At 31.5% G+C, this 115,343-nt stretch carries 122 protein-coding genes, 3 pseudogenes and 2 CRISPR repeat arrays (2 of these 127 cut by a window edge); of the genes and pseudogenes, 61 read left to right on the forward strand and 64 right to left on the reverse strand.

What is annotated here, in order from left to right:
* The 3 genes in view from MFS40622_RS01770 to bioB are tightly spaced (at most 55 nt apart) and all read right to left on the reverse strand, a layout consistent with a single transcriptional unit that may run on beyond the window.
* Positions 1-539, reverse strand: the 5' portion of a protein-coding gene (locus tag MFS40622_RS01770) for a fumarate hydratase (protein ID WP_012979960.1). It extends 310 nt beyond the left edge of the window; the window shows 539 of its 849 coding nt (coding positions 1-539); its start codon is at positions 537-539; its stop codon lies beyond the left edge, outside the window.
* A gap of 55 nt (positions 540-594) precedes the next feature.
* Positions 595-1,251 carry a histidinol phosphate phosphatase domain-containing protein gene (locus MFS40622_RS01775; protein WP_012979961.1) on the reverse strand — a complete coding sequence of 219 codons (657 nt, stop codon included), beginning with the start codon at positions 1,249-1,251 and terminating at the stop codon, positions 595-597.
* A gap of 4 nt (positions 1,252-1,255) precedes the next feature.
* The gene (gene bioB / locus MFS40622_RS01780) at positions 1,256-2,239 is read right to left on the reverse strand and encodes a biotin synthase BioB (RefSeq protein ID WP_012979962.1); all 984 of its coding nucleotides are present in this window, start codon (positions 2,237-2,239) and stop codon (positions 1,256-1,258) included.
* Between the two features lie 69 nt (positions 2,240-2,308).
* Here bioB and MFS40622_RS01785 point away from each other — a divergent pair, with 69 nt between their 5' ends.
* Both MFS40622_RS01785 and bioF read left to right on the forward strand, forming a co-directional pair.
* Positions 2,309-3,010 (forward strand): 6-carboxyhexanoate--CoA ligase, encoded by a 702-nt coding sequence (locus MFS40622_RS01785; protein ID WP_012979963.1) that lies wholly within the window; start codon positions 2,309-2,311, stop codon positions 3,008-3,010.
* A gap of 12 nt (positions 3,011-3,022) precedes the next feature.
* Positions 3,023-4,201: an 8-amino-7-oxononanoate synthase gene (gene bioF, locus MFS40622_RS01790; RefSeq protein WP_012979964.1), complete on the forward strand. Its 1,179-nt coding sequence runs from the start codon at positions 3,023-3,025 to the stop codon at positions 4,199-4,201.
* A 279-nt stretch (positions 4,202-4,480) separates the two neighbouring features.
* Here bioF and MFS40622_RS09560 read toward each other — a convergent pair whose 3' ends face one another.
* Together MFS40622_RS09560 and MFS40622_RS01795 are read right to left on the reverse strand one after the other, a co-directional pair.
* Positions 4,481-4,657: a hypothetical protein gene (locus MFS40622_RS09560; RefSeq protein ID WP_012979966.1), complete on the reverse strand. Its 177-nt coding sequence runs from the start codon at positions 4,655-4,657 to the stop codon at positions 4,481-4,483.
* A gap of 45 nt (positions 4,658-4,702) precedes the next feature.
* The gene (locus MFS40622_RS01795; RefSeq protein WP_012979967.1) at positions 4,703-6,031 is read right to left on the reverse strand and encodes an ATP-binding protein; all 1,329 of its coding nucleotides are present in this window, start codon (positions 6,029-6,031) and stop codon (positions 4,703-4,705) included.
* 105 nt (positions 6,032-6,136) lie between these two features.
* Between MFS40622_RS01795 and bioD the strand changes: the two genes are divergently transcribed.
* The 3 genes from bioD to MFS40622_RS01810 all read left to right on the forward strand — a co-directional run bounded on the left by bioD (position 6,137) and on the right by MFS40622_RS01810 (position 10,731).
* The gene (gene bioD, locus MFS40622_RS01800) at positions 6,137-6,781 is read left to right on the forward strand and encodes a dethiobiotin synthase (protein ID WP_012979968.1); all 645 of its coding nucleotides are present in this window, start codon (positions 6,137-6,139) and stop codon (positions 6,779-6,781) included.
* Positions 6,782-6,786: 5 nt separating this feature from the next.
* Entirely contained in the window at positions 6,787-8,175 is a 1,389-nt protein-coding gene (gene bioA / locus MFS40622_RS01805; RefSeq protein WP_012979969.1) for an adenosylmethionine--8-amino-7-oxononanoate transaminase, read from the forward strand.
* Between the two features lie 177 nt (positions 8,176-8,352).
* The gene (locus tag MFS40622_RS01810) at positions 8,353-10,731 is read left to right on the forward strand and encodes a Piwi domain-containing protein (RefSeq protein WP_156769975.1); all 2,379 of its coding nucleotides are present in this window, start codon (positions 8,353-8,355) and stop codon (positions 10,729-10,731) included.
* 12 nt (positions 10,732-10,743) lie between these two features.
* Here MFS40622_RS01810 and MFS40622_RS01815 read toward each other — a convergent pair whose 3' ends face one another.
* The 7 genes from MFS40622_RS01815 to MFS40622_RS01845 are packed head-to-tail and all read right to left on the reverse strand — an operon-like array spanning position 10,744 to position 15,914.
* A complete protein-coding gene (locus MFS40622_RS01815) occupies positions 10,744-11,247 on the reverse strand; it encodes a 4Fe-4S binding protein (RefSeq protein WP_012979971.1) in 504 nt (167 codons plus the stop codon).
* Entirely contained in the window at positions 11,240-12,643 is a 1,404-nt protein-coding gene (locus MFS40622_RS01820) for a 4Fe-4S binding protein (RefSeq protein WP_012979972.1), read from the reverse strand. Before MFS40622_RS01820 ends, MFS40622_RS01815 begins: the two co-directional genes overlap by 8 nt.
* A 42-nt stretch (positions 12,644-12,685) precedes the next feature.
* Positions 12,686-12,937, reverse strand: coding sequence for a hypothetical protein (locus MFS40622_RS01825; protein ID WP_012979973.1), 252 nt, complete (start codon positions 12,935-12,937; stop codon positions 12,686-12,688).
* A 16-nt stretch (positions 12,938-12,953) separates the two neighbouring features.
* The gene (locus tag MFS40622_RS01830; RefSeq protein ID WP_012979974.1) at positions 12,954-13,742 is read right to left on the reverse strand and encodes a Na(+)/H(+) antiporter subunit B; all 789 of its coding nucleotides are present in this window, start codon (positions 13,740-13,742) and stop codon (positions 12,954-12,956) included.
* Between the two features lies 1 nt (position 13,743).
* Positions 13,744-14,058 (reverse strand): hypothetical protein, encoded by a 315-nt coding sequence (locus MFS40622_RS01835; protein ID WP_012979975.1) that lies wholly within the window; start codon positions 14,056-14,058, stop codon positions 13,744-13,746.
* Between the two features lie 14 nt (positions 14,059-14,072).
* Positions 14,073-15,518 (reverse strand): energy conserving hydrogenase EhbF, encoded by a 1,446-nt coding sequence (gene ehbF, locus MFS40622_RS01840; protein WP_012979976.1) that lies wholly within the window; start codon positions 15,516-15,518, stop codon positions 14,073-14,075.
* Positions 15,519-15,557: 39 nt separating this feature from the next.
* Positions 15,558-15,914: a cation:proton antiporter subunit C gene (locus tag MFS40622_RS01845; protein ID WP_012979977.1), complete on the reverse strand. Its 357-nt coding sequence runs from the start codon at positions 15,912-15,914 to the stop codon at positions 15,558-15,560.
* A 239-nt stretch (positions 15,915-16,153) separates the two neighbouring features.
* Here MFS40622_RS01845 and MFS40622_RS01850 point away from each other — a divergent pair, with 239 nt between their 5' ends.
* From MFS40622_RS01850 to MFS40622_RS01895, 10 genes are all read left to right on the forward strand, one after another.
* Positions 16,154-16,621: a DUF6884 domain-containing protein gene (locus tag MFS40622_RS01850; RefSeq protein WP_012979978.1), complete on the forward strand. Its 468-nt coding sequence runs from the start codon at positions 16,154-16,156 to the stop codon at positions 16,619-16,621.
* Complete coding sequence (locus tag MFS40622_RS01855) at positions 16,608-18,812, forward strand: ATP-dependent helicase (protein WP_012979979.1); 2,205 nt, start codon at positions 16,608-16,610, stop codon at positions 18,810-18,812. The genes MFS40622_RS01850 and MFS40622_RS01855 overlap by 14 nt, the downstream gene beginning before the upstream one ends.
* A 13-nt stretch (positions 18,813-18,825) precedes the next feature.
* On the forward strand, positions 18,826-19,779 hold the full coding sequence (locus MFS40622_RS01860; RefSeq protein WP_012979980.1) for a PD-(D/E)XK nuclease family protein: 954 nt from the start codon (positions 18,826-18,828) through the stop codon (positions 19,777-19,779).
* 20 nt (positions 19,780-19,799) lie between these two features.
* On the forward strand, positions 19,800-21,044 hold the full coding sequence (gene dpdA, locus MFS40622_RS01865; RefSeq protein WP_156769976.1) for a tRNA-guanine transglycosylase DpdA: 1,245 nt from the start codon (positions 19,800-19,802) through the stop codon (positions 21,042-21,044).
* Positions 21,045-21,244: 200 nt separating this feature from the next.
* Positions 21,245-22,078, forward strand: a complete 834-nt coding sequence (locus tag MFS40622_RS01870) for a sugar phosphate isomerase/epimerase (RefSeq protein WP_048197551.1) — start codon at positions 21,245-21,247, stop codon at positions 22,076-22,078.
* A gap of 47 nt (positions 22,079-22,125) precedes the next feature.
* The gene (locus MFS40622_RS01875; protein ID WP_012979983.1) at positions 22,126-23,085 is read left to right on the forward strand and encodes a radical SAM protein; all 960 of its coding nucleotides are present in this window, start codon (positions 22,126-22,128) and stop codon (positions 23,083-23,085) included.
* A gap of 4 nt (positions 23,086-23,089) precedes the next feature.
* Positions 23,090-24,304, forward strand: coding sequence for an aconitase X (locus tag MFS40622_RS01880; protein ID WP_012979984.1), 1,215 nt, complete (start codon positions 23,090-23,092; stop codon positions 24,302-24,304).
* On the forward strand, positions 24,304-25,230 hold the full coding sequence (cbiB, locus tag MFS40622_RS01885; RefSeq protein ID WP_012979985.1) for an adenosylcobinamide-phosphate synthase CbiB: 927 nt from the start codon (positions 24,304-24,306) through the stop codon (positions 25,228-25,230). Before MFS40622_RS01880 ends, cbiB begins: the two co-directional genes overlap by 1 nt.
* Positions 25,224-26,297 (forward strand): Clp1/GlmU family protein, encoded by a 1,074-nt coding sequence (locus MFS40622_RS01890; RefSeq protein WP_012979986.1) that lies wholly within the window; start codon positions 25,224-25,226, stop codon positions 26,295-26,297. Before cbiB ends, MFS40622_RS01890 begins: the two co-directional genes overlap by 7 nt.
* A 9-nt stretch (positions 26,298-26,306) precedes the next feature.
* Complete coding sequence (locus MFS40622_RS01895) at positions 26,307-26,537, forward strand: DUF504 domain-containing protein (RefSeq protein WP_012979987.1); 231 nt, start codon at positions 26,307-26,309, stop codon at positions 26,535-26,537.
* On the opposite strand, the gene MFS40622_RS01900 is transcribed toward MFS40622_RS01895, so the two are convergent.
* Positions 26,520-27,710, reverse strand: coding sequence for an MFS transporter (locus MFS40622_RS01900; RefSeq protein ID WP_012979988.1), 1,191 nt, complete (start codon positions 27,708-27,710; stop codon positions 26,520-26,522). The genes MFS40622_RS01895 and MFS40622_RS01900 overlap by 18 nt on opposite strands.
* A gap of 126 nt (positions 27,711-27,836) precedes the next feature.
* Positions 27,837-29,627 carry a S16 family serine protease gene (locus tag MFS40622_RS01905; RefSeq protein ID WP_012979989.1) on the reverse strand — a complete coding sequence of 597 codons (1,791 nt, stop codon included), beginning with the start codon at positions 29,625-29,627 and terminating at the stop codon, positions 27,837-27,839.
* Positions 29,628-29,732: 105 nt separating this feature from the next.
* Between MFS40622_RS01905 and MFS40622_RS01910 the strand changes: the two genes are divergently transcribed.
* Both MFS40622_RS01910 and MFS40622_RS09440 read left to right on the forward strand, forming a co-directional pair.
* Positions 29,733-31,199, forward strand: a complete 1,467-nt coding sequence (locus tag MFS40622_RS01910; RefSeq protein WP_012979990.1) for a sodium-dependent transporter — start codon at positions 29,733-29,735, stop codon at positions 31,197-31,199.
* A 5-nt stretch (positions 31,200-31,204) separates the two neighbouring features.
* Positions 31,205-31,324, forward strand: coding sequence for a MetS family NSS transporter small subunit (locus tag MFS40622_RS09440; protein WP_012979991.1), 120 nt, complete (start codon positions 31,205-31,207; stop codon positions 31,322-31,324).
* A gap of 361 nt (positions 31,325-31,685) precedes the next feature.
* Positions 31,686-32,545: a CRISPR direct-repeat array (repeat unit 30 nt; unit sequence GTTAAAATCAGACCGAATCGGTATGGAAAC).
* A 248-nt stretch (positions 32,546-32,793) separates the two neighbouring features.
* Here MFS40622_RS09440 and MFS40622_RS01915 read toward each other — a convergent pair.
* From MFS40622_RS01915 to MFS40622_RS01925, 3 genes are read right to left on the reverse strand one after another with little or no spacing between them, the layout of a single operon-like run.
* Complete coding sequence (locus MFS40622_RS01915) at positions 32,794-33,189, reverse strand: PIN domain-containing protein (protein ID WP_012979992.1); 396 nt, start codon at positions 33,187-33,189, stop codon at positions 32,794-32,796.
* Positions 33,190-33,200: 11 nt separating this feature from the next.
* The gene (locus MFS40622_RS01920; RefSeq protein WP_012979993.1) at positions 33,201-36,221 is read right to left on the reverse strand and encodes an AAA family ATPase; all 3,021 of its coding nucleotides are present in this window, start codon (positions 36,219-36,221) and stop codon (positions 33,201-33,203) included.
* A gap of 3 nt (positions 36,222-36,224) precedes the next feature.
* Complete coding sequence (locus MFS40622_RS01925) at positions 36,225-37,322, reverse strand: DNA repair exonuclease (protein WP_012979994.1); 1,098 nt, start codon at positions 37,320-37,322, stop codon at positions 36,225-36,227.
* 98 nt (positions 37,323-37,420) lie between these two features.
* Between MFS40622_RS01925 and mobB the strand changes: the two genes are divergently transcribed.
* The 15 genes from mobB to MFS40622_RS01995 all read left to right on the forward strand — a co-directional run bounded on the left by mobB (position 37,421) and on the right by MFS40622_RS01995 (position 51,014).
* Positions 37,421-38,161, forward strand: a complete 741-nt coding sequence (mobB, locus tag MFS40622_RS01930) for a molybdopterin-guanine dinucleotide biosynthesis protein B (protein ID WP_012979995.1) — start codon at positions 37,421-37,423, stop codon at positions 38,159-38,161.
* Between the two features lie 513 nt (positions 38,162-38,674).
* A complete protein-coding gene (locus MFS40622_RS01935; RefSeq protein WP_012979996.1) occupies positions 38,675-38,944 on the forward strand; it encodes a helix-turn-helix transcriptional regulator in 270 nt (89 codons plus the stop codon).
* A 146-nt stretch (positions 38,945-39,090) separates the two neighbouring features.
* Positions 39,091-39,246: a hypothetical protein gene (locus MFS40622_RS09445; RefSeq protein ID WP_156769978.1), complete on the forward strand. Its 156-nt coding sequence runs from the start codon at positions 39,091-39,093 to the stop codon at positions 39,244-39,246.
* On the forward strand, positions 39,236-40,339 hold the full coding sequence (locus MFS40622_RS01940; protein WP_012979997.1) for a GTP-binding protein: 1,104 nt from the start codon (positions 39,236-39,238) through the stop codon (positions 40,337-40,339). The genes MFS40622_RS09445 and MFS40622_RS01940 overlap by 11 nt, the downstream gene beginning before the upstream one ends.
* Before the next feature lie 25 nt (positions 40,340-40,364).
* Positions 40,365-41,249, forward strand: coding sequence for a type II methionyl aminopeptidase (gene map, locus MFS40622_RS01945; RefSeq protein WP_012979998.1), 885 nt, complete (start codon positions 40,365-40,367; stop codon positions 41,247-41,249).
* 16 nt (positions 41,250-41,265) lie between these two features.
* Entirely contained in the window at positions 41,266-42,699 is a 1,434-nt protein-coding gene (gene trpE / locus MFS40622_RS01950) for an anthranilate synthase component I (RefSeq protein WP_012979999.1), read from the forward strand.
* A gap of 36 nt (positions 42,700-42,735) precedes the next feature.
* Positions 42,736-43,164, forward strand: a complete 429-nt coding sequence (locus MFS40622_RS01955) for a hypothetical protein (RefSeq protein WP_012980000.1) — start codon at positions 42,736-42,738, stop codon at positions 43,162-43,164.
* 411 nt (positions 43,165-43,575) lie between these two features.
* Positions 43,576-44,502, forward strand: a complete 927-nt coding sequence (locus MFS40622_RS01960; protein WP_012980001.1) for a serine/threonine-protein kinase RIO2 — start codon at positions 43,576-43,578, stop codon at positions 44,500-44,502.
* Between the two features lie 198 nt (positions 44,503-44,700).
* Positions 44,701-45,126, forward strand: coding sequence for a hypothetical protein (locus MFS40622_RS01965; protein ID WP_012980002.1), 426 nt, complete (start codon positions 44,701-44,703; stop codon positions 45,124-45,126).
* Positions 45,127-45,142: 16 nt separating this feature from the next.
* Positions 45,143-46,084: a hypothetical protein gene (locus MFS40622_RS01970; protein ID WP_012980003.1), complete on the forward strand. Its 942-nt coding sequence runs from the start codon at positions 45,143-45,145 to the stop codon at positions 46,082-46,084.
* Positions 46,081-46,572 (forward strand): hypothetical protein, encoded by a 492-nt coding sequence (locus tag MFS40622_RS01975; protein WP_012980004.1) that lies wholly within the window; start codon positions 46,081-46,083, stop codon positions 46,570-46,572. Before MFS40622_RS01970 ends, MFS40622_RS01975 begins: the two co-directional genes overlap by 4 nt.
* Positions 46,573-46,611: 39 nt before the next feature.
* On the forward strand, positions 46,612-47,646 hold the full coding sequence (locus MFS40622_RS01980) for an ATP-binding protein (protein ID WP_012980005.1): 1,035 nt from the start codon (positions 46,612-46,614) through the stop codon (positions 47,644-47,646).
* A gap of 190 nt (positions 47,647-47,836) precedes the next feature.
* Entirely contained in the window at positions 47,837-48,955 is a 1,119-nt protein-coding gene (locus tag MFS40622_RS01985) for a glycosyltransferase family 9 protein (protein WP_012980006.1), read from the forward strand.
* A gap of 11 nt (positions 48,956-48,966) precedes the next feature.
* Entirely contained in the window at positions 48,967-49,818 is an 852-nt protein-coding gene (locus tag MFS40622_RS01990; RefSeq protein ID WP_198003850.1) for an FkbM family methyltransferase, read from the forward strand.
* Positions 49,819-49,823: 5 nt separating this feature from the next.
* The gene (locus MFS40622_RS01995) at positions 49,824-51,014 is read left to right on the forward strand and encodes a glycosyltransferase family 9 protein (RefSeq protein WP_012980008.1); all 1,191 of its coding nucleotides are present in this window, start codon (positions 49,824-49,826) and stop codon (positions 51,012-51,014) included.
* Position 51,015: 1 nt separating this feature from the next.
* On the opposite strand, the gene MFS40622_RS02000 is transcribed toward MFS40622_RS01995, so the two are convergent.
* The 8 genes from MFS40622_RS02000 to gmhA form a co-directional block, all read right to left on the reverse strand.
* Positions 51,016-52,539, reverse strand: a complete 1,524-nt coding sequence (locus MFS40622_RS02000) for a flippase (protein ID WP_048197393.1) — start codon at positions 52,537-52,539, stop codon at positions 51,016-51,018.
* An 18-nt stretch (positions 52,540-52,557) separates the two neighbouring features.
* Positions 52,558-53,628 carry an ATP-binding protein gene (locus MFS40622_RS02005; protein WP_012980010.1) on the reverse strand — a complete coding sequence of 357 codons (1,071 nt, stop codon included), beginning with the start codon at positions 53,626-53,628 and terminating at the stop codon, positions 52,558-52,560.
* Between the two features lie 211 nt (positions 53,629-53,839).
* The gene (locus tag MFS40622_RS02010) at positions 53,840-55,039 is read right to left on the reverse strand and encodes an RNA-guided endonuclease TnpB family protein (protein ID WP_012980012.1); all 1,200 of its coding nucleotides are present in this window, start codon (positions 55,037-55,039) and stop codon (positions 53,840-53,842) included.
* A gap of 141 nt (positions 55,040-55,180) precedes the next feature.
* Positions 55,181-55,687 carry an HAD-IIIA family hydrolase gene (locus tag MFS40622_RS02015; protein WP_012980013.1) on the reverse strand — a complete coding sequence of 169 codons (507 nt, stop codon included), beginning with the start codon at positions 55,685-55,687 and terminating at the stop codon, positions 55,181-55,183.
* A 118-nt stretch (positions 55,688-55,805) separates the two neighbouring features.
* Positions 55,806-56,720, reverse strand: coding sequence for a bifunctional heptose 7-phosphate kinase/heptose 1-phosphate adenyltransferase (locus tag MFS40622_RS02020; RefSeq protein WP_012980014.1), 915 nt, complete (start codon positions 56,718-56,720; stop codon positions 55,806-55,808).
* A gap of 155 nt (positions 56,721-56,875) precedes the next feature.
* Complete coding sequence (gene rfaE2 / locus MFS40622_RS02025; protein WP_012980015.1) at positions 56,876-57,349, reverse strand: D-glycero-beta-D-manno-heptose 1-phosphate adenylyltransferase; 474 nt, start codon at positions 57,347-57,349, stop codon at positions 56,876-56,878.
* Positions 57,350-57,380: 31 nt separating this feature from the next.
* Positions 57,381-57,683 (reverse strand): hypothetical protein, encoded by a 303-nt coding sequence (locus MFS40622_RS02030; protein WP_012980016.1) that lies wholly within the window; start codon positions 57,681-57,683, stop codon positions 57,381-57,383.
* 73 nt (positions 57,684-57,756) lie between these two features.
* Positions 57,757-58,311, reverse strand: coding sequence for a D-sedoheptulose 7-phosphate isomerase (gene gmhA / locus MFS40622_RS02035; RefSeq protein ID WP_012980017.1), 555 nt, complete (start codon positions 58,309-58,311; stop codon positions 57,757-57,759).
* Between the two features lie 88 nt (positions 58,312-58,399).
* Between gmhA and galU the strand changes: the two genes are divergently transcribed.
* Both galU and MFS40622_RS02045 read left to right on the forward strand, forming a co-directional pair.
* Complete coding sequence (gene galU, locus MFS40622_RS02040) at positions 58,400-59,254, forward strand: UTP--glucose-1-phosphate uridylyltransferase GalU (protein ID WP_012980018.1); 855 nt, start codon at positions 58,400-58,402, stop codon at positions 59,252-59,254.
* Positions 59,255-59,534: 280 nt separating this feature from the next.
* Complete coding sequence (locus MFS40622_RS02045) at positions 59,535-59,948, forward strand: EamA family transporter (protein ID WP_012980019.1); 414 nt, start codon at positions 59,535-59,537, stop codon at positions 59,946-59,948.
* A 14-nt stretch (positions 59,949-59,962) separates the two neighbouring features.
* On the opposite strand, the gene tfrB is transcribed toward MFS40622_RS02045, so the two are convergent.
* The 14 genes and pseudogenes from tfrB to mcrB form a co-directional block, all read right to left on the reverse strand.
* A complete protein-coding gene (gene tfrB, locus MFS40622_RS02050) occupies positions 59,963-61,432 on the reverse strand; it encodes a fumarate reductase (CoM/CoB) subunit TfrB (RefSeq protein WP_012980020.1) in 1,470 nt (489 codons plus the stop codon).
* Complete coding sequence (locus MFS40622_RS02055; RefSeq protein ID WP_198003856.1) at positions 61,432-62,346, reverse strand: calcium/sodium antiporter; 915 nt, start codon at positions 62,344-62,346, stop codon at positions 61,432-61,434. Before MFS40622_RS02055 ends, tfrB begins: the two co-directional genes overlap by 1 nt.
* A 14-nt stretch (positions 62,347-62,360) precedes the next feature.
* Entirely contained in the window at positions 62,361-63,575 is a 1,215-nt protein-coding gene (locus MFS40622_RS02060; RefSeq protein ID WP_012980022.1) for a U32 family peptidase, read from the reverse strand.
* Between the two features lie 129 nt (positions 63,576-63,704).
* On the reverse strand, positions 63,705-64,460 hold the full coding sequence (locus MFS40622_RS02065; RefSeq protein ID WP_012980023.1) for an ABC transporter ATP-binding protein: 756 nt from the start codon (positions 64,458-64,460) through the stop codon (positions 63,705-63,707).
* A gap of 9 nt (positions 64,461-64,469) precedes the next feature.
* The gene (locus MFS40622_RS02070; RefSeq protein ID WP_232217820.1) at positions 64,470-65,003 is read right to left on the reverse strand and encodes a hypothetical protein; all 534 of its coding nucleotides are present in this window, start codon (positions 65,001-65,003) and stop codon (positions 64,470-64,472) included.
* 57 nt (positions 65,004-65,060) lie between these two features.
* A complete protein-coding gene (locus tag MFS40622_RS02075; RefSeq protein ID WP_012980025.1) occupies positions 65,061-66,110 on the reverse strand; it encodes an iron ABC transporter permease in 1,050 nt (349 codons plus the stop codon).
* A 125-nt stretch (positions 66,111-66,235) separates the two neighbouring features.
* Positions 66,236-66,388: pseudogene (locus MFS40622_RS09670) on the reverse strand (ABC transporter substrate-binding protein); the annotation flags it as partial.
* A 42-nt stretch (positions 66,389-66,430) separates the two neighbouring features.
* Entirely contained in the window at positions 66,431-67,675 is a 1,245-nt protein-coding gene (locus MFS40622_RS02080) for an RNA-guided endonuclease TnpB family protein (protein ID WP_012980026.1), read from the reverse strand.
* 114 nt (positions 67,676-67,789) lie between these two features.
* Positions 67,790-68,761 carry an iron ABC transporter substrate-binding protein gene (locus MFS40622_RS02085; protein WP_083771402.1) on the reverse strand — a complete coding sequence of 324 codons (972 nt, stop codon included), beginning with the start codon at positions 68,759-68,761 and terminating at the stop codon, positions 67,790-67,792.
* Between the two features lie 130 nt (positions 68,762-68,891).
* The gene (locus tag MFS40622_RS02090) at positions 68,892-69,641 is read right to left on the reverse strand and encodes a P-loop NTPase (protein WP_012980027.1); all 750 of its coding nucleotides are present in this window, start codon (positions 69,639-69,641) and stop codon (positions 68,892-68,894) included.
* Positions 69,642-69,676: 35 nt separating this feature from the next.
* Positions 69,677-70,897 (reverse strand): TIGR00300 family protein, encoded by a 1,221-nt coding sequence (locus MFS40622_RS02095; RefSeq protein ID WP_012980028.1) that lies wholly within the window; start codon positions 70,895-70,897, stop codon positions 69,677-69,679.
* Positions 70,898-70,972: 75 nt separating this feature from the next.
* On the reverse strand, positions 70,973-72,631 hold the full coding sequence (mcrA, locus tag MFS40622_RS02100; RefSeq protein ID WP_012980029.1) for a coenzyme-B sulfoethylthiotransferase subunit alpha: 1,659 nt from the start codon (positions 72,629-72,631) through the stop codon (positions 70,973-70,975).
* On the reverse strand, positions 72,631-73,431 hold the full coding sequence (gene mcrG / locus MFS40622_RS02105; protein ID WP_012980030.1) for a coenzyme-B sulfoethylthiotransferase subunit gamma: 801 nt from the start codon (positions 73,429-73,431) through the stop codon (positions 72,631-72,633). The genes mcrA and mcrG overlap by 1 nt, the downstream gene beginning before the upstream one ends.
* Positions 73,432-73,441: 10 nt before the next feature.
* Positions 73,442-74,785, reverse strand: coding sequence for a coenzyme-B sulfoethylthiotransferase subunit beta (gene mcrB, locus MFS40622_RS02110; RefSeq protein ID WP_012980031.1), 1,344 nt, complete (start codon positions 74,783-74,785; stop codon positions 73,442-73,444).
* 496 nt (positions 74,786-75,281) lie between these two features.
* On the opposite strand from mcrB, the gene MFS40622_RS02115 reads away from it, so the two are divergent.
* Genes MFS40622_RS02115 through MFS40622_RS02125 form a run of 3 tightly spaced genes read left to right on the forward strand, consistent with a single transcriptional unit; the run spans position 75,282 to position 77,425 of the window.
* Positions 75,282-75,665: a CopG family ribbon-helix-helix protein gene (locus MFS40622_RS02115; RefSeq protein ID WP_012980032.1), complete on the forward strand. Its 384-nt coding sequence runs from the start codon at positions 75,282-75,284 to the stop codon at positions 75,663-75,665.
* Between the two features lie 4 nt (positions 75,666-75,669).
* Complete coding sequence (locus MFS40622_RS02120; protein ID WP_012980033.1) at positions 75,670-76,800, forward strand: AAA family ATPase; 1,131 nt, start codon at positions 75,670-75,672, stop codon at positions 76,798-76,800.
* Complete coding sequence (locus MFS40622_RS02125) at positions 76,790-77,425, forward strand: HEAT repeat domain-containing protein (protein WP_012980034.1); 636 nt, start codon at positions 76,790-76,792, stop codon at positions 77,423-77,425. Before MFS40622_RS02120 ends, MFS40622_RS02125 begins: the two co-directional genes overlap by 11 nt.
* Here MFS40622_RS02125 and MFS40622_RS02130 read toward each other — a convergent pair.
* The gene (locus MFS40622_RS02130; protein ID WP_012980035.1) at positions 77,394-77,735 is read right to left on the reverse strand and encodes a hypothetical protein; all 342 of its coding nucleotides are present in this window, start codon (positions 77,733-77,735) and stop codon (positions 77,394-77,396) included. The two genes, MFS40622_RS02125 and MFS40622_RS02130, sit on opposite strands and share 32 nt — an antisense overlap.
* 80 nt (positions 77,736-77,815) lie before the next feature.
* Here MFS40622_RS02130 and MFS40622_RS02135 point away from each other — a divergent pair, with 80 nt between their 5' ends.
* Positions 77,816-78,964, forward strand: a complete 1,149-nt coding sequence (locus tag MFS40622_RS02135) for a hypothetical protein (protein ID WP_012980036.1) — start codon at positions 77,816-77,818, stop codon at positions 78,962-78,964.
* Here MFS40622_RS02135 and MFS40622_RS02140 read toward each other — a convergent pair.
* The 4 genes from MFS40622_RS02140 to argB all read right to left on the reverse strand — a co-directional run bounded on the left by MFS40622_RS02140 (position 78,961) and on the right by argB (position 80,943).
* Positions 78,961-79,410: an HAD family hydrolase gene (locus MFS40622_RS02140; protein WP_012980037.1), complete on the reverse strand. Its 450-nt coding sequence runs from the start codon at positions 79,408-79,410 to the stop codon at positions 78,961-78,963. The two genes, MFS40622_RS02135 and MFS40622_RS02140, sit on opposite strands and share 4 nt — an antisense overlap.
* A gap of 75 nt (positions 79,411-79,485) precedes the next feature.
* Positions 79,486-79,758, reverse strand: a complete 273-nt coding sequence (locus MFS40622_RS02145; protein ID WP_012980038.1) for a type II toxin-antitoxin system RelE/ParE family toxin — start codon at positions 79,756-79,758, stop codon at positions 79,486-79,488.
* Positions 79,755-80,003, reverse strand: coding sequence for an antitoxin (locus MFS40622_RS02150; protein WP_012980039.1), 249 nt, complete (start codon positions 80,001-80,003; stop codon positions 79,755-79,757). The genes MFS40622_RS02145 and MFS40622_RS02150 overlap by 4 nt, the downstream gene beginning before the upstream one ends.
* A 49-nt stretch (positions 80,004-80,052) precedes the next feature.
* Positions 80,053-80,943 (reverse strand): acetylglutamate kinase, encoded by an 891-nt coding sequence (argB, locus tag MFS40622_RS02155; protein WP_012980040.1) that lies wholly within the window; start codon positions 80,941-80,943, stop codon positions 80,053-80,055.
* A 156-nt stretch (positions 80,944-81,099) separates the two neighbouring features.
* Between argB and MFS40622_RS02160 the strand changes: the two genes are divergently transcribed.
* The gene (locus MFS40622_RS02160) at positions 81,100-81,447 is read left to right on the forward strand and encodes a DUF555 domain-containing protein (RefSeq protein ID WP_010869560.1); all 348 of its coding nucleotides are present in this window, start codon (positions 81,100-81,102) and stop codon (positions 81,445-81,447) included.
* A 47-nt stretch (positions 81,448-81,494) separates the two neighbouring features.
* Here MFS40622_RS02160 and MFS40622_RS02165 read toward each other — a convergent pair whose 3' ends face one another.
* On the reverse strand, positions 81,495-81,806 hold the full coding sequence (locus MFS40622_RS02165) for an FUN14 domain-containing protein (protein WP_012980041.1): 312 nt from the start codon (positions 81,804-81,806) through the stop codon (positions 81,495-81,497).
* 63 nt (positions 81,807-81,869) lie between these two features.
* Between MFS40622_RS02165 and MFS40622_RS02170 the strand changes: the two genes are divergently transcribed.
* Positions 81,870-83,294, forward strand: a complete 1,425-nt coding sequence (locus MFS40622_RS02170; RefSeq protein ID WP_012980042.1) for a phosphoadenosine phosphosulfate reductase family protein — start codon at positions 81,870-81,872, stop codon at positions 83,292-83,294.
* Between the two features lie 74 nt (positions 83,295-83,368).
* Complete coding sequence (locus MFS40622_RS02175; protein WP_012980043.1) at positions 83,369-84,460, forward strand: DUF2117 family protein; 1,092 nt, start codon at positions 83,369-83,371, stop codon at positions 84,458-84,460.
* Positions 84,461-84,577: 117 nt separating this feature from the next.
* On the opposite strand, the gene MFS40622_RS02180 is transcribed toward MFS40622_RS02175, so the two are convergent.
* From MFS40622_RS02180 to glnK1, 6 genes are all read right to left on the reverse strand, one after another.
* Positions 84,578-85,138, reverse strand: a complete 561-nt coding sequence (locus MFS40622_RS02180) for a hypothetical protein (RefSeq protein ID WP_012980044.1) — start codon at positions 85,136-85,138, stop codon at positions 84,578-84,580.
* A gap of 51 nt (positions 85,139-85,189) precedes the next feature.
* Positions 85,190-85,726 (reverse strand): hypothetical protein, encoded by a 537-nt coding sequence (locus MFS40622_RS02185; RefSeq protein ID WP_012980045.1) that lies wholly within the window; start codon positions 85,724-85,726, stop codon positions 85,190-85,192.
* A 122-nt stretch (positions 85,727-85,848) separates the two neighbouring features.
* Positions 85,849-86,499: an L-threonylcarbamoyladenylate synthase gene (locus tag MFS40622_RS02190; RefSeq protein ID WP_012980046.1), complete on the reverse strand. Its 651-nt coding sequence runs from the start codon at positions 86,497-86,499 to the stop codon at positions 85,849-85,851.
* Positions 86,500-86,510: 11 nt separating this feature from the next.
* The gene (locus MFS40622_RS02195) at positions 86,511-86,753 is read right to left on the reverse strand and encodes an ATP-binding protein (protein WP_048197399.1); all 243 of its coding nucleotides are present in this window, start codon (positions 86,751-86,753) and stop codon (positions 86,511-86,513) included.
* 13 nt (positions 86,754-86,766) lie between these two features.
* Positions 86,767-87,525 carry an S-methyl-5'-thioadenosine phosphorylase gene (gene mtnP, locus MFS40622_RS02200; protein ID WP_012980048.1) on the reverse strand — a complete coding sequence of 253 codons (759 nt, stop codon included), beginning with the start codon at positions 87,523-87,525 and terminating at the stop codon, positions 86,767-86,769.
* A gap of 328 nt (positions 87,526-87,853) precedes the next feature.
* Positions 87,854-88,192 (reverse strand): P-II family nitrogen regulator GlnK1, encoded by a 339-nt coding sequence (gene glnK1 / locus MFS40622_RS02205; protein WP_012980049.1) that lies wholly within the window; start codon positions 88,190-88,192, stop codon positions 87,854-87,856.
* Positions 88,193-88,414: 222 nt separating this feature from the next.
* On the opposite strand from glnK1, the gene amt reads away from it, so the two are divergent.
* The 7 genes and pseudogenes from amt to MFS40622_RS02240 all read left to right on the forward strand — a co-directional run bounded on the left by amt (position 88,415) and on the right by MFS40622_RS02240 (position 94,608).
* Positions 88,415-89,575, forward strand: coding sequence for an ammonium transporter (gene amt, locus MFS40622_RS02210; RefSeq protein ID WP_012980050.1), 1,161 nt, complete (start codon positions 88,415-88,417; stop codon positions 89,573-89,575).
* A 135-nt stretch (positions 89,576-89,710) separates the two neighbouring features.
* Positions 89,711-90,999: pseudogene (locus tag MFS40622_RS02215) on the forward strand (cation:proton antiporter).
* A 140-nt stretch (positions 91,000-91,139) separates the two neighbouring features.
* The gene (gene ribK / locus MFS40622_RS02220; protein WP_012980051.1) at positions 91,140-91,538 is read left to right on the forward strand and encodes a CTP-dependent riboflavin kinase; all 399 of its coding nucleotides are present in this window, start codon (positions 91,140-91,142) and stop codon (positions 91,536-91,538) included.
* A complete protein-coding gene (ribB, locus tag MFS40622_RS02225) occupies positions 91,531-92,214 on the forward strand; it encodes a 3,4-dihydroxy-2-butanone-4-phosphate synthase (protein WP_012980052.1) in 684 nt (227 codons plus the stop codon). Before ribK ends, ribB begins: the two co-directional genes overlap by 8 nt.
* A gap of 58 nt (positions 92,215-92,272) precedes the next feature.
* Entirely contained in the window at positions 92,273-93,118 is an 846-nt protein-coding gene (locus MFS40622_RS02230; RefSeq protein ID WP_012980053.1) for a methanogenesis marker 8 protein, read from the forward strand.
* Positions 93,119-93,272: 154 nt separating this feature from the next.
* Positions 93,273-93,929 (forward strand): selenouridine synthase SelU-like subunit, encoded by a 657-nt coding sequence (locus MFS40622_RS02235; protein ID WP_048197402.1) that lies wholly within the window; start codon positions 93,273-93,275, stop codon positions 93,927-93,929.
* A gap of 10 nt (positions 93,930-93,939) precedes the next feature.
* The gene (locus tag MFS40622_RS02240) at positions 93,940-94,608 is read left to right on the forward strand and encodes a selenouridine synthase SelU-like subunit (protein ID WP_012980055.1); all 669 of its coding nucleotides are present in this window, start codon (positions 93,940-93,942) and stop codon (positions 94,606-94,608) included.
* A gap of 4 nt (positions 94,609-94,612) precedes the next feature.
* Here the strand turns inward: MFS40622_RS02240 and pth2 are convergent, their stop codons facing one another.
* The 3 genes and pseudogenes from pth2 to MFS40622_RS02255 form a co-directional block, all read right to left on the reverse strand.
* Positions 94,613-94,960 (reverse strand): aminoacyl-tRNA hydrolase, encoded by a 348-nt coding sequence (gene pth2, locus MFS40622_RS02245; RefSeq protein ID WP_048197404.1) that lies wholly within the window; start codon positions 94,958-94,960, stop codon positions 94,613-94,615.
* Positions 94,961-94,964: 4 nt separating this feature from the next.
* Positions 94,965-95,924, reverse strand: a pseudogene (locus MFS40622_RS02250) (NAD(P)/FAD-dependent oxidoreductase); the annotation flags it as partial.
* Positions 95,925-96,202: 278 nt separating this feature from the next.
* Complete coding sequence (locus tag MFS40622_RS02255) at positions 96,203-96,742, reverse strand: FAD-dependent oxidoreductase (protein WP_048197407.1); 540 nt, start codon at positions 96,740-96,742, stop codon at positions 96,203-96,205.
* Positions 96,743-96,858: 116 nt separating this feature from the next.
* Between MFS40622_RS02255 and mfnA the strand changes: the two genes are divergently transcribed.
* The 4 genes from mfnA (at position 96,859) to MFS40622_RS02275 (ending at position 99,585) form a co-directional block, all read left to right on the forward strand.
* Complete coding sequence (gene mfnA, locus MFS40622_RS02260) at positions 96,859-98,040, forward strand: tyrosine decarboxylase MfnA (protein ID WP_012980057.1); 1,182 nt, start codon at positions 96,859-96,861, stop codon at positions 98,038-98,040.
* 186 nt (positions 98,041-98,226) lie between these two features.
* Positions 98,227-98,406 (forward strand): hypothetical protein, encoded by a 180-nt coding sequence (locus MFS40622_RS02265; protein ID WP_012980058.1) that lies wholly within the window; start codon positions 98,227-98,229, stop codon positions 98,404-98,406.
* 235 nt (positions 98,407-98,641) lie between these two features.
* Entirely contained in the window at positions 98,642-98,893 is a 252-nt protein-coding gene (locus tag MFS40622_RS02270) for a 50S ribosomal protein L31e (protein ID WP_012980059.1), read from the forward strand.
* Positions 98,894-98,904: 11 nt separating this feature from the next.
* Positions 98,905-99,585 carry a translation initiation factor IF-6 gene (locus MFS40622_RS02275; RefSeq protein WP_012980060.1) on the forward strand — a complete coding sequence of 227 codons (681 nt, stop codon included), beginning with the start codon at positions 98,905-98,907 and terminating at the stop codon, positions 99,583-99,585.
* A 374-nt stretch (positions 99,586-99,959) separates the two neighbouring features.
* Here the strand turns inward: MFS40622_RS02275 and cobT are convergent, their stop codons facing one another.
* Together cobT and MFS40622_RS02285 are read right to left on the reverse strand one after the other, a co-directional pair.
* A complete protein-coding gene (gene cobT / locus MFS40622_RS02280; RefSeq protein WP_012980061.1) occupies positions 99,960-101,012 on the reverse strand; it encodes a nicotinate mononucleotide-dependent phosphoribosyltransferase CobT in 1,053 nt (350 codons plus the stop codon).
* A 16-nt stretch (positions 101,013-101,028) separates the two neighbouring features.
* Positions 101,029-101,862 carry a phosphoadenosine phosphosulfate reductase family protein gene (locus MFS40622_RS02285; RefSeq protein WP_012980062.1) on the reverse strand — a complete coding sequence of 278 codons (834 nt, stop codon included), beginning with the start codon at positions 101,860-101,862 and terminating at the stop codon, positions 101,029-101,031.
* 77 nt (positions 101,863-101,939) lie between these two features.
* Here MFS40622_RS02285 and MFS40622_RS02290 point away from each other — a divergent pair, with 77 nt between their 5' ends.
* From MFS40622_RS02290 to ahcY, 4 genes are all read left to right on the forward strand, one after another.
* Positions 101,940-102,473 carry a CDP-2,3-bis-(O-geranylgeranyl)-sn-glycerol synthase gene (locus MFS40622_RS02290; protein ID WP_012980063.1) on the forward strand — a complete coding sequence of 178 codons (534 nt, stop codon included), beginning with the start codon at positions 101,940-101,942 and terminating at the stop codon, positions 102,471-102,473.
* A gap of 2 nt (positions 102,474-102,475) precedes the next feature.
* Entirely contained in the window at positions 102,476-102,958 is a 483-nt protein-coding gene (locus MFS40622_RS02295) for an ACT domain-containing protein (RefSeq protein WP_012980064.1), read from the forward strand.
* A 20-nt stretch (positions 102,959-102,978) separates the two neighbouring features.
* Positions 102,979-103,989 carry a homoserine dehydrogenase gene (locus MFS40622_RS02300; RefSeq protein WP_012980065.1) on the forward strand — a complete coding sequence of 337 codons (1,011 nt, stop codon included), beginning with the start codon at positions 102,979-102,981 and terminating at the stop codon, positions 103,987-103,989.
* A gap of 454 nt (positions 103,990-104,443) precedes the next feature.
* Positions 104,444-105,016: a CRISPR direct-repeat array (repeat unit 30 nt; unit sequence GTTAAAATCAGACCGATTCGGTATGGAAAC).
* A gap of 198 nt (positions 105,017-105,214) precedes the next feature.
* A complete protein-coding gene (gene ahcY / locus MFS40622_RS02305) occupies positions 105,215-106,462 on the forward strand; it encodes an adenosylhomocysteinase (RefSeq protein ID WP_012980066.1) in 1,248 nt (415 codons plus the stop codon).
* A gap of 95 nt (positions 106,463-106,557) precedes the next feature.
* On the opposite strand, the gene MFS40622_RS02310 is transcribed toward ahcY, so the two are convergent.
* From MFS40622_RS02310 to MFS40622_RS02345, 8 genes are all read right to left on the reverse strand, one after another.
* A complete protein-coding gene (locus MFS40622_RS02310) occupies positions 106,558-106,956 on the reverse strand; it encodes a roadblock/LC7 domain-containing protein (RefSeq protein ID WP_012980067.1) in 399 nt (132 codons plus the stop codon).
* A gap of 171 nt (positions 106,957-107,127) precedes the next feature.
* Positions 107,128-107,436 (reverse strand): hypothetical protein, encoded by a 309-nt coding sequence (locus tag MFS40622_RS02315; RefSeq protein ID WP_012980068.1) that lies wholly within the window; start codon positions 107,434-107,436, stop codon positions 107,128-107,130.
* 581 nt (positions 107,437-108,017) lie between these two features.
* Positions 108,018-109,274 carry an LL-diaminopimelate aminotransferase gene (locus MFS40622_RS02320; RefSeq protein ID WP_012980069.1) on the reverse strand — a complete coding sequence of 419 codons (1,257 nt, stop codon included), beginning with the start codon at positions 109,272-109,274 and terminating at the stop codon, positions 108,018-108,020.
* A 545-nt stretch (positions 109,275-109,819) separates the two neighbouring features.
* Positions 109,820-110,116, reverse strand: coding sequence for a DUF357 domain-containing protein (locus MFS40622_RS02325; protein ID WP_012980070.1), 297 nt, complete (start codon positions 110,114-110,116; stop codon positions 109,820-109,822).
* A complete protein-coding gene (locus MFS40622_RS02330) occupies positions 110,109-110,570 on the reverse strand; it encodes a GNAT family N-acetyltransferase (RefSeq protein ID WP_048197409.1) in 462 nt (153 codons plus the stop codon). The genes MFS40622_RS02325 and MFS40622_RS02330 overlap by 8 nt, the downstream gene beginning before the upstream one ends.
* A gap of 14 nt (positions 110,571-110,584) precedes the next feature.
* Positions 110,585-110,785 (reverse strand): helix-turn-helix transcriptional regulator, encoded by a 201-nt coding sequence (locus MFS40622_RS02335; RefSeq protein WP_012980072.1) that lies wholly within the window; start codon positions 110,783-110,785, stop codon positions 110,585-110,587.
* Positions 110,786-110,792: 7 nt separating this feature from the next.
* Positions 110,793-111,335 carry a hypothetical protein gene (locus tag MFS40622_RS02340; RefSeq protein WP_012980073.1) on the reverse strand — a complete coding sequence of 181 codons (543 nt, stop codon included), beginning with the start codon at positions 111,333-111,335 and terminating at the stop codon, positions 110,793-110,795.
* Between the two features lie 8 nt (positions 111,336-111,343).
* Complete coding sequence (locus MFS40622_RS02345) at positions 111,344-111,892, reverse strand: DUF2178 domain-containing protein (protein ID WP_012980074.1); 549 nt, start codon at positions 111,890-111,892, stop codon at positions 111,344-111,346.
* 181 nt (positions 111,893-112,073) lie between these two features.
* On the opposite strand from MFS40622_RS02345, the gene MFS40622_RS02350 reads away from it, so the two are divergent.
* From MFS40622_RS02350 to porB, 5 genes are all read left to right on the forward strand, one after another.
* The gene (locus tag MFS40622_RS02350; protein WP_012980075.1) at positions 112,074-112,469 is read left to right on the forward strand and encodes a hypothetical protein; all 396 of its coding nucleotides are present in this window, start codon (positions 112,074-112,076) and stop codon (positions 112,467-112,469) included.
* Positions 112,470-112,618: 149 nt separating this feature from the next.
* On the forward strand, positions 112,619-113,158 hold the full coding sequence (porC, locus tag MFS40622_RS02355) for a pyruvate synthase subunit PorC (RefSeq protein WP_012980076.1): 540 nt from the start codon (positions 112,619-112,621) through the stop codon (positions 113,156-113,158).
* A 19-nt stretch (positions 113,159-113,177) separates the two neighbouring features.
* Positions 113,178-113,438: a pyruvate synthase subunit PorD gene (gene porD / locus MFS40622_RS02360; protein WP_012980077.1), complete on the forward strand. Its 261-nt coding sequence runs from the start codon at positions 113,178-113,180 to the stop codon at positions 113,436-113,438.
* 11 nt (positions 113,439-113,449) lie between these two features.
* Complete coding sequence (porA, locus tag MFS40622_RS02365; protein ID WP_012980078.1) at positions 113,450-114,610, forward strand: pyruvate synthase subunit PorA; 1,161 nt, start codon at positions 113,450-113,452, stop codon at positions 114,608-114,610.
* Between the two features lie 28 nt (positions 114,611-114,638).
* Positions 114,639-115,343: the 5' portion of a pyruvate synthase subunit PorB gene (porB, locus tag MFS40622_RS02370; RefSeq protein WP_012980079.1), read on the forward strand. It continues 183 nt past the right edge of the window; only the first 705 of its 888 coding nucleotides appear in the window; it begins with the start codon at positions 114,639-114,641; its stop codon lies off the right edge, out of view.

Raw genomic sequence — 115,343 nt, forward strand, 5'->3', positions numbered from 1 at the left:
TTTCCTCCAGCATTTGCTACAGTTTCTAAAACAAAATTTTTTATTCCCTCTATTCCATCAGATGGCTTTAACATTTTTAAAGCACTCATGTTCTCGCTACCCGCCCCTTTTGGGAAAGCAATTATTTCAATCTCCCTATCTAAGCTTTCATCAAACTCTATATTGATAAATGGGGCACCTAAACCAACATTTGTTTTAAAATTCTCCCTTGTTAAAGGATGAACTACATTGGGCCTTAAAGGAATCTCTTCTGTTGCTCTTTTTACACCTTCTTTTATTTCCTCAATGATTTTCATTATTTCAGAGGAATTTATATTCTTTCCAATTTTTAAAAATATTATCGGAACTCCAGTATCTTGACATAAAGGGACGTGTTTCTCTTCAGCTATTTCATTGTTTTCTATGATTGCCTTTAAAGTATTTTTTGATATCTCACTACTTTCTTTTTTATAACCTTCTTCTAATGCATTTTTTACATCTTTTGGTAAGTAGATAACTGCCTCTCTAAACAGTTCAACAACTACATCAGATATTTTCATTCTTTCACCAAATCATGTTTTTTATATTCTATTTTGAATTTTTCATAATAATATTTTATATCCTCTTCAATAACTCTTTTGGATAATCTAACAATGTTTTTTCCAACTCTTTTGTTGTCAATCCAGCCCCTAAACCAACTTTTTTTGCAAACTCAACATCAATTAAATCCTCTGGAGCGTGAGTATCTGTATTTATCAAAGTTTTTAATCCAAACTCTCTCGCAATATTGGCAACATGGCCGTTTGTTATATTATGCCCCCTTCTCGAGGTTATTTCAACGAATATATCATTCTCCTTCAAATTTTCAGCAGTTTCTTTATCAATAAAGCCGGGATGAGCTAAAATATCAACATCTTCAGATATTGATGCATAGTAATTAGTTTTTTCTTCAACCGGCTCAACTACTGTCTCTCCATGAACAACTACAATCTCAGCCCCTAAATCTTTAGCCTTTTTAGCCATCTTTGGGATTGACTTTGGTGGGATGTGAGTTAGCTCAACACCAACAATAACTATAATGTCATCCCAGTATTTTTTTAATTCCTCTTTAGCAATAGTGGTTTTTTCAATCAACTCTTTATAATTGCTGAAATCAGCATGGTCTGTTATGGCTATAGCTTTATGCTTTAAAACTCTTGCCCTTCTAACTAATTCAGCAGGAATTAACTCTCCATCACTAAAAATTGTATGTGTATGAAAATCAAATCTCAAAATATCACCCCATTAAATTATAAAAATCTCTAATCATCATTAAATCATCCTCTAAGCCTCTCCCCTTTGTAGTTAAGTAGTTTCCAACCATTAAACCATCTAAGGCCATTAAAGCATAGGATTGAAAGTCCCTTAGGTTATATATCCTTCCACCAGCTAATCTAATCTCTGCATAAGGTAGAATTATCTTATAAATTGCTATCGATTTTAAAGCATCTGAAATGCTTATTGGCTTAATTTCTCCATTTTTTATTTTTTGATAGGCCTTAGTTCCTTCAATTGGATGTAGAATGTTTATTGGAACACTATCAACTCCCAACTCTTTAAGTTCAAAAGCCATTTTTATTCTCTCCTCTGCACTCTCTCCAAGTCCAAATATTCCTCCACTGCAAACCTCTAAGCCAAGTTTTTTAGCCTCTTTAATAACCTTTACTTTATCATCATAGCTGTGGGTTGAGCAGATATTTTTAAAGTAGTTTTTTGATGTTTCTAAGTTATTGTGCAATCTTACATCTAATTTTTTTAGTTCTTTTAATTTTTCTCTATCCAACAATCCCAAGGAACAGCACACCTTTAAATTTGTCTCCTCCTTTATAAGCTCTATAGCTTCGACAATTTTAACGAATTCATCATCATTAATTTTTTTACCGCTCGTTACTATGCTGAATCTCTCAACTATGCCATCAAATGTTTTAGCATATTCTAAAATCTCATTTTTAGACTTTAATGGATATATTGGAATATTGCATTTGTTATGAATAGATTGAGAGCAGAAAATACAATCCTCTGGACATTTTCCACTTTTGGCATTTATTATAGCACACAATTTAATTTTGTTATTTATTTTATTTTTTATTTTAAAGGCCAAATACAGCAAATCTATGGTGTTGAAGTTGTTATATAGATAGATAGCATCATCAAAATCTATTTTGTTCTTTAGAGATTTTTCTAAAAAACTCTCAATATCTATCAAACTCTCACCTTTCATATCAATAAACAAGATTGCTTTTAAAAACTTATATGTTTTAGTTTTGATATTGTTTATGTGGTGATTGTTATGTATAGTATAAAGATGAGGGCATCGAAGAATGGAAAACACATCTCTGGAGCAGAGAGGATTGTGAATAAAGATGAGATTGAAGATGTTGCGAGGGAGTTAATTAAAAGGGCTTTAACTCATGAAAATGGGACTCCAGATTTTATAAATATAAAGATTGAAGAGATTAAGGAAGATATAGAGTATATCGACCACTTACCAATAAAAACAATTCATTGCAAAAACAAAGAAGAGGCAAGAGAAAAGGCAAGGGAAATATTGAGAAATGAAGGCATCCCAGATAAGGTTATAGATTATGCTTATGAAATTATTGATAAAGGAGGGATGAGGGGAGCTGCAATATTAAATTTAAAAGGAGAGAGGTTAGAGCCAGATAAAGAAAGAGGTGTTAGAGTTAAAAACATAGATACAACAAAAGAATTAAAGGAGAAGATTTTAAAAGAAAAATTAGGAACAGAGAGGACAGTTGATGCCATTGCTATAGCATCTAAGGTTATTCATTTGGGTGTTATAGCAGAGTTATGCACTTCAGATAACAAAAGCTACACAACTGGCTACGTTGCAACTAAAAGAGGATATTTCAGGATTACAAATTTAAAGAAAGAAGGGGAAAGTGGAGGAAGAGTATTTTTTGTTAAAAATGATGTAAATATAGAGGATTTAATAGATAAATTAGAAAACAAGCCATTCATTATAAAATAAAAAGGGATTTTTATGTTTAGGGAAAAATTAAGGAAAGAGATTGAAACCATAAAGAGTAATGGTTTATATAGATTTTTGAGAGAAAAAGGGAACAATATTTTAGATTTCTCTTCAAATGATTACCTATGCCTATCAAAGCATCCAGAAGTTATTGAGGCAGTTAAAGAAGGGTTAAAATATGGAGCTGGCTCAACTGGCTCAAGATTGACATCTGGAAATATAAACCATCAAAGATTGGAGGAGAAAATAGCTGAATTTAAAGAAACGGAGAGAGCTTTAGTTTATTCATCTGGCTATGCAACAAATGTTGGAGTTATTAGCTCTTTATGCAAAAAAGGAGATTTAATATTGAGTGATAAATTAAATCATGCATCAATTATTGATGGTTGTAGGTTAAGTAAAGCAGATGTTTTAATCTACAATCACTGTGATGTAGAGCATTTAATTAATTTAATAGAGGAGAGTTATAAGAAATACAACAACTTATTTATCATAACCGATGGTGTTTTCAGTATGGATGGAGATATAGCTCCTTTAAGAGATTTAAAGAAGATAGCGGATGAATTTAATGCAATTTTGATTGTTGATGACGCACACGGTACTGGAGTTTTGGGAGATGGAAAAGGGACATTAAAGCACTTTAATATAAAACCTTCTGATAATATCATCCAAATTGGAACTTTATCTAAGGCTATTGGTGGATTGGGAGGGTTTGTATGTGGGATTGAGGAGGTTATAGAGTATTTAATAAACACTTCGAGGAGTTTTATCTTTTCAACTGCTCTGCCTCCTCATGTTGTTGAAGGATGCATTAAGGCATTTGAAATTATTGAAAAGACTGATATAGTTAAAAGACTTCAAAAAAACATAAAAATAGCAAACGAAGTTTTTAAAAAATATGGATTTATCGGAGCGAACGAAGTGAGCGGAGAGCTACAAAAATTACTTCGTAATTTTTGTTCAATTAAGGAGGATAACTTAACTCCAATCTATCCATTTATTTTTAAAGAAAAAACTATGGAGATAGCAGAACATCTAATAAAAAATAACATTTTTTGTGTTGGGATTAGGTATCCAACAGTTCCTAAGGGCTTAGAGAGAATAAGAGTTAGTATAAATGTTGGACATAAAAAAGAGGATTTTGAATTGTTGTGTGAGAAGATTAGAGAGATTTATGATAGATATAGATAATTTAAATTATCATATACATTTGCACATATTCCGTTATGATTTCTTTTCCAGTGTTTTTATCAACTTTTTTATCAATTCTTTTTTGAAGGATTTTAAATCCATTCTCTTCATAAAATTTGATTAGTTTCTCATTGTTTAGTGTTTCTATTAAAATAACTCTTCCTCCAACAAGTTTATTTGCATTACATAATTATATTAAATTTTTAGAGCAAGAAAAAGTGTCTAATAAAGTTTTTACTTTTTCTTCATTATGTTCCTCCAATAATGTTTTTAGAGGAATTACAACTTCATTTTCTTTGCCCATTCAATTCCCTCTTTCAATAATCTCCTTGACTTTAATCTAATTTCCTCTGAAATTATTGGTTCTTTTGGTGGATTCTCTAAATCCTTTAAAAACCTTTCAGCAACTTCTTTATCTTTAATTATGCAAACTCCCTCCTCTAATAAGGTTGCCATGATTATCACCTAATTATTACTAAATTATTTTAACTCTTACCAATTTCAAAGATACTTATCAAAATCATTCAAATCAAACAACAAACAACCTTTAAAATCTTTATTCTCAACTCTCTTCCCAATAATAACATAGTATTTTTCATAATCATCTAATCCAACGAGTTTTGATTTTCTATCTAAATCTTTAAATATCTTTTTAACATCTTTATCTTTCAAATCTCTCCATTTTACCTCAACAAATAAGGCTTTTTTATCATTTTTATTTAAGGCAATTAAATCAATCTCCTCTCCTTTATGCCACCATCTTCCAATGCTTAAAAACTTAAATGGCAATTTACCAATTTTATTCAATTCAATTAAAAATTCTTTAGCAACATTTTCAAAGACAAATCCCAAATATTGATTATAATCAGCTTTTATCACATCAATTTCAAAGATTCCCTCTTCAATTGCAGACAAATTCGGGAAGATATATCTAAAATAAAATGCAATAAAATTATCTTTAATGTAATACCTCCCTTTCTTTGTCTTTGGGCTTTCGGTAATAGGGATTTCCCTCTCTATGAACTCCGTCTCAATTAGATTCTTTAAATATGGAGTTAAATCTGAATGTTTAAGCCCTAAATAATTCTTTATCTCTCCAAGTGTATGATTTCCAAAGGCAATTGCTTCAAGTATCTTTTTGTAAGTTGTAGGCTCTTCAAACTCATATCTCATCAAAAGATCAACCTCATATCTCAAAAAGCTATCAACTCTCTTAATCTCCTCATCTAAATAACTCCAAAATGGAAGCTTTATCTTTTCAAGATAGTATGGGATTCCATCAGCAAAACCATAAATCTCAACTAACTCCTCCCAAGTAGCTTTTGGGAAGAACTCTTTTAAATGCTTAAATTTTAAAGGTTTAATCTTCAAAACTCCAGTTTTTCTTCCATAGAGAGGGGATTTGTAGCTTAAAACCTTCTCTCCCATCATTGATATTGATGAACCAAGGATGATTAGCTTTGTCTTTGTGTCTTTCAAATGAACATCAATAATTCTTTGAAACAGAGATAAAATATTTGGATTTTCTTTAATTAAATTTGGAAACTCGTCTATAATAATGATTTTGTCCTTTAAAAAGTTAAAATATGCCTCCCAATCTTCTTTAGCATATTCAATTGTTGGAACTACCTTTAAAGCATATCTTTTGAAATGCTTTAAATTATCTCCCTCAACTGCTAAGTAATAGATATGTTCCCTATTTTCTACACTTTTTAATGCTAATTTTGTTTTTCCTATCCTTCTTCTACCATAAATAACTATGAATTCAAAGTTATTGCTATCCAATTTTTCATTTAATGCCTTTAGCTCCTTTTCCCTATTGACAAACATATCCATCCCATAATGATAATTATAATTATGATAATTGTGATTATCATTTTTATAATTTTGGTAAGTTATTTAAATAACAGATTAAAAATTTTGATGGGTGATAGGATGATATTTATAACTGGAACAGATACTGGTGTAGGGAAAACCTATGTTTCATCAATTTTAGCTGAAAATCTGAAAAAAATGGGCGTTAATGTTGGATATTTAAAGCCAGTTGAGACAGGGGGGAGAGAAGACACTCTAACTTTAAAAAATATCCTAAAAACTAACGATGACTTAGATTTAATGAATCCCATTAATTTAAAACTCCCATTATCTCCAAATATTGCGTTTGACGTTGAAAACTCTCCCTTAACTTTGGACGAGATAAAAGAGAAAATAAAAAATGCTTATAATATTTTAAAGGAAAAATATGATTTTTTGATTGTTGAAGGAGCTGGAGGGGTTTGTGTTCCAATAAAAGAGAACTTTTTAATGAGTGATTTGATTAAGTTTTTAGGATTAGATGCAGTTGTAGTTTCAAGACCTAATTTAGGAACTATAAACCACACACTACTAACTGTTGAACATTTAAGGAATAAGGGGATTAATGTTAGGGGGGTTATTATTAACTGCATAACTGATTTAAGTGAAGTTTTGTATTATGAAAAAACCTTTGAGACAATTGAAAAAGTTGGAAACATTGAGATAATTGGAATTGTTAAAAATAGGAATGATTTTGAAATTGATTTTGAAAAAATATTGGGGTGAATATTATGGAAAACATTGATAGAAATTTGCTTGAAAAATGGGATAAGGAGTATGTTTGGCATCCATACACACAGATGAAAGAGTATAGAGAATCAAAAAACTTGATTATAGAGAGAGGAGAAGGAAACTATTTAATTGACATTTATGGGAATAGATATTTAGATGCTGTTTCATCTATATGGTGTAATCTATTTGGACATAGTAGAAAGGAAATTATTGAAGCAATAAAAAATCAGGCTGATAAAATCTGCCACTCAACACTTTTAGGTTGTGGGAACGTCCCTTCTATATTATTGGCAAAAAAATTGGTAGATATAACTCCAAAGCATTTAACAAAGGTATTTTATTCAGAGGATGGAGCAGAGGCAGTTGAGATAGCTATTAAAATTGCTTATCAATATTATGTTTTGAGAGGAGATAAAGGGAGAACTAAGTTTATCTCAGTTAAAGAGGGCTACCATGGAGATACTATTGGAACAATGAGTGTTGGAGGTAGTGAGCTATTTCATGGAGTGTTTAAGCCCTTGTTGTTTAAGGGCTATCATGCAAATCCTCCATACTGCTATAGATGCAAATACCACAACTTTAAAGATACTGATGAGAGAAATGAGAAAGGCTGTGATATGAGATGCTTAGATGAGATGATTAATTTGATTGAAAAACATACTGATGAAGTATTTTGCGTTATCCTTGAAGGAGGAGTTATGGGCTCTGCTGGGATGATTCCATTTCCAGATGGGTATATTGAGGGAGTGGCAAAGGCATGTAAGGAGAATGATGTAATCTTTATCCTTGATGAGGTAGCAACTGGATTTGGTAGAACTGGGAAGATGTTCTTCTGCGATAATGAGGAGCTAAAAAAATTGGAAAAGCCAGACATCCTCTGCCTTGGGAAGGGATTGACTGGGGGGTATTTGCCATTAGCGGCAACTCTAACAACTGATGAGATATATAACCAATTCTTAGGAGAGTTTGGAGAAAGTAAGCAGTTATATCATGGGCATACATACACTGGAAACCAACTTCTATGCTCTGCTGCATTAGCAACATTGGAAATTTTTGAGAAAGAAAATGTGATAGAAAATATCCAGCCAAAAATAAAGCTTTTACATGAAGAATTAAGGAAGTTAAAGGAACTTGAGCATGTTGGAGATGTTAGAGGAAGGGGCTTTATGATTGGTATAGAGCTTGTAAAAGATAAAGAAACTAAAGAACCATATCCTTACGGTTATAAAGCTGGCTATAGGGTTGCTGAAAAATTACTTGAAAAAGGTATCTATATGAGACCAATTGGTAATGTTGTTATCTTAGTCCCACCATTGTCAATAACGGAGGAGGAGATTATTTATCTTTGTGATTCCTTATATGATGCTATAAAAGAGGCAGATTTATAAAATTTTTGTGAATTCTCTTTTTTAGTCTATAATGTTTTGAATATTATTTTAGACAAATCAGTAGAATTATTATTTGTTTTTATTTGTAAAACCGTAATATTTATTAACTATTATACTCGAAATTATTATTGCGTATATCCAATTACTACAGATTTGCAAATAAATGTGGTGAATAATATGGAAGAAAACTGGCATTACACAAACTCATTTTTAATAAACAAACATTTTATTGATATTGTTTCAAAAAATTGTGTAAGAATTGTGTGTAAAATTAATTATTTGGATAAAAAAGAAGATATTGAGAAATTACTCCATTCAATTGCTGCGACTCTTGGAGGAGTTTATATTGAAGATTATAACCCGTTAAAAAATGAATTTTCATTTTATATTTGGAAAAGGATATTAAACAAAAAAATAAAAGATTTAAAAAGTGAGGAGTTAGAAAAGAGAATGGAAGATTTGGGAATTAAGGATATAAAAAATAAAACATTATTAGATTATGTAACGAAAAAATATGAAAATGAAATCAATTTTAAGATTATTAATGAAGAGAAAGTAAATTGGAATGAATTAAATTATGAAATTAAAGAGAAGATAGTCTTAGGAGCAATTAAGGCTCATCCTGCAATAAGAAAATTAATAGAGTATAAAGAAGAAGAACTTTTAGAAGATATTGGACAAAAAATACTAACATATTTTACTATAACAGTTGAATCTGACGAAAATGAGAACTATTTTTTAGTAGTTATGCCAAAACATAGAATTATAAGTTCAGAAACTATTTATGAAATGCTAAAAAGTAATAAAATCGATATTAATAAATTGAAAAGAGATTTATTAGGGGGTAGTGTCTTTATCACTACATCAAGAAAAGGAGTAAGAAGAAAAAAAGTAAAAATTAAGAAAATTATAAGTCCTAAGGAAAGAGAATATCGGAAATATGTTGAGATTATAAATAATTACTATAAAGAAAAAGGCATACCTATCAAAGTAGGAGGGGAAGATATCCATTGCTATATACTCATTGGAGAAGAGAAAATAGATGTATACCACACTAAAAATGCCTTGTTGTACAAGGGAATTGATGAAAAAACTCAAAAGATTATTTTAGATAAAGGTAAATTTCTACATGAATTAGAAACAGCAAAACAAATTTTAAGTAAATATGGAAATCTTATTGACTTTGACGGAGAATTTTCAAATATTCTTACGAAAGATGGATATGTAATGACACAACTTTCCACAGTTCCAAAAATAAATATAAAATTAAGAACAAAAAACGGAATTAAAACATATAACTACTTAAAATTAATGTATTTATTTGACTGGATTTTTAATAAAACATTAAATGACAGAGAGATATTTCTTCCATTAGTAATTCCACCAATGCTGAAAGAAAAAGAAAAAATTGGTATTTATATATTCTACTCCAATATTTCAGATGTAGAGTTAAATTTCATAAAGGATATTTTTAGAAAATTGTCAATCTTACATAAATTAGATAAAAACATTCCAAAAATTGAAATAAAATTAGAAAAAGAAATAGATTTTGAGGATTATGCTAATTCTCGTGCAATAATAACTCAAACAGTTTTAAATAATTCAGAAGAAAAAGAACAACCATTTTTAATTTGTATCTCTCCAAAACTTCCAAATAATGAATTTGATGAATTAAAATCTCATCTTTTCTCCTATCAACAAACAACATTTCATCAATTCATGTATCCATTTAATTTGAAAAGATGTTTAAATGACGATGATTTTAAAAAACCATTTATTAATAGCATTTTATCCCAATTCTTTCACAAAATGGGGATGTATTTATTTTCTTTTAGTGAGGAGTTGGGGGATTATGATTTTATAATTGGGTATGATATTACCAAAGAAAAAGATGAAAATGATAAAATAAAAGGCATTGGTGGTTCTGCTATAATTTATAACAGTCATGGACATGTTATTACAACTGTAACTTTTGAAGATGTCCATACATCAAGTGAAATTGCAAGATATGAAAAATTGTTTGCAAAAGTCTATAGTGAATTGGTTCCACACTTAAACCTAAATAACAAAAGAAAAATTAAAATTCTCCTACTAAAAGATGGAAGAATATTCAAAAAGGAATTAGAAAAATTATCTCTAATATCAAAAAAGTATGGTTTTGAAATTATATACATTGATGTCAGAAAATCTACAAAATTAAGATTCTTTGATATTAAAAGTAAAAAAGCAGTTCCTGAAGGTAAAAATGCATATACTAAATTCGGGAGGGCATATTATGTCTCATCTCATTATTATAAAAGATTTTTAAAACAACCTATTAAAATTGTAGAAAAATACCGCATTGACGATGGAAGTTATAAGGGAGTAAAAATTGAAGAAAAAGATATAAAACAGCTAATACTGCTGACTAAAATTAATTTCTCCCAGCTTATGCCTGATAAAATGAAACTACCAGCTCCTGTACATTATGCTCATAAACATGTAAATGCAGTTAGAAGAGGATGGAAAGTAGATGACAAAACTATATTAAGAAATGGATGCCTACCGACAATTTAAAATTTTTAGGATTTATTCTTTAATAATCCTTCTTAGATTGATTGAAAGCAAAGAGCTAATCTTATTAATCTGCTCTTCAGAGATTTCAACCTTTTTCTGCAACAATTTTGACACATCAACCTCTATATATTCTTCACCAACATCTCTTGGATGAATTGGAGATATTTCATTAAACACAGAAAAAACTGGGCAGAAATCATGGCAATATAAACAGTAGATGCATTTCTCTGGATTTATCTTTGGTATTTTATCCTTAACGTAGTTTTCTGTTATTTTAACTGGTTCAATGGGAATCATCTCAATTGCCTTAGTTGGGCAAACATTAGCACATCCTTCACATCCAATGCATAATTCTTCAATAACAGTCTTTGGAATCTTAACTTTGCCAGATAATATTGCCTCCCTCATCTCTAAGCTTGTGTATCTCTCACTACCTAAGATAATTCTCTCTAAGTTCTCATATATCCCAGTTAAAAATATCTTTGCAAAGTTTTTCAACTCATCCAATTTAATCACCGCACTTTACTTTCCATTTCCTATGTAGATATATAGCTTTAGTTGGACAGATATTGTAGCAAGCTCCACAAAATTCACATCTCTCCTTATCAATAACTCCATAATCTATGCAGTTGTTTGGACAGACCTTGTTGCAGAGACCACACTTTATACAGAAGTCCATATCAGTTCTAATAAATGAGTTTTCTCTATCAACGATTTTTTTATAGCCAGTGGTGTTTGGAATCACATCCCTTGGGCAGTGGATAGCACACGTCTCACAAGCTATGCAATTATCAGTGAATAAAATCTCTTTGTTGCTTCTATCTATTATTATAGCATCTCTTGGACATACATTTGAACATGTTCCACATAATATACAGTTTTCATCCCTAATCTTTTCCAACTTAACTGTAGTTATTGATATTGCTTCTTCTGGACAGTTATTTATACAAATTCCGCACAATGAGCATCCACCAACAACTCTATCATCTTTAATCCTTCTAACATCGTTAGGGCAGATTTCTACACACTTCAAACATTTCCAGCAGATATCTGGGCTATAATATAGATGCCCTTCCTCAAACCTTAAAGCCCCACTTGGGCAGTGTTCAGCACAAAGCCCACAATTTATGCAATAGCTTGTTGGTTGGGACTTTTTATCTTCTTTAACCTTAACAACCTTAAAGTTTTTAACCTTTAAAGCATCATTTGGACAAACCTCTATACATTTTAAACAAAGAATGCACTTATTATAATCAACCTCTCCATCTTTAATGGCATCTTTTGGACAAATCTCTCCACACAAATTACAGGATGTGCATGCATCTATAGAATCTGGAATTATTGTTTCTCTTGGGCAGAGGTAAGAGCATCTTAAGCATCCAACGCAGTTATCCCTATCAATTTTTATGGATTTTCTTTCTACTTTTTCAACAGCCCTGCCTGATTTTTCTTCAACTCTAAACAATTTAACTTTCATAAGATTCTCTAAAACTTTTAAGTATCTCTCTGCCAATCCTTCTCTCTTTGTGTTTAACAATTCATAAGAGCTAACTCTTGCATTATAAGGGCAGACCTCAACACAGACACCACACATTGAGCAAATTCCCATTGGGAACTTTTTTCCATCTTTCTCTACGATTTTTATAATCCCAATTGGGCAGACATTGGCACAGATACCACAGCCATTACATCTCCTCCTATCTACATAGTAGCCTCCAAACTCATTTCTCTTAATTGCCTTGTTTGGGCAGTTTCTTGCACATTCTCCACAAGTTAGACAGCTAAAACTCTTATTATTTAATAAGAATATTGCATCTGTTGGGCAAGCTTCCATACACTTAGATGTTTGTGAGAAAGGGCAAGATTGACATTTCTCATCTACTCTACATTTATCTAATATGGTTATAATCATCTTCTCTCCCCTCAAAATCTAATTAACAAAATTTAAAAAGAATTAAGGCATCTTCCCTCCGAATAATCTATTGCCAACAATTATTCCAATCACTGCAGATAAATAAGAGCAAGATAATGGTAACAAATCATAGTATGGGAATGCTTTTAAGAAATAAGCAATAACTACAGTTAAAATCAAATATCCGACAATATTTCCTATCCTATGCCTATACTTAGCTCCTATTAACACTCCAAATAAAAATGCAAGGATTGATGGATAGTAAAGATAGTTATTTAATATTGCCTCTATCATCCTAATTCACCAAATTTTATTTTAACTCCTCCTCTGATTTGCTAATTTTTTCAATAATAACTTTTTCACAAGACAATAAGAAAGCAGCTGTTGATAACCCAGCTAAAACCTTTAATCCAACGACTATGTTTAGATACGGGATAATTCCAGCAGTAACAACATCCTTTGGAGCTGGAAAGATAGTGAATCCATTAATTTCAGTGAAGTTGAATAGATAATAACCCCCAATAACCATTCCAGCAACACCCAATAGCAGATAACCTAAAGCCCCTAATGCCTCTAACTTCTCCAAAAACTTATGTTCAAACCACAATGGACTATTAGAACCAAAGGCTATAACCGACAATATAAATGCAGCAGCAATTAAAGCCCCTCCTTGAAAACCTCCTCCAGGTGTTATATGCCCTCCTAATATAGTTATAATCCCCAAGGCAACCATTAAAACACTCATTGGAAATGCCAAAAATTTGATTATTGGTGTGTGTTCTCCCCATCTTTGGAGAGTAATATAGTCATCAGATTCTGGAGCATGAAATAATTCTTTTAAATAAGTGTTATCATACAATGACTTCCCAAACACAATCCAAGAGACCATAACAGCAACAACTAAAACCAAACACTCCCCTAAGGTATCATAAGCCCTCCAGTCAAATATAACAGCACATACATAGTTTGGAATTATATAATGCGTAAGATAAACCTCATTAACTCCAGGATTTACTTGCATGTTTGCTAAGCTATACAATATAGATGCACCAAATACAAAGAAAGATATGGCAACAGCCAAATCTCTTTTAGAGTTCATTTTACCACCTTGTTGTCATATAGATGCAGAATGCCATTGCCCCTAAGAATATAGAAAGCCAAAACAATTGGTAGTTTATAGCGTTTGAATTCTCTTCCTTAAACTTAAAAATTAATGGAGATACTGCCAAAGAAAATGCTAAGGCAGCTAAGCCAAACAAAGTCATCAAAGTTTTTCCATAAACCCTACCAATAATCAAAGCCCCAAATATAAACAACAGATAGAGAGAGAACTCTCCAGTAAATACTGCCCCAACTGTAATACCATCCCCATGTTCTTCTTTATCCAACTTTTTTTGAAAGTCATTATAATCCATAAAGCTCACCTAATTTATTTTAGGTAATAATTAACTCCTAACTCCTTTGCATAGTCCCAAAGATAGCTTGTTACAATATCTGGATAGATACCAATTATTATACATAAAGCGGTTAATACAAACAAGCTAAAGACAGCAAGTTTAGGAACTTCCTTGTTTTGATACTCTTCCAATGTTTTTTCATCTACTGGCTTTAAGTAAATTAGATAGAATGCCTTCATCATTGACACAAATGTTCCTATACTGACAATAATCATTATAATGGCTACTTCTGGCATATTTACTTGCATAGCCGCTTGGGCAAGCATCCACTTACTCTGAAATCCGTTAAATGGTGGAATTCCACTTATCGCAAGCTTTGCACATAACACCATAAATGCTACAGAGGGCATTAAAGGCAATAAACCTCCCAATTTATGCAGATTGCTTCCTCTCTTACAGCTTACAATATATGCCCCCAAAAACAAGGCAGATTTATATATAACGTGGTTTATAGCGTGGAAGATACCAGCAACAATTCCTAGTGGTGTTCCTAAGGCTAAACCAGTAGCTACATATCCCCCCTGACTTATAGCGTGATATGCCAGGAGCTTTTTATAATCACTCTGCAACAATGCCATTACAACCCCAAACACCATTGCTAAAACTCCCAAAGCAATTAAAACTGCATGAGCACTTGCAAAATAATCTAAGCCGTTAAATAGCTTTAGGATAATTAGCATCAAGCCAACTAACACAAACTTTGAGTATGTTTGTAGCATAGCGGAGATAAACCCCTTAGACCTTGCGTATAAATCAGCTTTAACGTTGTGGAAAGGAGGGAGACCAGCTCCATAGGCTAAACCAACAATTAATAATAGCAAACCTCCATAAATCATTGGATTGTCAGTTAATAGGTAGTTTTTCATGTCTGTAATGTTTAAAGTTCCAGTTGATGCCAATAAAAAGGCTATTCCCAATAGCATTAAAGCTGCTGCAACATTACCCATTATCATATATCTTAATCCTGCTTTGTAAGCCTCTTCAGTTCCAGATAAAAACACCAATCCAGCTTGAACAATTGAAACTATCTCAAAGAACACATACAAGTTAAAGATATCATCAGCTAAAACTATAGCTGCAATACTTGCAAATCCCATTAATGAGAGAGTAACAAACATATTATTTTTTAATTTCTCTCCCATTCCTGTGATTAAAACAAGAGAGGCAATTAAAGATAGAGTTACAATAACTGCCTGTTTTGCTGGGTTGTATAAATAGGCAATACCAGAAACCCATCCATCAACAACTCCATGCCCTCCAAAGTAGTAATACCCATACTGGCTGATAAATGGCAAAATAATCAAAATAATGGCTGTGATAAATGTTATATATTTCACAGCTTTCTCTTTTCCATGTAATAAATTCATGATTATTGCCATGATTAATGGAAACACAATTATCATTGGTAAGTAGTTCATCTTCTCCCTCCAATATTTTAGAGAAAGTTAAATTGGATTTTAATCTTCTCTTAGTATTACAGAGCTTTTGAGTGTTTTATATTTTTTATATAAGATTATAGAGACCCCAAGCATCACAGCGAGCATTGATGCCTCTATAACTATGTTTGTTAAAACTAACGCATGAGTTAGTGGATAGGCTGACTCCTTAGCAAAAACTTCTACAGAAACACCAGGAAGTTTTATTGGAATTGTTCCTCCATTGTAACCAATAGTTATTAGGGCTAAATTAACCCCACTACCTAAAATCTCCAAAGCAATAATTTTTTTCAAAACATTGTCAACAAAAAATACCCCATACAACCCAATGACCACTAAAAGTCCAGAAGTGATGAATGATGCCATCTGAAAATCCATTCTACCCACCAATAATTTATCATTATTATTAATGACAGATTGGGATTAAAGGTATATAAATATTATGGATTATGATTCATACTCTCCTATAACATAAACCTTTTATATTTGAACTTATCAAAATTTGCTAATACATATACCTCGTTTCATGAATATTTATGTTTATTTAACAACATTACTAAAATAAAAAGATCTGCTGATTTAGAAATCATAAAATTTTAACTCTACGGTGATGAAATTTGGAGATTTTCACCAATAATGAGGAAAAATACCTATTAATCACATCATGTTCTAAAGCTAAGAAAAAATTGGATAATGTCCCGGCTATAGAATTGTATGACGGCCCTGCTTTTAAGATTATTCGTAAGTATAAACCACCAAATGTCGATGTTTTGATACTTTCTGCTAAATATGGTCTTATTGATGAAAACACCATAATAAATTATTACGATATGGAGATGAGTAAAGAAAGAGCTATAGAACTAAAAAATGAAGTTTTTAAAAAGTTTTTTCAGTTGAAATTGGATGATTACGGAGAAATCTTCATTAATTTAGGGAAAATATACCACATTGCATTTGAAGATTGTTTAAATCATTTAGAAAATTCTACAAACGTTATTGTTGCTCAAGGAACTATCGGTATAAGACTGAAAACTCTAAAAGAATGGATAGTCAATATTGGGAGTGGTAGCAATGGATCTAAATGAATTTATGGAAATAATTCACCCAATGTTACCCAGTGGAGGATTAGATGAAAATCAAATGAATGTTGTTATCCATGGACAGGGTCCTTTATGGGTAATAGCAGGTCCAGGCTCGGGTAAGACAGAAACCCTAGTCATAAGAACATTAAAACTTATTTTTGTAGATAATGTGAACCCTAAGTCTATAGTCATAACTACTTTTACTGAAAAAGCTGCTAAAAATATAAAAGATAGAATTTCAAATTATGCATACTTAATTTATCAAAAGTATCCTGAACTTCAAAGAAATTTGGATGTTAATGATATATACATAGGAACTCTTCATAGCCTATGTAACCAAATAATGTTAGAATATAGATATCCAGGATATGAGAATTATAGACTTATGGACGATATTGAGCAATATCTCTTCGTCCATGAACATTCTGATGCCGTAAAGCATCATCATAAATATCAAGATATGTGGAACCATTTTAAATATCTTGAAAACAAGTGGAATAGATCTTTTAATTCTAGATGGGGTAGAACTCAAGTAGCTACGACTTTATTTAATAGAATTGTTGAATATTTAATTGATATAGAAGAATTAAAACAAAGTGATGAAAAGTGGGCAGTACAGTTAGCCGATGCGTATGAAAATTATGTCCAACTCTTAGAAATTCATCATAGATGTGATTTTTCACACTTACAGAAGAAATTTTTAGAATTTTTGAATACAAAACTCGGAGAATTATTTATTAAGGGTGATGGATCTCTAAGACATCCCGGAATATCACATGTATTAGTAGATGAATATCAAGACACAAATCCCATTCAAGAAGCCATATACTTTAAAATGGCGGAAAATACTCATAATCTTTGTGTTGTGGGGGATGATGATCAGGCGTTATATCGATTCAGAGGAGGGACTGTTGAGTGTATGGTTAATTTTGGAAATGCATGTCATCGTGAGTGGGGAATTACCTTAGAAAGAGTAAATACTGTTTTTCTCAACAATAATTACAGATCACATCGAGAAATTGTGAATTATTGCAATAAATTCATAACTTCATTTCCTGTTATGCAAAAAATCGGAGCAAGGGTAAAAGATAAACCAGAGTTAAATCCTAAAAGCGATATTTCTGGAAATTACCCTGCAGTTGCTTATATAACAGGAAGAACTATAGAAGAAACTGCGAATAATTTTGCAAATTTTGTAAGGTATCTTTTAGATGAAGGCGTAGTCAGCAAGCCTAGTGATTGTGCATTATTGATGAAAAGTGTAAGAGAAAACAGGAATTGGGCAGAACCATTTAAAAAAGCATTAAACAAAGTAGGAATTGAAGTATATAACCCGCGTTCAAGAAAATTTTTAGAGCAGGAAGAGGTTATGGCAGCATTAGGTGCATTTATAACTATTATCGATCCAAAACAAAATGCTTTAAGAAAAGTATGTAATGAAAACATACAAAGGTTGGTAAATAGATGGGTTGATACATATAGAAATGTAGCTTCAGAATCTCCTGAGTTACGAAAATATGTAGATTGTTCTATAAAATCTATTGCAAAAAGAAATTTGGGGGAGCGATTGAATATTAACATTTCTGAAATATTGTATAGAATATTAGCACATCCACCTTTTAGTGATTGGTTAGATGATCCAGAACGAAGTTATAGATTAGGAAAACTAACTCAATTATTTGAAAAGTATTCTTCGATACCTTATGATACCCCAGGTTCTACGAGGGGATTACTTAAAATGAGTAGTAAAAATAATGGAGAGATAAGTTTCCGATGGAGACAGAATTTTTACAATTCTTTTATAGGGTTACTTTCGACAGAAGGGCTTAATGATCCAGAGGATGAAGAAATTATATGTCCACCAGATAGACTGCCCATAATGACAATACATCAAGCAAAAGGTTTAGAATTTCCATTTGTTTTCGTTTATGGTCTCCGTTTAAAAGGTGATAAACCCAATGAATCAGCAATAATTGAAGAAGATCTCTACAAATACAGAAAAATTAAGTACTCCATAAATTTTACACCTTTAGAGAGAACTCAACAAGATTTGATAAGACTGTATTATGTAGCTTACTCCAGAGCAAAATATGCCTTAATTCATTTAGTTCCAAGAAACCATATGGGAAGTAAGGGATTTGGATTTATTGGAAACAACTTTAGTTTATTTAGTGCTATTGTGAAGAAAATTTAAGAGGTTTGATACAATGGAAAAATGGAGATCATATAAAGGAATAAAAATATCTGAAAAGCCTGTACAAAAATTAAAAGAAAAGTATAGTGCGACAGCAGATATTGTGTCATTTCAAATATGTCCACGACAGTATGGATTTTTTAAAATAAGAAAGTATCAGCCTGCACATATTGTCCAAATATGGTATGGGACAGTTATCCATCAAGTATTAGATAAACTCCACATGCATTATAAAGGACTTTTAGATCCCTCTACTGAAGGATCTATACCAACGGATCAAGATGTAGAACGATATTTTTTAGAAGTGGAGAATAGTTTGCTTGCCAGTAAGGGAATCCGTGCTATTACTGAAAATGTAAGGAATTCAGCTTTAAAAGTTTTACAGAGATTTAATAGACTTGAGGGCCCTACTTTATACCCGTTAGTTGAAGATACTGAATGTGAGTTTCAATCGGATAGAGGTAGTTATATATTAAGTGGAAGAGTTGATGTATTAAGAGACATTTCTACAATGGGAAAAGTGCCAAAAGGATATGATGCTAAAGAAATATGGGACTATAAAGGTACTCACTATCCAGATACTTCAACTAAGAGCGGTCGTGAAAAATTAAAAAGATATCGATTTCAAATGCTTGTATATGCGGAATTATATAAAGAAAAATATGGATTATATCCGTTAAAAGGAGTCATATACTTTATGAATGAGCTTCTTGATGCAAGCTCAGAACCTACAGTACGTCCCCCACAGGCAGTATATGAAATAGATTTTAGAGATCCAAGAAATTTAGATGACATAGAAGAGGCTATGGAGCTTTTCGATAAAACTGTAGAGGAAATAGAAGATAAAAAAAGAAAAGACGTCTGGGAACCTCCTAAAATTCCCCCTGACAAAGAAACATGTGATATTTGTGATCTTAGATGGAGTTGTCCATTAATGAAAAGTAAATATAGAATGAGGTATCCCTAATTAATTATAAGGAGGTATCAATGATGAAATTTTTTCTACCAGACTGGGAGGATAGAGTAGACCCGTGGTATGATTTTAAAAATGATAAATATTCTTCATCTCATAAAAAAAGTCCTTATGAAAATGATATTTATGCTCATCAACTTTTTGATGTTCCACCCTATGATGGTATTCTTGTTAGTTTAGGAGTTTTTAAATCAAAAATCACATTAAAAGATGACAAGAATCCAGAAATTAGAGGAAAAAACAATATAAAAGATTTTCTAAAAATTGATAATGGGAAAATTGAAGTTATGGGGGATTGCGGAGCTTTTACTTATGTACATGAAAAGAACCCCCCACCATTTTATAGTGTGGAAAGAGTAGCTAACCTATACGAACGATTAGGTTTTGATTATGGAGTTTCAGTAGATCATCTTGTGCTTGATTATGTAACTAAGAGAGTTAATGGAGAAAAAAAGAGAATAGAAATTTCCAAAAGAGAAAAAAATAGGCGAATAAAACTTACATTAAAAAATGCTGAAAAGTTCTTGAAACTACATAAACAAAACAAATTTAACTTTGAACCTATTGGAGTAGCCCAAGGATATGATATAGAAACCTATACAAAATCTGTAAAAAAGTTGGTTGATCTTGGATATGAGTATATAGCCTTAGGAAGTTTAGTAAGATACAAAACAGAAGAAATAGTAGGAATACTCGAAAGTATCGAACCCTACACAGAAAATGTAAAAATTCATCTTTTTGGAGTTTTAAGACCTGAAGCTATAAAAATTTTCAGAAAATTGGGTGTAACTAGTTTTGATAGTGCTTCTTATCTTAGAAAAGCATGGTTACGATCTGGAAGAAATTATTTAGCATATAATGGCATGTGGTATTCTGCAATTCGGGTGCCTTATTCTGACGATCCAAGATTAGTAAATAATGGAAAAGTTAATGGATATAGCATACCTGAATTAAAAAAGATGGAATCCAAAGCACTAAAATTATTATTTAAGTATGACCAAGGAGAAGCAACAATCACTGAAGTTTTAAATGCAGTTTTAAAGTATGACCAATTACTTTTACGAGATAGCGAAAACATGGACAAATTTGAAGAAAAATATATAAAAACTTTGGAAGATAAGCCTTGGAAACAATGCAATTGTAATGTTTGCAAGTCAATAGGGATAAATGTAATAATTTTTAGAGGAACAAATAGAAATAAAAGAAGAGGTTTTCACAATATATGGGTATTTAAAAATGTGCTTATGAATAAATTGTAATATCCGCTCGATATCAGAGTGTATTAATTTATTATTTCTTGTTAAACTCAATGTTTTTCATTAAAATATTATATTTAGACTACATCTCTAACAAAAATTTAAACATTACATCAATGTGCAAAAACTAAAATAACAAAAACACAAAATATAGATATTGTGTTTGTTTTATGATAGATAAAATTAAAAGAAAGGTGTTAGATATGAAATTTGGTATTTCATCCTTAGTTTTCCTACCAGAGAGCTTAACCTCTTCAATGGAGAAGATAGCTGAACACAACTTTGATGCATGGGAGATTGTTTGTGAGGGAACTCATTACCTATCTCCAAAGAACATAAAATACCTCATGGAATTGAGAGATAAATATGAAGTTGAGATTGTAGTCCATGCTCCATTTTCAGATTTAAATCCAGCATCAATGAATGAGAGAGTTAGAAGACTAACTATAGAATGTATTAGAGATGCCATAGAGGGAGCTTTTGAACTTGACTCAGAGATTGTTGTTGTGCATCCTGGCTATATCCCAGAACTTTGGAGTAACTATGTAAATGATATATTAGACAACAATTTCTCAACACTTTCTGAGATTGTAGAGATAGCTGAAGATTATGGAATAAAAATTGGTTTAGAGAACATGCCAAACTTTAGAGGGCTTTTAGGAATAACTCCAGAGTCTTTATTAGAGATTGTTAAAGACATAGATTCAAAGAATTTAGGGGTAACGTTTGATATTGGGCATGCAAACACTGCAGGAAATCCAGCTGAATTTGTTGAAAAACTGCAAAATATTGGAATTGGGATTATACATGTGCATGCACATGACAACAATGGCTATGATGATGAGCATTTGAAAATAGGGGAAGGGAATATTAACTTTATTGAAGTCCTTGAAAAGCTAAAAGAGATTGGATATGATGGAGTGATTACCATAGAAAATAAGAATGTTAGAGATGCTGTAAAGAGTAAAGAAATGTTAAAAGAGTATTTGGAAATTGTTAATGAGAAAGTAGCTGAAAAGAAAAAAATAGAGGAATAGATTTTATTAAAACCTTTATTTTTATTATTATTTATTTTGGTGGTTTTATGGTTAATATAGCATTTGGGCCCGTCCCATCAAGAAGATTGGGGAAGAGTTTGGGAATAAATAATATCCCATGCAAGTTCTGCAGTTATGATTGTATATACTGCCAAGTTGGAAGAACTATAAACAAAACCATAGAGAGGAGAGTATTTTATAATCCAGAAGATATTTTTAAATCCGTAAAAGAGAAAATAAACAAGTTATCTAATGAGAAAATAGATTATCTTACGTTTGTTGCAGATGGAGAACCAACATTAGATATAAATCTATCAAAAGACGTTGAAATGCTTAGAGATTTTGGCATTCCAATAGCAATAATTACAAACTCCTCATTAATTTGGAGAGAAGATGTTAGAGAGGATTTGTTAAACTTTGATTTAGTATCATTTAAGGTAGATTCTGCTGATGAAAAAATTTGGAGGGAAATAAATAGACCTCATGAAAATTTATCATTAGATAAAATCTTAGAAGGTATGATAGCTTTTAGAGATAACTATAAAGGAAAATTGATAACTGAGACAATGATTTTAGGAAATATTAACTATACAGAAGATTCAATAATTAAGACAGCAGAATTTTTAAAGGAGTTAAAGCCAGATAAGTGCTATCTAAATACTCCAATAAGGCCACCATCTGAAAAATATATAAAACCTCCTAAAATAGAAGTTATAACCAAAATATTATCCATCTTTAATGAAATTATTGGAAAAGATAAGGTTGAACTCTTAGGAAAATTTGAAGGAAATGACTTTGTATTTTCTGAAAATGTTGAGGAGGATATATTAGCTATAACTTCTGTTCATCCAATGAGGGAAGAAGTAATCAAGGAATTATTAAATAAAGCAAATATCAGCTTTGATATTATTGAAAAAATGGTAGATGAAGGAAAATTAATAAAATTGGAGTATAATGGGGAGATATTCTATATGAAAAAGATTGAGAGTAGAGATAATATCTGGTGAAACAATGTATCTAACTAAGGAAGAGGAAAAAATCTTAGATGGGGAGTATGGAGAGGTTTTGAGAAGATGTATGAATTTATTAGTTTCTTTAGGGGATATTTACGGAGCTGAAAAACTAATTCCTATAAAATCAGCTCAAATTTCTGGAGTTTCATATAAAACTATTAAAGATATTGGTTTAGAGTTTTTAGAGGACTTTGCTAAAGAAAATGTTAAAGTTAAGGTTTATTCAACTTTAAATCCTGCTGGAATGGATTTAGATATATGGAAAGAGCTTGGGATAGATGAGGAATTTGCCAAAAAGCAGTTGAGGATTATTGAAGCATTTAAAAAAATGGAAGTTGAGATTGGATGCACTTGCACACCATACTTAGTTGGAAATCTTCCAAAATTTGGAGAGCATATAAGTTGGGCTGAAAGCTCAGCTGTAAGTTTTGCAAATTCTGTTTTAGGAGCTAAGACAAATAGAGAAGGAGGACCTTCTGCCTTAGCAGCTGCAATTATTGGTAAAACACCATATTATGGCTATCATTTAGATGAAAATAGAAAAGCAACACATATTATTGAGTTAGACAGCCAATTAATATCAAACATCAATGATGTTGGAGAGAGTTTTTATGGGGCTTTAGGTTATTTAGTTGGAAAGATTGTAAAAAATGGAGTGCCATATTTTGAAAATCTATATAAATTAAATCCAAACAATGATAATTTAAAATCCTTAGGGGCTGCAATGGCGGCGAGTGGTGGAATAGCCCTATATCACGCAAAAAATTTGACAGCTGAATGCAGAGTTAAAGAAGTTATTGATGATAAAGTTGAAAAAATCTCTGTTGGAATTGAAGATATAAAGGAAGCTTATGAGAAATTAAATACAACAAATGAAGAACCAGATTTAATTTGTATTGGCTGCCCTCACTGCAGTTTAATGGAAATTAAAAAAATTGCTGAACTTTTAAAGGATAAAAAATTAAATGCAGATTTATGGGTTTGCTGCTCTTTGCATATAAAAGCTATAGCAGATAGAATGGGATATACAAAGATTATTGAAAAAGCTGGTGGGAAGGTAGTTAAAGACACCTGTATGGTTGTCTCACCAATAGAAGATTTAGGATATAAAAAAGTGGCAACAAACTCTGGAAAAGCTGCTGTTTATCTACCAAGCTTTTGTAAGAGTGAAGTAATTTTTGGAGATATTGAGGAATTGGTAAAAGGGAGATAATGCTAAATCCAATAATTTTATTTTTAGCTATTATTTTTGATAGAATCATTGGAGAGTTGCCAGAGAAAATTCATCCAACGGTTTGGATAGGGAAGTTGATAACTTTTTTAGAGAATACATTTAAATCTACAAATTGTAAAAATAAATATAGGGACTTTTTATTTGGCATCTTAACTACAACAATTACAATATCTATTGTAGGAATTGTAGCAATTTTCATTGAAAAATTTATTTTATCATTACCCTTTCCTTTAAACTATCTTATCTATGCTTTTTTGTTATCAACAACTATTGGATACAAATCATTATTTGAGTTCTGCAAAAAGCCAATTGAATATATAAAAAATGGAGATATAGATAAAGCAAGAGAGGCTGTTCAACATATTGTTAGCAGAGATGCATCAAAATTAGATGAAGAGCATATACTATCAGCAGCAGTAGAAAGTTTATCTGAAAATATAACCGACAGCATAATAGGGGCTTTATTCTATGCTGTTATTTTTGGATTGCCGGGAGCTTTTGTATATAGGGCAATAAATACATTAGATGCCATGATTGGCTATAAGAATGAGAAATATTTGTGGTATGGAAAGTTAGCTGCGAGATTGGATGATATTGCTAATTTTATTCCATCAAGAATAGCAGGGATTTTGCTAATAATTACTGCCCCATTTTATAAAGGAAGTATTAAAAAAGCCATATATGGATTTTTAAAGGAAGCTAATAAGGTTCCATCACCAAATTCTGGCTATACAATGGCTACATTGGCAAATGCTTTAAATATAACCTTGGAAAAGATTGGATATTATAAACTTGGTAGTGGAAAGATAGACGTTGAAAAATCTTTAAATGCATTTAAAGCAGTTGATTATGTGGTAATAATGTTTTTAATTATTTATACTTTAATTTGGTGGGCATTATGGTGAATAAAGCTTATTATACAGCAGAAGTTCCAGAGGATAGATTTGAGGCTTTGAGTTGTATTAGAGACTTAGTTAAACCTCTTAAAATTATATTACTTGGGGGAGTTGATAGTGGTAAAACAACATTAGCTACTTTTTTAGCAAATGAACTTTTAAACTTAGGATTTAGAGTTGCAATAATCGATAGTGATATTGGGCAGAAAAGCATATTACCCCCAGCAACTATAAGCTTAGCCTTTCCAGAGACAAATTTTAACAATTTGTATGAAATTAAGCCATATAAAAGTTATTTTGTTGGTTCGACAGCTCCAATTCAATTTTTTGGAGAAATGATTACTGGAACCAAGTTGCTTTGTGATTATGCTGAAGATAAAGCAGATGTTGTTATAGTTGATACAACTGGGCTAATATCTGGTTCTGGGGCTGATTTAAAGAGGATGAAAATAGAGATGATTAAGCCAGATGTTATAATAGCATTGCAAAAAAGAAATGAACTTAGGCAGATATTAAAGCCCTTTGAAAATAAAATTAGGGTTTTTTACTTAAAAGTTTATGAAAATGCGAAATCATTTAGTAGGGAAGAGAGAAAAGAAATTAGAGCAGAGAAATGGAAAGAGTACTTTAAAGACTCAAAAATTTATAGCATTGGATTTAATGATGTAATTATTAGTGGAACTAAGGTATTTCAAGGAGAGAAGATTTTAGAGGATGAGAAATATCTGTTAGAATCGATTTTTAAATGGAAAATACTCTATGGTAGTAAATGTGAAGGAAGATATACAATAGTGAAGAGAGATTTGGTAAATATGCCACGACAGATAGATAAAAACATTCTATATTACATTGAGCCAGAAAGATTTAACAATTTAATAGTTGGATTGATTGATGAGGAGGGATTTTGCATAGGATTAGGTATTTTAAAAGCTATCGATTTTGAGAATGAAACTTTAGAGATTTTAACTCCAATAAATGAAGATGAAATTAAAAATATTAAAGAAATAAGGTTTGGAAGGATAAAAGTTGATGAAAATGGGGAAGAACTTGGCTTATTAGATAGAGATTTGATATAAAGTGATACTATGCTAAAAGAGATATTAAACAAAATTTTTTGGCATCCTGATTATAAAAAAGAAGATTTTGAAGTCATCATATTGCATAGGGGGGCTGAAGAAAATAAAAAAGTTATCTCTTTAGACGATGTTGAGCTTAGAGGGAACTATTTAGTATATTTTGATACCTATATTCCTCTCCATAGAATCTTAGAGATTAGAAACAAAAAAACTGGAGAGATTTTATATAAAAAGAAGTAACAAACCTGAAATTATAGCTAAAACTCCTCCAAACAAAAATGTCATTTCTGGACTTATCTTCCACAAATAACCAGCTATCAGACTCGCAGGTAAGCTTGTTAATCCCACTACAGTATAAAACAGCCCTAAGGCAGTAGCTCTAATATCCTCTGACGATAAGTCAGAAACATAAGCTTTCTGATTTCCAGCAAATAATGCATAGGCAATTCCATATAAAGCAAACAACAATATTAAACTTTTTTGAGATATAAAGTAAGCAAATCCTAAAGAAGTAATTCCATAAACTATATATCCCATGGTTAGAACTCTTCTTCTTCCAATTTTATCTGATAAAATACCAAATGGAATTGAAAAGGTGGCATAAAAGATGTTGTATAAAATATAGAGTGCTATTGGGATTATAATGGCCATTTTCTCATCCACTATCATTAGAAATTCCTGAGCTCTCAAAATATAAAACATATAGCTAAAATTACTTAGGGTAAATATAGCTGAGATTAAAATAAATAGCTTCAACTCTTTTGATAGATTTTTAATTCCTACTCTAAATGTTATTTTATTATAAGAGGTTGTAGTTTTTTCCTTAACAAAATATAAAGGGATGAGAGTTAGAAATCCAATTATTGCAGCTATCAAAATTATTTGATTAAAAGTGTATTGGAAATATAAGATAAACAGTAATGAAAGGGTAGAGCCCAATATGGCCCCAGCAGTATCAAAAGCTCTCTGTATTCCAAAGCCTTTACCCAAAGTTTTAGGCATGCTTTCAGATATTATTGCATCCCTTGGAGCTGTCCTTATACCTTTCCCCATTCTCTCGAGGGAGGAAAATACAACCGCCCCTAACCAGCTTTTTGATAAACCTAAGAGTAGTTTGAACATTGAAGATGTTAAATAACCCAAAACAACAAAAATCTTCCTCTTTCTAACTTTATCTGAACAATAACCAATTAAAACCATCAAAATGTTTGAGATAAACTCTCTCAATCCACCAACTAAACCAATTGATAAACTTCCTCCACCAACACTTGTAATAAGCATAGGCAGAATTGGCATTATCATCTCGCTACTCATATCATTCAAAAAGCTCGTAAATCCTAATAAATATACATTTTTAGCCAATTTTCTGTTATTATTTTTTTGTAAATTTGATTCTGCCAATTTTCTCACCATAAAAAATAGAAATTATAGTGTTTTTCAAAACTTATTAAAGGTCATAAGGAATATTTGAACGCCTTCTTTTAAGAAGGCATTCATCAGTGCCTTAATTACTCTAAAATATTTTGAAAAACACTATAGTTATGTAGATGCCCTTCTTGCTAAGTATCCTCCTGCAAATCCTATTAATCCACCAATTACTGCAGAAATTATTACTCCGACATTATTTCCTTTAGTAGTTGCTGTCTCTTCGCTATTAACTTTCTCGTTAGTAACTATATTAATTTCACTAATATTTTCTTTGTTAGTTTTATTTAACACTTTCATCACATCTATATCCATTTGGGCGTAGTATGAGCTGTACTTATAATACATAATCTTTGATATGCTATCATTCAAACTGTCTGCATATTCATAATAGCCTAAAGCTGAAATTGGAGTTATTCCTAAGTTTTCAGCTAAATTTATTTTGTTTCTTGCATATTTTTTGAAATATTTAATGTCTCCGAATATAACTAATGGAATTTCTGCTTTTACACAGGTATCTATACTTTCAGCTATAGTTAATAAATAATCCCCCTGTTTATAAGCTTCCTTTGCAGATTCCAAGTCATTTTCAAGTCCATCAGTTGGTAGATTAGGAAAGATAGTCTCTACGTAAGTTGAAATTGTTTCAGCATTATCTAAATACTGTTGAGCTAATGGTTTTAATTTAGACTCATTTATTATCTCGCTATTATTATCGTTTTCTTTTAAAGAAACCCACCACACTGCACTATCTCCCCTCAACTTTGCAAAACTACCATATTTTATTGCCTCATCGTAATTTCCTAAATAGTACGATTTCCATGCATTATATAAGAGTTTTTTTGCCTCAACAATCCTTATTCTTCCTGCTAATATCTCTTCAAAGTTGTTAGTGGTTACTTTTTTTGAATAAACAATTTTTTCATCAGATTCAATTTCATCTTGAACGTTTGTTAAAAATGTGCTAATGTCTTCTTTTCCTGTTAAATACCCTATAGTATGTTGAATAGTTTCAAGTTTAATTAATGCATTAAATGCAGAACATGTTGCAGCATAATATTCACTTGTTATGTATTCATTGTTAGCTTTATCTAGTAGATTTTTTGAGGCATTTAGCTCATTTAATAACATAGTTTGATATTCATAATCAACATAATAGTTGTTGCTCAACTCCTTGGAGATATTCTCGTATTTTTCATTAGCCATTTTTAGGACATTCTCACTTAATTTTTTCATTATATTTTTATATTTTTCTTCAATCGAGATATTTTCTGGATATTCCTTTATAACGATTTTTTTGTTTGTAAAGTAAGGAATAGCCTCATAAATGCTTCCAACCTCTATAACCTTAACTCCAAGTTTTTTACCAAATTCTACTGCATCAACTTTCTTTCCATTTACTTCAACATACCTCTGCCCTTTTGGAATTAACATAATCGTGCAGTTTGCTTTCTTAGCGGCTTCAATTTTTTCCAATATTCCTCCCACGGGCCCTATACTACCATCTGGATTTATCATTCCAGTCATCATAACATGTTTATTTAAACTCCAATTCATCAACTCGCAGATAATTCCGATAGTCATTGTTCCTCCTGCTGATGGTCCCCCAACAACTGGCACATCACTCCTAACAGTAATATAGATGTTATATTTATTCATATCTTTTCCAGTAACTTCCCCAGCAACCTTTGCAGCGATTCTTGCAGAACCCTGCATGTCTAATTCAGTTAGAGGCATAGTATCCATAAATACATGCCCATCTCCTTTGGTAACATTAATTTGAATATTTATTGGAACACCCACGTATCCCTTATCCGTTAAAGATACTGCTGGAGCTTTTATAATTACAGCAAAAGTTGAATTTAAAAGAAATATGGCTAAAAGCAGTACCAGTATCTTCCTCATATTACCCCTCCAAATCTTCATAAAACTACATTGTCTCAGATATACTTAAAAATTATCCTCAAATAAATATATAAAAAATAACAGTAAAATGGTAGTGTGAATTATATGGAAAGGGAAAGCTGGAGTTCTAACTTGGGGTTTATATTAGCAAGTGTTGGTTCTGCAATAGGATTGGGGAATATTTGGAGATTTGGATATATGGTTTATACGAATGGTGGGGGAGCTTTTTTAATCCCTTATATAGTTGCTTTGCTGTGTGTTGGTATCCCATTAATGATTCTTGAATTTGCTATTGGGCACTATACAAAAAAATCTGCACCTTTAGCTTTGGAAAAATTACATAATGGGGCAGAGTGGGCAGGGTGGTTTGCGGTTATTTCAGGGTTCATTATAACAAGTTATTATGCTGTTATCATAGCTTGGTGTCTTTATTATTTGATAATTTTAGCCATCTATGGATATCCATCAGACCCTAATGCTTATTTTTTCCATAACATACTTCAAATATCATCTGGTGTGGAGGATATAGGCGGAGTCTCTTATGGAATTTTAATATCTACCTTAGCTGTTTGGGGAATTATTGCTTTAATTCTAAGTGCTGGAGTTAAAAATGGATTAGAGAAGGCAAATAAAATAATGATTCCTTTCCTTTTGTTTTTAGTAATTCTGTTAGTTTTGAATGCTTTAACCTTGCCAGGAGCTTTAACTGGAATTGAGTGGTATTTAACCCCGGATTTTTCAGCATTATTTGATTATAATGTGTGGTTAAGTGCATTCTCTCAAATTTTCTTTAGCCTATCTTTAGGATTTGGAATTTTAATTGCTTATGCAAGTTATCTACCCAAAAAAAGTGATTTAACAATAAACGCTGTTACAATATCTCTCTTAAATTGCGGTTTTTCATTTTTAGCTGGTTTTGCTGTGTTTGGAACACTTGGATATATGAGTTATACAAGTGGCATTCCATTAGATAAAGCTGTTTCAGAAGGGATTGGCTTGGCTTTTGTTACATTTCCAAAGGCACTGTCTTTATTACCATTTGCAAGTAGATTATTTGGAATAATATTCTTCTTAGCTTTAGTTTTTGCTGGAATATCCTCTGCTGTTTCTATCGTAGAGGCAAGCGTATCTGCAATTATGGATAAGTTCTCATTAAGTAGGAAAAAAGCTCTACTTGCTGTATTAACTTTGTTTGTTATACTCTCACCAATATTTACAACTGGAGCTGGGTTGTATTATTTGGATATCATTGACCATTTTGCTTCAGGTTATTTACTTCCAATAGCGGCAATTTTAGAGATTATAATAGCTATATGGCTATTTGGTGGAGATAAGCTCAGAGAACATATAAATAAACTTTCAGAGATGAAGTTGGGAGTTTGGTGGAAATACTTGGCTGGAGTTGTGTCTCCAATAATATTAACTGCTGTTGTATTATTAGATGCTTCTAATGTTTTAACATCTGGTTATGGAGACTATAAAACAACTTATGTAATGTTTGGGGCTTTAATCATTCCATTGGCATTTGTTGTAAGTGTTGTTCTTCAAAAAATGAAAACTGTTAAAGGTTGATAATTATGAATCTTGGAGCTATAGCAATGTTTATATTTGGTGCTGTAATTTTATGGGGTGGGGCAATTTACTTTTTATGGAGGTCAATTAAGAGCAAAAATAATAAAGAGGATATAGAGGAATAACTCATGTAGAAATTATTTATTTTTAGATTATTAATTTTTAAAACTTAGATTTTCTTATTTAGAGGATTTAAATTTAATTTCTAAGGGTTTGTTGATTTAATTATTTGGAATATTTATGTTTATTGAATCATTTAGATTTTTAAAAATTAAGATTAGATAATAAGTTAAATAAAATTTCTCTAATTAATAAGTTAAATCTTTAAATTTAAAAAGATAAGAATACTTAATTTAACTAAAAGAGAAAGATTTAAATATCAGTGGGTTTATAAATAAAGGTAGTTATTTACCCTTAGAAAAATATGGTGCCGAAAAGTATATATATTAGAAAAATAATAAAAAATTGATTGTGAATGATTGCCCTGTTAAAATCAGACCGAATCGGTATGGAAACAAAATTCATTAAATTTTCAATATCATCAACGATTTCAACACGTTAAAATCAGACCGAATCGGTATGGAAACACTATAATCTTAAACGTATTTGTGAATTTTATAGTAATGTTAAAATCAGACCGAATCGGTATGGAAACTAATACGGACCAAATTCTCCAAGAGATATAAAAACATGTTAAAATCAGACCGAATCGGTATGGAAACAACTTTTTCATGTGCATAAAATGCTAAAATCTTAGCAGTTAAAATCAGACCGAATCGGTATGGAAACTGGAAATCCATCAAAAAGAATTTTTGTGGTTCTATCCAGTTAAAATCAGACCGAATCGGTATGGAAACCATTAAATACGCCAGCTAATATTACCAATTCATCCTTAGACAAGTTAAAATCAGACCGAATCGGTATGGAAACAACCAATTGCTGTCTAAAAATGATATTAATGTATCGTTAAAATCAGACCGAATCGGTATGGAAACTTTCTTGTTGTATTCTCTCCCAAGCAATCCTCTTAAGTTAAAATAAGACCGATTCGGTATGGAAACGTTTCGGGGTCTTTGAAGTTACATGTATGTGGTGTAGTGTTAAAATAAGACCGATTCGGTATGGAAACTGGAACAAACCGTTTAAAACCTCTGCCTCTTCCTTTGTATGTTAAAATCAGACCGAATCGGTATGGAAACTATTAAGTCCATGACCTTCTAAATATATTATGTTATTTTTAGTTAAAATCAGACCGAATCGGTATGGAAACATTTCAATATCATCCATGTTTAGAATCAACTTTTTCTGGAATTCAGGTTAAAATAAGACCGATTCGGTATGGAAACAATAATTCTCCCGTTTTTCGTTTATTGTAGCACTCGTTAAAATCAGACCTCTTAGAGGTTTATTCTCTTTTTAAACCATTAAAATCAAAGTAAAAGAGATATTTTTATCTTCTACTTAGTAATACTCACACATCTAAATATACAACAAACTATTTAAGTTAGTAATACTGAAAAAGAAAAAATCCCGAGAAATTTTTCAACCAGTATTAAAAATTATTACAAATTTAGAAAAATAAAATATAAGCTAACTAAATCATCCCAAAGACCTCAAAATACTTTTTCTGCCTAACGACCATTACTGGGATGTTGTTTTCTATTAATTTCTCTTTAAGTTCTTTATCGTTTGTTGCTACAATGACATTTTTATTTTCTTTTGCATAATTTAAGATTGCCTCATCTGCATAATTAGCATTGTAATCAATTAATTTGTAGTTTTTTATCTTTGCAAGTGCTAAATTAACAGCCAATTTTTCTTTACCTTTTAAATCTCCACTTTTTAATAACCTCTCTAACTCTTCTTTTACAGGAGAAAGTATAATTATCTCAAACTTTGCATTTAAAGCCCTCTCTATCTCATAATCAAAGTTTATCTTATGCTTAAAGACGTAAATTAAAAAGTTGGTGTCTGGGACTATTTTGTATATATTTTATCACCTCATTCGTTTGTCTTAACTTTTGAAACTCCTCCCTCTTTCGTAACATTGATTATAGTATCTGCTACATCCTCAAGTTCTCTGTGGTGAGTTATAATTACCATCTGTGGAACGTTGTCAATCTTTTTAAAGATTTCAGCTAACTTAGCCCTTCTATTTTCATCTAAATAGACAGTTGGCTCATCTAATATAATGCACTCAACTCTATTTCCAACCAATGCATTTGCTATAGCCAACCTCAAAGATAGAGCTACAGCTATCTGCTCTCCTCCACTTAGATTGTCTATAGTTAAGATACCATTAGGGGAATGAACCTTCACATCAAAATCTTCAGTAAGTTCTACAAAGCTGTAGGGCAAATCAAACTCATTGAATGCCTCATTTAGATGTCTCTGTATTATTGGTATGTATTTCCTTCTTAAATATCTCTGGAATCCATCTTTACCAAAGAGTTTTCTAATTTTTGTCAAATACTCTACAAATCTTTCTAATTTAACTTTCTCTTTCTCTAACTCAGATAGGCTTTGCAATTTTTCTTTTATCTTCTCAATCTCTTCCTTTAAATACTCAATACTGTTTTCAACGACTTTAAGCTCTCTCTCGATAATATTAAGCTCTTCCTGCTTCTTTTTAAATTCCTCCTCAATCTCTCTATATTTATCCTCAGAGTAGTTGATTTCATCGAGTTTTTGTTTAATATAGCTGATTCTCTCCTCTATATCTTTGATGTTTTCATTAACTTTAACAATCATGTCATTTAAATAGCTTTTAATATCATCAACTCCATACTCCTTTCTAAGGTTGTTTAAAGTAACCTCTGCTGAATTACACTTCTTATAAATCTCTTCAAGCTCATATAGCTTAGCTTTATACTTATCAACTGCATCTTTTAAAGAGATATATTCCTTATACAACCCTAACTTTGAAAGCATCTTATTCTCAACTTCTTTAAATTTAAGCTCCTTACTTTTAAGCTGAGTAACTTTATCTTTTAAATTAATTATCTCCTTCTCTTCTTCCCTTAGTTTATTAATCTCTTCTATGCATTTATCTTTATCCCAGCCCTTAACTACATCTTCAAGCTCTTTAATTCTCTTTCTTATTTTATCTTCATCTGCATTCTTTAGATAATCAATTGCTGAGATATATTTGTTGTATTTATCTTCAATCTCATTTAATTGCTTTTTAATCTCATCTACTATTTCATTCACTGGCTTTCCATCAATTATATAGCTTTTAAGCTGGTTTTCAATATCTATTAGAGTATTTTCAAGCTCTTCCAACTTTGATTTTAAATTCTGCAGAGTTTTTAGTTTCTCATAGTATTTTGTCTCAAGTTCTCTTAATTCCTTCTCTCTTCTGATAATTTTATTTATCTCTATTATTTTTTTGTCAATCTCATTAATCTTTTTGTTTAGCTCTTCCAACTCTTTGTATTTGCTATTTAGTTGAGATTTGTGAGAGTTTATTAGCTCTTGCTTCTTAATGTCATCTATTGGAGTTTTACACAATGGACATCTACCTTCAACATCCTTAAGTTCATTTAAAACCTTCTTTATCCTATTAATTTCATTATTAATCTCTCCTATTTTTTGTTTTATATCCTCTTTCTGTTTCTGCAGAGTTTCAAGCTCTATCTTCTTTTTATCTATATCTTCTAAAGCTTTTTTAACCTCGTCAATATTTATTTTGCCCAACTCATCCTTTATATTTCTAATTTCAGATTTTAGGCTTTCAATATTGCTTTCAAGGGATTTTTTACTCTGTAATAGCTTTGCATAATTTAGCATCATTTTGTTGTATTTCTCTAAGGCTTCATCCAATTGCTTATACTTATCATAGTAAGCCCTAAGCTCATCAGCAGTTTTTTTGTATTTTTCAATCTCATTAAGCTTAGTATAGAGGTTATCAAGCTCTATTAAGTGGTCTTTTATCTTTTCCAAGTTTTTAATCTTGTTGTTTATCTCCTCTAACAGCTTATCCAACTCATTCACTCTATCTCTATACTTACTCTTTTCAATAGTTTCTTTTAAGGAATTGATGTCATTTTCAAGATTCTTTAGAGTGTTTGATAACTTTAGATATTCCTCATATATTGGAGACAACTCCCCCAATCTATCCTCAACTGTCTTAATCTTATCAGATAATGATTTATACTCCTCAAACTCCTCTCTATACCTATTTAAAGTATTTTCTGCCTCAATAACTGCATCTAAATCGTATTTTAGATTTTTAAGTTTGTTATTTTCTAATTCTAAGGCTTTTTTTCTCTCTTCAAGCTTTCCTATTAATTTTTCATAGAGGGATTTTTTATTATTCCATTCTTCAAAGGTTTTTTCAGCAATTTTAAACTCTTCTCTAACTTTATCCAACTTTTCTTTTAATATTTTTAGTTCTTTTTCTTTCTTCTCTAAATCAGATATCTTATTGTTTAATTCTTTCTCATACTCTTCTCTATTGCTTAGATATCCTTTAATTCCCTCTAACTGCCTTTTATATTCATCGATAACATCCTTCATCTTCTGATAGCATTTTTCAAAGTCATCTATTCCTAAGAGCTTACCAATAAGCTCCTTTCTTTCGTGTGGTGGGAGATTTAAAAGATTTGCTATCTCCCCTTGCTTTATATATATGGAGTTTAAAAACATATCCCTATCAACGCCTAAAATTTCATTTATTGCTTTATTAACTTCACTAATTGTTGTAGCATAGGGTTTTCCATTCTTATAGAGCTTAGCTGAACTTCTGCCATCGTATTCTCTGACAACCCTATATTTAACTCCATTAATTTTAAATTCAAGCTCAACAGACATGACTTTTTTACCTTTAGTTATAACCTCATCATAGCTTAACCCCATTCTTCTTAAAGCATCAGCTCCAAACAATGCAAAAAACACTGCCTCAAAGATAGATGACTTCCCACTACCATTCTCCCCAATAATAGCAATAATTCCCTCATCAAATGTAATTCTAGTATTTTCATGGCTTTTAAAGTTATTCATCTTTATTTCTTTTAGTATCATAACTCATCCCCTAAATTTAGTGTTATAATATTCATCCAAAATATCTTTCCAATTTTCATTATTAATAAGGGCTTTGTACAAACTTAAAACTAAATCTCCATCAATTCCCTGTTTATTTGCATAATCAACTAAAAGCTCTTTGATGTTTATTGATTCAATATCAACATCTGGTAAGTCTATAAATTCATCATCAACCACAACAGCCTTATTAATTAAAATTTTATCCTTTAAACTCTCAAACCATGGTTTAAATTCTCTCTTAATTTTTCCAAAAACAACTGGCTTATTTTTACATTTGCTGATGTTATCTATCGCTTCATTAAAAGATTTCTGGTCTCTAATATTTACCTCTACAAATTCCCTGCATTCAACATCAATTTTTTCAATATCGTTAATATCCAAATCATTCCCACTAAAATCAATTAAATAAAATCCTTTCCCTTCCTTTTTGTAATCCTCATATTCATCTCTATAAATAATCTCTGTTGAACCACTATATGCTAAAATTCCATCGTTAAATCTCTCTAAAATCCTTTTGTGAACATGTCCAAATGCATAGTAAGAAAACTTTGGTAAATCAAAATGTTCCAACTCATAGTCAAATGGCATATATGGGTTAACTCCCTGATGAAGCATTAATATCCTTTTTTTGTAGTTTTGGGACTCAACTTCAAATTTTTTTAATTTATCCAATAATTCTTCTCTTTTACTCTTTCTATGATAATAAGTTCCACAGATAAATATCTCTTCCCCATTTACGTTTATAACATCCTTCCCATCTAAAATTTTAACATAATCTTTTAATAAAGCTAATGGTGATTCCCTTCCCAATCTTTTAGGCATTTCATGGTTTCCTCCAATAATATAAACCTTTATATTTTTTTCATGTAACTTTTTAAACGCCTGCATAGCTAACCTAATAGCTTTTACTGGAGGCCTCAAATCATTAAATAAATCCCCACTATGCAAAACAACATCTGGCTTTATCTCTAAAATCTTTTTTATGCAGGATATAAATGAGTTATAAATGTCTTCTTCTCTCTCATCTAAGTTATATTGCCTATAGCCTAAGTGATTATCAGCTATATGAACAAACATCATACTATCCCTCATTTTCAAGTGTTATGAGATAATTAAATAATTATAAGCATAAAATTTAAATATGTTAAACCTACAGTTTTTATATCTGTGGTGATAGCATGAGAGTTATAGGCGTTATTGGTTATAAAGATTCTGGTAAAACAACCCTAATTGAAGAAATTCTAAAACATTCTGATAAAAAAATAGCCGTTATCAAGCACACAATAGAAGATGTGGAAGTAGATAGGGAAGGAAGTGATACATATAGATTCTCAAATGCTGGGGCTAAAATAACAGTTTTAGCAACCGACAATAAGACTGTATTCTTCACAGATAGAATGGACTTAGAAAATATTTTATCAATACTATCAGATTACGATATAGATTTTGTTATTATAGAAGGTTTTAAAGAGGCTTTAAAGAGGTTAAACATCCCTAAGATAGTTATGCTTAAAGATAAGGATGGAAGTGATTTAATTGATGAACATACAGCAATGATAATTGAAGATTACAACTACAACATTGATGATGTTTTAAAAGTTATTTATGAAAAAGCTATAATCCCCACAATGAATTTAAACTGTAAGCACTGCGGTTATAATTGTAAAACATTTGTCAAGGCAGTTGTTGAAGGTGAGGCTAAGTGGGATGACTGTGTATTAGCGAAAGGTATAAAAATAATTGTTGATGGTAAAATAATTCCTGCTGTTCCTTTTGTCTCCCAGATTGTAGGTAACACAATTAAGGCAATGATTGAGACATTGAAGGGTGTTGATAATCCAAAGATTATTAAGGTTGAGATTGACACCTCCAAGCTGAATAGGACTTTCACAGGAAAAAAATTTTCAGAGAAAAATTAGGAAAAATTAGTGTTTTTTAAAGTTATTAAGACTAATAAGGAATATTTAAACCTATCCATCAGTGCCTTAAGTATTCCAGAGGCCATAGGGGGCTATGCCCCTAATTGGCACAGGACTTTCACAGGAATAATTTTTCTATTGAATATTGATGTTATTGGCATCTAAATTCCTTATAATCTAAAAACTGTGGAAAGTCCTGTGGTATACCCACAAAAAGTTTTTTGATTAACCTTTTCTTAAAGGTTGTTCGGGGAAGCTTTTACTAAAAGGTTCTTTCAAAGTATTTTGAAAAACACTATTGATGTCCTTAGCATCAAAGTTCCAAAGTGCATATACACAATGCGAAACTCCTGTTGAAATGAACAAAACCAAAATATTTAAATACTAGTAATATATTATAGTAAAGTTGGTTACAATTTAAACATCAACATGAAAGAATATAAATCCAGCTATATACCCAAACATTTTAATAGTAATCAGTAAAAATATAAAAATAGGTAGGTGAGGGATAGCATGGAGAAGTACGAAAAAGCAGCAGAGATATTTAAAGCATTTGGAGACCCAACAAGATTAATGATTTTAAAGCTGTTATGCGATAATGGAAGTATGTGTGTCTGTAAAATAATAGATGAGTTGAAAAAGCCGCAGCCAACAATCTCACACCACTTAAACATTTTAAAGAAAGCAGGAATTGTTAGAGCAAGAAAAGAAGGGACATGGAACTTCTACTACATAGTTGATGACAGAGTTAAGGAGATTATCAAGTTAGTTGATGAATTATAAATCACCTCTCTTTTTTCACTATTTTATTAAATAATGATAAATGCAATTTATAATAAATACATTGAGTAAAATTATAAATGCTATTTTTGTTATTCTCTTATAGGGAATTTTTATTTTTATGAAATTCCAATATTATTGGTGATGCTATGGGAATTGAAGAGGAAATCAGAAAGACCATAGGGCTATCGCCCTATTGGTATACCCAGAGTGGGGCTTCACTACATTCAGCCCCACTTTATTTAAATAATGTGGGGATACCCAATAGGGACTTTGCCCTTATGGGGTGGAAATATGGGAATTGAAGAGGAAATTAGAAGGATAGAGGAGGAATTAAAAAGGACACCATATAACAAAGCTACACAGAAACACATTGGTAGGTTAAAAGCTAAGTTAGCTAAATTGAGGGAGCAGGCTCAAAGTAGAGGGGGAGGTGGAGGAGGAAAAGGTTATGCTGTAAAGAAAAGTGGAGATGCCACTGCAGCTTTTGTTGGATTTCCATCTGTTGGAAAATCCACTCTGCTAAATAAATTAACAAATGCTAAATCAGAAGTTGGAGCCTATGCATTCACCACCTTAACAATTGTTCCAGGAGTTATGGAACATAAAGGGGCTAAGATTCAGCTTTTAGATGCACCAGGTATTATTGTTGGTGCATCCTCAGGAAAAGGTAGAGGGACTGAGGTTTTATCTGCAGTAAGAAGTGCTGATTTGATTTTATTAACTGTAGATATTTACACCCTAGAACACCTTCCAGTTATTGAAAAAGAGCTCTACAATGTTGGGATTAGATTAGACCAAAGGCCACCAGATGTTAAAATTAAAGTTAAAGATAGAGGAGGGATTAATGTTAGCTCAACCGTTCCATTAACCCATATAGATGAAGATACAATTGAAGCAATATTGAATGAATATAGAATACACAACGCAGATGTTGTTATAAGGGAGGATATAACCTTAGAACAATTTATTGATGTTGTGGCAGGGAATAGAGTTTACATTCCATCTTTAGTGGTTGTAAATAAGATAGATTTAGCTGATGAAGAATATCTAAAATATATAAAACAAAAATTAGAGGAATTTGGTAAAGAGTATGTTTTAGTTTCTGGGAATAAAGGAATTAACTTGGATTTATTGAAAGATAAAATCTATGAAAAACTAGGATTTATAAAGATTTATTTAAAACCACAAGGGAAAAAGCCAGATTTTGATGAACCACTAATTATGAGAAGAGGAGCTACTGTAAAAGATGTTTGTGAAAAACTACATAAAGATTTCGTTAGAAATTTCAGATATGCTCAAGTTTGGGGAAAATCTGCAAAACATCCTGGGCAGAGAGTTGGATTAGACCATAAATTAGAGGATGAAGACATTTTAACAATTGTTATAAAGAGATAAATAAAAAAGATAAAGAGATGAAAGTATGGAGATTGAAGGATATGAAAAAATTATAGAAGCTGGAAAAATTGCATCTAAGGTTAGAGAGGAAGCAAAAAAGCTAATAAAGCCTGGAGTTAAGCTATTAGAAGTTGCTGAATTTGTTGAAAATAGAATTAGAGAGTTAGGAGGAGAGCCAGCTTTTCCATGCAACATATCAATTAATGAGATAGCTGCCCACTACACACCAAAATTAAATGATAACTTAGAGTTTAAAGAGGGAGATGTTGTTAAATTGGATTTGGGAGCTCATGTAGATGGCTATATTGCAGATACTGCCATCACAATAGATTTATCAAACTCCTATAAAGATTTGGTAAAGGCATCTGAAGATGCATTATACACAGTTATTAAAGAGATAAATCCACCAATGAATATTGGAGAGATGGGAAAGATTATTCAAGAGGTTATTGAGAGTTATGGCTACAAGCCAATATCTAACCTCTCTGGACATGTAATGCATAGATATGAGTTGCATACTGGTATTAGCATTCCAAATGTTTATGAAAGGACTAATCAGTATATAGATGTTGGAGATTTGGTAGCTATAGAGCCATTTGCAACAAACGGTTTTGGAATGGTTAAAGATGGGAAAATAGGAAACATATATAAGTTCTTAGCCAAAAGACCAATTAGGTTACCACAGGCAAAAAGAATTTTAGATGTTATAGCAAAAAATTATCCTTATCTACCATTTGCTGAGAGATGGGTTTTAAAAAGTGAGAGTGAGAGATTGGCTTTAAACTCATTAATTAGGGCTTCATGCATTTATGGCTATCCAGTATTAAAAGAGAGAGAAAACGGCATAGTTAGCCAATCGGAGCATACAATATTGATAACCGAAAATGGCATTGAGATAACAACAAAATAATCTTTTTGGGGATAGAATGATAATTAAAAAGATAAAAATGGATGTTTGTCCATTAGATGTTTATGAGCAAATTAGGGGAGAAAATACATTTTTGTTGGAATCAGCAGAGGGAGTTCCAAAGGTTGCAAGATACTCAATCTTAGGAAGAGCAGAGGGAAAATTAGCGTTTAAAGAAGGAAAGTTAAAAGTTGAAAGCTTTACAGAATTTGGAGATAAGGTTAAGGATTTAGAAGGGAAATATGAATGTCCCTTAGATGCTTTAAGAGAAGTTAGAAATGAATATCTTAAATATATTGATATATCCAACATTGAACCAATACCAAGATTTAAGGGAGGTTTGGTTGGATATTTAAGCTATGATATTATCAGATACTGGATAGACTTATCAAACATCAATCCAAAGCCAATAAATGATTTAAAATTCCCTGATGCAGAGTTCTTTATTGTTAAGGACTTTATTTCATTTGATTTGAAGGAAAAGGTTATTAATTTAATAGCAGAGGATGAAGAAGGTATTAGAGAACTTGAAAAAATTGTAGAAAAAGGAAAGACTAAGGATAGCAAAGAGAAAGAAGAAAAACCTATAAAACATAAAGAAGAATTAAAAATCAAATCTAACATGAGTAAGGAAGAGTTCATTGAGGCAGTAAAAAAGGCTAAGGAATACATCTTTGCTGGAGATATATTCCAAGTGGTTTTATCAAGAAGAATAGAGATTGATTTGGATAACTTAGACCATTTAGAGATTTATAAAAAGGTTAGGGAAATAAATCCTTCTCCATACATGTATTACTTAGATTTTGGTGATAGAAAGATTATTGGCTCATCACCAGAGATTTTAGTTAGAACTGACTATAAAGATGGGAAGAGATTGGTTATAACAAGACCTATAGCTGGAACAATAAGGAGAGGTAAGACAGAGGAAGAAGACAAAGAGTTAGAGAAAAAGCTGTTAAGTGACGAGAAAGAGAGAGCTGAACATGTTATGCTTGTAGATTTAGCAAGGAATGACATTGGAAAGATATCAAAATTTGGAACTGTAGAAGTTACAGATTTTATGATTATTGAGAAATACTCCCATGTTCAGCATATAGTAAGTAATGTTGTTGGGGAGTTAAAAGATAACTATGATTCATTCTTAGCTGTAAAAGCTACATTCCCAGCTGGAACTTTGAGTGGAGCCCCAAAAGTTAGAGCGATGGAGATTATTGAAGAGCTTGAAAAGACATGGAGAGGGCCTTATGGTGGGGGAGTTGGTTACTTTGGATGGGACGATTTAATGGATTTAGCAATAACAATTAGAACCTTTGTAATCTCAAAAGATAAGGGCTATATCCAAGTTGGTGCTGGAATAGTTGCTGATTCAATTCCAGAAAATGAGTGGGAAGAAACAGAAAGGAAAGGAATGGCTAATGTTAAGACGATTGAGAGTTTAGTTAAATTTAAATAATAAAAAATTAAATTTTTTATAAAGTTTGGTGATTTTATGGCAGCAGTGGTATATAGTAAATTGTATGAACTTATTAAAAATGTTAAGGATGAAAAAGAAGCTGAAGAAATTTGTAAGATTATTGAAGAATATTTTGCGAAAAAGTGTAAGGAAGAGGTTTCTAAAAATTTTGAGGAGCAGAAGCCAGTTTTTAAAGCTGAATTGAAGGATGAGTTAAAGGATGAGTTGGCTACTAAGAAGGATATTGCCCTTTTAGAGGAGAGAATGAATTCTATGGAGGAGAGGATTTTAAGGTATGTTGATGATAAGTTCCATTATTTGGATAAGAAAATAGATGAGAGCTTTTATAAATTGGATAAAAAAATGACTATTGGGTTTATAATTTTGATATTGCTTTATATTTTGACAAATCCTAATGCAATAGAATTAATAAGGGGTCTGTCCAATGTGAGCGTTGGTGAGTAAATGCCCCACATTGGACTTGGGCGTCATCAGCCTCTTAATAGAAACCTCTGCCCCTGTCGTGGGGACCCCAACTCCACCCACCAATTTGACAGTTAGTTGGCTGCTTTAATATTTTTAAAAGAGGTTTAGGAAAATTTAGAGTTAATTGGAGTGGCATTATAAACTATGCATAAAAATAATATATAAACATTTCGAAAACTCAATACTCCCATACACTCACAAATACTCACAAAAAACTAAACAGTTTAAAACAGCTATTATTTGGGATTAAATAGTGTCTTTCAAAACCAATAAAATTTATTAAGGAAGTTTTGAATGCCTTTCCAAGAAAGGCGTTCATTAATATATATAGTTAATCTAAGAATTTTTTGAAAGACACTATAAGCATACATAAAAAAGGAGGGGATAATCATAATTAAAAAACTAATTGAGGCATTAAGACAGGCACAAGATGAAGATTTTAAAATATTAAAAATTATAGAATTGTCAATGAGATATCATGAGTGGGTGCCATTAGATGAGATTGTTAGAAAGGCAAAGATGCCTGAAAAGGATGTGTTATATAGATTAAAGAGACTGAACAAATTTGGGTTTGTTGTAAGAAGCACTTATGGTTATGCTGTCTCAATGGGAGGCTATGATGCTTTAGCTGTAAATGCATTTGTTAAAAAAGGAATATTAAAAGCTATAGGCAATAAATTAGGTGTTGGTAAGGAAGGAGATGTTTATACTGTCTTGCTAAGTGATGGAAGAGAGGCAGTTTTAAAATTCCATAAGCATGGAAGAACATGCTTTACAAGAGGGAAGAGGTATAGAGGGTATTTAGCTGATAAACATCATATAAGCTGGCTCTATGTTTCAAGATTAACGGCTGAGAGAGAATTTGAGATTTTAAATGAGTTATTCCCAACAGTTAAAGTTCCTGAACCAATAGAGTGGAATAGACATGCCATAATTATGGGTAAAGTTGTTGGAGAAGAGTTGAAGAGATTAGATTTATCAGAATTTATGAGTAAAGAGGAAATTAAAGACTTATTCTGGAAAATTATTGAAGAGGTTAAAAAAGCTTATGAAATTGGATATATACATGGAGATTTGAGTGAATTTAACATTTTATTGGATGAGAATGGGGATTTTGTTATTATTGACTGGCCTCAGGCGGTTCCTAAATACCATCCAGACGCTGAATTCTACTTAAAGAGAGATATTTGGAATGTAATAAGATACTTCAAAAAGTATAAGATTGATAAGGAAGATGAAAGGATTGATGTTGATAAAATTTTCGCTTATATAACTGGAAAAGGACTTTCGCAGGATAAATACTCTATTGTATATTGACATCCTTTGGATGTCTAAATTCCAAAAATAAATCTAATATATAAAAATTGCGAAAGTCCTTTTGAAAAGAGCCAATTCATAAATTTAAAGAGACAGGGCTTGCAGAAGGGCAAGATTAGTCAATAAAGAGACTATAAAAAATTAAAAAATTTAAATAACAAAAACACAAAAACATATGAATTTTATGAGGGTGATTTTATGGCTATCGCCTATGCTAAGTTATATGAGTTGATATATAAAAATATTAAGGATGAAAAGAAGGCAGAAGAGTTATACAAAATTGTTGAAGAATTTATAAAAGAAAATGAACAAAGAATTGAAGATAAATTTAAGAACGAAAAAGTTATTATTAAAAATGAATTAAAAGATGAGTTAAAAAATGAGTTAGCTACAAAAGAAGATATCTTATTAACTAAAACAGAACTTAAAAATGAAATTGACTTAGTTAGAGAAGAAATGAAAGCAATGGAGGAGAGGATTTTAAGGTATGTTGATAATAAAATCTATGAAGTTAGAAACGATATTACTCAAATAAAAATATTGGTAATAATTACCTTACTTGCTGTAGTTATTTTAAATCCTTATGCTTATGAAATTGTAAAAACTTTAATTGGATTAAAATAAGTTTTGAGTGGAATCTATGGCTTTTGATAAAATTTGTGATGAAATTATATTGGATTATGAGGATGCAAAAGATTTCGCCTATATTTTAAAATTAAGTTATTTGAATGAGTTTGAGAAAATTAAAAATTTAAATTTAGATAAATTTGGCATTGTTGAGAAGGATGATTTATTATTCTATGGGAAGAACTATCCTCTATTTAAAAGCTTACTATTTTTTAATGAAATTCCTGTATTTAGGGAAGAAAAAGAGAGTATTTTATTTTTAAAGAATATTGAGTTATCTCCGAGAAATACTTTAAACTCATTAACTTACGATGAAAAAATAAGATTGGGGAATGAATTTCTAAAAAGATGTATAAATATTGTTCCTAAGGAATATATCAGCGATATTCCTCAGCTAATTTTTGGAAAGGAATATTATTTTAAAGGAGTTTGTTTAAAAGAATATGTCTCTGCCTTAAATGGACTTTATAAGATTGGTAAGAAGAATAAGGTTAAAAAATTAATAATCAATAGGGAATTGCCTGATGAGAAGGATGTTAAAAAGTATAAGAAAAAACTGGCAAAGAAAATAAGCTTATTTAAGAAAAAATTAGATAATTATGAAATAAATTACTTTAACTTAAAGTTTAATAACAAAAACTTTAAATGTCAATATATCTATGTTAGACAATCAATATGGGATAAGATTTTAAGTTTGTTTGGGGAAGAAATTGAACTAAAATATTATCCAACTTTGGTTAATGTTGCCTATTCCCATGAAAAAGTTGATTTCTTAAGGCCATTATTTATATTTGTGAATAAGGGAGACATTTCTGTTTATGCAAAAGTTCCCAAGCTTATTTATTTAAAAGATGGATTAACATTGAACCATTTGAATCTAAGAGGAAAGTGTATATATTTTGGTAATTGGGAAAAAGAGAGATTTTTGGAAATTATTGAAAAGGGAGTCTTATGAGAAAATATTTGATAATATTAGCTCTTATTTTATTTTTAAATAGTAGTTTTGGTTATTATTTGGGATATATTGAGGTAACCGAGAGCAATCCTGCTAAAACAATAACATTTAATATGAATAAAGTCGAAAATTATACTTACAAACTTAGTTTTGTTCATTATGGAAATATAAAAGAGAATATGCAGGTAAATATTTATTTAAATGAAAATTTGGTTTATACAATTGATGATTCCGATGATACATCTCCCGCATATAAGAAAAATATCTCTATAGATATAACAGATTATTTAAAAAATGGAGAAAATGTTTTAAAAGTTGAAGGTGTGAATTTAATTGGGAATGAAAGTTATAATCCATATTATGTTCTAAAAGATGTTTATATAAACGAGCCAACTAAGACACCAATAAGCTTTGAGTTGATGATTTATACTTTATTGATTATTAGTTATCTGATTTATATATTTAATGAGAATATTAAAAGAGAATAACAATGATTGTTATGAAAAATAAATTTTTGGTGATTTATAATGAAATTCTATAATAGAGACAAAGAATTGCATTATTTAAAGAATTATGTCCAATTAGAGCCAAACTCTATTTTATTCGTTTATGGTCCAAAATCATCTGGTAAATCTACAGTAATGAGGAGGGTTATTAAGGAGTTGGAAAATAGTGATATAATATTTTTCTATTACAATCTAAGAGAGCATGCAACATATAGTAAGGAGGAGTTTTTAGAGGTATTTTTTGAAAAGGACAGAATGAAGTATGTAAAGAATAATTTGATATTGGATTTGAAGGTTTTTAAAATAGGAATTGAAGAAAATTATGATTTTTCTAAGTTAAGCTTAAACGATGTTTTTAAAAAGATAAAATCAAGTATAAATGCTGTTATTGAAGATGGAAAGAGACCAGTTTTAATAATTGATGAACTGCAGAAGTTGAAGAATATTTATTTTAACGGAGATGGCAACGGAGATAAGTCCCTATTAAATGAATTATTTAATCTCTTCGTCTCTCTAACTAAAATGGAGCATTTGTGCCATGTTATTTGTATAACATCTGATACTTTATTCATTGATGAAATCTATAGGAATTCTACATTAAAAAATGCCTCTGAATACTATTTAATTGACTGGTTGAGGAAAGGGGCCATAAGAAATATTTTAAAAGAAGAAGATTTTAGTGAAGAAGAGATAAACTATTGTTTAAATTATTTATCATTACCTTATGAGATTTCTCAACTGATAAATAATAAAAAATTAGGTTTGTCTGTTGAACAAACTATAAAACAATGGATTAATGTTGAAAAAGATGGGCTAAAATACCTTATAGATACAACTGACTTAGATGAAGATAAAATTTATGGGGTTTTATCTAAGTTTAAGGACAAGATAAAAATCTCCTATCACAGAGAAGTTACAAAAGAAGAGATGAAGTATATAAAGTTTTTAATTGAGAATGAGATATTATTTTATGATGTAATAAATGGGATAATTAAGCCAACTTCGATAATTGAGTGGCATGCTATAAGAGAGATTATAGGACTTTTACAGGAATAGAATATTTTTAGCATTATAATAAAAATTTTTTGTAATGAATGTGTGCTGATAGACCGTGCTGAAGAATAAAGGTTATGATATAGATGATTATTCCTACCAATAATTAATTCTCCAAGGTGCGGAGTTTGTAGTTATTGTAGTTCTGAAAAATATGGAGATATTAAGATAAAAAGTTTCAAGATGTGAAACTATGAATAAAATTTCGATATTAAGAAGTGTTGATAAATATATTGGAAATTTAATAATATCACTTTTATCTATTTTTAAAACTAAAACACATAAGAATTTGACAGATAAAAAGCCAAAGAATGTTTTAATTATTAGATTATGGACTTTAGGGGAGAGTTTACTGACACTTCCAATGATTAAAAAATTAAAAGATGAGGGATATAATGTTTCTGTTTTAGTAACAAAGAGAAGTAAAGGGGTTTTTGAAAATGTTGACTTTGTTGATGAAATTATTGATTTTGAAAATTTTTGGGAAGTTTTAAAAAAATTTAAAAAATACGATGTTGTTATTGATACAGAGCCGTATCTTAATATATCTGCCATATTAGGCTGGTTTTTAGGTAGAGATGTTATTGGATTTAAAGGACTTTTTAGAGATAAGTTGTATGATTTCAAGATTGAATATAATGATAAGATTCATGCTGTTTATAATTTTTGTAATATGTTAAAACCTTTTGATATTGACTATAAACCAGAAAAACTGGTTCCTTTAAAATATACGGAAAAAGATAAAGAGAATGTTAATAAACTATTAAAAGAATATGACTTAGATGATAAAAAATTAATTGGCATTCATTGTGGAACTGCTGAAACAGCTCCATGGAGAAGTTGGAAAAAAGAGAAGTTTGCTAAATTGATAGAAAAATTAGTTGAAGATGGTTTTTATGTTGTTTTGACTGGAAGTATGGGGGATTATGAAATAAATGAGAAAATTTTAAATTTAGTTAATAATAAATATCGGGATAGAGTATTTAACTTTGCATGTAAAACTAATTTGAGAGAGTTTGCCTATTTATTGACTAAGTTTAAAGTGTTTGTTTCTAACGATACTGGGCCTATGCATTTAAGTGCTGCTATGGGGACTAAGACGATTGGTTTATTTGGGCCAAATTTACCAGAGAGATTTGCTCCATTTGGTAAAGGAAATATTGCCATTTATAAAGCGAGAAGTTTAGATTGCTCTCCTTGCATAAATGTTCATAAAGGTGAATTTAAAGAATGTAAATTGAATGGAAAGTGTATGGATTTAATTGAAGTAGAGGATGTTTATAATGTTATTGTAGATTTGGTGAAAAATTAATGGGTGATAGCATGAGTATTAGAAGCACTTTAGGATTAATAAATGAGCTATGGAGATATTCCAACTATAATATAGATTTCTTAATTAGAATAAGTATATTGGAATTATGGAATTGCTTAAAAGGAAGAACAAAATTAGATTTTTTTAAAAAATATGACTTTAAATTTAAAACAATGTTAAATAAAGAATTCTTGTTTAACACTCCTTATGGTAAGTTTATAGCAAGTTCAATAGATGGATGGTATGCTATGCAAAATAATTATGAAAAATATGTTCAAGAAGTTTTTAATGATAATTATCAAAAATATAAAATGAACAAAGATAAGATATTTTTGGATATTGGAGCAAATATTGGTAGATTTACTGTATTGAATGCTTTAAGAGGTTATAAAGTTTATGCATTTGAGCCGGCAGAGCCAATATTTAAACAACTTGAAAGAAATGTTAAATTAAACAATTTAAACAATGTCGTATTGATTCCTTATGCTTTATCTGATGAAGAAAACGAATTTGAGTTTGAATATTTTGAAGGTTTTGAGTGTAGTTCAAGAATTAGAGAAAAAAGAGATGAATTTTCAAAATATGCTAAAATTTTAAAAATAAAAACTAAGAGATTAGACGAAATTGTAAAAGAATATAATATAAACATTGACAAAATCAGATTAATAAAAATAGATGTAGAAGGACATGAATATGGTGTAATCAAAGGTGGTATTAAAACATTTAAAAAACTGAATAATGTAGATATAACTATGGAGATTTGGGATTCAAATCCAAATAAAGAAAAAACATTAAAGCTAATGAGGGAATTAGGGTTCAAATGCGAACAAATAAGCAAAGATGATTGGCACTTTTGGAAGTGATAAATATGAACAAAAAACTATTATATTTTTTATTAAAGTTGTCAATACTCATATCGAACATATCTTATAATATCCTATTTAAAAAAAGAAGGCTAAATATAGACTTAACTAAAACTCTAATTCTATTTAATAGAACAGATAGAATTGGAGATGCTATAGTTACCCTTCCATTTTTCTTAGCACTAAAAAATAAAGGTATAAAGTTTAAAGTTCTATGCTCTCCATATAATAAATGGGTTTTAGAACCATTTGTTGAGATTGAGGAGATTAAAGATTTTAAATTTAGCGATTTTGAGTTTTCGATTAAATCTTTGTTATTTAATATCTTATCTTCTATAGCAACATACTTAAAAAATCTTTTTATAGAAAAAAACAAAAATATAACTTTTGTTGATTTAAAAGGAGATTTTCATTTATCTGAAAGATTTAAAAATTACTATCAAATACATTTTAAGTCATTCTTACTAAATTTAAAATATTCCGACTATGTATTTAACGATTTTTATGTTTTTGGGAGCAAAATGCAATTAATAGAAAAATACTCTATGATTTTTGATAATTTAGAAGATATAGAAGAATTTCCTAAAGAATTAAAAGAGTATATTATTAACAACCATAATAAAGAAATTGATACGTTAATAAACTCATTAAAAGATTTTATTATAATTTTTGTAGGTAATAAAGAGTTTAGAAACTTAAATATAGAGCAGTGGAAGTATTTAATCGAAAATATTAATTATGAAGGAAAAATAGTAGTTATAGATGACCCATCTCAAAATTATCTAAAAAGATTAAAATCTATTATCAAAAAGGAAAATGTTATATTCTTAGAAAAGGTATATGATTTATGGTCTCTAATGTATTTAGCTATGCATTCAAAATTAGTTATAGGTGTTGATGGAGGAGGGTTTAATTTTTTACAACTTCCAACTAATGCATTTGAAATAATTCTTTACACTAACGAAAAAGTTTGGAGACCATTTTCAAAAAATGAGTATCAAATAATTAGAAAAGATAGAAAACATATTATTGAGAAATCAATAACTTCTCAGAATCTTAAGAAATATATTTATTATATAGATTGGGACTATAAAGTAGTTTATGAAATCTTACAGGAAAAAAATAATGATTTTGTGGATAAAATCAGAGTTGATTTAATAGTCGAAGAAATAAACAAAATTTTATTTGAAGTATAGACTAATTTTTAATCTTAAGGGAAGATACTATATTTTTTATTTCATTTATATTAATTATTTTCAACCCTAAAATTCCAATCAAATAAACTCCAAAATAAACAACCCCACCAACAATTAACTGTAAAACAACATTACTTATAATTTTCGTTACCAACATCAAAGGAATTAAACTAAAAATCCCAACTAAAACAGCCAAAATCCATTTTTTAATTAAAAATGAATAATTCAAAAATCTACTTAAATACCATGCCTGTAAAATCCACATAATTAAGTAACTGAAAATTGTAGTCAAAGAAGCTCCAACAATCCCAAACTTAGGAATCAGCAAAATATTAAACACCAAATTAAAAATAGCTCCACCATATAAAATCTTAGTTGATAAGTGTGGCTTTCCAATACCATTTAACACAGTAAATCCTATATTATTCAAAGTTAAAAATACAGTTCCCAAACTTAAAATCCTTATAGCAGGAGCAGCTGATAAATATTGAGGATTAAAAAACAAGTTTATAATAACCTCTGGAAAATATGCCATTAATATTGCCATTGGTAGGACTAAAACAAATGAATATAAACAAATTCTCTCAACCCCATAACCCAACGCCTCTTTATAACCCTTCTCCCATAACTCAGAACTCATTGGGAATAAAACAGCTCCAACAGCAGAGGCAAAATAACCTAAAATAGAGACGGTTGGCATAGCAACATTCCTATAATCAGCAACAGCATTTAAACCAGTAAAATAAGTTAAGCAAATCCCATCAACATACCCTAAAACTAAACTTCCAGCACTACCAATCATTAAAGGCAATCCATAAGAAAATAAATCTTTAACTAATTTTTTTGAAAATAAAAATCTCTCTTTAAAGAACTCTGAAAAAATCTTTTTAATAAATATGTATCCGTAAACCAAAATCATTAAAATTGGGGCTAATGTATAAGCATAAGTTGGAGTGAAAACACTATGCATTCCAAATATGTAAATAAACACTACTGATAGAACCAAAATTAAAAATATCCTAACAAAATTTATGGTTCCAAAATACTTCTGATTTTGAAAACCCTGTATAGAATTGGAAATAACATCCATAATACTCTGAAACCAATATCCAATACTCAAAATAATTAAAACATTAATAACCAAATCCAAATGCCCGGTAAATTGCCCCTGATTGTTTATATAAAATTCAGCAATAAATGGAGCCAATAAAATTATCAAAATCGTTATAATTAGAGAAACAGAACTTTGCAAAATTCCAACGCTAACTATGGCTGATTTAATCAAATCTTTCCTCCTCTCATGTAAAAATTTTGGAATATATCTAACTAAAGCAGCACTTAACCCTAAATCTTTAAAAATAGCAACCATACAACAAAAGTCTAAAACAGCATAAAATAAACCAACCTCCAACTTAGGAATTTCATTTGCATAGAGCATTCTAACTAAATATCCAATGGGTGCTGCTAAAATTAAAAGTAAAAAATTCCAACCAATGCCCTTTATTGCCCTCTCTTTATAACTCAACTTATTCACCATATTTTTTTATAACAATCTCTTTATAGCGTTCCAGACTAAAAAACTCTGTGGTTTTAAAATCCTTTTTTGTGAATTTAAAAATAAAATATTCTCCTTAATTAAAAATATCCTAATTTTCCTTTTTATCTTATTCTTTGGAACTTCATAGTTATCTTTAAACAATTTTAATACCTCTAAGACTTCATCATAATTCACGCTTTCATAATCCTCCTCAACCTTCTCTAATAATTCTTCTAAGTGATTTAACTCCTCCCCAAGTTTTGTTTCCAAAACCTCTTTCAAATCTTTACCAAGTTTTAACTTAACAATAACATCATAAATATCCTTTGCCTTTCCACCAACATAGTTATAAATTAGCTCTTTATCATCATTAGACAAATGTCTATTTAGTAAATCTCCTGATAGAAAATCAATAAACTTTAAAGCTGTATCTTTATCAAAATCATCAACTAAGATATAGTCAACTCTCCCTTTTAATTCAGCTTTCCCATAGATATACTCAATAAATAAGCTATCTGAGCTTAAACAAAAAACATGACATAAATGTTGTTCTTTAGTTAAAGAAACTAAGAATTGAAATAGTTCTTTTAATAAATACTTCTGCCCGTTAAGAACGACATCTTTAATCATTTGAAACTCATCAAAGATTAAAATTGGTTGTTTCCCACTCTTTTTAACTTCTAATAATAAGGTGTTTAAATACTGAAAAACATCGTTTATCTTCTCTTCAAATAACTTATCAAATTCAATCTCAGGAATTGGAATACCAGTTAAAATCTTAGCTCCTTTGGTTATTAAATTCAAAACCTCTGATTTGTCCTTAATCTTCTCAAAGAAGTCATCTTTTTTAGTAGTGAAGATAGCTTCAATGAATTCTTTTTTTTCTGAGATTAAATAAGTTCTAAAATTGATATAAAAAACCTTGTAATCGTCACTTATCCTATTTTCTATAATGTATTTTATTAAGGTTGTTTTTCCACTGTTTAAAGGACCATAAATAAAATAAATATTATTTGGCTCCCCTTCTAAGATTGATAGAATTTCTTTTATTTCTTTCTCCCTGTTAAAAAATTTCATAAATATCCACCATCATGTTTTTTATAAAATCTCAACACCTTCATTTAAAATCGTTGAGTAAAAACTACTATACCTTAATTTATTAAATTCATTTTCACTTTTAATTATAACATTAATTAGAATTCCGTATTCAACCATAATATCAACAATCAAAGTCTATAATATCATCTAATATAATGTCCGTTCCGACTCTCCACTACTTATGAAACATTTAGAACATTTGTATAATTTGTTGTATAATTTGTAGTGGAGAGTCTTCCCCTAATAAGGGGCTTTCGGGGGGAACGGGACTCCCCACATCCTTCGGTTTGTTAAATAATAGTTTAAACCCCCTAAGCATTATATTCAAACTACCAACAACATCTCTATCTAAAATACAACCACAATCCTCGCACTTTAAAACCCGATGCCCATTCGGGCTCATCTTACCCCCACATATCGGGCATCGGGAGGAAGTATAATGTGGATTCACAAAAATAACTTTAATCCCATTAAGTTTAGCCTTATACTTAATAACCTCTTGTAATCTCCTAAAACTCCACCTATGCAATCTACCATTCAACTTTTTAGAGTATTTAATCTTGTTTCTAATCTCTTTTAAATCCTCTAAGGCAATAACCCCATTAACACTCTTAGCAATTTCGATTATCTTATTAACAACCTTGTGATAAATGTCAGTAATCTTATTCCTTTCCCTATTACCATACTTTTCCAATAATTCTTTCTTCTTATCCTCATTTTCAACCTTCTTTTGGATTTTTCTTCTCTTAACATAATAAGAAGTCCTAACAGTCCTCTCATTAGTTATAATTTGTATTATACCGTTAGTTGTAGCGATAGTAACATTATTCTCATTCAAATCAACTCCTACAACACTCTCCCCTTCTTTAATCAAAACATTCTTTGAGAATACTACGTTTAGATAATAAGCATCTTTTCTTCTAACAATCCATGCTTGTCCAACCTTCCAGTCTTTAAACTTTTTATGATACTCTGAAACAAAAAGTTCTACTTCTACCCTCCCCTTCGGTGTTGAAATTCTTGCCAAACCATTATCTAAATCTAATCTAAACAAATGGTCGTCTAACATTATCACACTGCCCTTAAAATCTGGTTTTTTACTTGCCCTACCTTTTCTATGCCTCTTTCTCCAACTTTTAAATATTGAAGTGGTTATTTGACATGCAGTATAGAGGTAATGGGATGGGAGTTTTTGATATTTTTCTCTTAATTCTTTATACTTTTCAGATTTTAACCGTTTAAAACTTGTAATATTGTTTTCAAAGGCATAATTTAAGAGTTCATTAACTATTGTCTTATACGTGGAGAATAAACCAACTATTTCATTGGGAGTTTGTTTTATTTTAAATCTTGCAGTTAGTTTAATTGTTTCTAAGTATTCGTTTGACATTTTCAACAACCTTTCCATTGTTATCACAAATAATTACAATGTTCCAAAAGCATATAAACGTTTTGAACGTTTCATTTAAGGAAACAGCCCAAATTTCTTTTTTAAATTTTTCAAAAATAACTTAATGCCCTGTCATGCATATTAACCACTCTTTCTTATAATCTCAACACAATCATATAAACTTTTAGCAATAAAATCTGCTTCTGTTTCTTCATCCTCATAAAGAATCCTTATTGTCTTACAACCAACACTCTTTCCACAAATTATATCCCTTTCACTATCTCCAATCATCCAACTTTTTTTAAAGTCAATATTCCACTTTTCCTTTGCTTTTAAAAGCATACCGTTTCTTGGTTTTCTACAATTACAAGTCCCCTCCAAATGTGGGCAGTAAAAAATATCATCAATCTCAGGCAACAATTTAAGCATATAGTCATGAACAACTTTTAAATCTTCTTCTGTCATAACTCCTTTGGCAATTCCTTGCTGATTAGTTACAACTATCAACAAATAACCCATCTTTTTAAATTCGATTAACGCCTCCCTAACTTTAGGCAGTAGTTCAAACTCCTCTATTTTTTTAACATAGTTCCCAATTAGTCGTTTATTGATAACCCCATCCCTATCTAAAAAAATTGCCTTGTTCATAATATCATCCATATTTTAAATCTTAAAATGTTTTAAATAAAATTATTTTACTATCAACCCAATACTTTTTAACACTTCTGATATGAACAGGGAGATTATGATTATTGTTATATTGATATTATTTCTCACTAAACAACTCTTCCAAACTAACTGTTGCAGTTCCAACCTTTCCAACAACGATTGAACTTGCTTTATTTGCCAATTTAACTGCCTCAATTAAATCATAGCCCTTATCTAATGCATAACCCAAAACTGCAATAAACGTATCTCCTGCCCCTGAAACGTCATGAACTTCTTTAACCTTTGTTGGAATATGGAAGATTTCCCCATCGAGAGTTATTAAAGTAGCTCCTTTTTCACTCCTTGTTATAACAAAATTTGAATTATATTTATCAACTAACTCCAATCCAGCTTTTTCTAACTCCTCATCTTTATTCTCAATCTCTCTTCCTAAAATTTGGGAAGCCTCTTTTAAATTTGGTTTTATTAGATAAACATCTCTATAAAACTCTATGTTTTTTGGTTTTGGGTCAACTAAAATTTTTCCTTTAAATTCTTTTTTTATGCCTTCCATAAGTTCCTTTGTAATTAATCCCTTTGCATAATCAGAAATTATTAATATATTTGACTTCCCATTGAGATTCTTAATAACTTCTAAGATTTTACTACTTAGTTCATCATTTATTGGATAAATTTTTTCATAATCAACCCTAAGCAATTGCTGATTATAACCCATAGCGACAAATCTATGCTTCACTATCGTTGGTCTCCCATCAGAAACAAAACAATATTTAATATTATTCTCATTGCATAACTCTTCAATACATTTTCCAAATTCATCGTTATTAGAAATACTTATCAAAAATACATCATGGTTTAAAGAAGCTATATTGTTTGCGACATTTCCCGCTCCCCCTAAGGTGTATCTCTCCTCAACCACATTTAATATTGGAACAGGTGCTTCTGGATTTATCCTTTCAACCTTTCCATAAGTATATTTGTCAAGCATAACCTCTCCTAAAACAATTATCATATTCTCCCTCTACTAATATTTATTTAAATTTTTAATAATCTAATGACCATACCAATTTGTTAATTTACACCTCCGAGCGTAGCGAGGAGGTGTTAGAGAGTATAGCAATAGAGGGCATCCCTCTATGCTTATAAAACAATTATCATCTTCTCCCTCTATTTATATTTCTCTAAAACCCATTCTATTATTTTTGTTGTTGAAAATCCTTCAATTAATGGGATTATTTTTATTTCCCCACCATAACTTTTAACAATCTCTGCTTCTGGTAAATCCTCTTCTTTATAATCTCCACCTTTTACATGAATATCTGGTTTGATTATTTTTATAAGTTCTATGGGAGTTTCTTCATCAAAAGGAACTACAAAATCTACAGCCTTTAAGTTATCTAAAACATAAGCTCTCGAGTATAGAGGAATTATCGGTCTTTTATTTCCTTTTATCTTTTTTATGGATTTATCTGAATTTATTCCAACTATTAAAATATCCCCCAACTTTTTTGCCTTGTTTAAATACTCTACATGTCCCCTATGGATTATATCAAAACATCCGTTAGTAAAAACAATTTTTAGATTTTGGTTTTTTAACTCTCTTACGATGTCTTCTAATAATCTTCTATCCTCAATTATCATGTTCTCCCTTATTTATTAGAAATTTTGTTTTTTATTTAAATAACAATAATTTTCCAATGATTTCGGGAGCATAGATAGATAAAATTATAATTAATGCAATTATTATCATATCTCGTCTAAGCAGTTTAATTTCCTTCTCAATCTTTTCATCTAAATATTTAATATCTTCCTTTGTAGCTAATTCACTTCTTAATTCATCTTTCAACTCATTCTTGATAATAATTTTATTTTCTTTATTAAGTTCAATAATAATATCATAAATTTCTCTTGCTTCCTTCTCATCTTTAACCTTTTTAAGTATCAACTCATACAACTTAGCATAGGAAATTGCCATAATCTCCACCATAACTAACAATAAGGCATTTATGAACGCCTTCCTTACTAAATTTTATTAATTTCAAAAGACACTAAAACAATCTCTTCTCAACCTCTTCACATATTACATGATATATAGTTAGATGACATTCTTGGATTCTTGCTGTGTTATTGGAAGGAACTATCAATGCCAAATCAACAATATCCTTCAATTTTCCCCCATCCTTTCCTAACAATCCAATTGTATAAATGCCCATTTCTTTTGCTTTATTAACTGCCTTTATAACATTCTCTGAATTTCCACTTGTAGATATTCCAACTAAAACATCCCCTTCTTTTCCTAAAGCTTCAACTTGCCTTTCAAAAATCTTATCAAAACCATAATCATTTCCTATAGCTGTTAAAATTGACGTATCCGTTGTTAATGCAATTGCAGGCAGTCCTTTCCTTTCTAATTTAAACCTACCCACAATTTCAGCAGCAAAATGTTGAGAATCAGCAGCTGAACCACCATTTCCACAAATTAAAATTTTATTCCCATTTTTTAATGCATTGTATATAATATCAATGGCTTTTTTTAACTTTCCCTCATTTTCTTCAATAAATTTTAACTTTACATTTGCACTTTCTTCAAAATACTTTTTCATAATACCACCAAATTTTTATACCTCTGAAATAATAATTATAGATTGTTAATAATTTAAATTTAACTGAAAAATTTACTAAAGGGAGAAGATGATAAAGAAGGCAGTAATTCCAGTAGCTGGTTTTGGGACTCGACTGTTGCCAATAACGAAAGCACAACCAAAAGAAATGCTCCCAGTTGTGAATAAGCCAATAGTTCAGTATGTTGTTGAGGATTTAGTAGAAGCAGGAGTAAAAGATATTTTATTTGTAACTGGGAAGGGTAAGCAGGCGATAGAAAACCACTTTGACGTAAACTATGAGTTAGAATGCAAATTAGAAAAATCTGGAAAATATGAACTTTTGAAAATCATTAAAGAGATAGACAACTTAGGAAATATATTTTATGTAAGGCAGAAAGAGCAGAAAGGTTTAGGAGATGCTATTTTATACGGGGAGGAGTTTGTTGGGGAAGAATACTTTATAGCAATGGTTGGAGATACAATTTACTCTAAAAATATTGTAAAGGACTTAATAAAAGCCCATGAAAAGTATGGTTGTTCAGTTATCGCCTTAGAGAGGGTTCCAAAAGAAGACGTTTATAAGTATGGAGTAATTGATGGAGAAAAGATAGAGGAGGGGATTTATAGAATAAAAAACATGGTAGAGAAGCCAAAAGTAGAAGAAGCTCCTTCAAATTTAATTATAACAGGAGCTTATTTATTGTCACCAAAAATATTTGAAAAGATTAGAGAAACTCCACCAGGAAGAGGAGGGGAAATCCAAATTACAGATGCCATGAATTTATTGTTAAAGGAGGAAGAGATTATAGGAGTTGAGATTAACTGTAAGAGATATGATATTGGAGATGTTCTTGGATGGTTAAAGGCAAATGTAGAGATTGGAGCTGAAAAATTCCCTGAATTTAGAGAGTTTTTAAAGGAGTTTGTTAAAAATCTACTTTGAAAATTTTTAAGAGGCATTGCTTCCGCAAGGAAGCAATGCATCGGGGTATCACAGTAAGAATTCGAAGTATAGTGGTATAATGACCTAATGGAGCTTAATATACTATAATTTTTGATGAAACTTTTTCTAAAAGTTTCATAGGAATAGGGGACTTCCCCTATGCTTAGGGGAGTTTTTAAAGGAGTTTGTTAAAAACCTATAATACTTCCCTCAAATTTTAAAATACAATAAAGATAATATTTAATGTTTTTAATAACATATTTTTAATTTTTGGGATACTATGGATATAGCGATAATATTGGGGCTCTTAGTGGCTGTATTTTATGGTGTTGGAACGTTTTTTGCAAAAATCGTTTGTGAAAAAAACCCATTATTCCAATGGATAGTGGTAAACATAGTTGGAATTATACTATGTTTGATCATATTAATTAAATATAAGAATATAATTATAACCGAGCAAAAAATTCTTAGTTATGCCATAATATCAGCAATTTTAGTTGTTATTGGCTCTCTACTGTTATACTATGCATTATATAAAGGAAAAGCGAGTATTGTTGTGCCTTTATCGTCAATAGGCCCTGCAATAACAGTAGCTTTATCGATAATGTTTTTAAAAGAGAGCTTAACAATTTCCCAAATGATTGGCATAGTTTTTATAATTGTTGGGATTATACTTCTTTCAATATCTAACTGAAAGGATAAATAAAATTAAATCACTTTAGCTAATAAAGAGACGATATTCATAACATCTATTTCTTTATCCAATTTATTCTCTTCTTTAAACCTTTTTAAGCTATCTCTTATGTGATATTCACAGAATGGGCAAACTGTTATTACAGCATCTACATTGGCATTGTAAATCATCTTTGCCCTTCTTTTTCCTATTAAATTGGCGATATCTGGCTTTCCACTTCTAACTCCTCCTCCAGCTCCACAGCATCTTGCCTCTATATCAACAAATTCAAGTTCTGGAATTGATTTTAAAATCTCCCTTGGTTGCTCATAAATGCCTTGTCCTCTTCTCAAATGACATGGGTCGTGGTAAGTGACTCTCATCTTCAACGGCTTGTATTTTAAAAGCCCTACTTCAGTTAAAACCTCTGTTATATCTTTAACCTCAAACTCCCTCTCTTTATAATCGTTTTTTAACGTGCTTCCACATCCAGCACAGATGGTTACAACACAATCCACATCCAACTTGTTAAATATCTCTAAATTCTTCTTTTTTAACATTTCAGCAACATCTCTCTGCCCAGTTCTAAAGAATGGAGAACCACAGCAAACTTGATTTTTAGGGATAACAACTGATACACCATGAGCATTTAAAACCTTTATTGCATCCTTTCCTACATTCTGCAATCTAAAATCAACCAAACATCCAGTAAAGAAAGCTACTCTTAACTTTTCATTTTCAGCTGGGTAGAAATCATCAACTTGTTTTAATAAAGGCAAGTCCTCTTCAACGACACTTCTATTGTATTTTAAAACATTTTCCCTAACTTTTAAGTGGTTATCTATATAATAGCCCTTACTAAATGCTAATGCTCTTAATCTTTCTATAGCTTTATGTACAATATCAATCTCTTTTGGGCAGACCTCAACACACTTTGCACACGTTGTGCAGTTGTAGATATTTTCAAAGTATGCAGTTATTTCTCTGCTATCTTCATCCCTCTTATCAAACGCAAATCTTGCCAACTGTCTCATGAATGTTGGGCCGGGATAATCACTAACTTCCCTTGCTGGGCATACAGATAGGCAAGATAGACAGTCAATACAACCTCTAAGTTCTTTGTTCTCTTCAACATATTTTTGAGGGATGATTTCAAGCCCTTCTGGGTAGTTTTTCCTTATGAGATAGTTTCTTATGCCTAATAATTTTTTGTAGTATGATTCTCTATCAACAATTAAGTCTCTAATAACTTTAAATCCCTTCAATGGCTCAATTATCATTCCATCCTCTACCTTTGTTTCACATGCTAATCTTGGCTCTCCATTTATTGTTAAAGCACAAGAGCCACATTGCCCATTTCTACATGATGCCCTAAATAAGATGTTAGCTCCATAATTTTTGTTTATATATTCCAATGCTCCTAAGACAGTAATATTCTCTGGAACTTCATAGCTTTCGAAGTATTCTTTTTTTCCATCAAATCTCTTAACCTTTATTTTTATCATTATCCCATCCTCAATAGAGCTATTGCAATTATATATAGGGTTAAAAACAATAACCCCTGCCATCTGCCAATTTTTGAGTATTTTGCAAATAGATATAGCAGAAGACTCATAACTGTCAGCACACCCATTTGGATAGGTGCTGGAGGAAGATACATAAATAAGCTTCCAACTGCCAAAGCTCCACCAATATCTGCTATATTACTTCCAACAACATTTCCTAAGACCATTCCTCCAAGGTTTCTTTTTGCCGCCGCTAAAGAAACCATCAGCTCTGGAACAGACGTTCCAAATGCCACCAATGTGAAGCCAATAACCTTATCAGATATATTTAAGGCAGTAGCTATCTTTTTTGCCCCATCTACAAAAAGCTCCGCTCCAACTAAGACCCCAACTAAACCAATTATTAATAATACTAAAGAAAACACTATTGAATGACCGCTGTTTTTATTATTGTTTTCTTCTATCTCCCCTACACTTCCATTCTTTATAGTCCATCTTAAATAAAATGCAAAAAGTATTAGTAAAATTATTCCATCAATCCATGAAAATCCATCAATTCCAATAACTGCAGTAAATACAACAAACAAAAGATAGGCAAGAATATTTTTTTGCAGGTTTTTATCAACCACTATAGGGCTTATAATCGCACTTAGCCCAAGAACTAAACCAATATTGCAAATACATGAACCAATGGCATTTCCTATTGATATGCCGGGAGCATGCATGTAAGAGGCATAGGCAGAGGTTAATATCTCTGGTAAAGAAGTCCCTATAGCCATGACAGTAGCTCCAATGACAAAATTTGATACATTAAAGTGCCTTGCTATTCTTTCACTCCCTAAAACGAACCAATCACTCCCATAATACAGCAATATAAGCCCTAATAGAAAGTAACCAATCCCCAAAATCAGCATCATATTTATCTAACCTACTCTATTTCTTTTAATAGATAAACCCTATCTCCCTCTCTAACTAAGTGATTTAGCTTAACCCCAACTCTATCTCCTTTTTTGGCAATATTTACATCTTTATGGTTTATCTGCATTGATTTAACAACCTCTTCAACACAGCCAGTAGTTTTTCCCATTATTAATATTGTGTCTCCAATTTTTAAATCTCCCCATAGCTCAATCTCTGCCACACTAACCTTTTTGTAAAAATTAACAACTCTCCCAATTTCAATTTTCCTATACTTTGAGGCATTTCCTTCTATCTCATATTGGAAATCATGATTTTTATTTATATCTCTAAAGTAAAACCCAGTATCATAGCCTCTATTATAAACCTTCTGAAGCTCTTTTTTGAAGTATTCAAGCTTATCATAATAAGTGCCGTCTAAAACACTATCTATTGCCTCCCTATAAACTTTTGTGGTTCTCATTACATAGTCTGCATTCTTTGCTCTTCCCTCAATTTTAAATGAATCAAAAACCTCCATTAATGCTGGAATATGCTCTATCATACATAAATCTTTTGGTGATAGTAGATATTTTCCTTCACAAACTACTTCATAAGTACCGTCATGATGCTCATTAATCAACTTCCACTTCCTTCTACATGGTTGTAGGCAGTCCCCACAGTTTGCATGCCTTCCAAATAGATAGGAGCTTAAAAAGCATCTTCCACTTATAGCTACACATAAAGCACCATGAACAAAACCCTCTAACTCTAAATTAACTCCATCTTTTTTTAAATTCTCTCTAATCTCCCTTATTTGATTTAAAGTTAGCTCTCTTGATAGTATAACCCTTTTAGCAAACTTTGAATAGAACTTAGCTGTTAAGGAGTTTGTTATGTTGCATTGGACGCTTGCATGAACTCTCAATCCCAACTCATTAGCCAACTGCATAGTCCCTAAGTCGCTAACTATTACAGCATCAACCTCAGCAGAATTTGCAAAGTCTAAGATTTCCTCAACTTTCTTTAAATCATTCTCATATATAACTGTGTTTGTGCAGAGATAAACCTTTCTGTTGTTGTCGTGGGCATATTTAATACCCTCTATCAACTCCTCTCTTGTAAAGTTTTTTGCATTAGCTCTCATGTTTAGCTCTTTTAATCCGCAATAAACAGCATCTGCTCCATAATCAATAGCTGTTTTTAGGCATGTTAAATCATTTGCTGGAGATAACAACTCAACCATAAGCATCACTTAAAAATTTTTATTTTTGTAAATTTAAATAAATTTTAAATTGCACTTGAATAAAACCTTCGTTAAGAATAACACCAAAATAGTCCCAATGGATAATATATAATTTCTATATAAAAAAGATTACCTTATTGGAATAACAACTGGAATTCCCCTAACATTTTCAACATAGGCATCAACTCCATAAACAGCTTTAATATTCTCTGGACTTATAATCTCTTTTCCTCCCTCAGCATAGATAACTCCATCTTTTAGCATTATAAACTTATCAGAGTATCTTAAAGCCAAGTTTAAATCATGCATAACTACAATTGAAGCAATATTTTGAGATTTTGATATATCTCTAATAATTCTCATAACCTCCAACTGATTCTTTAAATCTAAATTATTTGTTGGTTCATCTAAAAGCAGTATTTGAGGTTCTTGCACCAATGCCCTTGCTATTATAACCTTTTGCAGTTCTCCCCCACTTAGTTCATTTGTATATCTTAAAGCATAGTCCTCCAAGTTTAAAAGTTTTAAAACTTTATGAGTTATCTCTATATCTTTATCAGATACTTCCCATTTTATGTGTGGCTTTCTTCCTAATAAAACAGCATCAAAGACAGTCATATAATTTCCTTCAGCTCTCTGTGGAACATAACCAACCTTTTTTGCTAATTCAAGGTTATCCAACTGTCTTATGTCAAAATTATCAATTAATATTGTTCCTCTCTTTGGCTTTAAAATTTTATTTATGCATTTTAAGAGTGTTGATTTCCCAGCTCCATTAACTCCTAAGATAGAGACAACCTCTCCCCTTTTAACCTCAAATTTTATGTTATTTAATACCTTTCTGCTTCTATAAGCAAATTCAACTCCATCGACAGAGAGAATCATTAAATCACCTTAAGCTAAGTTATGCAAGATATACAACAAAACTGCCAATATCTTTATAGCCATTTTTTCTGGTTTTACAACTTTAATATCTTCATGTAGTTTAATTTCTGCTGATAGGTCTTTTAAATACATTAGACATTTTAAACACTCTGCTTCTCCCTCAAACTCAAAAACTATCTTATTATTTTCAATTTTTTCTAGGCATTTATAGTCAATTATTGGCTTTTCTGGAATTTTAACCATAAATTTTTGGCACAGTTCTTTATAAAATGGAAGTGGAGTAAAAGGTAGAAATGAGAGATAACCATGTCTGCGGATATATCCCATTATGTCATGGTGGAGATATTTTCCTAATTTGTAATAGTCATCTTTATTATCCAAAGAAACCTCTAAAATTTTCTCTAAGAGTTCTTTGTTGTTCCTCAACAAAATATAGATCAATTTAAAGTAGTGAGCAAATATTAAATAATTTACATACTCTTCCCAACTCAACCTTTTTTCTGATTCAAATATAAAGGTTATTTTTGCAGTGTTTTCCAACATTTCACCCCAAATATTTGGCAAACTACCTTCATAATAAAAAATTTTTATAACTCTATTTTATACTCTTTTATACATCTTCAACAGCAAGTATAGAAACATCGGAGCCCCTAAGAAGGATGTTAATATCCCAACTGGCAAGACAATTGGAGCAATTATCGTTCTTGCAAATGTATCTGCTATTAACAATAAAACTGCCCCAAATAATGCAGAAATTGGGATTAAAAACCTATAATCTCCCCCAATGCAAATTCTAACAATATGTGGGCAAATCAATCCAACAAATCCAATTATTCCCAAGAATGCAACATTTACACTTGTTAATAATGAAGCTACAAGCATGCCAATCAGTCGTGTTTTTTCTGTATTAACTCCTAATGATTTAGCTGTCTCCTCTCCAGCCTCTAAGGCATTGTAATCCCATCTTTTGTAGATAAAGTATATCAAAGAGGGAATCATAACTGCAGTCATAATATAAATCTCTGTCCATATAGGTCTGCCTAAATCTCCAAAAGTCCAATAGACCATTGCCGCTAACTGCAAGTCATCTGCAAAGTATTGAATAAGCATAGTTCCAGCTGTAAATAATGAACTCATTGCCACTCCAGCTAAAATCATCGCCTCTGGTGTTAAACCTCTCAACTTGGCAAGTAGTAAGATTACAACAACCCCAATCAAAGCCCCTAAGAATGCAAAGATTGTTATCACATAAGGGTTGTTGATAAATATCCTTCCAGTGCTTTCTGCTCCTCCAAAACCAAACATGATTATGGCAAAACATGCACCAAACATTGCTCCATGAGAGATTCCCATTGTAAATGGGCTTGCTAATGGGTTTCTTAAGATGCACTGCATAACTGCCCCAGCTACAGCTAAAGAGATTCCAGCAATTATTGCGGCAAATATCCTTGGCAATCTTATATTCCAAATAACTAAGTTTATATTACTGCTCCCATAACCGAGTAGAGCATTTATAACCTCATTGACAGTTAGCTTATAATCTCCAACACATAGGGCATAGATTGCACTTAAAAATAAGGTTATAAGTAGTATAAATCCAAAAGCTATCTTTTTCTTTGTATATGCTTTATACTTTTGAGGAATATCCATAGTATCACATTTTAAATTTTTATTACCACCAGCTAAAAGATTGTTAATATCAGATATAAATATTACCCATCCATCAGAAATAATCCTAAAAATAAGATAATCTTACATAAAAAAGTAGATAAAAATTATTCAAACTCCAACTTTTTAAATCCACCAAATTTCTTTGCCATCTCTTTATAAACTGGTTTTCCTACTAAGAAGGTATAAATTTCATCTGCCTTTTCTTCTGGATTTATATCCTTAAATCTCTCTGGATATAAAACTTTTCCAATATAATAGGGGTTCTCCCAACGTGGTCAAATATAGACAATTATAGACGTTTAGGTAATTCTCATTAGATACTTTCCATTATAATCTACCTTATAGACCACGTTGGGATTGGGCGTCATCAGTTTCCCAAAGGAAACCTCCGCCCCTGTCGTGGTAACCCCAGAGCCACCCATCAACTCCTTAATCTTTCCTAAACCTCTTCTAAAAATATTAAAACAACCTACTAACTGACGATTAAAAGAGCTTAAACAATTATAGCAATACATAACCTGCCCTTCTTGGGACTCCATTCTACTCCCGCATACAGGACAGGTTGTCGAAGTATAGGCGGGATTAACCAAAATAACAATCGTCTTATAACTGAGTTTTTCAATTATACCATTCCAATTAACCCTATCCAACTTTCGATTAAAGGTCTTATGCTTATACATCCTCCTCTTATCCAAATCCTCAAAGACAAAGATAGCATTAGGAAACAATTGAGATAATTGGATAGTAAGCTTGTGTAAAAAGTCATTAACTCTATTTCTCCTCCTTTCGAATAATCTTTTTATCTTTCTTAAAGACCTTAAAGGACATTTTTTGAGCAGTTTTTTAAGAAAGTCGATTTTTCTATCATAAACCTCTTTAAGTCGGTGTAGTTCAGACAAATCTATTCTAATCCAACCTTTTATCGGGTGGTATAAGTCGAGAGATTTTAAGTTACTATCTACTCCAACAATTATTTCTTTGTCTGAATAATTTAAGTTATCTTTAAACGTTAAAAATGCTTCATTTTCCTTTAAAATGATTTCTCCAATTGTTAAGTCCTTAACCTTATCGAAAAACCATTCATCTTTAATGTTTAAGATTAAATATTCCTTTCTTGGTTTTATCGTTATTCTCACTTCCCCTTTTTCTTTATCGTATTTTATTAGAGTAGTTTTAACTCTAACGAACAATCTTTTAACTATCGGTTTTGTTTTAGTTCTATAACCTTTTTTATAATTCGAAGCCCAACTTTCTAAAATAGAGTACGCAGTTTTTATAACTCCATCGATGTAATGAGAAGCATAATTCCAATCTTTTAATAGCTTATTTCTCAAATCTCTTTTGAATTTGTTAGATTTTGGAATTTTTGGCTTTCTCTCTTTAGAATATTCGATGTTATTCCAAATTATGTCAATGGCTGTATTTAATTTGTTTCTACATTCGATTAAAAAAGTTTTAAGTAGATGATTATGTCTAACTTTGTAAGATAGAACGATTTGATAAGACAATTCTTGGCTGTTTTTTGATTTAGTTTTATTCGGCATGATAATCGTTTATTTGTTTTTTAATAAATTATTTATCACCAAATTATTTAAAAGTTTCTTTTAAATACTTTTGTTTATAAATGTCCATGTTTGTCTATGAATAATTAAACAGTTTCAAACGGCGTCTGCCAAAGCAGTCCCTACATTTGTCATGTAAAAGTTATATGGCAATAAACCATAAACGTTTCCAGTTTTGAATGCCTTTAATGAGTTATAGAAGTTTGGATTTTTGCTGTAATCATCTTTTATTAGTTTTAAACTAAATTCATCAATAAATATAACATCTGGATTCCATTCTAATAACTTCTCCCTATCAATCTGAACATATCCTACTTTTCCTAACTCATCTGCAATGTTCTTTGCATTAACAGCCATAAATGGTGGGTATTTACACTGAGTGCTCTCAATTCCATGTATTCCCTTAAATCCAATACCTCCAACATAGACAGTTGGCTTTTTATCATCTGGAATGTCCTTTGTTCTATTATTTAAATCTCTCTGGCAGTCTTTTATAAATTTGATAACCTCTTCAGCTCTATCCTCTTTACCCAGTATTTTTCCAGCAAGTTCTAATGATTTAAATAAATCTTCGTTGTTGAATGTTGCCAACTGCCCATAGCTTAAAACAACAACTGGAATGCCAGTCTTTTGTTGTAAGGCATCAACTTCATCCTTTGGCATGTATGTAACAAATATTACATCCGGCTTAACTTGAATTATAGCTTCTGGGTTTGGTTTTGGGCATGGCCCTCCTTGTCCTATTGTTGGCAAGTTAGCAAGCTCTGGATGTGCAATTCTATAAGGTCTTCCCCATGGAGTCCATTTCTTTTCAGCATCTTCAACTCCAACAACCTTATCTGTTGCGTTTAGATAAACTATTAACCTTAAACATCCTGGACCGCAACATACGATTCTATTAACTTCCTTAGGCACTTCAACTTCTCTACCGTATAAATCAACGACTTTTATAGTTTTAGAAGTCTCAGTAGTTGGAGTTTGCTTCTCTCCTGTATTATGTTCCATACATCCACACAGCCCCACAGCGACAATTAGAATTGTTAATAAACCTATTAGCTTTTTTAACATATTCTCACCATCTTAGGCTATATGATATGAACAAAAGTTTTTAATATTAAATATAAATCTTTCGGTAGTTTATCAAAAATAATATTAAAAATAGAATGAGGTTCATAAAATAATGTAAAATTAGAAAAAATTATTTAGCTAGAATTTCTACAATATGTTTAATTTCAGGAATTTCAACACTTAACTCCTCTCCTTTTAACCCACATCTCATAATCTCCTTATTGTTTGGGATAACTGCAATAACTTTATCCTTATTGATATTTTCAAGGATTAAGTCCTTTGTCTCATCATCTACCTTATTAACTATGAAATAAACTTTCTTGCCCAATTTCTCTCCAATCTCCTCAATCTTCTTAGACAATCTTATTGATTCATAAGTTGGGTCTACAATTGCTATGATGACATCACAACCCCCTTCAACACCCCTACCAAAATGCTCTATCCCGGCCTCTGTATCGACAATAACAACCTCTTTATCATTTAGCTTTAAAGATTTCAAAAATTCTCTTAGCAAAGCACCCATTGGGCATGCACAACCTTCTCCAAAATCATGGATTTTTCCGATTGCTAAGAGTTTGATGTTGTCTTTCTCTACCAAATACTCTTTTGGTAAAGAAGCTATAGATATCTCTCCCTCAAATAATTCAACTTCTTTGCCCTCCATTTTTTCTCTCAACTTCTTCATAAACTCCTTTCTTCCACCAAGATACTCTATAAAGTCCTTTGGTAAATCCATGCCTAACAACTTATGCAAACTTAAGTTTGACTCATCTCCATCGATAACTAAAACGTTATATCCCTTTTTAGCAAACTCTTTAGCAAGTAACGTTGTTACTGAGCTTTTTCCACAACCTCCCTTCCCACAGATAGAGATTTTCATAACAAATCCTCCTTAAAAATTTTATAAAAAAATAGTTATTCCTTTCCATATAAATCTTTCTCTAATAGATGCAAGAACGCACACGGGTCTGAGACGATTCCAACAGCTTGATGAGTTCCTCTATCCTGTAGTCTTGTTACAACATAGGGGTTCATGTCTATACATACAGTTTTAACTCTTGCTGGCAGAATGTTCCCAGTTGCTATACCATGTAGCATAGTAGCTAAAATTATGCACATATCTGCATTTTTAGCATGTTTCCTCATCTCATCTTGGGCAACCATAACATCAGTTATTGTATCTGGTAAAGGTCCATCATCCCTTAAAGAACCTCCAATAACATAAGGAACATTGTTTTTTACACATTCATATAAAACCCCTTTCTTTAAAATTCCTTTTTTAACAGCCTCTTTTATCCCTCCAGCTTTCCACATCTCATTTATTGCTACAAGGTGGCTTTTATATCCTCCTTTAACAATGTTGCAAGTATCGTCCATACCTAATGTTGTGCCAAATAACGCATACTCAATATCCATTGTTGCAAATCCATTTCCGCAGAAGAGGGCATCTACATAACCATCTCTAACAAATTTTTCTAATATTTTATGAGCCCTTGTATGTGCTATAGCTGTTCCAACAACCCAAACAATTTTACCATTATTTTTCTTTATTCTCTTAATTTCCTCTGCTATCATTTTTGAGTAGTAATCTAATGGCTTCTCCGGAGATACCTCACTCTGCATAAATCCAAAGATATCTTTTTCTCTACTCCTCTCTAATGGCACTACTCTAATCCCTTTATAACCAACAACAACCTCATCCCCTTCCTTAATCAAACCCATTCTCTTACATACTGGAACTTTCTCTCCATTTCTATTTTCAATAACTATAACACAGTCCATCTCTATATCCTCAACCTCTTTCCAAACACCATCTATCTTTACATAGGTTGGAAGGTTTGTTGTTCCATAGAAATCGTCTGGCAAAACTTTATCTCTTGGAGCTTTTTTTGTTTCAACATCATCAGTAGATACAACAGCTCCTAATTGTTGAATCTCTCTCAAAATGTTATCTAAATGCTCTCCGTCTTTACCTTTAACCAAGATTCTTGCATAACTCTTATCTTCATTTGTTTTACCAACTTCAAGCTTCTCTATCTCAAAATCTCCCCCCATTGATATTATTTTATCTAAAACTTTTGATAAAATGTTTGAATCTATTATATGTCCCTCCAATTCAACAACTTCAAAATTCATGCTATCCCTCCAATTAAAATCTTAAAAATAATTTAAAATAAAAATAGCACAAAAACAAAAAAACTAAAAATGAGATTATGCTGCTGGAATGATTAAATCTCTTTCTCCAGCTGGCTCAAACTCTCTTAATGCTCCTTTAGCTATGCATTTTCTCGGCCATTTGAAGTCAAATATTAAGTTGTCATCAGCAAACGCAACCTTAATTATTGGGTTTAGGCAGAACGCATCTCCCCTTGCTGCATGAGGAGCTTGAGCTATTCCAGCATACTCTGGCTGATGCCCAACGTTCATTGCATAGTTTGGATAGTTAGGCCCTCTGCACTCATGCAGCAATCCTTCATCACTTCTGATTGATAGTGAGTTAGCTGCTCCACACTGGTCTTGCAAGTCATAACCATAGAATCCTAACCTGCTGTGATACTCTTTATGTAAGATCTGGCTTAGATACCACCCATTAATTCCAGCGTTTGAGTTTCCTGTTGCAAATGCTACAGAACATCCAGCTGCAGCAGCTGTAACCCCTGCTCTTTGTGATCCACCAAAGTGGTCTTCTAATAAAGCTGGGTATTCATCATACTGCTCTAAACCATAGAGAGTTACTTCAGTTGCTATATCCTTAACAACATCCATACTTGGTTTAACTCCACATAAGCCATATTTCTTCTCAACATAGTCCAATCCATAGTAGACGAAGTCATCTAAGATGTCATCTGTGTAAGTTGCTGATGCGTATTGAGTGAACCCAACCCCTCCAGACATGTAACTACCTAACCAAACTTGATCGTAGAATGTTGCTGCAGCCCCTATAACCTCCAATGTTACCTGAGCTGGGTCATCACTAACTCTTGATGTTTGTATAATGTCAGCGAATATTCCAAATGGAACTCCTCCTGGCTCATTTGGCCCTCTTGCTCTTCTTGCCGGTAGTATCATACCCATCTGTATGACATCAGCGTGCTTTGCAGCGTAGGAGAAATCTGCTATAGCAGCCTCTCCAGCACATAATTTGTAAGCGGTGATGAAACTCATTCCAATCTGCATTGCACTCCATCTTGAAACAGTTCCTCCATCACAGCATCTAACAACAATTGTTGGAACTCTACTTACCTGATAAGTTCTATTTCCAATATATTTCTTAATTTGCTCTGCCTGCTCTTCTGGGAATTCCTTGTTTATGTCTATTAAGAATCTCTTATCAATTTCATCAGCTAACTCATCGTTTCCAGTGAATATCTTAGCATAACAGTCCCAAACTAAACCTGGATGGACTTCAACCATGTGCTCTTGGACAACTGCTCCTCCTGGGAGAGCATGGTTAATTGTTTCCATGTATTCGTTGATTGTCTCTGGAGTAACCTCTACCCCTAATCTCTTCTCTAAAACAGCATGAGCTGTATCCATTCCTACTATAACAGTCCTCTTAATATCATCAACCAATTGCTGTATTGCTGCATTGTTACAGAAGTGTAAGTCATCCCCTTCAACAAACACATCTGTTCCTGATATCTTATAGGTCATTAACTTCCTCTGCCCTAATGGAACCCCAATATCTGGATTGTAGAATGGTATTCCTCCTCTTTTCTCAATTAATTTTTGAGCAAATTCAACAAACTCCCTCTTTCTTGCAGACTGTCTCCATCCACCAAAGATGTAGAACTTAGTGTATTTTTCTTTTGGGTCTTCTTCAAACTTCTCCTTTAATGCCTTTAGGAAGAGCTTTTTTTCAACTTCCATTATTCTTCACCTAATCTCTTTTTCAAATCTTTTTTAAACACTTCTAAACCAAATCCTCCTTTTGTCCTTGCCTCATGAATTATTTGCACAACCTCTAAAGCTTCCTCATCCTCCCTCATTCCAATGTTATCTTTTCTGTAAATTGTTGTTATTTTTGCCAAATAATCATGTGGTAATGGCTCTCCAACATCTACTGGCTCGTCTAATGGCCTTCCAACCTGGTCTTTAACATACAAAACATGCCCTGTTTTTTCATCGTAGATGTATCTCTGCAAACCATCGAACATTAAACCGTTTTCATCCAATCTTAATGAATGCCCGTGAACAGTTGCCCCTCTAATACCACAAGTTGCCGGGTCAAAGAACTCTGTATCAATTAAGAAGTTTTTGGAGATTTTTTCTAAGTCAAGTTCTCTCATCTCAATAACTTGCCTTCCAGATAGTGTTCCAGTGTCAATTCCTCTAAATCTCCACATGTATGTTCTTGCTCTGTCATAAGGCTGAGCTGGGGCATTATACATTGAATCAGCAAACTGGATGTATCTAACTCTAACTCCCTCCTTAGCTCCTTGAATTGGCTCAACAATATCTTTAATTGGGTCTTCCTCAAAGTCCATCTCTTCCAATGGTGGGTGGACTGTTTTATAGCTCTCTCCTGGGTTTCTATGCCCCAATATCTTAACTATCTCATCATCTGGGATATCCCTCAACTTTTTTAACTCAACATTAGGGTTCATGTGCTTTCTTCTATTCTCAGCAATTAAGGTATTTCCAGGATAAAATTGTGGTTTGTATGCCATGCAATCACCGTTAGATAACTTTTTCTTTCTCTTTAACCTCTACAGCACCTTCAGCAACATACTTTAACGGCTCTCTTAGGTGGTCGATAGCACTATAGACAGTTCCAACCAGTGCTGAAGTCCTCTCAACTGAAAACATTTGAGTTCCAGCATCTAAACACATCGCAGCTGCAGCACATGGGATAGCAAATCCTTTTGAGTGTCTTGTAACAACGTGGTTTCCATGGAATGTTCCTGGCCCTCCTCCTCCGTAGATTGAGTGACTGAAGAATGAGAAACCAACTGCTGTTCCCTCTGCCCTTCCGAAATCAACACTTGGCAAACCAGTTTCATACTCCAAGATATCGTTGTAGTAGAGGACAGTTGAAGCAACCCCTTGAGCTGCCCTTGCTGCCCCAACATTAACAATAACTGCAGCAACTAAACCAGATGCGGCATAGGCATTCCATAAAGCCCAATCAACTGGTTCATAAACTGTAAAGCCGGAAGGTAATGTTTTCACTGGTCTTATGACTCCATCCTCTAAAGCTCTTTCAACAACTGAAGCAACTACAGTTCCAACTGTTCCATCCTTTCCATTCTTTTTAACAAGTTCAAATGTTAGATTGTTGGCGTTTAACCCCTGGAATGCTAATCCTAACAAGTGCAATCTCTCAAATGCTCCTAACGCATCTCCAGTTTCAAACATCGCTGTCTGCTCTAATATTGATGCTAAAGCAACAGCATTCAATGTCTTTTTCCTTGTAACTGCTACAATGTGGTTTGCCATAATATTTCTTAAACCATAACCTAACCCTTCTAACAAAACTGGTGGCCCTAACAAAGTAGCGATATTAGCTCCATGGAAATCAACTGTTTGTGGATATCTTCCCATAACTGCCGTTTTTACTACGGGAGCATCGAACATATCAACCTCAAAGGTATCGACGATTGCTTGAACAGTTGCTCCTCCTCCAATTAATGCTGATACTGTATAATCAGCAGCAACTCTCAACCTCTTTGATGGCAGTTGTAAAAGCAATTGCTTACCTCCGTTGATTAACTTAACAACTGTGTCATCATCTTCTTCAATTTGAACCATTTTTTTAATCTTTTCGGCAATGATTTCAGCGTTTTCAACTATTGGCAAATCCAGTTCTCTCCCTGGACAGAAACATGCCTTTCCTCCAACTGCTCCAGTCCTTAAAGCGTTTTCTATCCCAGCTAAGTTTATAGCAACACTCCTCTTAATGTCATTAACTATTCTCTCAATTGTTGGGTTTTTTAGCGGGCTTATCGCTTCTAAAGGTACATTTTCCTCCAACAACTTTCCTCTTTCGTCATACAAATCTATCTTATCTTCATAATGTAACATTACCAACACCAACCTTTTTGTTAATGTATTACTACAACTATAGAAAATGATAGTAATAGGTATATAAAATTTTCTATTTTCTCTTAAAAATTACCAAAAAATATGAGAATAATAATATTAGAATAATAAAATTAAAAAAAAATCTTTAAAATCTTTAAAAAAATTTTAAATTCCTCACAGAGGTGAGCCCAATATGCAATAGAACTTACGCAATTGAGCCTATATAAGGAAAATTTGATGCCTTTAGGCATCATCAATGCAATAAAATTATATATCTGCGTAAGTTCTATTGTGGGAGTGATTCCTATGGCATACTCCATATAACAAAATTCATCATATATAATATTTTCGGTTTAATTTTTAATATAAAGTTTTATCTTAAATTGGAATATTCATAACAACAATATTTAAATATTTCAATTAATTTTTAATAGCAATGTTTTTATAAAACATTTTTATTAATACTATTTCAAAAATAAATATTACGAGTGATATCATGGAACGGATTTCATTAACCATCGAGAAAAATCTATTAAAGGAAGTTGATGAAATTATAGATAAGGAAAGGATATCCCGTTCAGAATTTATAAGAAGAGCTTTAGAATATTATGTAAAAAAGTATGATTGGCTGAGTAGAATCGAGTCAAAGGTTGGTGAGATAACTGTCATATATAACTCAAAGGCGGTTAATGATATTGTCGAGTTGGAAAGCCAATATAGAGATATTGTAATAACATCACTTGAAATTCCATTTGAAAGGAAAATTATTAGAATGATTGCAATTAAAGGACAGAGGGATAGAATAATAGAATTTACGAATAAATTAAAGGGTATCAGTAATGTTGAATTGGCTCAACTAACTACAATCAGCATTGAGTGAAATCATGCACAAACTCGAAAAAATAAGGGAGGAGTTGAATTCTTATTTCTTAGAGAGGAGGGAGGAGATTGATATTGCTTTAACATCAATCTTAGCTAATGAGCATACTGTATTTTTGGGCAATCCGGGAGTTGCCAAATCACAATTAATTAGGGCTATAGCATCCCATATAAACGCTAATTACTTCGAAAAGCTTATTACAAGATTTACTACAGAGGATGAGTTATTCGGCCCTTTAAGCATTAAAGAGTTAAAGGATAATGATAGGTTTGTTAGGAAAACCTCTGGATACTTGCCAACAGCTGAAATTGCCTTCTTAGATGAGGTTTTTAAGGCAAATAGTTCAATATTAAATGCCTTATTATCAATAATCAATGAAAGGATTTATCATAATGGGGATAGGATTGAAAAAGTGCCTTTAATCAGCCTATTTGGTGCTTCAAACGAACTACCAGAAGAAAATGAGTTATTAGCATTCTATGACAGATTCCTATTCAGAAAAGTCGTTAAAGGAATAAGAAGTTGTGAGAATTTGATAAAATTAATCAAATTGGAGGATGAGTATAAACCAAAAACAACAATAACTGTAAAGGAACTTAAAAAAATGCAAGAAGAAGCTAATGAAGTTGATATAGAGAATATTATTGGATATCTGGTTGATATAAAAAAGAGGTTATCTCAAAATCACATCTATATATCAGATAGGAGATTTAAAAAGTCAGTTAAAGCAATTAAGTGCTTTGCCTATCTGAATGGCAGAAAAGAGGCTGAGATTGAAGATTTAGAGATATTGAGGCATATATTCTGGGATGATGTAGATGATATATTGATTGTTTCGAAGGTAATATTCGATATAACCAACAAATATGCTGAACAGGTTTTAGATAAGGTAGAAATCATTAAAAATCTCAAAAATGAACTTAAATACATAGACATTAAGAAAATTGGAGAGTGTAAGAAAGATTATAACAAGTTAATTGAAATTCTCTGTAAGATGGCATATATAAGATTGGAGCTAAAGAAGATTAGGAATGAGGCATTAATAAACAAAAGAAAAACTGACTTTATTGATGAGGTAATTAAAGAGACAGATGAATTTAATAATTATGTTGAAGGGATTTTAAATGAATTGTGAAGAGTATAGAAAGAAATTAAAGTTAAATTACGGAAATAGGGAGAAATTAAAAGTTTTGAAGGAGTTATATCAAATGGAAGTTGATGAGATAACTAAGTTAAATATATTGGATGATGTTTTTGAGTTATTGACATCAACAAAGGAAAGAGGGTTTGAGGATATAATATCTACACACTATACATCTGACTCAAAGAATAAAGCCATTATATACTATTGCATAAAAATTATAGAAAAGGTTGGTGTTAAATATCCAAATTTAGTTTATATTTATATTCCCTATTTGATAAAACTCTTAGACAGTGAGTTTGAGTGCATTAGATTTGCAAGTGCTGAAGCTTTAGCAAATATTCCTTCAAAACTAACAATCTATGCCTATCCAAAACTTATAAGGAGATTGGATAATGAGGTTTATGCCAAAGTGTTGGTTAAGTTAATTATGAAATCAGACAATAAAGAGGCAATTTTATTAAAACTCTTTGAAAACTTCAATGAATATTCCCTTTGTGTAATAAAAGAGCTTTATAAATACGATAAAAAATTAGTTTATGAATTCATCCCATTAATTTTAAGAGATTTTGGAGATAGGGGCTTAATTATGATGCGAGAGATAAAGGCTGATTTATAAAGGCATTTTCTTCAATTCTAAATTGTTGGGCATAGCTAACCAACTTAGGGATGGATTTCATTAAATTCTCTACTATACTTACTGATATAAACTCTGGGATGTTATTATAATCTTTTTCAGTATTTATCTCTCCTTCAATGTTTGCTTCAAAGGAAAATTCACCATAGGCTTTGATATTGCATACGAAGTTGAATTTTTTTGTATCTAATTTTTTATACTCTATGTTCCAATCAACATTTAACTCTACCGTCTTATTCTTAGGTATTTTTATTGGGGGCTTTATAGATATACTTAAGAGACTAACTTCCATACTCTCACCGTGTAATACTTTTATACAAAATAGTATATATATTTTATGATTTATTTTGAATTCAGTATTATGGTGAAAGAATGATTAAGTATGATAAGTATGATAAGATGGTTTGGGAGAGATGTAAGGATAAAATTGCCTTCTATTTAAGTGAAAGAGAGACAGAGATGGTATTTTACCTCTTCTTTAAATATGAAATTGAGATTTTGGAAGAAAACGATTTAATTAAAAAGATTATTAGAGACAGGAGATTTAAAAACATAAAATCAATAACTACCTTAGATGAAAACTATTCATTAATAGCCACTGAATTTTTTTGTGAGAAGCTTAAGGAGTTAAAGGAAAAGAGCAGAGAAGAAGATATAAGTGAATTGTTGGATGAGCTTGAAAGCTACATGGAAAATATAACATCATCTTTTGGTTCTTATGGTTCTGGTGAGGGATATAAAAGCTACACAGACCCAAAGAGAAAGTTAGAGCTGACTGAAAAGCTATTAAAAAACAGTAAACTTAAAGAATTTATGAAAGTTTTAGGAAAGTTTAAAAGAATGGCTATAAAGAAGTATAGAACAAAGATTAAACACTTCTCTGGAGAGAAATATTCGATAAACTTAGGAAATAATCTGGTGAATTTGCTATCATCAGAGTACAAAAACTTTGCTGAAGAGATACTTTTTGTTGATTTATTGAGGAGATACAATGAAAATAAGCTTTTAAACTATAAGATATTGGAAAATGATGAGAACTGTGGAGATTTTGTTGTTTGTTTAGATTTAAGTGGTTCAATGAGAGGGAATAAAGAGGTTTGGGCTAAGGCAATAGCTCTCTGCCTAATGGATATCTCTTTAAAAAGAAATAAGAGATACATAGCAATATTATTTGATGATGGAGTTAGAGATATAAGAGTTTATGAGAAAAAGGTATCTTTTGATGAGATTTTGGAATTTGCCTCTATATTTTATGGTGGAGGAACAAACTTTGAAAAACCTTTGAGAGAGGCATTAAAGTTTAATGGAGATATTGTTTTTATAACAGATGGGGAGTGTGAAATTCCAATTGAATTTTTAGAGAAGATTAAAGAGGAAAAACAGAGAAGAAAAATAAAGATTTACTCTATCTGCATAAATACAAAACCAACACTTAGCTTAAAACAAATATCTGATATGGCAGTGACAATTTATGAGCTGACATCTAAAACAGCAGAAAAGATTTTTGATATATTAATTTAGTCCCTACTCGTAGCTTTTAACCTATTTTCATTTAACAATAAATCTAAGGCATCGTTTATATCCTTAACAACTATATCAGAGCTTAATATTGTTTTGCTCCAGGCTCCTTCATCTCCAATAACGCAGATGCCTAAATCAGCATTTTTTAATAATAGCTCATCATTATTTCCATTCCCTATAGCAATAATTTTTTTATCTGGGTTTAGTTTTTTTAACTCTTCTAAAATTTTTAACTTGGCTATCTTCTCACTGCCATATTTTTCTCTATCTACCTTCATACCTTTAACGTTTAAGTTTTTGGCAATATCGTTTAAAGTTCCAAAGGTATCTGCAGATAAGATATAAATCTCTGCCTTTTCCTTTAAAATAGCTAATCTCTCTTTAACTCCCTCTTTTATCTTCCCATCAGCTGCTATTGTTCCATTTAAATCTAAGAGAATAATCATAGTATCAGCCCAGCTTGTTTTTATTTGGATTAAAAAAAGAGATATAAAAATGTAGCTAATAGAATTTTTAATAGCTTAAGGGTTTTTATAAGCTCCTTCTCTTCTACTTACCTTTCTGATAACTACTGTCTTATCATCCCATAAAACGACATACTGAACCCTAAATTTTCCAATTCTAACTCTATAGACGTCATCACTACCTTTTAATCTTTTAATATCAAATTTTTCTTTAGGAATTGGATTTGTTTTTAGTGTTTCTATTAATTCCTTAAATTTTTCTAAATTTGATTTTGGTAAATCTTTTAAATCTTTTAATACTCTCTTGTGTATTTCAACGTTAAATTTCATAACAATCCCAATTCTTTCAAAGCCTCTTCTGCTGACACAGTCTCTTTTTTATCTAAAGATTTTTTAACATCTTCTATAATTTCCTCATAATCTTCCTCAAACTCCTCTTCTGGAATAGTTAATGCCTTCAATTTTAGTAACTTTATCTCCAATCTTTCAATCCTTTCAGAAAGGTCGTCTCTTAGTTTTTTTAGTTCATTTAGTTCAGTTTCCAATTGTGCTATTTCTTTATTTATGTTAAGCATAACACTTCACCAAAAATATCTTTTTTAGTAATAATATAAAAATTTATCTTTAATCCCTTGTTATCATCGTCCCAATGCCCTCCTCTGTAAATATCTCCAACAGTAAAGCATGAGGAATCTTCCCATTTATTATATGAACGCTTTTAACTCCATGCTCCAATGCATATAAAGCACTCTCTGCCTTTGGAATCATTCCTCCTTTTATTCTGCCGTCCTCTATCATCTCCTTTAATTCAGAGGCAGTTAATTTTCTATGCAATGTTTCTGGATTGTTTATATCATCCATAATTCCATCAACATCTGTTATTAAAATAAGCTTCTCTGCCTTTAAAGCTCCAGCTATGTCTCCAGCAACGGTATCGGCATTTAAGTTATAAGCCTCTCCCTTCTCATCCAAACCAATTGGTGAAACAACTGGGATATAGCCGTTATTTATCAAAATCTCCAATAATTCAGTATTAACCTCCACTGTCTCTCCAACTCTACCTAAATCAACTTCTATTTCCTCTCCTTTTTCAGTTTTTATCTTTTTTAATTTTTTCTTGGCTAAGATTATTCTTCCAGATTTTCCAGATAATCCAACCGCCTTTCCTCCAAACTTTGATAACTTAGAGACGATATCCCCATTAATTTTTCCAGCTAAAACCATTTCAACAATATCTAAGGTTTCTTCATCAGTAACTCTTAACCCATGGACAAATTCTGGCTTTTTGCCCATCTTTTCCATTGCTTTATTAATCTCTGGCCCTCCACCATGGACAACAACTGGGTTTATACCAACATATTTTAATAAAACAACATCTTGGGCAGTCCAATTCTTTGCCTTCTCGTCAATCATCGCATGCCCACCATACTTTATAACAAAAATCTTCCCATAAAATTTCTGTATAAATGGAAGAGCCTCCATTAAAATCTCTGCCTTCTCAATCATCTCTATCATACTCATCCCTATAAACTTTTTAAGTTTAAGAGTGGATAAAAGAATTATTTAAAATTTATCAAACAATAACTTTAAATAATAGAAGTCGTAAGTAAGGTAATTAATAAAAATTAAGATTTTAGATAAAACGAGATTTTTGGTGATTGGTGAGATAAGATGCCGAATTATCATGTGACTTTACAGGCAGCATATATTGTGAGAAATGTAGATGATGTAGAAGATGCTATAAGCGTCACTATATCCCAAATAGGGAAGATGTTGAATAAAGAAGGATTAAACTATGTAGATATAGACATTGGGCTAACTATCTGTCCAAAATGTGGAGAGTTAGTGGATTGCGTATTGGTTGTAGCAAGAACAGCTTTGGTTGGTGTTTTGCTGTCTATGAAGGTATTCAATGCTGAAAGCCCAGAGCATGCTATAAGAATAGCTAAAGCAACAATTGGAAAGGTTTTAAAAAATATCCCATTAGAGCCAGTTGATGTTGTAGAGTTAGAAAAGTAAATTAAATTATAATAAATCAAAAAATACTAAAAATTTGTTTTATTATTTTATCCTTTTTTAAATCCCAATCCAAAACCGATAAGAAAGGAAGTTCCAAAAGATAACGAATGGACGAGTCCAACAATCTTATCTCCAAAAACTAATAAGGAATTTTCAAGATTTCCAAGCAATGCTGAAAATGCCTCTTTATTTATTGTAATTACCCCTATTTTAGCCAAGTATAGGAGGGATAATATATAAATCCCTATTAAGAATGCCACTATCTTTATTGCCTTTTTTGCAGCCCATCCAACGACAAATCCAATAACAAATCCACTACCAATATCTGGAAGAAACTGTGAGAAATCCAAAATAATCACCCTACCTTATCTTAGCTTAAATTTCTTTAGTCTTTAGTATATAAAAGTTTCTAAGTGATAAATATGAAGACATATATAGGAAAGATACATCTAAAGTGGTGCAAAAATTGTAATATCCCATTATTGGGAAGAGTTTGTGAAGTTTGTGGTTCAAAAGCTGTTGATGTAAAGCTAACTCCACCTGGAGACCCAAGATTAGGGTTTAAGTATGACATAGATTTTATGAACGACATCTTAGAGGAAGAGTTTGGAGCTAAAAATGTTTTAAATGGGAAAATTATATTGCTAAATAAAATTCCGGGCAATGAGGAGGCTTATGAAGTTATAGTTGATGGAGAGGTTAAATATTTGTTATATTTTGATGAAGATAGAGAGAGATGGAAAATTAAGCTAAAGTTAAATGGGGCAAGGGATTTGATAGAAAAAGGAGCTTATAAAAAAATAATTAAAATAAAGGATGATGTTGTAGAGGTTTTAAAAAATAAAAAAGGTTCTATCTTAAGACCTGGAATTATAGAATTTACAGATGATATTGAGGAGAGAGATGATGTTATAATCGTTGATGAGAGTGGAAGAGTTGTAGGGGTTGGTTTGGCTGTTGTAAGCTCCAAAGATATAAAAAATATGGAGAAAGGAAAAGTCGTTAAGGTTAGATTCTTTATTAAGGACGATAAAGATGATTATAAAGCTGGAAAAGTTTATGATAGCTTAGAAGAGGCATTTGAGTTAATGGTTAAGGCTAATAAAGGAGTTATAGATGCATTTGAGAGAAATGCCATTGGATTCATAAAAAATACCTATGAAAAGTTAAAAAAGCCAGTCATGGTTGCATTCTCTGGAGGGAAGGACAGCTTAGCCACTCTAATTTTAACATTAAAAGCCTTAGGCAAGGATATAGATGTCGTATTCATAGATACTGGATTAGAATTTGAAGAGACATTAAAAAACGTTGAAGAGGTTGAGAAACACTATGGCATTAAGATAATAAGGCTGAAAGGAGAGGATTTCTGGGAGAAGGTTAAAGAGTATGGCATTCCAGCGAGAGATTATAGATGGTGTTCTGAAGTCTGCAAGTTAGAGCCATTGAAAAAATTTATAGAGGAACGTTATGAGAATGATGTCTTATCCTTTGTAGGGATTAGAAAGTATGAAAGTTTTAGCAGAGCAACTAAAAAAAGAATTCATAGAAACACTTACATTAGAAAGCAGATAAATGCCCTCCCTATATTTCACTGGAGCTCTCTTCATGTTTGGATATATTTATTGAGAGAGAAAGCTCCATATAACAAACTGTATGAGAAAGGATTTGATAGGATTGGATGTTTTATGTGCCCAGCAATGGAGATGGGAGAGATTTATAAGATAAAGAAAGAATTTCCAGAATTATGGGAAAAATGGGAGAATATTTTGAGGGAATATGCAAAAAAACACAATTTAGGAGAGGAATGGATAAAGAAAGGATTGTGGAGATGGAAGTATAAGGTTTAAACATCTTTCCCTCCATATAAGGAAATAACCATAAAATATTTCCCTACAAAGAAGGAAAGTTTAAAAGGGAGAGTATGAAGATTGGTGTTGTTATTCATGGTCCGGAGATTATAGATAGTGGTTATGCATTGAAGATTATAAACTTATTAAAAAGATTTGGAGAGGTTAAAGCTAAATTAGGAGGTACTATGGGAAGAGTAGCAGTTATAGACAACAATCTGCAAGATATTATAGATATATCTGAAAAGTTAATGCCCTCCCAATCATTAAAAAAATTGGCTGATAATGATGTTTTAATTCTAATGAACTATGGAAAGTCAAAGATTACTGGGCATACGTTTGGAAAGATTGTTGTTGAGAGAGCTAATTTAAACAAGCCAATAATTCAGATTGAGAGACCTGGAGAGGAGGATGGCACTATAATCATTTGGAATGATGATAATTCAGAAGTTGTTAAAGATATAGCAAACTATCTATCAAAAGAATTAAACTTAAAGATTGAGAGGTGTGTTAGCAATGGCTTAGAGGTTTGGGAAGAGAATGGAAGAGTTTTTAGAAAGGTTCATGGTGTTGATGTTGGTGAGGCAATTTTGGTTAATGGTATTGTTGTAGGAAGAGCTAAAAGCAGAGAGGTTATCTTAGTTGCTGAAAATGGAAAATTGATTGATATTATTGGTGGAGAGTTGAAAGAAGGAGGAGTTAAAAAATTAAAAAATGTTGATTTAAAAAAAGCTGTAATAAAAACTGGAGTTTTAAGAAGGCATCCAACAAATCCAAAAATTGAAAGTAGGGAGATTGATAAAGGCTATACCGTTATTGTAAATCATGCTGGAGAGGATGTTATTGAAATGATTAAAAATAAGGAAGTTGTAGCAGTTATAACAATTGGGGATGATACAACAACTATCTGTGGAGATATATTGGCAAGGTTTGGAATAAGGGTTATAGGCATTACGGATGGAGATAGGGACGATATATTAAAAAATCCAGTTATATTGAAGGGTTCAGTAGTTTTTTTAATTAAAAATATGCGCGATGATGATGCTGGAGAAATCTTAAAGAAAAATTTAAATCTTAATAAAAAATACGGCTATCAAGAGATTTTAGATGAAATTAAGAAAATATTTAATGATAACAACATTTGTTATGAAGAATTTGTTTATTGAGCTATTGGTGTTTTTTCAAAATACTTTAGAATATCTTAAGGCACTGATGAACGACTTCTTTTAAGAAGGCGTTCAAATATTCCTTATTAATTTTAATAACTCTTTGAAAAACACTATTTATCCTAAAATTCCTGAAGTTTTTAGTGAGATTATTAAATTCACAATGGTTAATGCCATCATAACATAGAGTAACATCTTGATTGAATTTATAGAGTTGATTATAGATTCCTGATTTTTTGATAAAGACTTAATGCTGTTACTTAAATTTTCAATCTTTTTGCTATGATGTCTTAAAGTGTCTTCCATAAGATTATATCTATTACTTATCTTGAGTGAAGACTCCTCCAATGAATGTTTTATGTCTCTCATTTCATTTTTAACAGCTATTATTGCGTTGTGTGTATTTTCAACAGATTTTTTCATATTTTCTGCAAAATCTAAATATTCCTTCAATTTTTTCTCTAATTCGTCTAATTCTGAAACAGATAAGTTTATTCTCTCATTTGTTATTCTTAACCCATAATGTATTTCAGTAATATAGTTGTTAATTTCAGAAATTAAGTTATTGAGTTTTGTTATAATCTCATCCAACACAACTTCTGTTTCTAAAACACTTGAAGAGCTTTTATCTAATTCTTCTATTAATTTATTCAGCCAGTCTGTCTGTTTGTCGTTCATCTCTATCACCTAAAACGCCCCCTCCCCAAATTCCCTATTACATAAACTTTTTCAATGTTTATTTAAAAAATCATCAATTTGTAGAAGGAGATTTTCTAATTTATCCTTTAATATTTTGGTTTTATCAATTAACTCGTCTAATTTTTTTCTATTATTCTCTAACATGTCGTATGCTATTTTAAATTCCTCTATAGCCTGAGTTGATGACGCTATATTTATAATCTTAAGTTTGTCTGTTATTTCTTTTAATGTAGGGATTGATGATGCACAATTCTCAATTTCATTTTTTAAGTTGTTAGATGTGTTTTCAATATTTTCAATAACCTTGATTAGATTTTCTAAAGGTTTAACAAATTTTTTAATAATTTCATTATTGGAAAATTTGCCACTTTCCCGGTTTTTTATAATTAATTGAAAGTTTTTTTCAATAATTTCTAATGTTTTATCGATGTTATCTAACATTTCCGCTAATTGTAATAATATATTGGAGATATTTTCATTCTCTTTTTTGAATTCTCTGGCACTCCTTAGTAGTGATTTTATAGAGTTATCCAATTTTATAAGAAGTTCATCATTTTTATTCTCCATTTGGAACACCTAAAATTTATTTTTCCATTAAATAATTCTATATGATGTTTATATATAGGATTTTCGCAGTTTATATATTAAATTTGGAATTTAGGGTACAAAGATTAATATACAATAAAATTTTATTCCTGCGAAAGTCCCATAATATTAGCAACCTTTCTGATTTTTGAGAAGGGAATAACTCCCTCTCTAATTGGTATTATTTTATCATCCTCTATTTTAATAATTGTAGAAGGCTTTGAATACTTACATTTGCCTATATCAACTACGTAATCAACGTTTTTTAATATTTCTTCATCTATCTCATTCACAGATGTGGGGCTTTCTTTTCCGGAAATATTTGCTGATGTGGTTGTTAATGGCACTATAGAAAGCTCCCTAATAATTGGCTCGTCTGGGATCCTTATGCCAACATAATCTTTAGCTACAATATCCGGAATAACCGGCTTTTTCTTTAAAATTATTGTTAAAGCTCCTGGTAAAAATTTATCAATAATTTTTTTAGCTAAGTCATTTACATAGGCATATTTTTCAATCTCACTCTTATCTTTAACACATATTGATAAAGGCTTGCTAAAATCTCTTCTTTTTATTTCATAAACTTTTTTTACAGCTTTCTCATCTAAAGCGTTTGCTGAAATACCGTATAATGTATCAGTCCCACAGATAATGATTTTCCCATTTAATATCTCTTCTTTTAAAAAATCCAAAACCTTTTTTCTCTCATTTTCATCAAGTTCATAGATTTTTATTATCTTGTCTTTTAATTCCATTGGACATCCCTTTAACTGTCGTAAAGTATTATAGCCCCATATCTACAAGCCTTTAAACACTCTCCACACTTCGTACAGTTCTCTTCATTTTTAACAACTACTCTATTATTTTCTATAGCAAAAACATTATTTTTGCAAGTTCTATAGCAAGATAGGCAATTTTTGCATTTGTTATAGTCAATTTCAATGATTTTGTTTGATTTTTCTCTAATATCTTTTTTGCCTTTAAATATGCTTAAAATTTTAGACAGCATGTTATCACCAAAATTAGCCGATAACGGCATGTTTTAAAGCATCTTTACAAATACACTTCCTCTCTCCAAAGTCATAGTTTATAAAGTTTTCAACAACCTTTAAAATTTTATCTTCCATCTCTTTTATCTTTTCAAGGACTTCATCAACAGTTAAGATATGTTTTGATATTCCACAGGCGTAGTTTGTTATGTTGCATAAAGATACATAACACATTTCCAATTCCCTTGCCAAAACAACCTCTGGATAGCCTGTCATTCCTACAACATCCCCCCAGTTTTTGTATATGGCTATTTCCCTTTTTGTTTCAAACCTCGGCCCTTCAGTGCAGACATAAACCCCCTCTCCATAGGCAAAGTTGTTTTTGTCCAATATGGATTTTAGAATCTCCCTCAACTCTGGACAGTAAGGCTCTGTCATGTCAATATGAACAACCTTCCCTTCATCATAAAATGTTTCTTCCCTCTTCTTTGTAAATTCTATGAAATCATTTGGAATGAAAAACATTCCAGGCTTTAAATGTTCCTTTAATGAACCAACTGAATTTATAGCCAAAATTCTCTCAACACCTAACTTTTTTAATGCATAGATATTGGCTCTATAGTTTATTTTATGTGGTGGAATATTATGCTTAACTCCATGCCTAAATAATAAAACTACCTCATTTTCCTTATCAATTATAACCTTTGCCTTTCCATATTTTGTATCAACAATCTCTTCTTTATCTCCTTTTAATATTTCGGCTATTCCAGTCCCTCCTATTATGCCAATCATGTTATCACCAAAATTAATTAATGTAGAGGTTTTGGTTTTTTAATTCTTACAATTTTTGATAATTTCATTGGTAGAACTTTAACAGTTTATTATTAATAAGCATTTGGATGCTACTTTCCTTAAAAAATTTTATTGTACTGATGATTCTTAATTAAGTTTAATAAGTTTGAAAACACTAAATTTAAAATAAAAAACCTCATTAGTCAACAATAAAAAATAAAACTCCTTTGTATCTATCTCTCTAAAAAATAAAGAATAATAAAAAATTAAGTTTATAGATATTTTAATCCCATATGAAACTCCTGCTAAAAAAGATGTGAAGCTATAATTATAACGCTTTTTCATCTTCTTCTTTTGTTCTTACTCTTACGACTCTTTCTACTGGTATGACGAAGATTTTTCCGTCTCCTGGGTTTCCTGTTCTTGCATTCTCACAGATAATGTCAATAACATTATCAACATCCTCCTCTCTAACAACCAACTCAATCTTAACTTTTGGAATTAAATCAACAATATACTCTCTTCCCCTATACCTCTCAACTATTCCTCCCTGAACTCCCCTACCCTTAACTTCACTAACAGTCATTCCAACATACCCAGCATCAGAAAGAGCTTTTTTAACAATCTCCAATTTCTCAGGCCTTATGATTGCCTCAACCTTTCTCATTTTTCCACCCCATTTCAAATTTTTTGATTAAATACTTAAATTTAATTTTTGACATTAATTATTTTTATTTTTATCTAAAAGGAACAAAGAAACCTAATTCCTAAAAAATGAGAAAGAAATTTCCTTCCTTAGTAAGTTATATATTTAAGCTTTTCCATTAGGGGAATTAGGAAGATGGGTAGTAGGTAGGACAATTCCTATAAAATTTGTGAGGTGAAAAATATGGAAGGCGTTGATGTGTTCTTTTTCATGTGGGCGGCATCGTTGATATTTTTCATGAAGGCAGGGTTTATTGCGTTAGAGATTGGACAGTTTAGAGCTAAAAATGTCTCTTATCATTGTGTTTTGAAATTGTTGGATTTGGCTGCAGTGTTTATTGCCTATTTGTTTATTGGTTATGGAATTTCTTATGGTTTGGAAAATATAGTTCCTTTACTAACAGGAACTTTTAATGCTTATTTAGGAGCTTGGTGGATGAAGATGGTTATGTTTGCTGCTGCAGCAGTGACAATTATAACAGGAGGAGTTGCTGAAAGAATAAAGATTTTACCTTACTTTATAGGAGCTTTAATTGTTGGAGGTATTTTATATCCAATTGTTGAACATCTGGTTTGGGGCGGAGGTTTTGCTGATTTATTAGGGATAACTTTCCACGACTATGCTGGAAGTGGAGCTGTTCATTTGTTTGGTGGTTTAGTTGGTTTAATGGCAGCATATGTCTTAGGTCCGAGAATCGATAAATATATAAATGGAAAGCCACAGGCAATTCCAGGGCATAATATTCCAATAGCTGTTTTAGGAGCTTTTATTTTGGCATTTGGATGGTATGGATTTAACATTGGAAGTGCTTCTGGCATATCTAACGGTGTTGAGTTGGCAAGTGTAGCCATCGCAACAACAATGGCTTTAGCTGGGGGTATTATAGGAGGGGCTTTAAGTTCAAGAAACGACCCTCTTTACACAGCTAACGGTATGTGTGCTGGTTTAGTTGCTGTTTGTAGTGGAGTTGATTTATTCACACCAATTGGGGCGTTTATAGTTGGTTTGTTAGCAGGAATTCAGCAGCCATTTACATATAAGTTTATTGAAGAGAAGTTAAAGATTGACGATGTCTGTGCTATAGGACCAGTTCATGCTATGAGTGGTTTGATTGGAGTTATATGTGCAGGAATTCCATTTTTATTGAAAAGTGATGCCGTTTCTAAAGTATCCCTTATGGGTCAAATAATTGGAGCTATTGTTATTGCTCTAATTGCAATAGTTGGAGGACTAATTATTTATAAAGGATTAGATTTAACAATTGGATTAAGAGTTAGTGAGGAGGCTGAAAAAACTGGTTTAGATACTGCAATATTACAAACAACTGCATACTCAGAAGAATAAACTTAATAATTTTTTATTATACATATTAACTTTTTAACTTTTTTTAATCGTCAATTATTTTCCTCGATAAAATATTTATATGATTTTTAGATTTTAGATATTCAGCCAAAAAAACATATTTTATATTGTGATAACATGGAGCTTATGGTGGCTATTGGTTATCTTGGACTAGCTTTAATCCTTGGTTCTTTAGTAGCAAAAATTGCTGAAAAGTTAAAAATTCCAGATATTCCTTTACTTCTGTTGTTAGGTTTAATTATAGGGCCTTTTTTGCAGATTATACCGTCAGAATCTGCAATGAAGATTTTTGAGTATGCTGGACCGATTGGTTTAATCTTCATCTTATTGGGAGGAGCATTTACAATGAGGATTTCTTTATTGAGAAGGGTTATTAAAACAGTCATAAGGTTAGATACAATAACATTCTTAATTACATTACTTGTTTCAGGTCTTGTTTTTAATATGGTTTTAAGTCTCCCTTATAACTCTCTCCAGTTGGTTATTTGTTTGGGGCGATAACGTCAGCAACAGACCCTGCCACATTAATCCCAGTATTCTCAAGAGTTAAAACTAACCCAGAGGTTGCTATAACGTTAGAGGCTGAGAGTATTTTTAACGACCCTTTAGGAATAGTATCTACAAGTGTTGTTTTGGGTTTGATTGGGTTATCTTCATCAACAAATCCAGTAATTGATTTAATTACACTTGCTGGTGGAGCTATAATAGTTGGTTTATTATTGGCTAAGGTTTATGAAAAGATAATTATACACTCTGAATTTCACGAGTATGTTGCTCCATTAGTTCTTGGAGGAGCTATGCTTCTTTTATATGTTGGAGACGATTTATTACCAAGTATTTGTGGCTATGGATTTAGTGGCTACATGGCTATCGCAATAATGGCATTATACTTAGGTGATAAGTTATTTAAAATGGCAGAAAAACATGAAAACTATGAATACGTTGTTAGATTCTGCGATGATTTATCCCTACTTGCGAGAATATTCATATTCGTATTCTTAGGAGCATGCATAAAACTGAGCATGTTAGAGAACTATTGGATACCCGGTTTATTAGTTGCTCTCGGTTCAATATTCTTAGCAAGACCACTTGGTGTTTTTATCGGGTTAATAGGTTCAAAACACTCACTTAAAGAAAAATTATATTTTGCCTTAGAGGGACCGAGAGGGGTTGTTCCAGCTGCTTTAGCAGTTACTGTAGGAATAGAGATTCTGAAAAATGCCAATAAAATTCCAATGTCGATAACAAAGTATATAGCTCCAGTAGATATTGCAGGAACTATAATAATCGGAACATTTATGACTATACTACTAAGCGTTATATTAGAAGCATCATGGGCAGGAATATTAGCCCTGAAATTATTAGGAGAGTATAAGAGAAAGCATGAAGAAGAGGTTCATCACTAATAGTGTTTTTCAAAAGTTATTAAAATTAATAAGGAATATTTGGATGCCTTCCTTTGGAAGGCATTCATCAGTGCCTTAGTTATTCCAAAGTATTTGAAAAACACTATAAAACTTTATTTATTTTTTGTGTGGTGAAATCGATGATTATTGAGGGAGAGATAGTTTCAGGACTTGGAGAGGGAAGATATTTTTTATCCCTTCCTCCTTACAAAGAAGCTTTTAAAAAGATTTTGGGTTTTGAACCCTTTGAAGGAACATTGAATTTGAAGTTAGATAAAGAATTTGACATATCTAAATTTGAATATATTGAAACAGAGGATTTTGAATTCAATGGGAGACGATTTTTTGGAGTTAAGGTTTTGCCAATAGAGATATTAATAAATAATAAGAAAATAGATGGAGCAATAGTTGTGCCGAAAAAAACATATCATAGTGGTAATATTATAGAGATAATTGCTCCAATAAAACTTAGGGAGCAGTTTAATTTAAAGGATGGAGACACTATAAAAATACTAATTAAGGGAGATAAGAATGAATAGTGTAGAAAAAGCTATAGAAGCATTAAGAAGAGGAGAAATAATTTTAGTTTATGACTCAGATGAGAGAGAGGGAGAAACAGATATGGTTGTTGCATCCCAATTTATAACTCCGGAGCATATAAGAAGAATGAGAAAGGATGCTGGAGGGTTAATTTGCACAGCCATTCATCCAGACATCTGCAATAAATTAGGCATTCCATTCATGGTTGATATTTTGGAATTTGCCTCTCAAAAATTTAAAGTTCTTAAGGAACTCTACCCTAACGACATTCCTTACGATGAGAAATCATCATTTTCAATTACAATAAACCATAGAAAGACATTTACTGGAATTACAGATAATGACAGGGCATTTACAATAAAAAAATTGGCTGAGTTAGTTAGAGAGGAGAGGTTTAATGACTTTGGAAAGGAGTTTAGAAGTCCAGGGCATGTGACGTTATTGAGGGCAGCGGAAGGTTTAGTTAAAAATAGGCAGGGACACACTGAGATGACTGTAGCTTTGGCAGAGATGGCTGGTTTGATACCAATAACAACCATCTGCGAGATGATGGGCGATGATGGAAATGCAATGAGCAAAACTGAAACAAAAAGATATGCTGAAAGGCATAACTTAGTTTATTTAAGTGGGGAAGAGATAATTAACTATTATTTGGAAAAATACCTAAGGGAGTAGTTTTTTATTTTTTTGCTGATTTTCATTTTTAGATTTGAATTTTTAGTGAGGGATGTAAATGGACAGGCATGTTATGGAGGCATTAGGAAAGGCAAGGGTTGTAGTTGAAAATGGCAGGGTTGTTGAGATTACAGAGCCAAAAATAAAGTATTGCCCATTATTTGCTAAACATAGAGGGATAAAGGAGATAACAAAGGAAAGCATAAAGGAGAATATAGAGTTTAGGATAAAGGATTTTGGATTATTTACAAAGAATAGGGTTGTTGAAGAAAGCAGATATATAGTCCCTTTTGGAGCTTCAGAGATTTTAATGAGTGCTTTAAAAAGAAAGATTATTGATGCTGCCGTTATAGTAGCTGACTGTGCTGGGACTGTTATTACTGCAAATCCAAACTTAGTTCAAGGTCTCTGCGGGAGGATTTCTGGTATTATAGAGACGTCTCCAATTTTAGAAGTAATAAAAAGGATTGAAAAAGCTGGAGGAATTGTTTTAGATAAAGATACTGCTAAAATAAACCAGTTTGAAGGAGTTAAAAAAGCCATAGAGTTGGGTTATAAGAAGATAGCAGTTACAGTAACAAATCTTGAAGACGCTAAAAGATGCAAATCGTTAGAAAATGATAATATAAAAATATTAACTTTTGGCGTTCATACAACTGGAATTGAAGAAAATGATGAGATAGCAGATTACTTTGATTTGATAACTGCCTGTGCTTCAAAATTTTTAAGAGAAGGATTGAAAGGAAGGATAAAGGCACAGATTGGAAAAACTATCCCAATATTTGCCTTATCTGATTTTGGAAAAGAGGTTTTGTTGGAGAGAGCTAAAGAGTTAGATAACATACTGATAACTATTGAAGATTTGCCAGCATTAAATGATAATCAGCCAAAACCACTGATTTAGAATAGGACTTCACAGAAACTATACATTTTTAATCTTTAAAACTATTATTTTTAACAAATAATTGTTATAATATAAAAAACAATAATTGACATATATTAGCGTTTTTAATAACATATTTATATTAAAAGTTAGGATTAAGTTTAATGGTGAAAACATGATTATCTTTGGATTATTTGGAAAAACAGGATGTGGAAAGACAGAAATATTAAATGAGCTAAAAAAACACCATCCTGTTATAGATATTGAAGAAATTGCGAGAACGAGAGGGAGTATTTTGGGAGATTTGTATCACTTAAGCATGAGAAGCCAGGAGGAGTTTGATTATCTAATAAATAAAGAGATTGAAAAAGCTAAACAAATTGGTTATGCAGTTGTTGAGTATGAAGGAAGAAAGATTGGTGGAGAGAAAAAGCTAAAAATTCCTGAATTATTAGCTGATATCAAAAATTACACCTATAAAATCTTAATTGACTGCCCTTATGAATGCCAAATAAACAGGTTAGTCTCTATCTACAAACCAAAGAATGAGAGGGAAAAAGAAATTTTGATAAACAAATTTTTAATATTAAAGAAGAGCTTTAAAAAGCCAGAGATGATTGAAGCCGTGGAAAAAATCATCGAACTTATAAAACAAGACAAATACTATGAAGCAGCAAAATTAATTGAAGAAAAACTTTATAGAGAGCATTATATGAGAAATGTGAAAAAGATAGAGCCTGATTTAGTTGTTTATAATGAAGATGTTAAAAAATCAGCTAAGATAATAGACGAATTTATTAAAGAAAAGCTTAAAGAGCATAATTTAATTTAAGAGGGAAAACATGGACGAGGAGATTTTATCTCGGCTAATAACTTTTACAGAGGATGTTGTTTTATGCATTGTTTTGAATGACGGAAGGAAGATGATAACAAACGGTAAAAAAATACTAGCTGGGAAAATTGAGGGAGATTTGGCTTCTTTCATATTAACTGCCTCTAAAGAATTTTTAAAAGACAAAAAAATTGGCGTAAAAAAATTTAAAGATTACGATATATACTTTGAAAGAATATCAATAGATAAGTTTTTAAAGTCTATTGGAGGGGAGTTCGTTAAAAATGCAATAACTGTTAATGAGTTATTAGAGTTAATAGAAAAAGAGGATGTTATTATAGTAGATACAAGAAGTCCAAGAGAATTTAAGGAGGAAACAATCCCTGGAGCTATAAATATTCCATTATTTTTAGATGAGGAACATGCATTAATTGGAAAAACTTATAAACAAGAAGGGAGAGAAAAAGCTATAGAAATAGCTACAGATATCGTTGAGAAAAGCTTAAAGAGAATCTTAAATGAAGCAAAAAAGCTTGATAGGGATAAGCTAATTGTTGTCTTCTGTGCAAGAGGAGGAATGAGAAGCCAAACAATGGCTTTAATTTTACAGCTATTAGGTTTTAAGGTTAAGAGATTAATAGGCGGATTTAAAGCATTTAAGCATGCAATAAACAAATAATTTTTTATAAAAGCTTTAAATGTCCAGTAATCTTATCTATCTTTTCATCTCTTTCTGGCCCTATAGCAACAGCTGTCAAAGTCCCTGGCTCTAATTGTGTATGTCCAGCATCCCTAATTATTGAGCATGGCAATCCCTCACTTCTTGCCTTGTTGTAAATATCTATCAACTCTTGCTCAGAATTTACTTTAACCACCACTTTCTTCTGCCCTTCTCTTAACCACTCTTCAACTACCTTTGGATTTTTCTTCTTTGCCTCTAAAAATGCTTCTATTACTGCATGCCCTCCTTGAGCTACCATCTTTCCCTTTCCCATACCTAAATCGTTCCTTATGACTATAACCATCTTCATAATCTCACAACTTTTCTATAATCTCTTTCCAATTACCAGACTTTTTAAAGTCTTTTTCAGTATATAAACCCTCTTTTATTAAAATTCCCCTTGCTGCTATCAATCCAGTTGCTGCAGCATTGACTATATCCCTTGTTAATCCTGCTCCATCTCCAGCTGCAAATACATCTTCTATATTGGTTTCTAAGTATTCATTTACCTCCAATTTCATGGCATAATATTTAATTTCTGGAGCATAAATTAAGGTGTTGGAACTAAAAACTCCTGGAATAATTTTATCAAGCTTTTCAAGACCTTCAATTATATCGGTAGTTATTCTGTGCGGAAGAACCATAGCGATATCTCCAGGAGTTACATCTTTTAGTGTTGGCTCTACAATGCTTCTCTTTATCCTACTCCAAGTGCTTCTCCTTCCTTTTAATAAATCTCCCAATCTCTGAAGTATTGGTTTATTTCCACCAATTGTTGTAGCTATTTGGGCTATGTTCCTACCATAACTTGTAGTATCTTCAACAGGTTCAGTTAGCTCTACTCTAACCAAAAATGCAAAGTTTGTATTGTTGCTCTTTATTTCCCTCATTGAATGTCCATTAACTCCAATCAAGTTGTCATAAACCTCCTTAACAACAAATCCGTTTGGATTTGTGCAGAAAGTCCTGACAAAGTCATCGTAAGTATCAGTATATATGTGAAATTTTGGGTCATAGTTTATCTTAGTTATATGCTCCATAATTAGGGCGGGAACCTCTACTCTAACCCCAATATCTATAGGAGCATGAGTGGCTTTTAAATTAATTTTATCTATCATACTATGAAGCCATTCAGCTCCTCCTCTTCCTGGGGCTAAGATGATGTATCTTGTTTTTAATGTCTTTATTCCTTCTTTAGTTTTTACTGTAACCTCTCCTCTTTTAAATGAGATTACTTCAGAATTTATCATGAATTTAACTCCCTTACCATTAATTGTCGCTAAGAAAGCACCGCCCTTTAGGGCGGTGATGAATTAGGGGAGGTGGGTGGGACAAGCGTAATTTTTATATATTCGAAGTTAGAATCTAACGATTGTCCCCAGTCCACGTTATTATGGGTGGGATTCAGGCGAAATCAAAGATTTCGCTACCTGAAGCAGAAACTTCAGTCTCGAAAATCCCACCGCTGGGGACGTTAAGTTGGGAAAAGGTAGTCCCGAACCCCGAAAGGGGTAGGGATAGTGGGCTTGGCAACCCATGGAGGGTGAGGGTTTTAAACCCTCTGCTCTCCTAAAGAAACTCCGCCCTTTAGGGCGGAGAGTATGTCATTTTCTAAGTGTTGTTTTATATTTTTAATAACCCTTGGTGTATTGTCAGAACCTATATGCCTTTGAATTATTGGAATAAACTTTATACCAACTTGGGCAGCCTTTTTTTCAAGCTTTTTAACTTCTTCCTCATCTCCTTTATAAACCTCTCTTGGAGCACCAAACCTTAAAAATATTTTATCTACCTCATAAACTAACTGCCAGGCATAGTTTTCATCATTAACAAGTTCAGCTAAATTCCCCCCAATATCTGGCCTTAAGTTGAGAGTCCCATCACTTAGCCCTCCAGCTCCCCCAACTCCATACATGATATTACAAGTAGGGCATTTTAAACATTTTCCAGTTTTTAACATTGGACATTTTCTATCCTCTATATCCTTTCCCTTTTCAATGATTAAAATTTTTAATTTAGATTTTTCTGCCAACTCATAGGCTGCAAATAGTCCAGCAGGCCCTGCCCCCACAATGATTACATCATAATCCATGTTTGCACCATGATTAAATATTAATTAGTTTTGGTTTAAGATATTATAAAAAATAATATATAAAGCTTGGAGAGATATCTTATCCTAAAATATAGAGACCTCTCAACGTGAGAAATATGCAAGAAAAAGGAGTTAGTGAGAGAGAGATTTTTGAGGAGTTGAGAAAATATAGAGATTTAGATTTAAAGTATGAAGATGGAAAGATTTTTGGTTCAATGTGCTCAAATGTTCTCCCAATAACCAGAAAAATTGTGGATATGTTCTTAGAAACAAACTTGGGAGACCCAGGGTTGTTTAAAGGAACTAAATTATTGGAAGAGAAAGCTATAGCTTTATTAGGGGAGATGCTAAACAACAAAGATGCTTATGGGCATATTGTTAGTGGAGGAACTGAAGCAAACTTGATGGCTTTAAGATGCATAAAAAATATATGGAGAGAGAAAAGAAAAAAAGGATTATCAAAAAATGAGCATCCAAAGATTATTGTCCCAATAACTGCCCACTTTTCATTTGAAAAAGGAAGAGAGATGATGGATTTAGACTATATCTATGCCCCAATTAAAAAAGATTACACAATAGACGAAAAGTTCGTTAAAGATGCTGTAGAGGATTATGATATAGATGGTATTATTGGAATTGCTGGAACAACAGAGCTTGGGACTATTGATAATATAGAGGAGCTAAGTAGGATAGCAAAAGAATATGACATTTACATCCATGTAGATGCAGCATTTGGCGGTTTTGTAATCCCATTTTTAGATGATAAATACAAGAAAAAGGAGGTTAATTATAACTTTGACTTCTCTTTAGGAGTTGATTCTATAACCATAGACCCTCATAAAATGGGACATTGTCCAATACCAAGTGGAGGAATTTTGTTTAAAAATATAGACTATAAAAAATACTTAGAAGTAGATGCCCCCTACCTAACAGAAACAAAACAGGCGACAATCTTAGGGACAAGAGTTGGATTTGGAGGAGCTTGTACTTATGCAGTTTTAAGATATTTAGGTAGAGAAGGGCAGAAGAAGATTGTTAGTGAATGTATGGAAAACACCCTCTATTTATATAAAAAATTAAAAGAGAATGGGTTTAAGCCAGTTATTGAGCCTATATTAAATATTGTTGCAATTGAAGATGAGAATTATAAAGAAGTCTGCAAAAAACTTAGAGATAAAGGCATTTATGTTTCAGTTTGCAATTGCGTTGAGGCTTTGAGAATAGTTGTAATGCCACATATTAGGAAGGAGCATATAGATAATTTCATTGAAATATTGAAGACTATTAAGAAAGATTAATTGAAAAAATATTTATAATAACATTTAAGTATACCATTATAATATATTACAACTAATATTAAGTATTAAGTTTCAGTATGTTGGGAACCATCAACTTTATTATTTTGTAGCTTTATTTACATATATATCGGTTAATCCCAATATTAAATATATAAGAATATATTAAAAATAAGATGGGGGAGGGGCATGGAAGAAAATTGGAGGGAAATTACTATTAAAAATATTAGAGAGATTAATCAAAAAATAACAAGGTTGGAATGGCTCTTAAACTCATATAAAAACGATAGAGAGGCAGAGTATATAAATAAAAAGATAAATGAATTGAGAATTAAAAGAGATGAGTATATAAAATCCCTTAAAGAGTAAAAGCAGTTGAAATAAAATAATGAAAAAGGAAGAATACAAAATTATAGTGCCTTTTAAAGCATTTTGAATAAATAAGACATAAATGAATATCTTCCTTTTGGAGGCATTCAAATCTTCCTTTATAAATTTTATTAATTTTGAAAGACACTATAAATCTACCGTAATCTTTAAATATCTTTTTCAATATTTCTATGGGTAGGATATTTTTATCATCTTAACTATTTTGGAGGTGTTAATGATGGAAGAAAGAATATACACAATCCCATTGAGAGACGTTATAAACAAATCAGTTAGAACAAAGAGAGCTCCAAGAGCTATAAAGAAGATAAAACAGTTTTTAAAGAGACACATGAAGGCAGATATTGTTAAGATAGACAATGAATTAAACGAAAAGATTTGGGAGAGAGGAATTCAAAAACCACCAGCAAGAGTTAGAGTTAAGGCAGTTAAAGAAGGTAATGTTGTTATAGCTACACTTGCAGAATAAAAGGGATGACTATGATTATCAGAAAATACTTTTCAGGAATTCCCACAATTGGTGTATTAGCACTGACAACTGAAGACCTTACTTTATTACCAATTTTTCTTGACAAAAATGATGTTAATGAAGTATCTGAGGTTTTAGAAACAAAATGCCTCCAGACCAATATTGGAGGCAGTTCGTTAGTTGGCTCTTTATCAGCAGCAAATAAGTATGGGCTATTATTACCAAAAATAGTTGAAGATGAGGAATTAACTCAAATAAAAAACTTTTTAAGGGAGAATGACTTAGATTTAAATGTTGAGATTATAAAATCAAAAAACACGGCTTTGGGTAACTTAATATTAACAAATGATAAAGGAGCTTTGATATCTATAGAGTTAAAGGACTTTAAGAAAGATATTGAAGATATTTTAAATGTTGAGGTTGAAATTGGCACCATTGCTGAGCTCCCTACTGTTGGAAGCAATGCCGTTGTAACAAATAAGGGTTGTTTAACTCATCCTTTAGTTGAAGATGATGAGCTTGAATTTTTAAAAAGCTTATTTAAAGTGGAGTATATTGGCAAAGGAACAGCAAATAAAGGAACAACTTCCGTTGGTGCTTGCATTATAGCAAATTCTAAAGGGGCTATAGTTGGCGGAGACACTACTGGACCAGAGCTTTTAATGATTGAAGATGCCTTAGGGCTGATTTAAGAATCCATTTTTTAATTTTATGTTTGTCTCGTTGAATAAACTTGGAATTTGATAAAGGTAATCATTAGTTGGTATTTGTTAATTTAGAGGATTTAAATATCATTAGGTTTATATTATAGAGTAGTTATTTACCCTTAGAAAAATATAGTGCCGAAAAGTATAAATATCAGAAGAATAATAAAAAATAGATTGTGAATGATTGCCCTGTTAAAATAAGACCGATTCGGTATGGAAACCAAATAATTGGAAGCCTTACAAACCTATAATCAAATTCTATATCGTTAAAATAAGACCGATTCGGTATGGAAATGAATGTAATTTTGTATTAAATAAAACTCTTCTAAAACTCTAAAAAATAAATAAAATAAATATCATTATTTTTTATACCATTCATTAAATTTATTTTCTATAAACTCTCTTATTTTTGCAGGTTCTAAGCCATTAGCTATACTATAAACTGCTACTCCTCCAGCACCAACTCCTTCCTTCACAGAACCTTTGCAGTAATTTTTCAAACCTTCAATTTTTGCCTTCTCAAAATAAAACTTAGATGCCAATATTGGAACTTCTCCAATCTGCTCAACTATTCCCTTTAAATCCCCTTTTCTATCATTTAAAACAAATTCAGTTGTTCCTATGGCTATTAAGTTTTTATCTAAAACCTCTTTGTTAATCTCTTTTATAACTGCTAAGACAGCACTCATCTGTGTTCCTCCAGCTAAGATAACGGGTTTGTTTTTTTCAGCAAAGCTTATAGCTAAACCTGCAACAACTGGCATCATCTTATCTCCAACAGCATTTAAAACATCAAAAACAGATGAATTTTCATTTATATTTGCCTTTTTTAAACCCTCTCTAACAACCTTTATCTTTAACTCATGCGGGTTGTTTATAGAGCCGGAGCTAACCTTTCCCTCTGCGTCATATCCCAAGCCAAGTAAAACCCCTAAAGCAGTTGTAGTTCCACCAGGAACACTCTCTCCAACAATTAGCATCTCAGCATCCAAGTTTTTTCCTAAGAGATAGCCCTTCATATATAGCTCTTTTGAGTTGTTCATTGCCTTACCTTCTTCTATCTTTCCTGTTGGCTTTTCATCTACCTCTATAAAAGGTATCTTTGGCTTAACAAAAGCTCCAGCATCTATGTGTAAGTTTTTTATGTTTTTTAGCTCAACGCACGCCCTTGTTATGGTTGCTGGTGTTGGTGAGCCAGTGGCATCTATTGGTGGTGTCTTTAAAGTTAATGACTTTCCATAAAAAACAAGCTCGACATCTGCAGATGGTGTGTATTTAATAACATCTCTATGAACTCCAGATATTGGAATTGATAGAGTTGTCTCTATTGATGAGATTACACAAGTAAATAATGGGGTTTTTCCTTTAATTTTGTCTAAGAAGTTATTTTCATTTATTGTTATTATTCCCATAATATCCCTCGTTTGTTTATATGTTTAATCCTCTCCTCTTCAACTCTTCATAAACCTCTTTAGGAACTTTAGGTCTTTCCAATGCCTCCTCAGCTCTATCTTTAGACAACAATCCCAATCTAACAAGTGTAGCAACTCTATCAATCTCAAAGCTAAAACCATATTTGTCATAAAATCTCTCCAATGCTACACCAAGCACTAAGCAATTTGTCGTATATCCTCCTAAATTTGGTTTTTTCCAGGGTAAATCTTCTAACATTTTATATTTCTCCTCTTCTTTAAATTTATAGGGGGCTAATAACCTTATCATCTTTATGCCTTCCTTCATATCCCTTACTGCAGAGTGTCCAAACGGCAATTCATGCCCTGTAATTACATATTTCAAACCCAACATCTTAGCTATTCTCCAAACCTCCCTTAATATAAGCCTTGAACATCTTCTACAAGGACTTTCCCCTCTTTTTATCGCATCCTCAAACAAGTCTGTATAATCTCTATTTAAAATCATTAAATCAACATTGTAATGTTTAGTTACATTTAGGGCATTTTCTATTGCCTCCTTAGCCATATACTTATTATCAACCATAACACATAAAGGATTTAGTTTAAATTCCTCTCTCAATAATTTTAATGCTAAAACACTATCTTTTCCACCAGAAAATGCCAAGACACAGTGATATTTCCATCCCTCCTTTTTTAAATTATATAAAATTTCTTCAACCTCTTTCTTCATTTTTTCAAAGTTTGGAGGATATTTTAGCATTGTCAAACAATCTACACATATTGGCTTTCCTTCATAGTTAATTATCTTTTTTGTTTTTGATGTATGAACACAGATTGAACATCTCATTGTCTCACAGATAATATTTTATATAAGGGATGAAAATTTATCATGCGTTGGATATTAAATAAATGTAGGGGAGATGAATGTTTTATAGGTTGTTGTTTGCATCACTTTGGTATATACTACCAGCTTATGTGGCAAATGCATCAGCGTGTATATTTGGCGGAGGAACTCCAGTAGATTTAGGAAAAAATTTTATTGACGGAAGGAGATTAATAGGTAATGGAGTAACATATAGAGGTTGTATTTTTGGTATTATTTGTGGAACATTAGTTGGGTTAATCCAAGGAATTTTAGTGGATTTCAATATTTTTAACAGCTTAGATTTTTACGGCACTGTTTTAGACCATGTTATATTGGCCTTCTTTTTATCTACTGGGGCAATTGTTGGTGATGCAGTAGGTGGCTTTATAAAAAGGAGATTAAATATTGAGAGAGGTAAACCAGCCCCACTGTTAGACCAACTTGACTTTGTTATTGGAGCTTTAGCATTTGGCTACATTGTAGCTCCAATACCTTATGAAATGATAATAATAATCTGCCTATTTACAGTGTTCATCCATCTACTTGGAAATATAATCGCCTATAAATTAGGTATTAAGGATGTTTGGTGGTAGAGATGATAACAATAGATATTGAGCTAAAAGACAAGCCTGGAGAATTATTAAAAGTTTTAACTCCAATATCAAAGCATGGAGCTAATGTAATAAGTGTTATCCATTCAAGAGAGGAAAAAAGAGGAGGTAAAGTCCCTGTAAGGATTGTTATTGATGTTGAGGATAAGGAAAAATTAAAAAATATTTTGGAAGATTTAGAAAAGGAAGGGGCGATAATTAAAAAAATAGATGGGAAGGATAAAAAGGTTTATTTAGATGTTGTTGTTATTGGGCATGTTGTTGATACCAATGTGAGAGATACAATTGATAGGATAAATGAGATAGGGCTTGTTGAAGATTTGGATTTAATTATGCCACATCCAGATAAAGAATCATCAGCAATGATGAGAATTATTATTGATGAAGATAAGATAGAGGAGCTTTTTTATCTATTTGAGGAGTTAGAGAAGGAAAAGGGGCTATTATTTATCAAATCTATATTTTAAATAAAATTTTTGGTGAGAGAATGGACATAATTATCGTTGGATTTGGAGCGATAGGAAAGGGAGTTGCTAGGGTTTTATATGAGAAAAGAGAATATTTAAAGAAAAACTATGAAGAGTTTAGAGTTGTTGCTATAACAGATAGTTCTGGAGCAGCAATAGATGAAGATGGTTTAGATTTACTAAAAGCAATAGAAGTTAAAGAGAAGACAGGAAAAATTAAAAATTATCCAGAGAAAGGAAGAGAAGTTAGCTCTATAGATGTTATAAGAAATGTTGATGCGGATGTTGTTGTTGAAGTAACACCATCAAACTTAGAAACAGGAGAACCAGCTAAAACTCACATCTTAGAAAGTTTTAAAAATAAAAAACATGTTGTGACAGCTAATAAAGGGCCTTTAGCTTTATGTTATAGAGAGTTGATTGAGGAGGCAAAAAAGTATAATGTTATTTTTAGGCATGAGGCTTCAGTTGGAGGAGCTATGCCAATAATAAACTTGGCTAAGGAAACACTGGCAGGAAATGAAATTTTATCAATAAGAGGAATTTTAAATGGAACAACCAACTACATTCTAACAAAGATGGAGAAAGAGGGCTTAGATTTTGAAACTGCATTAAAAGAAGCCAAAGAATTAGGGATAGCTGAAACAGACCCAACTCAAGATATTGAGGGTTTAGACACTGCAGCAAAGATTGTTATCTTAGCAAACTCAATTATGGGAATGAATAAAACAATAAAAGATGTGAAAGTTAAGGGAATAAAGAGAATAACTCCAGAAGCTCTATTTTTAGCCAATAAGAGAGGATACACAATAAAATTAATTGGGCAGATTAAAGATGGATATTTGATTGTTGAGCCAATGCTTGTTCCAATAGACAGTCCGTTAAATGTTAAAGGAACTTTAAATGTCGCAATGTTTGAAACTGATTTGGCAAAAGAGGTTGTTGTTGTCGGAAGAGGGGCTGGGCCTATAGAAACTGCCTCAGCTATTTTAAGTGATTTAATACACATCTACCTCTCTACTAAAAAATAATTAAATTTTTTGATATTGTGTAATATTTATATATGAGTTTGTTGATATTTTTTGATTAAGGTGTTTTTAGGTGTTTATTATATTGTTATGTTTGTCTCGTTGAATAAACTCGGAATTTGATAAGGTTGTTAATTAGTTGGTATTTGCTTATTTAGAGGATTTAAATTTAATTTCTAAGGGTTTGTAACTTTGATTATTTGGAATATTCAGGTTTATTGAATTATTTAGATTTTTAAAATTTAAGATTAGATAGTAAGTCAAATAAAATTTCTCCAACCAATAAGTCAAATCTTCAAATTTAAAAAGATAAGAATACTCAATTTTATTAAAAGGGAAAGATTTAAATATCATTGGATTTATATTATGGAGTAGTTATTTACCCTTAGAAAAATATACTACCAAAAAGTATAAATATTAGAAGAATAATAAAAAATAGGTTGTTGATGATTGCCCTGTTAAAATCAGACCGATTCGGTATGGAAACCGAGATTTTAAGCCATATACAAGAATGTTTAAATTAAGTTAAAATCAGACCGATTCGGTATGGAAACCAAAAGAATTATTCAAACTGATAGATTGCCAAGTTAAAATCAGACCGATTCGGTATGGAAACTGTCAAATAATTTAGCGTATGGATTTACTCCACAGCCAGATGTTAAAATCAGACCGATTCGGTATGGAAACGATGGAAAGAAGATAGGAGGATATCCTATACACAAAAAGTTAAAATCAGACCGATTCGGTATGGAAACTTCTTTGTATGGGAGTGTGGTTGCTTCTAATAGTAGTTGTTAAAATCAGACCGATTCGGTATGGAAACGCCAATACCCACAATATTCCAAAAAATCCAATTATTGCTCGTTAAAATCAGACCGATTCGGTATGGAAACAAAGCTTCAGTAATGCTTTTATCAGTGATAGCGTCTTGTTAAAATCAGACCGATTCGGTATGGAAACGATATTTATATTATTTTTGTTTAGATAGGCTGCTAAGTTGGTTAAAATAAGACCTCTTAGAAGATGGAAAGTAAAATCAGACCTTTAAAAAATTTTATTACTCTATAATATTTATTAATTTAAATATATAAATTAACCTCCAAAAACTCCATGACAAACGGTATTACATTAATACTTAAAAAATTCCGTTTCTTAATAATAAATAGTAGTAATTTATATATCTCTAAATTTATGTACTATTTTTAACCATTATTTTTAGGTGAAATCAATGTATGCAGTTAGAGACATAAACCTTTGGAAAGAAGGAGAAAGAAAGATTGAATGGGCTAAACAACACATGCCAGTTTTAAATTTAATTAGGGAGAGATTTAAAGAAGAAAAGCCATTTAAAGGAATAACAATAGGAATGGCTTTACACTTAGAGGCAAAGACAGCTGTTTTGGCAGAAACATTGATGGAAGGAGGAGCAAAAATAGCTATAACTGGCTGTAATCCTTTATCTACACAGGATGATGTTGCTGCTGCTTGTGCAAAGAAGGGAATGCACGTCTATGCATGGAGGGGAGAGACGGTTGAAGAGTATTATGAAAATCTAAACAAAGTTTTAGACCATGAGCCAGATATTGTTATAGATGATGGTTGCGACTTAATATTTTTGTTGCATACAAAGAGAACTGAACTCTTGGATAATATAATGGGTGGCTGTGAAGAAACAACAACTGGGATTATTAGATTAAAAGCCATGGAAAAAGAAGGAGCTTTAAAATTCCCAGTTATGGATGTGAATGATGCATATACAAAGCATCTATTTGATAACAGGTATGGGACTGGACAGAGTGCATTAGATGGGATTCTGAGAGCAACTAACTTGCTAATTGCTGGAAAAACTGTTGTTGTAGCGGGCTATGGATGGTGTGGTAGAGGAGTTGCGATGAGAGCTAAGGGATTGGGTGCAGAGGTTGTTGTTACTGAAGTTAATCCAATCAGAGCTTTAGAGGCGAGAATGGATGGATTTAGGGTTATGAAGATGGAAAAAGCGGCTGAAATTGGAGACATATTTATAACAACAACTGGATGTAAGGATGTTATTAGAAAGGAGCATATATTGAAGATGAAAAATGGAGCTATTTTAGCAAATGCTGGACACTTTGACAATGAGATTAATAAAAAACACTTACAAGAGTTAGCTAAATCAGTAAGGGAAGTTAGGAATTGCGTAACTGAATACGATTTAGGAGATAAAAAGATATATCTGTTAGGGGAGGGGAGGTTGGTTAATTTAGCGTGTGCAGATGGGCATCCGTGTGAGGTTATGGACATGAGCTTTGCCAATCAAGCCTTAGCTGCTGAATATATCCTAAAAAATCATGATAAGTTAGAGCCAAGGGTTTATAACATCCCTTATGAGCAAGATTTAATGATTGCCTCCCTAAAGCTAAAGGCTATGGGCATTGAGATTGATGAATTAACTGAAGAGCAGAAGAAATACTTAGAAGATTGGAGAGAGGGAACTTAAATAGAACTTTCCACAGTTATATATGCACTTTTAAATTTTTGATATCTTTAAAGCCAAGATTATTCTTGTGAAAATTCTAATTATTTTTTTAAAAATTAGAGGGCAATGTCTTCAATAACATTTTCGGCTGTTAAACTCTCGATATTATTAAACTTTAATCCCATAACCTTCTCTTTTATTTCACCAGCATTAACATTACCAATAACTGCAAACACAAAATCATCTAAGTTGTATAAGACTATTTTATGCTTTTTTCCTTTAATCTCAATGTATTCAATTTCATCGTCGAATCTCTTATAAAGCATCTCTGAACTTCCCATAACAACGGCTATATGTCTCGATATTCTCTCTAAATCTTCTCCGTCGATATTTCCAACTTTAACAAAGGAGTCTTTTGAAACTATAACAAATCCTTCAACATTTTTTAAATCTTTTAATAGATGTGAAAGTGTTTCATTTACCTCATTTACTTTTTTGTTTTCTATTGCTATCATATTAACCACCTTTCCATACTTATTCATTTTTTTAGTAATTTTTTAGGATACTTATGTAATTTTTTATTCCTATTATGACTTTGTAGTGGTATAAATACATTTCCAATATGTTCATTGTTGTGACATAATCAAAAATATCAAATCTAATGTGACAGCAGCTCTAAACTCTTATTAGTTGCTATTCAATGCTTTCTCCAATAGGGGATTTCCACTGTTCATTATCTTTTCAATAATATCAAAATAATCATCTCTCTTAAAATGAACATTTCTAATCTTTTCTCCTCTCAATTCAGGACATGCTCTCAAAACTAAATCGTAAAGCTCAGTATCTTTTATACTTTCTAAGACCTTTTTTATTAATTCATCATTATCTTTATAGATATCTATAATTCTTCTTACCATAATAATTTTAATACCCAAAAACTTTGCCTTTGAGTTTATGATATTTAAGTCATTGATGATTTTTTCATACTTCTCCATCTTGTCACCTTTTTCATTTCTTCCAAAATTTGAGAAAATTTCAGCCCTTTTTTCATCTGGTTACAAATAGTGGAAATTTTGGTATAAATAAATTTTAGAACAGTTTTTAGATATTTTTATTAATCCAAATATACAAATTAAAGTAATAAAATAAAAATAAATAGTAAAAGAGCAGGTCACTAATTTGAAAATATTCCACTATCTATCTTCCCATAACCTCTCGAACTTTGACATTAAATTCCAAAACCAAAAAAGTTATGTTATATATCAATAATTTTTATTATTATAATTCACCCCTCCCCCTAAAATTTTAAATCCACTTTTTTAACATCTCTGCACTATTATTTTATAATTCCTCTAAAATATAATCTTTTTGTGTATTTTACTTTGTAGCAATTTATGTAGGTGAGGCTATTTGGTGTTTTTCAAAATACTTTGAATAGGACTTTCGCAGTTCATATATTTCATTCTTTAAAAATTTTAGTCCTACGAAAGTCCCTATTGTAACAACAGAAAATAGCAATCGCTATTTCGAAATTTATGAGAAAAATAAAAAAAGAAAATATAAAATTAAAGTTTAATTATTCAAACTCCAAATCCATCCCTTCCAATCTTCTCTTAAACTCCTCTAAAACAATATCCTCATACTTCTCTTCTGTTGTTGGATTTCCGTTTTCATCCTTAGCTACAAAGCATGCAGCCAATCTTAAGTAATGCCCAGCATCATCCCACGGAACTGTTGAAATTAATTTCTCTTTAATTAAGTATTGAGAAAAGTCCTCTGCTGTTTTAAATTCAATGCCATTGGCTTTTGTAGGAGATTTAACATACAAGTAGAAAGTTCCTCCAGGCATTTTTGCTTTAAAACCAACCTCATTTAATATTTTAACCATCTTTCTTAATCTTCTCTCATACTTTTGCCTAACTCTTTCAGTTATTTCTGGATGTTGTAAGCAGTAAATTCCAGCCTTTTGAATTGGAATGAACTGCCCACTATCAAAGTTATCTTTAACTGTTGCAAATGCCTTAATAATTAGCTCATTTCCAACTAAGAATGCCAATCTCCATCCAGTCATGTTAAATGCCTTTGAGAAGCTGTGGATTTCAACTCCAACCTCCTTAGCATCTTTAACTGATAAGAATGAGAGAGGCTTTCCATCATAAACCAACGCCCCATAGGCAGCATCTTGAACAACGATAACCTCATTCTCAAATGCAAAATCAACAACTTCTTTGTAAAACTTCTTTGTAGCTTGTGCCCCAGTTGGGTTGTTTGGATAATTCAAGTATAATATCTTTGCCCTCTTCTTAATATCCTCTGGAATGCTATCTAAATCTGGTAGGAAGTCATTCTCTTCTAACAATGGTAAATTATAAACCTCTCCTCCATACCATTTTGTGTGTGTTGCTGTAACTGGATAACCAGGAACTGTCATTAGGGTTACATCTCCGGGGTTTATAAATGCTGAAGTTATATAAGCTAAAGCTGGCTTTGAGCCTATTGAGTGTATAACCTCATTTACTGGGTCTATATCTTTAACTCCATAAACCTTTTCCATGTATGGAGGAACGGCATCTTTAAGCTCTTGAATTCCATTGTCAGCATAACCTCTATTTTCCCATTTTTTAGCCTCTTCGCACAAAACTTTTATAACCTCTGGGTCTGCCATTTCATCTGGCTCTCCAACACCCATATCTATTAATTCCATATCTGGATGTTTTTTCATAGCCTCTTGCTTTGCTCTCTTAATCTTCTCAAATTTGTAAATTACATCTTCCTTACCAAACTTCTTTCCCCCAATCCTTTCAGCAAATAAGTTTTGTATGTAGCTGTCCATTTTATCACCAATGGCATTTTTGTTTTAATGGTAGATGGGATTTAATAGATATAAAAATTTCGCTCATATTCTATATTAGAGTTTTTAATTTTATGTTCTTGGTTTTATATACTCTCTGTTGGAATTTTGTATTAGAAAATTTATAGAGAGTAATACTGATTTTTGATTTTAAGGTATTGATATTGGTTAATTATTGGGATTTTTGTTTATGGTTGTGTATTGAATTTATAAATTAGATACAGCCTTCTTAATCTTATAAAGGATTTAATAATCATGCAGTAAGAACATTGAGATAAAAATTAGAAAGGAATATATAGGAGTTTAGGCATATATTATAAGAGCAAAATGTTAGAGTTTGAATCGGCAGTCCATTAAAACAAGGATGGAAACTATTCTGCTTTTTTGATTTCTGGTTTTAGTTGTTTGTGTTTGAGTCGGTAGTCCATTAAAACAAGGATGGAAACTTTTTCAGTTGAGGGTTGTATACTCTTACCTCATGTTTGACTCCTTAGTCCATTAAAACAAGGATTTAAATAAAATAAAAATCACTTAGCAAGTGTAAACCTCACATCATCATCCCCAACATCAAACAATCCCAACCTAACACCCGCATCAATCCATCCATAGGCATAATTTAATGAGGCAAAGGCAGTTACATAATCCCCTCTCTCTTTAAATGCCTTAGCATCTTCAAAATAGCTCTCTATCATCAATAAAAAATCCTTAGCAACATCATACAATAAACTTCTCTTTGGTGGCATGCCTTTTTTAATAATCTTTATTGCCTCCTCTGTTCTTTTAAAATAATTATTTAGCTTCTCTTCAGTTATTTCTTTATTCAACTCTATCACCACCAAAAAATTTTCTTAAACAAATCAAATTTGTAAATTTCCAGCCCCTCAATTTATAAAACTCCAATGCCTTTATGTTGTCTTTATCTGCCAATAGAGATAACCTCAAAAAACCATTTTCTTTGCAGTATCTCTCAGCCTCCAATAAAAGCTTTGTTCCAATGCCTCTGCCTCTAAACTTTTCATTAACAATCAAATCCTCTAAGAGCCCAACCTTTCCTCCTTCAGCAGTAGATATTAACATCTGAATGGAACACATCCCAATAACTCTCCCATTATATCTTGCAACAAATATTACTGCGTCTTCCCTATCTAATAAAAGCTCTAATCCTTTTCTTTGCTTTTCATAGTTTGGGATAAAGTCCTTCTCAATCTCAAATAACTGCTTCAATAGATTAATCATATCCTCAATATCCTCCTTTTTAGCAGTATCTATAGTTATCATAAACATCACCATGGTTATTCATCCTTTTCATAGATAAATATATCTTCAATCTTAACTCCAAAAAACTTTGCTATCTTAAATGCTAATTTTAAAGATGGGTCATATTTGCCTTTCTCTATGGCAATGATTGTTTGCCTACTAACTCCTAACTTTTTTGCTAAATCTTCTTGAGTTAAGTTATACATAGCTCTATAAATCTTTAGTTTATTCTTCATTATTTCACTATAAAAACTTTTTAAATGTGTAGAACTCAATTATAAACATATTTGCTGCAATAACAAGTATTATTGCCCTAATGAAATCAACTGCTTTGATGCAAAATTCTTTTGAAGGAAATATCAACAAAAATAAATAAACGGTAAGCAATAACCCAAGAATAGATATTAAGGTTAAAAATCCAGATTTTTGTTTGAGATTTTCAACAAATTCATCAAAAACTTCAAAGATTAGTTTATACTTTGGAAATAAAACTCCCATAATAATTAAAAGAATTAATGCAGATATTCCAGTTGTAATATCTAAAAATGTTCTGCTATAAACAATGCCAAGGAATATTAAAATCCCTTCAATAAATCCAATACTAATTGCTAATAAATTCTCATATAACCTTTCATTTATATCTTTTTTATCAACAAACAACCAAATTACAAATATTACCAACAAGAAAGCTAAAGCCATTTTAAAATTTTTAATAAATATGGATAAAAGCAAAACTGCTAAAAAATCAAATGCTAAGATAAATTTTATTTTGGTTTTTAAGTTCATAGTTTCACCTAACTAAACTTTTTGGTGTAGTATGTAGTAAAAATCATAAATGGCAGTGTTATGACACTAATAATCCCTGCAAAGAAGTTAATTAAAGCTATTTTGATATCATAATTCCCCAAATAACAAACTACACACCAAAATATAGTTATTGATAAAATAAAAGACATGATTGTTTTATAAGCACTCTTTTCATATATTACTACCTTTCTTTCATCAATATCAGTATCCTCTCTCGTCTCTTTAAATATGAGGGGAATAATCCCAATACACATAAAAATTAAACCAATAAACAAAAATCCGATATCTATCTGTTGACTATAATAAAAGGTAAAGTATAAGATTACTCCTCCAACTAATCCACAGCTAAGAATTAAAGATATCTCTTTCCAATCTCCAAATAATGGATAGATATTTTGCATTTCCTTAGCAAAGAATACAACTATAGCTAAAAATAATATGATTATTGCTAAAACTCTTAAATTAAACAGTGCTAAGAAATAATACAAAACCACCCATAAAACTCCAATGAGAAATCCAATAAATGCCTTATTCATCCCTCTCCCCTGTATAATATTTTCTAAAATCTAAAATCTAAAACATAATGTTGTTATGTTAATGTTCCTTTACATTATGTTAAGTATGTTTAACATTTCTGTATATAAAATTTTCCATAAAAAGATTTAAATACTTACAATATATAAAAATCACAATAAATAAACAACTAAAAGTGATAAAATGACTTTAAAACAAAAATCAGTTTTGACTTTCATAATAATCTTAATGATAATTTTGATTTTGCTTATTACAATAGACATTTTAGCGAATAAAATAATAATTAAAATAGATGGACATTATTATGATGGTTTAGGGCAAGGTTTGGCTATGAGAGATGCAATCCTCCTATGCCCTTCATTTAATGAAATAAATATTTCAGTTGGAGAAATCTACGAAATTCCATTAAACGGAAGTTATGAAATAACCATTCATGATAACAACTCAACCATAAAGCTGTTTAAAAATCAAAGTGGCTATTATATTGAAGGAGTCAAAAAAGGAACTGCCAATATTTCATTTTCAAAAACCACTGAAAAGGAAGTGGTGTCTATTTTCTACATAGTCAATGTGAATTAATTTTTGTGACTTTTTGATTTTTAATTCAACTTTTTGATTATTATGCCTAAACTATTTTCGTCAATTGACTAAATCTCCAAAACTTTATATATTACCTTAACAATTCTTAATGATTGATAATGACAATTTGTAACATAAGAGGGATAATAATGATAGAAATTAGATTCCATGGAAGAGGAGGACAAGGTGCTGTTACCGCCGCTCAAATATTAGCTAAAGCTGCTTTTTATGATGGAAAGTTCTGCCAAGCATTTCCGTTCTTTGGTGTTGAGAGAAGAGGAGCTCCAGTTATGGCATTCACAAGAATAGATGACAAAAAAATCACATTAAGATGCCAAATTTATGAGCCAGATTATGTTGTTGTTCAAGATGCTACTCTTTTAGAGAGTGTTAATGTTGTTGAGGGGTTAAAGAAAGATGGGGCAGTTATAATTAACACTGTTAAGGATGATTTGGATTTAGGTTACAAAACATACACAATTGACGCTACAGGAATAGCCTTAGATGTTTTAGGAGTTCCTATTGTAAATACTGCAATGGTTGGAGCTTTTGCTGGAGTTACAGGGATTGTTAGCATAGAATCAGTTAAAAAAGCTATTTTAGACACATTTAAAGGAAAATTAGGAGAGAAAAACGCTAAGGCAGCTGAAGTTGCTTATAATGAGATGTTAAAGAAGTATAAAAAGTAAATCCAATGGGGTGGATTGAATGGTTACAATTGCCGCAATAATATATGAGCCAGGAAATTCAATAAAAAACAAAACAGGAAGCTGGAGAACATTTAGACCAATCTTAGACAATGAAAAATGTGTAAAATGTGAAAACTGCTATATATTCTGTCCAGAAGGGGCTATTCAAGAGGATGAAAATGGAAACTTTAAGATAAACTACGATTACTGTAAAGGATGCTTAATCTGCATGAACGAATGTCCAGTAAATGCAATAACAAAGGTTAGAGAAGAGAAATAAAAGGTGGAAACATGTGTGAAGTTAAAGTTATTACAGGAACTTCAGCAGCTGCTGAAGCGGCTAAATTAGCTGATGTTGATGTTGTTGCGGCTTATCCAATCACACCACAAACGACATGTGTTGAGAAGTTAGCTGAGTTTGTAGCTAACGGGGAGTTAGATGCTGAATATATAAAAGTTGAGAGTGAGCATTCAGCAATGTCTGCCTGTATTGGAGCAGCTGCAACTGGAGCAAGGACATTTACGGCAACTGCCTCTCAAGGTCTGGCTTTGATGCATGAAATGCTCTTTATTGCCTCTGGAATGAGATTGCCAATAGTCATGATGGTTGCTAACAGGGCTTTATCAGCTCCTATAAATATATGGAACGACCACCAAGATTCAATAGCAGAGAGAGACACTGGATGGATTCAGATATATGTTGAAGACAACCAAGAGACTCTTGACAGCATTATACAAGCCTATAAGATTGCTGAAAATGAAGATGTTTTATTACCAGTTATGGTTTGTTTAGATGGGTTTATCTTAACCCACACAGTAGAGCCAGTAACAATCCCAAAAGCAGAGAGAGTTAGAGAGTTTTTAGGAGTTTATGAACCAAAACACGCATACTTAGATCCAGATAGACCAATAACTCAAGGACCTGTTGGAGTTCCAGATTGTTACATGGAGACAAGAAAGCAGATAGAAGAAGCTATGGAAAGAGCTAAGAAAGTAATTAAAGATGTTAATGAGGAATTTGCAGAGTGGTTTAAGAGGAAGTATGGAAATGGTTTAGTTGAAGCATACAACTTAGAGAATGCAGACACTGTATTGGTAGCAATAGGTTCTGTCTGTGGAACAATAAAATACGTTATTGATGAGCTTAAAAAAGAAGGGAAAGAAGTTGGATTGTTAAGAATAAGGACATTTAGACCATTTCCAAAAAAGGATGTTAAAGAGTTATTAAAAGATGCCAACAATATAGCTGTATTGGATAAAAACATTTCATTAGGTGTTAATAAGGGAGCTTTAGGTATTGAAATGGCATCAATTTTAAAGAATAAGAAGGTTTGCAACTACATTGTTGGATTGGGAGGAAGAGATGTTAAAATAGAGGATATTAAAGCAATAATTAACCATGTTGAGAAGTCAGAGGATGACGCAACTTTATGGGTAGGATTAAAGGAATAAAAAATAAATTTTTAATTGGGTGATTGTAATGCAATTTCCAAGAGAAGAATTATTTGCTCCAGGGCATAGAGGATGTGCTGGTTGTGGAGCGGCAATTGTAGCAAGATTGCTTTTAAAGGCGGCTGGAAAAAACACCATTATATCAAACGCTACTGGATGTTTAGAGGTTATGACAACACCATATCCAGAGACATCATGGAGAGTTCCTTGGATTCATACTGCCTTTGAAAATGCAGCGGCAACAGCAAGTGGTATTGAGGCGGCTATAAAAGCATTAAAGAGAAAGAGAGGTAAATATGCTGATAAAAAAATAAATGTCATTGCAATTGGAGGAGATGGAGGAACAGCAGATATTGGTTTTCAGGCATTAAGTGGGGCTATGGAAAGAGGGCATAATATACTATATGTTATGTATGACAACGAGGCATACATGAACACCGGAATACAGAGAAGTTCATCAACACCTTTCATGGCTGCTACAACAACATCTCCAGCTGGTTCAAAAATTAGAGGGGAAGATAGACCTAAAAAAGATATGACAATGATAATGGCGGCTCATGGAATTCCTTACGTTGCTACTGCATGCATTTCATATCCAGAAGACTTTATGAGAAAGGTTAAAAAGGCATTGAGCATTGAAGGTCCTAAATTTATACAAGTTTTACAGCCTTGTACAACAGGTTGGGGATATCCACCAGAAAAAACAATAGAAATTGGAAGATTGGCAGTTGAA

The organism is Methanocaldococcus sp. FS406-22, assembly GCF_000025525.1.
Classification (GTDB): Archaea; AGJL01; Methanococci; order Methanococcales; family Methanocaldococcaceae; genus Methanocaldococcus.

Bases quoted from the DNA above. Each gene is read 5' to 3' on its own strand.
- mfnA (WP_012980057.1), top strand. From the start codon at position 96,859: ATGCAAGAAAAAGGAGTTAGTGAGAGAGAGATTTTTGAGGAGTTGAGA.
- MFS40622_RS02060 (WP_012980022.1), bottom strand. From the start codon at position 63,575: ATGGTTGAGTTGTTATCTCCAGCAAATGATTTAACATGCCTAAAAACA.
- gmhA (WP_012980017.1), bottom strand. From the start codon at position 58,311: ATGAAAAAGTATTTTGAAGAAAGTGCAAATGTAAAGTTAAAATTTATT.
- MFS40622_RS01870 (WP_048197551.1), top strand. From the start codon at position 21,245: ATGAAATTTGGTATTTCATCCTTAGTTTTCCTACCAGAGAGCTTAACC.
- MFS40622_RS01855 (WP_012979979.1), top strand. From the start codon at position 16,608: ATGGATCTAAATGAATTTATGGAAATAATTCACCCAATGTTACCCAGT.
- MFS40622_RS02290 (WP_012980063.1), top strand. From the start codon at position 101,940: ATGTTTTATAGGTTGTTGTTTGCATCACTTTGGTATATACTACCAGCT.
- argB (WP_012980040.1), bottom strand. From the start codon at position 80,943: ATGATAGAGATGATTGAGAAGGCAGAGATTTTAATGGAGGCTCTTCCA.
- amt (WP_012980050.1), top strand. From the start codon at position 88,415: ATGGAAGGCGTTGATGTGTTCTTTTTCATGTGGGCGGCATCGTTGATA.
- MFS40622_RS01995 (WP_012980008.1), top strand. From the start codon at position 49,824: ATGAACAAAAAACTATTATATTTTTTATTAAAGTTGTCAATACTCATA.
- MFS40622_RS01830 (WP_012979974.1), bottom strand. From the start codon at position 13,742: ATGAACTCTAAAAGAGATTTGGCTGTTGCCATATCTTTCTTTGTATTT.
- MFS40622_RS02195 (WP_048197399.1), bottom strand. From the start codon at position 86,753: ATGCTGTCTAAAATTTTAAGCATATTTAAAGGCAAAAAAGATATTAGA.
- MFS40622_RS01895 (WP_012979987.1), top strand. From the start codon at position 26,307: ATGCTAAAAGAGATATTAAACAAAATTTTTTGGCATCCTGATTATAAA.
- MFS40622_RS01835 (WP_012979975.1), bottom strand. From the start codon at position 14,058: ATGGATTATAATGACTTTCAAAAAAAGTTGGATAAAGAAGAACATGGG.
- porD (WP_012980077.1), top strand. From the start codon at position 113,178: ATGGTTACAATTGCCGCAATAATATATGAGCCAGGAAATTCAATAAAA.
- ribB (WP_012980052.1), top strand. From the start codon at position 91,531: ATGAATAGTGTAGAAAAAGCTATAGAAGCATTAAGAAGAGGAGAAATA.
- MFS40622_RS01955 (WP_012980000.1), top strand. From the start codon at position 42,736: ATGGCAGCAGTGGTATATAGTAAATTGTATGAACTTATTAAAAATGTT.
- MFS40622_RS02030 (WP_012980016.1), bottom strand. From the start codon at position 57,683: ATGGCAATTTCCTATGCTAAGTTGTATGAGTTGATACTTAAAAAGGTT.
- MFS40622_RS01860 (WP_012979980.1), top strand. From the start codon at position 18,826: ATGGAAAAATGGAGATCATATAAAGGAATAAAAATATCTGAAAAGCCT.
- MFS40622_RS02185 (WP_012980045.1), bottom strand. From the start codon at position 85,726: ATGGAGAATAAAAATGATGAACTTCTTATAAAATTGGATAACTCTATA.
- MFS40622_RS01980 (WP_012980005.1), top strand. From the start codon at position 46,612: ATGAAATTCTATAATAGAGACAAAGAATTGCATTATTTAAAGAATTAT.
- mcrA (WP_012980029.1), bottom strand. From the start codon at position 72,631: ATGGAAGTTGAAAAAAAGCTCTTCCTAAAGGCATTAAAGGAGAAGTTT.
- rfaE2 (WP_012980015.1), bottom strand. From the start codon at position 57,349: ATGATAATTGAGGATAGAAGATTATTAGAAGACATCGTAAGAGAGTTA.
- MFS40622_RS01795 (WP_012979967.1), bottom strand. From the start codon at position 6,031: ATGTTTGTCAATAGGGAAAAGGAGCTAAAGGCATTAAATGAAAAATTG.
- MFS40622_RS02240 (WP_012980055.1), top strand. From the start codon at position 93,940: ATGGACGAGGAGATTTTATCTCGGCTAATAACTTTTACAGAGGATGTT.
- cobT (WP_012980061.1), bottom strand. From the start codon at position 101,012: ATGGGAATAATAACAATAAATGAAAATAACTTCTTAGACAAAATTAAA.
- MFS40622_RS01910 (WP_012979990.1), top strand. From the start codon at position 29,733: ATGGAAAGGGAAAGCTGGAGTTCTAACTTGGGGTTTATATTAGCAAGT.
- MFS40622_RS01975 (WP_012980004.1), top strand. From the start codon at position 46,081: ATGAGAAAATATTTGATAATATTAGCTCTTATTTTATTTTTAAATAGT.
- MFS40622_RS01875 (WP_012979983.1), top strand. From the start codon at position 22,126: ATGGTTAATATAGCATTTGGGCCCGTCCCATCAAGAAGATTGGGGAAG.
- MFS40622_RS02085 (WP_083771402.1), bottom strand. From the start codon at position 68,761: ATGTTAAAAAAGCTAATAGGTTTATTAACAATTCTAATTGTCGCTGTG.
- MFS40622_RS02350 (WP_012980075.1), top strand. From the start codon at position 112,074: ATGACTTTAAAACAAAAATCAGTTTTGACTTTCATAATAATCTTAATG.
- MFS40622_RS02095 (WP_012980028.1), bottom strand. From the start codon at position 70,897: ATGAATTTTGAAGTTGTTGAATTGGAGGGACATATAATAGATTCAAAC.
- MFS40622_RS02340 (WP_012980073.1), bottom strand. From the start codon at position 111,335: ATGAACTTAAAAACCAAAATAAAATTTATCTTAGCATTTGATTTTTTA.
- glnK1 (WP_012980049.1), bottom strand. From the start codon at position 88,192: ATGAGAAAGGTTGAGGCAATCATAAGGCCTGAGAAATTGGAGATTGTT.
- MFS40622_RS01940 (WP_012979997.1), top strand. From the start codon at position 39,236: ATGGGAATTGAAGAGGAAATTAGAAGGATAGAGGAGGAATTAAAAAGG.
- MFS40622_RS01810 (WP_156769975.1), top strand. From the start codon at position 8,353: ATGGAAGAAAACTGGCATTACACAAACTCATTTTTAATAAACAAACAT.
- MFS40622_RS02120 (WP_012980033.1), top strand. From the start codon at position 75,670: ATGCACAAACTCGAAAAAATAAGGGAGGAGTTGAATTCTTATTTCTTA.
- MFS40622_RS01900 (WP_012979988.1), bottom strand. From the start codon at position 27,710: ATGGTGAGAAAATTGGCAGAATCAAATTTACAAAAAAATAATAACAGA.
- MFS40622_RS02020 (WP_012980014.1), bottom strand. From the start codon at position 56,720: ATGATAATTGTTTTAGGAGAGGTTATGCTTGACAAATATACTTATGGA.
- MFS40622_RS02090 (WP_012980027.1), bottom strand. From the start codon at position 69,641: ATGAAAATCTCTATCTGTGGGAAGGGAGGTTGTGGAAAAAGCTCAGTA.
- MFS40622_RS02175 (WP_012980043.1), top strand. From the start codon at position 83,369: ATGAAGATTGGTGTTGTTATTCATGGTCCGGAGATTATAGATAGTGGT.
- MFS40622_RS01920 (WP_012979993.1), bottom strand. From the start codon at position 36,221: ATGATACTAAAAGAAATAAAGATGAATAACTTTAAAAGCCATGAAAAT.
- MFS40622_RS02080 (WP_012980026.1), bottom strand. From the start codon at position 67,675: ATGCCGAATAAAACTAAATCAAAAAACAGCCAAGAATTGTCTTATCAA.
- MFS40622_RS02005 (WP_012980010.1), bottom strand. From the start codon at position 53,628: ATGAAATTTTTTAACAGGGAGAAAGAAATAAAAGAAATTCTATCAATC.
- MFS40622_RS02265 (WP_012980058.1), top strand. From the start codon at position 98,227: ATGGAAGAAAATTGGAGGGAAATTACTATTAAAAATATTAGAGAGATT.
- bioA (WP_012979969.1), top strand. From the start codon at position 6,787: ATGGAAAACATTGATAGAAATTTGCTTGAAAAATGGGATAAGGAGTAT.
- MFS40622_RS02235 (WP_048197402.1), top strand. From the start codon at position 93,273: ATGATTATCTTTGGATTATTTGGAAAAACAGGATGTGGAAAGACAGAA.
- MFS40622_RS01925 (WP_012979994.1), bottom strand. From the start codon at position 37,322: ATGATGTTTGTTCATATAGCTGATAATCACTTAGGCTATAGGCAATAT.
- dpdA (WP_156769976.1), top strand. From the start codon at position 19,800: ATGATGAAATTTTTTCTACCAGACTGGGAGGATAGAGTAGACCCGTGG.
- MFS40622_RS02135 (WP_012980036.1), top strand. From the start codon at position 77,816: ATGATTAAGTATGATAAGTATGATAAGATGGTTTGGGAGAGATGTAAG.
- galU (WP_012980018.1), top strand. From the start codon at position 58,400: ATGATAAAGAAGGCAGTAATTCCAGTAGCTGGTTTTGGGACTCGACTG.
- MFS40622_RS01825 (WP_012979973.1), bottom strand. From the start codon at position 12,937: ATGATAGAGGCAATATTAAATAACTATCTTTACTATCCATCAATCCTT.
- MFS40622_RS02190 (WP_012980046.1), bottom strand. From the start codon at position 86,499: ATGGAATTAAAAGACAAGATAATAAAAATCTATGAACTTGATGAAAAT.
- MFS40622_RS09560 (WP_012979966.1), bottom strand. From the start codon at position 4,657: ATGGCAACCTTATTAGAGGAGGGAGTTTGCATAATTAAAGATAAAGAA.
- MFS40622_RS01935 (WP_012979996.1), top strand. From the start codon at position 38,675: ATGGAGAAGTACGAAAAAGCAGCAGAGATATTTAAAGCATTTGGAGAC.
- MFS40622_RS02295 (WP_012980064.1), top strand. From the start codon at position 102,476: ATGATAACAATAGATATTGAGCTAAAAGACAAGCCTGGAGAATTATTA.
- MFS40622_RS02075 (WP_012980025.1), bottom strand. From the start codon at position 66,110: ATGGATATTCCTCAAAAGTATAAAGCATATACAAAGAAAAAGATAGCT.
- MFS40622_RS02285 (WP_012980062.1), bottom strand. From the start codon at position 101,862: ATGAGATGTTCAATCTGTGTTCATACATCAAAAACAAAAAAGATAATT.
- MFS40622_RS02230 (WP_012980053.1), top strand. From the start codon at position 92,273: ATGGACAGGCATGTTATGGAGGCATTAGGAAAGGCAAGGGTTGTAGTT.
- MFS40622_RS01970 (WP_012980003.1), top strand. From the start codon at position 45,143: ATGGCTTTTGATAAAATTTGTGATGAAATTATATTGGATTATGAGGAT.
- MFS40622_RS01880 (WP_012979984.1), top strand. From the start codon at position 23,090: ATGTATCTAACTAAGGAAGAGGAAAAAATCTTAGATGGGGAGTATGGA.
- pth2 (WP_048197404.1), bottom strand. From the start codon at position 94,960: ATGAAGATGGTTATAGTCATAAGGAACGATTTAGGTATGGGAAAGGGA.
- MFS40622_RS02070 (WP_232217820.1), bottom strand. From the start codon at position 65,003: ATGTTGGAAAACACTGCAAAAATAACCTTTATATTTGAATCAGAAAAA.
- porA (WP_012980078.1), top strand. From the start codon at position 113,450: ATGTGTGAAGTTAAAGTTATTACAGGAACTTCAGCAGCTGCTGAAGCG.
- MFS40622_RS02150 (WP_012980039.1), bottom strand. From the start codon at position 80,003: ATGCTTAACATAAATAAAGAAATAGCACAATTGGAAACTGAACTAAAT.
- MFS40622_RS02255 (WP_048197407.1), bottom strand. From the start codon at position 96,742: ATGGATTATGATGTAATCATTGTGGGGGCAGGGCCTGCTGGACTATTT.
- MFS40622_RS02010 (WP_012980012.1), bottom strand. From the start codon at position 55,039: ATGTCAAACGAATACTTAGAAACAATTAAACTAACTGCAAGATTTAAA.
- MFS40622_RS02180 (WP_012980044.1), bottom strand. From the start codon at position 85,138: ATGAACGACAAACAGACAGACTGGCTGAATAAATTAATAGAAGAATTA.
- MFS40622_RS02320 (WP_012980069.1), bottom strand. From the start codon at position 109,274: ATGGACAGCTACATACAAAACTTATTTGCTGAAAGGATTGGGGGAAAG.
- ehbF (WP_012979976.1), bottom strand. From the start codon at position 15,518: ATGAACTACTTACCAATGATAATTGTGTTTCCATTAATCATGGCAATA.
- cbiB (WP_012979985.1), top strand. From the start codon at position 24,304: ATGCTAAATCCAATAATTTTATTTTTAGCTATTATTTTTGATAGAATC.
- MFS40622_RS02015 (WP_012980013.1), bottom strand. From the start codon at position 55,687: ATGAACAAGGCAATTTTTTTAGATAGGGATGGGGTTATCAATAAACGA.
- MFS40622_RS02330 (WP_048197409.1), bottom strand. From the start codon at position 110,570: ATGATAACTATAGATACTGCTAAAAAGGAGGATATTGAGGATATGATT.
- MFS40622_RS02310 (WP_012980067.1), bottom strand. From the start codon at position 106,956: ATGATAGCAATAGAAAACAAAAAAGTAAATGAGGTAAATGAAACACTT.
- MFS40622_RS01845 (WP_012979977.1), bottom strand. From the start codon at position 15,914: ATGGATTTTCAGATGGCATCATTCATCACTTCTGGACTTTTAGTGGTC.
- MFS40622_RS01905 (WP_012979989.1), bottom strand. From the start codon at position 29,627: ATGAGGAAGATACTGGTACTGCTTTTAGCCATATTTCTTTTAAATTCA.
- porC (WP_012980076.1), top strand. From the start codon at position 112,619: ATGATAGAAATTAGATTCCATGGAAGAGGAGGACAAGGTGCTGTTACC.
- tfrB (WP_012980020.1), bottom strand. From the start codon at position 61,432: ATGATAAAAATAAAGGTTAAGAGATTTGATGGAAAAAAAGAATACTTC.
- MFS40622_RS01965 (WP_012980002.1), top strand. From the start codon at position 44,701: ATGGCTATCGCCTATGCTAAGTTATATGAGTTGATATATAAAAATATT.
- MFS40622_RS02125 (WP_012980034.1), top strand. From the start codon at position 76,790: ATGAATTGTGAAGAGTATAGAAAGAAATTAAAGTTAAATTACGGAAAT.
- MFS40622_RS02065 (WP_012980023.1), bottom strand. From the start codon at position 64,460: ATGATTCTCTCTGTCGATGGAGTTGAATTTGCTTATAGAAGCAGAAAG.
- bioD (WP_012979968.1), top strand. From the start codon at position 6,137: ATGATATTTATAACTGGAACAGATACTGGTGTAGGGAAAACCTATGTT.
- MFS40622_RS01985 (WP_012980006.1), top strand. From the start codon at position 47,837: ATGAATAAAATTTCGATATTAAGAAGTGTTGATAAATATATTGGAAAT.
- trpE (WP_012979999.1), top strand. From the start codon at position 41,266: ATGATAATTAAAAAGATAAAAATGGATGTTTGTCCATTAGATGTTTAT.
- MFS40622_RS01820 (WP_012979972.1), bottom strand. From the start codon at position 12,643: ATGATTATAACCATATTAGATAAATGTAGAGTAGATGAGAAATGTCAA.
- MFS40622_RS02300 (WP_012980065.1), top strand. From the start codon at position 102,979: ATGGACATAATTATCGTTGGATTTGGAGCGATAGGAAAGGGAGTTGCT.
- MFS40622_RS09440 (WP_012979991.1), top strand. From the start codon at position 31,205: ATGAATCTTGGAGCTATAGCAATGTTTATATTTGGTGCTGTAATTTTA.
- ahcY (WP_012980066.1), top strand. From the start codon at position 105,215: ATGTATGCAGTTAGAGACATAAACCTTTGGAAAGAAGGAGAAAGAAAG.
- MFS40622_RS02130 (WP_012980035.1), bottom strand. From the start codon at position 77,735: ATGGAAGTTAGTCTCTTAAGTATATCTATAAAGCCCCCAATAAAAATA.
- MFS40622_RS02055 (WP_198003856.1), bottom strand. From the start codon at position 62,346: ATGCTGATTTTGGGGATTGGTTACTTTCTATTAGGGCTTATATTGCTG.
- map (WP_012979998.1), top strand. From the start codon at position 40,365: ATGGAGATTGAAGGATATGAAAAAATTATAGAAGCTGGAAAAATTGCA.
- ribK (WP_012980051.1), top strand. From the start codon at position 91,140: ATGATTATTGAGGGAGAGATAGTTTCAGGACTTGGAGAGGGAAGATAT.
- MFS40622_RS02275 (WP_012980060.1), top strand. From the start codon at position 98,905: ATGATTATCAGAAAATACTTTTCAGGAATTCCCACAATTGGTGTATTA.
- MFS40622_RS02045 (WP_012980019.1), top strand. From the start codon at position 59,535: ATGGATATAGCGATAATATTGGGGCTCTTAGTGGCTGTATTTTATGGT.
- mobB (WP_012979995.1), top strand. From the start codon at position 37,421: ATGAGAGTTATAGGCGTTATTGGTTATAAAGATTCTGGTAAAACAACC.
- MFS40622_RS01990 (WP_198003850.1), top strand. From the start codon at position 48,967: ATGAGTATTAGAAGCACTTTAGGATTAATAAATGAGCTATGGAGATAT.
- MFS40622_RS02115 (WP_012980032.1), top strand. From the start codon at position 75,282: ATGGAACGGATTTCATTAACCATCGAGAAAAATCTATTAAAGGAAGTT.
- MFS40622_RS02315 (WP_012980068.1), bottom strand. From the start codon at position 107,436: ATGGAGAAGTATGAAAAAATCATCAATGACTTAAATATCATAAACTCA.
- MFS40622_RS02160 (WP_010869560.1), top strand. From the start codon at position 81,100: ATGCCGAATTATCATGTGACTTTACAGGCAGCATATATTGTGAGAAAT.
- MFS40622_RS02145 (WP_012980038.1), bottom strand. From the start codon at position 79,758: ATGAAATTTAACGTTGAAATACACAAGAGAGTATTAAAAGATTTAAAA.
- mtnP (WP_012980048.1), bottom strand. From the start codon at position 87,525: ATGATTGGCATAATAGGAGGGACTGGAATAGCCGAAATATTAAAAGGA.
- MFS40622_RS02140 (WP_012980037.1), bottom strand. From the start codon at position 79,410: ATGATTATTCTCTTAGATTTAAATGGAACAATAGCAGCTGATGGGAAG.
- bioF (WP_012979964.1), top strand. From the start codon at position 3,023: ATGTTTAGGGAAAAATTAAGGAAAGAGATTGAAACCATAAAGAGTAAT.
- MFS40622_RS02335 (WP_012980072.1), bottom strand. From the start codon at position 110,785: ATGAAGAATAAACTAAAGATTTATAGAGCTATGTATAACTTAACTCAA.
- MFS40622_RS01890 (WP_012979986.1), top strand. From the start codon at position 25,224: ATGGTGAATAAAGCTTATTATACAGCAGAAGTTCCAGAGGATAGATTT.
- MFS40622_RS02270 (WP_012980059.1), top strand. From the start codon at position 98,642: ATGATGGAAGAAAGAATATACACAATCCCATTGAGAGACGTTATAAAC.
- MFS40622_RS01785 (WP_012979963.1), top strand. From the start codon at position 2,309: ATGTATAGTATAAAGATGAGGGCATCGAAGAATGGAAAACACATCTCT.
- mcrG (WP_012980030.1), bottom strand. From the start codon at position 73,431: ATGGCATACAAACCACAATTTTATCCTGGAAATACCTTAATTGCTGAG.
- bioB (WP_012979962.1), bottom strand. From the start codon at position 2,239: ATGAAAGGTGAGAGTTTGATAGATATTGAGAGTTTTTTAGAAAAATCT.
- mcrB (WP_012980031.1), bottom strand. From the start codon at position 74,785: ATGTTACATTATGAAGATAAGATAGATTTGTATGACGAAAGAGGAAAG.
- MFS40622_RS02345 (WP_012980074.1), bottom strand. From the start codon at position 111,892: ATGAATAAGGCATTTATTGGATTTCTCATTGGAGTTTTATGGGTGGTT.
- MFS40622_RS09445 (WP_156769978.1), top strand. From the start codon at position 39,091: ATGGGAATTGAAGAGGAAATCAGAAAGACCATAGGGCTATCGCCCTAT.
- MFS40622_RS02170 (WP_012980042.1), top strand. From the start codon at position 81,870: ATGAAGACATATATAGGAAAGATACATCTAAAGTGGTGCAAAAATTGT.